Annotated in this window: 97 protein-coding genes, 1 tRNA gene and 1 pseudogene (2 of these 99 cut by a window edge); 36 read left to right on the top strand and 63 right to left on the bottom strand. The window is 64.9% G+C overall.

What is annotated here, in order from left to right:
* Both CFK21_RS00805 and CFK21_RS00800 read right to left on the bottom strand, forming a co-directional pair.
* On the bottom strand, positions 1-267 hold the 5' end (the start) of the coding sequence (locus tag CFK21_RS00805) for a PilN domain-containing protein (RefSeq protein ID WP_096363785.1). It extends 366 nt beyond the left edge of the window; only the first 267 of its 633 coding nucleotides appear in the window; the start codon lies at positions 265-267; its stop codon lies off the left edge, out of view.
* A 110-nt stretch (positions 268-377) separates the two neighbouring features.
* Positions 378-1334: a dihydroorotate dehydrogenase gene (locus CFK21_RS00800; protein WP_096363783.1), complete on the bottom strand. Its 957-nt coding sequence runs from the start codon at positions 1332-1334 to the stop codon at positions 378-380.
* Positions 1335-1553: 219 nt separating this feature from the next.
* Here CFK21_RS00800 and trmL point away from each other — a divergent pair, with 219 nt between their 5' ends.
* Complete coding sequence (trmL, locus tag CFK21_RS00795; RefSeq protein WP_096363781.1) at positions 1554-2018, top strand: tRNA (uridine(34)/cytosine(34)/5-carboxymethylaminomethyluridine(34)-2'-O)-methyltransferase TrmL; 465 nt, start codon at positions 1554-1556, stop codon at positions 2016-2018.
* 78 nt (positions 2019-2096) lie between these two features.
* Here trmL and CFK21_RS00790 read toward each other — a convergent pair whose 3' ends face one another.
* Both CFK21_RS00790 and CFK21_RS00785 read right to left on the bottom strand, forming a co-directional pair.
* Complete coding sequence (locus CFK21_RS00790; protein ID WP_096363779.1) at positions 2097-2633, bottom strand: SprT family zinc-dependent metalloprotease; 537 nt, start codon at positions 2631-2633, stop codon at positions 2097-2099.
* A gap of 51 nt (positions 2634-2684) precedes the next feature.
* Complete coding sequence (locus CFK21_RS00785; protein ID WP_096363777.1) at positions 2685-4208, bottom strand: hypothetical protein; 1524 nt, start codon at positions 4206-4208, stop codon at positions 2685-2687.
* A gap of 225 nt (positions 4209-4433) precedes the next feature.
* On the opposite strand from CFK21_RS00785, the gene rep reads away from it, so the two are divergent.
* Positions 4434-6434 (top strand): DNA helicase Rep, encoded by a 2001-nt coding sequence (gene rep / locus CFK21_RS00780; RefSeq protein ID WP_096363775.1) that lies wholly within the window; start codon positions 4434-4436, stop codon positions 6432-6434.
* Positions 6435-6478: 44 nt separating this feature from the next.
* Complete coding sequence (locus tag CFK21_RS00775) at positions 6479-7189, top strand: class I SAM-dependent methyltransferase (protein WP_096363773.1); 711 nt, start codon at positions 6479-6481, stop codon at positions 7187-7189.
* Positions 7190-7256: 67 nt separating this feature from the next.
* Here CFK21_RS00775 and CFK21_RS00770 read toward each other — a convergent pair whose 3' ends face one another.
* On the bottom strand, positions 7257-8039 hold the full coding sequence (locus CFK21_RS00770) for a c-type cytochrome (RefSeq protein WP_096363771.1): 783 nt from the start codon (positions 8037-8039) through the stop codon (positions 7257-7259).
* A gap of 237 nt (positions 8040-8276) precedes the next feature.
* Here CFK21_RS00770 and CFK21_RS00765 point away from each other — a divergent pair, with 237 nt between their 5' ends.
* From CFK21_RS00765 to CFK21_RS00745, 5 genes are all read left to right on the top strand, one after another.
* Positions 8277-8495, top strand: coding sequence for a hypothetical protein (locus tag CFK21_RS00765; protein ID WP_157745210.1), 219 nt, complete (start codon positions 8277-8279; stop codon positions 8493-8495).
* A gap of 18 nt (positions 8496-8513) precedes the next feature.
* Positions 8514-8750, top strand: a complete 237-nt coding sequence (locus tag CFK21_RS00760) for a flagellar biosynthesis protein FlgE (protein ID WP_096363767.1) — start codon at positions 8514-8516, stop codon at positions 8748-8750.
* 718 nt (positions 8751-9468) lie between these two features.
* Positions 9469-9545, top strand: a tRNA-Arg gene (locus CFK21_RS00755).
* Positions 9546-9772: 227 nt separating this feature from the next.
* Positions 9773-10870: a DNA cytosine methyltransferase gene (locus CFK21_RS00750; protein ID WP_096363765.1), complete on the top strand. Its 1098-nt coding sequence runs from the start codon at positions 9773-9775 to the stop codon at positions 10868-10870.
* 35 nt (positions 10871-10905) lie between these two features.
* Positions 10906-12528, top strand: a complete 1623-nt coding sequence (locus CFK21_RS00745; RefSeq protein WP_096363763.1) for an AAA family ATPase — start codon at positions 10906-10908, stop codon at positions 12526-12528.
* A 213-nt stretch (positions 12529-12741) separates the two neighbouring features.
* On the opposite strand, the gene CFK21_RS15680 is transcribed toward CFK21_RS00745, so the two are convergent.
* The 3 genes from CFK21_RS15680 to CFK21_RS00730 are packed head-to-tail and all read right to left on the bottom strand — an operon-like array spanning position 12742 to position 18767.
* On the bottom strand, positions 12742-14454 hold the full coding sequence (locus tag CFK21_RS15680; RefSeq protein WP_096363761.1) for a hypothetical protein: 1713 nt from the start codon (positions 14452-14454) through the stop codon (positions 12742-12744).
* The gene (locus CFK21_RS00735; protein WP_096363759.1) at positions 14451-17513 is read right to left on the bottom strand and encodes a helicase-related protein; all 3063 of its coding nucleotides are present in this window, start codon (positions 17511-17513) and stop codon (positions 14451-14453) included. The genes CFK21_RS15680 and CFK21_RS00735 overlap by 4 nt, the downstream gene beginning before the upstream one ends.
* A gap of 15 nt (positions 17514-17528) precedes the next feature.
* Positions 17529-18767: a sigma-70 family RNA polymerase sigma factor gene (locus CFK21_RS00730; RefSeq protein ID WP_096363757.1), complete on the bottom strand. Its 1239-nt coding sequence runs from the start codon at positions 18765-18767 to the stop codon at positions 17529-17531.
* A gap of 147 nt (positions 18768-18914) precedes the next feature.
* On the opposite strand from CFK21_RS00730, the gene CFK21_RS00725 reads away from it, so the two are divergent.
* Complete coding sequence (locus CFK21_RS00725; RefSeq protein WP_096363755.1) at positions 18915-19283, top strand: very short patch repair endonuclease; 369 nt, start codon at positions 18915-18917, stop codon at positions 19281-19283.
* Positions 19284-19573: 290 nt separating this feature from the next.
* Here the strand turns inward: CFK21_RS00725 and CFK21_RS00720 are convergent, their stop codons facing one another.
* Positions 19574-22681: an efflux RND transporter permease subunit gene (locus CFK21_RS00720; protein WP_096363753.1), complete on the bottom strand. Its 3108-nt coding sequence runs from the start codon at positions 22679-22681 to the stop codon at positions 19574-19576.
* Entirely contained in the window at positions 22678-23775 is a 1098-nt protein-coding gene (locus CFK21_RS00715) for an efflux RND transporter periplasmic adaptor subunit (protein WP_096363751.1), read from the bottom strand. Before CFK21_RS00715 ends, CFK21_RS00720 begins: the two co-directional genes overlap by 4 nt.
* 279 nt (positions 23776-24054) lie before the next feature.
* Here CFK21_RS00715 and CFK21_RS00710 point away from each other — a divergent pair, with 279 nt between their 5' ends.
* Positions 24055-24516 (top strand): RT0821/Lpp0805 family surface protein, encoded by a 462-nt coding sequence (locus CFK21_RS00710; protein WP_096367429.1) that lies wholly within the window; start codon positions 24055-24057, stop codon positions 24514-24516.
* Positions 24517-24525: 9 nt separating this feature from the next.
* Here the strand turns inward: CFK21_RS00710 and CFK21_RS00705 are convergent, their stop codons facing one another.
* The gene (locus CFK21_RS00705) at positions 24526-25203 is read right to left on the bottom strand and encodes a TetR/AcrR family transcriptional regulator (RefSeq protein WP_157745208.1); all 678 of its coding nucleotides are present in this window, start codon (positions 25201-25203) and stop codon (positions 24526-24528) included.
* Positions 25204-25428: 225 nt separating this feature from the next.
* Between CFK21_RS00705 and CFK21_RS00700 the strand changes: the two genes are divergently transcribed.
* Positions 25429-26385, top strand: a complete 957-nt coding sequence (locus CFK21_RS00700) for a sigma-54 interaction domain-containing protein (protein ID WP_096363747.1) — start codon at positions 25429-25431, stop codon at positions 26383-26385.
* A gap of 167 nt (positions 26386-26552) precedes the next feature.
* Here CFK21_RS00700 and CFK21_RS00695 read toward each other — a convergent pair whose 3' ends face one another.
* Entirely contained in the window at positions 26553-26933 is a 381-nt protein-coding gene (locus tag CFK21_RS00695; protein ID WP_096363745.1) for a SirB2 family protein, read from the bottom strand.
* Between the two features lie 153 nt (positions 26934-27086).
* Between CFK21_RS00695 and CFK21_RS00690 the strand changes: the two genes are divergently transcribed.
* The 5 genes from CFK21_RS00690 to CFK21_RS00670 all read left to right on the top strand — a co-directional run bounded on the left by CFK21_RS00690 (position 27087) and on the right by CFK21_RS00670 (position 31784).
* The gene (locus CFK21_RS00690; RefSeq protein ID WP_096363743.1) at positions 27087-27947 is read left to right on the top strand and encodes a hypothetical protein; all 861 of its coding nucleotides are present in this window, start codon (positions 27087-27089) and stop codon (positions 27945-27947) included.
* Positions 27948-27952: 5 nt separating this feature from the next.
* Positions 27953-28285, top strand: a complete 333-nt coding sequence (locus CFK21_RS00685) for a hypothetical protein (protein ID WP_096363741.1) — start codon at positions 27953-27955, stop codon at positions 28283-28285.
* Between the two features lie 25 nt (positions 28286-28310).
* The gene (locus CFK21_RS00680) at positions 28311-29789 is read left to right on the top strand and encodes a 2Fe-2S iron-sulfur cluster-binding protein (protein WP_096363739.1); all 1479 of its coding nucleotides are present in this window, start codon (positions 28311-28313) and stop codon (positions 29787-29789) included.
* 91 nt (positions 29790-29880) lie between these two features.
* Complete coding sequence (locus CFK21_RS00675; RefSeq protein ID WP_096363737.1) at positions 29881-30222, top strand: hypothetical protein; 342 nt, start codon at positions 29881-29883, stop codon at positions 30220-30222.
* Positions 30219-31784: an FTR1 family protein gene (locus CFK21_RS00670; protein WP_096363735.1), complete on the top strand. Its 1566-nt coding sequence runs from the start codon at positions 30219-30221 to the stop codon at positions 31782-31784. The genes CFK21_RS00675 and CFK21_RS00670 overlap by 4 nt, the downstream gene beginning before the upstream one ends.
* A 12-nt stretch (positions 31785-31796) precedes the next feature.
* On the opposite strand, the gene CFK21_RS00665 is transcribed toward CFK21_RS00670, so the two are convergent.
* The gene (locus tag CFK21_RS00665) at positions 31797-32093 is read right to left on the bottom strand and encodes a hypothetical protein (protein WP_096363733.1); all 297 of its coding nucleotides are present in this window, start codon (positions 32091-32093) and stop codon (positions 31797-31799) included.
* A 271-nt stretch (positions 32094-32364) separates the two neighbouring features.
* Complete coding sequence (locus tag CFK21_RS00660; protein ID WP_096367428.1) at positions 32365-33297, bottom strand: histone deacetylase family protein; 933 nt, start codon at positions 33295-33297, stop codon at positions 32365-32367.
* A gap of 102 nt (positions 33298-33399) precedes the next feature.
* On the opposite strand from CFK21_RS00660, the gene CFK21_RS00655 reads away from it, so the two are divergent.
* On the top strand, positions 33400-36087 hold the full coding sequence (locus CFK21_RS00655) for a bifunctional acetate--CoA ligase family protein/GNAT family N-acetyltransferase (RefSeq protein WP_096367427.1): 2688 nt from the start codon (positions 33400-33402) through the stop codon (positions 36085-36087).
* On the opposite strand, the gene CFK21_RS00650 is transcribed toward CFK21_RS00655, so the two are convergent.
* The 3 genes from CFK21_RS00650 to CFK21_RS00640 are packed head-to-tail and all read right to left on the bottom strand — an operon-like array spanning position 36071 to position 37850.
* On the bottom strand, positions 36071-36685 hold the full coding sequence (locus tag CFK21_RS00650; protein WP_172844224.1) for a DUF6940 family protein: 615 nt from the start codon (positions 36683-36685) through the stop codon (positions 36071-36073). The genes CFK21_RS00655 and CFK21_RS00650 overlap by 17 nt on opposite strands.
* Positions 36686-36702: 17 nt before the next feature.
* The gene (locus tag CFK21_RS00645; RefSeq protein WP_096363729.1) at positions 36703-37398 is read right to left on the bottom strand and encodes a VIT1/CCC1 transporter family protein; all 696 of its coding nucleotides are present in this window, start codon (positions 37396-37398) and stop codon (positions 36703-36705) included.
* Between the two features lie 23 nt (positions 37399-37421).
* Positions 37422-37850, bottom strand: a complete 429-nt coding sequence (locus tag CFK21_RS00640) for a CBS domain-containing protein (protein ID WP_096367426.1) — start codon at positions 37848-37850, stop codon at positions 37422-37424.
* A 150-nt stretch (positions 37851-38000) separates the two neighbouring features.
* Here CFK21_RS00640 and CFK21_RS00635 point away from each other — a divergent pair, with 150 nt between their 5' ends.
* A complete protein-coding gene (locus tag CFK21_RS00635) occupies positions 38001-38522 on the top strand; it encodes a C40 family peptidase (RefSeq protein WP_197702969.1) in 522 nt (173 codons plus the stop codon).
* A gap of 1 nt (position 38523) precedes the next feature.
* Here CFK21_RS00635 and CFK21_RS00630 read toward each other — a convergent pair whose 3' ends face one another.
* From CFK21_RS00630 to CFK21_RS00620, 3 genes are all read right to left on the bottom strand, one after another.
* Positions 38524-39165 (bottom strand): pyroglutamyl-peptidase I, encoded by a 642-nt coding sequence (locus CFK21_RS00630; RefSeq protein WP_096363725.1) that lies wholly within the window; start codon positions 39163-39165, stop codon positions 38524-38526.
* A 46-nt stretch (positions 39166-39211) separates the two neighbouring features.
* A complete protein-coding gene (locus tag CFK21_RS00625; protein ID WP_096363723.1) occupies positions 39212-39508 on the bottom strand; it encodes a hypothetical protein in 297 nt (98 codons plus the stop codon).
* A gap of 97 nt (positions 39509-39605) precedes the next feature.
* Complete coding sequence (locus CFK21_RS00620) at positions 39606-40076, bottom strand: bacteriohemerythrin (RefSeq protein ID WP_157745206.1); 471 nt, start codon at positions 40074-40076, stop codon at positions 39606-39608.
* A gap of 407 nt (positions 40077-40483) precedes the next feature.
* On the opposite strand from CFK21_RS00620, the gene CFK21_RS00615 reads away from it, so the two are divergent.
* The gene (locus CFK21_RS00615; protein ID WP_096363719.1) at positions 40484-40795 is read left to right on the top strand and encodes a hypothetical protein; all 312 of its coding nucleotides are present in this window, start codon (positions 40484-40486) and stop codon (positions 40793-40795) included.
* Here the strand turns inward: CFK21_RS00615 and mdoH are convergent.
* The 8 genes from mdoH to hspQ all read right to left on the bottom strand — a co-directional run bounded on the left by mdoH (position 40777) and on the right by hspQ (position 50163).
* Positions 40777-42933 (bottom strand): glucans biosynthesis glucosyltransferase MdoH, encoded by a 2157-nt coding sequence (mdoH, locus tag CFK21_RS00610; RefSeq protein ID WP_096363717.1) that lies wholly within the window; start codon positions 42931-42933, stop codon positions 40777-40779. The genes CFK21_RS00615 and mdoH overlap by 19 nt on opposite strands.
* Positions 42934-42954: 21 nt before the next feature.
* A complete protein-coding gene (locus CFK21_RS00605; protein WP_096363715.1) occupies positions 42955-43212 on the bottom strand; it encodes a hypothetical protein in 258 nt (85 codons plus the stop codon).
* Positions 43209-44762, bottom strand: a complete 1554-nt coding sequence (locus CFK21_RS00600; RefSeq protein WP_197702968.1) for a glucan biosynthesis protein G — start codon at positions 44760-44762, stop codon at positions 43209-43211. Before CFK21_RS00600 ends, CFK21_RS00605 begins: the two co-directional genes overlap by 4 nt.
* 117 nt (positions 44763-44879) lie before the next feature.
* Positions 44880-45578 carry a nucleotide-binding protein gene (locus tag CFK21_RS00595; RefSeq protein WP_231971541.1) on the bottom strand — a complete coding sequence of 233 codons (699 nt, stop codon included), beginning with the start codon at positions 45576-45578 and terminating at the stop codon, positions 44880-44882.
* Positions 45579-45902: 324 nt separating this feature from the next.
* Positions 45903-47915: a CocE/NonD family hydrolase gene (locus CFK21_RS00590; RefSeq protein WP_096363709.1), complete on the bottom strand. Its 2013-nt coding sequence runs from the start codon at positions 47913-47915 to the stop codon at positions 45903-45905.
* Between the two features lie 12 nt (positions 47916-47927).
* Positions 47928-49157, bottom strand: a complete 1230-nt coding sequence (locus CFK21_RS00585; RefSeq protein WP_369801274.1) for an ATP-grasp domain-containing protein — start codon at positions 49155-49157, stop codon at positions 47928-47930.
* A gap of 127 nt (positions 49158-49284) precedes the next feature.
* Entirely contained in the window at positions 49285-49728 is a 444-nt protein-coding gene (locus tag CFK21_RS00580) for a YaiI/YqxD family protein (protein WP_096363705.1), read from the bottom strand.
* 105 nt (positions 49729-49833) lie between these two features.
* Positions 49834-50163 carry a heat shock protein HspQ gene (gene hspQ / locus CFK21_RS00575; protein ID WP_096363703.1) on the bottom strand — a complete coding sequence of 110 codons (330 nt, stop codon included), beginning with the start codon at positions 50161-50163 and terminating at the stop codon, positions 49834-49836.
* A gap of 172 nt (positions 50164-50335) precedes the next feature.
* On the opposite strand from hspQ, the gene CFK21_RS00570 reads away from it, so the two are divergent.
* The gene (locus CFK21_RS00570) at positions 50336-50854 is read left to right on the top strand and encodes a hypothetical protein (protein WP_157745202.1); all 519 of its coding nucleotides are present in this window, start codon (positions 50336-50338) and stop codon (positions 50852-50854) included.
* A gap of 4 nt (positions 50855-50858) precedes the next feature.
* Here the strand turns inward: CFK21_RS00570 and rnk are convergent, their stop codons facing one another.
* From rnk to CFK21_RS00540, 6 genes are all read right to left on the bottom strand, one after another.
* Entirely contained in the window at positions 50859-51272 is a 414-nt protein-coding gene (gene rnk, locus CFK21_RS00565; protein WP_096363699.1) for a nucleoside diphosphate kinase regulator, read from the bottom strand.
* A 190-nt stretch (positions 51273-51462) separates the two neighbouring features.
* Positions 51463-51960: a TspO/MBR family protein gene (locus tag CFK21_RS00560; protein WP_096363697.1), complete on the bottom strand. Its 498-nt coding sequence runs from the start codon at positions 51958-51960 to the stop codon at positions 51463-51465.
* An 11-nt stretch (positions 51961-51971) separates the two neighbouring features.
* Positions 51972-53519: a glutamate synthase-related protein gene (locus CFK21_RS00555; protein WP_096363695.1), complete on the bottom strand. Its 1548-nt coding sequence runs from the start codon at positions 53517-53519 to the stop codon at positions 51972-51974.
* Between the two features lie 120 nt (positions 53520-53639).
* Positions 53640-54191 carry a GNAT family N-acetyltransferase gene (locus tag CFK21_RS00550; protein ID WP_096363693.1) on the bottom strand — a complete coding sequence of 184 codons (552 nt, stop codon included), beginning with the start codon at positions 54189-54191 and terminating at the stop codon, positions 53640-53642.
* 103 nt (positions 54192-54294) lie between these two features.
* Positions 54295-55098, bottom strand: coding sequence for a DODA-type extradiol aromatic ring-opening family dioxygenase (locus CFK21_RS00545; RefSeq protein WP_231971540.1), 804 nt, complete (start codon positions 55096-55098; stop codon positions 54295-54297).
* A 205-nt stretch (positions 55099-55303) separates the two neighbouring features.
* Entirely contained in the window at positions 55304-55789 is a 486-nt protein-coding gene (locus CFK21_RS00540; protein ID WP_157745200.1) for a hypothetical protein, read from the bottom strand.
* Positions 55790-55991: 202 nt separating this feature from the next.
* Here CFK21_RS00540 and CFK21_RS00535 point away from each other — a divergent pair.
* From CFK21_RS00535 to CFK21_RS00520, 4 genes and pseudogenes are all read left to right on the top strand, one after another.
* Positions 55992-56661: pseudogene (locus tag CFK21_RS00535) on the top strand (integrase core domain-containing protein).
* 343 nt (positions 56662-57004) lie between these two features.
* Positions 57005-58003, top strand: a complete 999-nt coding sequence (locus CFK21_RS00530) for an HlyD family secretion protein (protein ID WP_096363687.1) — start codon at positions 57005-57007, stop codon at positions 58001-58003.
* Complete coding sequence (gene rbbA, locus CFK21_RS00525) at positions 57996-60743, top strand: ribosome-associated ATPase/putative transporter RbbA (protein ID WP_096363685.1); 2748 nt, start codon at positions 57996-57998, stop codon at positions 60741-60743. The genes CFK21_RS00530 and rbbA overlap by 8 nt, the downstream gene beginning before the upstream one ends.
* Positions 60744-60745: 2 nt before the next feature.
* Entirely contained in the window at positions 60746-61864 is a 1119-nt protein-coding gene (locus tag CFK21_RS00520; protein WP_096367425.1) for an ABC transporter permease, read from the top strand.
* A gap of 98 nt (positions 61865-61962) precedes the next feature.
* Here the strand turns inward: CFK21_RS00520 and CFK21_RS00515 are convergent, their stop codons facing one another.
* Entirely contained in the window at positions 61963-62373 is a 411-nt protein-coding gene (locus tag CFK21_RS00515; protein WP_157745198.1) for a GNAT family N-acetyltransferase, read from the bottom strand.
* A gap of 274 nt (positions 62374-62647) precedes the next feature.
* Positions 62648-63061, bottom strand: coding sequence for a hypothetical protein (locus tag CFK21_RS00510; protein WP_096363681.1), 414 nt, complete (start codon positions 63059-63061; stop codon positions 62648-62650).
* Between the two features lie 306 nt (positions 63062-63367).
* On the opposite strand from CFK21_RS00510, the gene uvrD reads away from it, so the two are divergent.
* The gene (uvrD, locus tag CFK21_RS00505) at positions 63368-65572 is read left to right on the top strand and encodes a DNA helicase II (RefSeq protein ID WP_096363679.1); all 2205 of its coding nucleotides are present in this window, start codon (positions 63368-63370) and stop codon (positions 65570-65572) included.
* 107 nt (positions 65573-65679) lie between these two features.
* Complete coding sequence (locus tag CFK21_RS00500; protein ID WP_096363677.1) at positions 65680-66285, top strand: outer membrane beta-barrel protein; 606 nt, start codon at positions 65680-65682, stop codon at positions 66283-66285.
* 291 nt (positions 66286-66576) lie between these two features.
* Here CFK21_RS00500 and CFK21_RS00495 read toward each other — a convergent pair whose 3' ends face one another.
* Positions 66577-69453 carry a putative bifunctional diguanylate cyclase/phosphodiesterase gene (locus tag CFK21_RS00495; protein WP_096363675.1) on the bottom strand — a complete coding sequence of 959 codons (2877 nt, stop codon included), beginning with the start codon at positions 69451-69453 and terminating at the stop codon, positions 66577-66579.
* 223 nt (positions 69454-69676) lie between these two features.
* Between CFK21_RS00495 and CFK21_RS00490 the strand changes: the two genes are divergently transcribed.
* From CFK21_RS00490 to CFK21_RS00480, 3 genes are all read left to right on the top strand, one after another.
* A complete protein-coding gene (locus CFK21_RS00490) occupies positions 69677-70780 on the top strand; it encodes a TRAP transporter substrate-binding protein (protein WP_096363673.1) in 1104 nt (367 codons plus the stop codon).
* 181 nt (positions 70781-70961) lie between these two features.
* Positions 70962-71582, top strand: coding sequence for an ABC transporter ATP-binding protein (locus CFK21_RS00485; protein WP_231971538.1), 621 nt, complete (start codon positions 70962-70964; stop codon positions 71580-71582).
* Positions 71579-72391, top strand: a complete 813-nt coding sequence (locus tag CFK21_RS00480; protein WP_096363671.1) for an ABC transporter permease — start codon at positions 71579-71581, stop codon at positions 72389-72391. Before CFK21_RS00485 ends, CFK21_RS00480 begins: the two co-directional genes overlap by 4 nt.
* A gap of 178 nt (positions 72392-72569) precedes the next feature.
* Here the strand turns inward: CFK21_RS00480 and speE are convergent, their stop codons facing one another.
* Positions 72570-73427, bottom strand: a complete 858-nt coding sequence (gene speE / locus CFK21_RS00475; RefSeq protein WP_096363669.1) for a polyamine aminopropyltransferase — start codon at positions 73425-73427, stop codon at positions 72570-72572.
* Between the two features lie 152 nt (positions 73428-73579).
* Here speE and speA point away from each other — a divergent pair, with 152 nt between their 5' ends.
* The 3 genes from speA to CFK21_RS00460 are packed head-to-tail and all read left to right on the top strand — an operon-like array spanning position 73580 to position 76631.
* Complete coding sequence (gene speA, locus CFK21_RS00470) at positions 73580-75454, top strand: biosynthetic arginine decarboxylase (protein ID WP_096363667.1); 1875 nt, start codon at positions 73580-73582, stop codon at positions 75452-75454.
* Positions 75455-75513: 59 nt separating this feature from the next.
* Positions 75514-76356: an NAD(P)-dependent oxidoreductase gene (locus CFK21_RS00465; protein ID WP_096367423.1), complete on the top strand. Its 843-nt coding sequence runs from the start codon at positions 75514-75516 to the stop codon at positions 76354-76356.
* Positions 76357-76358: 2 nt separating this feature from the next.
* Entirely contained in the window at positions 76359-76631 is a 273-nt protein-coding gene (locus CFK21_RS00460) for a cupin domain-containing protein (protein ID WP_096363665.1), read from the top strand.
* Positions 76632-76642: 11 nt separating this feature from the next.
* Here CFK21_RS00460 and CFK21_RS00455 read toward each other — a convergent pair whose 3' ends face one another.
* The 9 genes from CFK21_RS00455 to CFK21_RS00415 all read right to left on the bottom strand — a co-directional run bounded on the left by CFK21_RS00455 (position 76643) and on the right by CFK21_RS00415 (position 88437).
* Positions 76643-76867 carry a hypothetical protein gene (locus CFK21_RS00455; RefSeq protein WP_096363663.1) on the bottom strand — a complete coding sequence of 75 codons (225 nt, stop codon included), beginning with the start codon at positions 76865-76867 and terminating at the stop codon, positions 76643-76645.
* An 85-nt stretch (positions 76868-76952) separates the two neighbouring features.
* A complete protein-coding gene (locus CFK21_RS00450) occupies positions 76953-79019 on the bottom strand; it encodes a TonB-dependent receptor family protein (protein WP_096363661.1) in 2067 nt (688 codons plus the stop codon).
* Positions 79020-79087: 68 nt separating this feature from the next.
* Positions 79088-79660: an SPOR domain-containing protein gene (locus CFK21_RS00445; RefSeq protein WP_096363659.1), complete on the bottom strand. Its 573-nt coding sequence runs from the start codon at positions 79658-79660 to the stop codon at positions 79088-79090.
* A 199-nt stretch (positions 79661-79859) separates the two neighbouring features.
* Positions 79860-81617, bottom strand: coding sequence for an arginine--tRNA ligase (gene argS / locus CFK21_RS00440; protein WP_096363657.1), 1758 nt, complete (start codon positions 81615-81617; stop codon positions 79860-79862).
* Positions 81618-81816: 199 nt separating this feature from the next.
* The gene (locus CFK21_RS00435; RefSeq protein ID WP_096363655.1) at positions 81817-84021 is read right to left on the bottom strand and encodes a primosomal protein N'; all 2205 of its coding nucleotides are present in this window, start codon (positions 84019-84021) and stop codon (positions 81817-81819) included.
* Between the two features lie 471 nt (positions 84022-84492).
* Positions 84493-85569: a phospholipase A gene (locus CFK21_RS00430; RefSeq protein WP_096363653.1), complete on the bottom strand. Its 1077-nt coding sequence runs from the start codon at positions 85567-85569 to the stop codon at positions 84493-84495.
* Between the two features lie 89 nt (positions 85570-85658).
* Positions 85659-87017, bottom strand: a complete 1359-nt coding sequence (locus CFK21_RS00425; RefSeq protein WP_096363651.1) for an NAD(P)(+) transhydrogenase (Re/Si-specific) subunit beta — start codon at positions 87015-87017, stop codon at positions 85659-85661.
* Positions 87014-87307, bottom strand: a complete 294-nt coding sequence (locus tag CFK21_RS00420) for an NAD(P) transhydrogenase subunit alpha (RefSeq protein ID WP_096363649.1) — start codon at positions 87305-87307, stop codon at positions 87014-87016. Before CFK21_RS00420 ends, CFK21_RS00425 begins: the two co-directional genes overlap by 4 nt.
* Entirely contained in the window at positions 87304-88437 is a 1134-nt protein-coding gene (locus CFK21_RS00415; RefSeq protein ID WP_096363647.1) for a Re/Si-specific NAD(P)(+) transhydrogenase subunit alpha, read from the bottom strand. The genes CFK21_RS00420 and CFK21_RS00415 overlap by 4 nt, the downstream gene beginning before the upstream one ends.
* 300 nt (positions 88438-88737) lie before the next feature.
* Here CFK21_RS00415 and CFK21_RS00410 point away from each other — a divergent pair, with 300 nt between their 5' ends.
* The gene (locus CFK21_RS00410) at positions 88738-89346 is read left to right on the top strand and encodes an HNH endonuclease (RefSeq protein WP_096363645.1); all 609 of its coding nucleotides are present in this window, start codon (positions 88738-88740) and stop codon (positions 89344-89346) included.
* 385 nt (positions 89347-89731) lie between these two features.
* Complete coding sequence (locus CFK21_RS00405) at positions 89732-90616, top strand: fructosamine kinase family protein (protein ID WP_096363643.1); 885 nt, start codon at positions 89732-89734, stop codon at positions 90614-90616.
* A gap of 141 nt (positions 90617-90757) precedes the next feature.
* Here CFK21_RS00405 and CFK21_RS00400 read toward each other — a convergent pair whose 3' ends face one another.
* From CFK21_RS00400 to CFK21_RS00330, 15 genes are all read right to left on the bottom strand, one after another.
* Positions 90758-91207: a hypothetical protein gene (locus tag CFK21_RS00400; protein ID WP_096363641.1), complete on the bottom strand. Its 450-nt coding sequence runs from the start codon at positions 91205-91207 to the stop codon at positions 90758-90760.
* A complete protein-coding gene (locus CFK21_RS00395) occupies positions 91204-93762 on the bottom strand; it encodes a putative bifunctional diguanylate cyclase/phosphodiesterase (RefSeq protein ID WP_096363639.1) in 2559 nt (852 codons plus the stop codon). Before CFK21_RS00395 ends, CFK21_RS00400 begins: the two co-directional genes overlap by 4 nt.
* A gap of 135 nt (positions 93763-93897) precedes the next feature.
* Positions 93898-94962: a uroporphyrinogen decarboxylase gene (hemE, locus tag CFK21_RS00390; protein ID WP_096363637.1), complete on the bottom strand. Its 1065-nt coding sequence runs from the start codon at positions 94960-94962 to the stop codon at positions 93898-93900.
* A gap of 220 nt (positions 94963-95182) precedes the next feature.
* A complete protein-coding gene (locus CFK21_RS00385; RefSeq protein ID WP_096363635.1) occupies positions 95183-96634 on the bottom strand; it encodes a glutamate synthase subunit beta in 1452 nt (483 codons plus the stop codon).
* A gap of 4 nt (positions 96635-96638) precedes the next feature.
* Complete coding sequence (gene gltB, locus CFK21_RS00380; protein ID WP_096363633.1) at positions 96639-101273, bottom strand: glutamate synthase large subunit; 4635 nt, start codon at positions 101271-101273, stop codon at positions 96639-96641.
* 241 nt (positions 101274-101514) lie between these two features.
* A complete protein-coding gene (locus CFK21_RS00375) occupies positions 101515-103131 on the bottom strand; it encodes an AAA family ATPase (RefSeq protein ID WP_096363631.1) in 1617 nt (538 codons plus the stop codon).
* Positions 103128-103367: a WGR domain-containing protein gene (locus tag CFK21_RS00370; RefSeq protein WP_157745196.1), complete on the bottom strand. Its 240-nt coding sequence runs from the start codon at positions 103365-103367 to the stop codon at positions 103128-103130. Before CFK21_RS00370 ends, CFK21_RS00375 begins: the two co-directional genes overlap by 4 nt.
* Before the next feature lie 85 nt (positions 103368-103452).
* Positions 103453-104604 carry a deoxyguanosinetriphosphate triphosphohydrolase gene (locus tag CFK21_RS00365; RefSeq protein WP_096363627.1) on the bottom strand — a complete coding sequence of 384 codons (1152 nt, stop codon included), beginning with the start codon at positions 104602-104604 and terminating at the stop codon, positions 103453-103455.
* 6 nt (positions 104605-104610) lie between these two features.
* A complete protein-coding gene (gene aroB, locus CFK21_RS00360; RefSeq protein ID WP_096363625.1) occupies positions 104611-105693 on the bottom strand; it encodes a 3-dehydroquinate synthase in 1083 nt (360 codons plus the stop codon).
* Positions 105694-105779: 86 nt separating this feature from the next.
* Positions 105780-106337, bottom strand: coding sequence for a shikimate kinase AroK (gene aroK, locus CFK21_RS00355; protein WP_096363623.1), 558 nt, complete (start codon positions 106335-106337; stop codon positions 105780-105782).
* Positions 106338-106377: 40 nt separating this feature from the next.
* Positions 106378-108480, bottom strand: a complete 2103-nt coding sequence (gene pilQ, locus CFK21_RS00350) for a type IV pilus secretin PilQ (protein WP_096367422.1) — start codon at positions 108478-108480, stop codon at positions 106378-106380.
* Positions 108481-108568: 88 nt separating this feature from the next.
* On the bottom strand, positions 108569-109111 hold the full coding sequence (locus CFK21_RS00345) for a pilus assembly protein PilP (protein WP_231971536.1): 543 nt from the start codon (positions 109109-109111) through the stop codon (positions 108569-108571).
* Entirely contained in the window at positions 109108-109719 is a 612-nt protein-coding gene (locus CFK21_RS00340; protein WP_096367421.1) for a type 4a pilus biogenesis protein PilO, read from the bottom strand. The genes CFK21_RS00345 and CFK21_RS00340 overlap by 4 nt, the downstream gene beginning before the upstream one ends.
* A gap of 2 nt (positions 109720-109721) precedes the next feature.
* A complete protein-coding gene (locus tag CFK21_RS00335) occupies positions 109722-110300 on the bottom strand; it encodes a PilN domain-containing protein (RefSeq protein ID WP_096363619.1) in 579 nt (192 codons plus the stop codon).
* Between the two features lie 17 nt (positions 110301-110317).
* Positions 110318-111388 (bottom strand): pilus assembly protein PilM, encoded by a 1071-nt coding sequence (locus tag CFK21_RS00330; RefSeq protein ID WP_201346108.1) that lies wholly within the window; start codon positions 111386-111388, stop codon positions 110318-110320.
* A 351-nt stretch (positions 111389-111739) separates the two neighbouring features.
* On the opposite strand from CFK21_RS00330, the gene CFK21_RS00325 reads away from it, so the two are divergent.
* Entirely contained in the window at positions 111740-114055 is a 2316-nt protein-coding gene (locus CFK21_RS00325; RefSeq protein ID WP_231971535.1) for a penicillin-binding protein 1A, read from the top strand.
* Positions 114056-114095: 40 nt separating this feature from the next.
* On the top strand, positions 114096-114716 hold the full coding sequence (locus tag CFK21_RS00320) for a hypothetical protein (RefSeq protein WP_096363615.1): 621 nt from the start codon (positions 114096-114098) through the stop codon (positions 114714-114716).
* A 155-nt stretch (positions 114717-114871) separates the two neighbouring features.
* Here CFK21_RS00320 and CFK21_RS00315 read toward each other — a convergent pair whose 3' ends face one another.
* Positions 114872-115343, bottom strand: the 3' portion of a protein-coding gene (locus tag CFK21_RS00315) for a malic enzyme-like NAD(P)-binding protein (RefSeq protein ID WP_096363613.1). It continues 794 nt past the right edge of the window; only the last 472 of its 1266 coding nucleotides appear in the window; its start codon lies beyond the right edge, outside the window; it ends in the stop codon at positions 114872-114874.

Below are 115343 nucleotides of genomic sequence, written 5' to 3'. Positions count from 1 at the left end.
CAGCTGCGCAATCCGGTTGTCCAGCGTCTCGAGTTCGCTGCCGGCCTGGGCCTGTTCCAGGGCATCGATCTGCTGGTTGAGGCGGACGTGCTGGGTTTCCAGGGCGACCAGGTTGTGCTCGACCTGGGCCAGCTGCCAGCGCAGCCCGGCATAGATCCCGAGCAGCACCAGGACGGTGATGCCGAGCAGCTGCAACAGGGTCAGCGCCGAGAAGACCTTCTTCTCGTGACGGAAGACCGGTTGATAGAGGTTGATTTGTTGATACATGTCACAGATATCGGACGCAGCGCGCCGCGCTTTATAGTGCGGCGCGGGTTTTTTTCCAGCCTGTGCCGGAAGTTACGTCGATATCTTGACGCGGGAAGGGAGGCGGCGGGTCAGCAGGCCGTCGCGCCGTTGAGGATGAGGGTATCGGTCAGTTGGTTCACCGAGGCCAGTTCGTGCCGGTCGAGATAGTCGAGAATGCCCCGGTTGATGCGCTGACAGATGAGCGGATCGTAGAAGAGCGCGGTGCCCACACCCACGGCGCTGGCGCCGGCAATGAGGAATTCGAGGGCGTCCTCGGGCGTGGTCACCCCGCCCTGGCCGATGATGGGAATGCCGTGGGCGCGGCAGACCTGGGCGACCTGATGCACCTTGAGCAGGGCGATGGGCTTGATCGCCGGGCCGGACAGGCCGCCCTGGTTGTTGCCGATCACCGGGGTGCGGCTGTCGATGTCGATGGCCATGCCCATCAGCGTGTTGATCACGGCGAAGGCATCCGAGCCGGCCTCGATGCAGCGCCGGGCGTTCTCGGCGATATCGGTCTGGTTGGGCGAGAGCTTGGTGATCAGCGGCTTGTCGGTCACCGCCCGGCAGGTCTCGACCACGCGCGCGGACATGTCCGGGTCGTTGCCGAAGGCCACCCCGCCCTCCTTGACGTTGGGGCAGGAGATATTGATCTCGATGGCGTCGATGGGCGAGTCGTCGAAGCGCCGGGTGACCGCCTCGTATTCCTCCAGGGTGGAGCCGGAGACATTGGCGATGAAGCGGGTCTCGTCGAAATCCAGGGTGGGCAGGATCTCGTCGACCACCTTGTCCACGCCCGGGTTCTGCAACCCGATGGCGTTGAGCATCCCCGCCGGGGTTTCGTAGACCCGGTGCGGCGGGTTGCCCAGCCGCGGTGCGCCGGTGGTGCCCTTGAGGCAGATCGCTCCCACGTCGCGGTTGGAGAAGCCGGCCACCCGGGTGTACTCCTCGCCGAAGCCCACGCAACCCGACAGCAGCACCAGCGGGCTGCTGAAGTGCAGGCCGCAGAAGTCGATGGCCAGTTTGTCGGATAGCGTGTCTGTCATAGTTCACTTGTCTTGGACGTCACGGGCACGTCATTGCGAGCGTAGCGTGGCAATCTCATAATGCAGCATCTAACGGTGGGAGATTATTCGCCACGCTCACCCCTTCGGGGCCGCCCTGCGGGCGTTCTGCGCTCGTAAACTCGCTTGTGCCGCGGCGCTGCGCGCCTCGCAATGACGAGTCTGTTGCATTGCGCGTGCTGCGACGCCAATACTCAATATATGCTGCACGTTGTCCTGTACCAGCCGGAGATCCCGCCCAACACCGGCAATATCATACGCCTTTGCGCCAACACTGGCAGCCGCCTGCACCTGGTGGAGCCGCTGGGGTTCGACTGGGACGACCGCCGGCTGCGCCGGGCCGGGCTGGATTATCGCGAATTCGCCGAGGTGACGCTGCACGCGGACCTGGATCGCTGCCTGCAGGCGCTGCCCGATGCGCGCCTGTTCGCCTTCTCCACCCGCGGCCGGAGGCGTCACACCGAGGCCGGCTTCCGCGCCGGTGATGCGCTGCTGTTCGGCCCCGAGACCCGCGGCCTGCCCGCCTCGGTGCTCGCTGAATTGCCCGCGAACCGGGTCCTGCGTCTGCCCATGCGCCCGGACAGCCGCAGCCTCAATCTGGCCAATACCGTGGCGGTGGCGATGTACGAGGCCTGGCGGCAGCTCGGGTTCGAGGGCGGTGTCTGAAAATTTCGTGGTTGCGTAGGTCGGGTTAGCGCAGCGTAACCCGACATGCCGCGGAAACGTCGGGTTACGCCTTTCAGGCTAACCCGACCTACTGTACTGCAGCCGCTGTCCGCAGGACCGGCAGTGATAGGCCGTGCCGGCCTGTACGCGGTGATGGCGGGTGGTGCTGAGTTCATGCTGGCGGCAGCCACAGCGATAGGCATGGCGCCGTTGCCGGCGCACCGGCACGCCGTCCAGCGCATAGTCGCCGGTGGCCCGCGGCGTCGCGCCGAAGGCGCGCATGAGCGCCCGCCATTCCCGGCCGTGCGGTGCCGTCCGGCCGAATCGCTGCCAGACCAGATAGTGGGCGACCTCGTGCGGCACCGTCTCACGCAGGTGGCCTGCAAGGTCGAGCGCGAACACCCGGGGGTTGTAGCGGATGCCGGCCCGACCGACCCGGACCCGGAACTGTCCCGCCGCCCGGCCCCGCAGGTCGAAGTCGATCGCCGGCAACGGGGCGCTGCATCCGAGCAGCCGGTTGCCGCGGCCTAGGTACAGGCGCGTCTGCTCCCGCACCTGCTGTTGCTGCAGCGGCGTGATGGGGGCGACGGTCGGGCGGGCGGCGGAGGCGGTCATCGTGTGTGAACGATGCGGCGCCGGCGCGCGGCAGTCAAGCCTCGGCCCGGTTCAGCTCACCCGCCGGCGGATGGTCTGTCCTTCATGGGCGGGAAAGCGGGTGATGTTGCCGCGGCGGTTGCGGAACTCGGAGATCAGCCGGCAGGCAGGGACGACATAGCGTTTGTCCATCTCCATGGCCTGTTCCAGCAGCCGGATGCCGCGCTCCTCTCCCAGGCCGGTGAAATACTTGCCGGCGCCGAACACAATGCGGGCGTCATCCGGATTCCGGGCCAGGATCTGCTCGTAGGCGTCGCAGGCCTCCTGGCTCGTACCGTAGCGTTTGACCAGCGCGGCGAACTCCATCGCCTGCCGGCCGCGCAGGCCATCGCTGCCGGCCTCGGCTCTGAGCGCCTCCAGACGCTCGCGTTCGGCGCAGCTTTTCTGGTGACGCAGTTGCCAGGCATCCCGTTCGCGCGCCTGCCAGGCGGCATCGACGCGTTCCAGCAGCCCCGTGTGTGCATCCTCCAGCAGCGCATCGGCCGCGGGCGGCGCGGGCAGCCCGGGGAACTGCGCCTCGCCGGCGGCGATGGCCTGCAGGCGTTGCTTGAGGCACGGCATGCTCTCGCTGCCGCTGCCGCGGGCCCAGGCCTCGCGCAGCCAGCGCCGGGCCTCATCGGTCTCCAGCCGCCGCGGCAGCAGCACGCCGAGGTTGCGGTAGGGGTTGATGGTGGGCTCGGGGGCCTTGTCGGCGATGTGATGCACGCTGGGCCAGTAATCCTGTTCCAGGAACCGACCCATAACGCTTTGCATGACCATCCACTCGGCGGTGTCCTCGTAGCCCAGGGTACGCAGGGCATGGCGGTCACGCGCATGCTGCTGGGCCGGCATCAGGGGCGCGGTGAAGCGGTGGAACAGCCGGGTATAGCGGTCGAAGAAACGCCCGATCAACAGCCGGGCCGGGCCACTGCCGGCGCAGAAATGATTGCGGTACTGAACCCAGAGCTGGCGCAGCTGGGTGATCCAGCTGCCGAGCTGCATGCGCTGGCGCGACAGTTCGCCCAGTTGGGAGGCGATCCAGGCCTTGAGCTGGGCCTCGCTCAGGCATTGCAGCGCCGGCATGCCGATCAGCAGCGTGTGGGTCATGACCAGGGGAAAGCCGCTGACCGGCGTGCGCAGCAGGCGCACGTCGAACTCACCGGTGATGCGGATCTCGTGCACTGTGGCACCCTGCAGTTCATGGCGCACGGATTCAACCAGTGCGTGCAGCCTCGGGGCCTCGCTCAGGCTGACCACCTCGCCTTCCGGCCGCGCGAAACGGGCGCGGCCCAGCACCAGGGTGCCGCTCAGGCCGAGTGCGAGCAGGGCATGATCGAGGTAGCCCCAGGGGGTCTCGGGCAGCAGCCCGTTGGCGGCCAGGCGCAGCCCGGCGATCAGAACCAGCAGCGGGAAGGCGACCAGCCAGGCATAGCCGGACAGCGCCAGCCCGGCGGCGGCAGCGCGGTAGCGCAGGGGGTGCTCGGCATGCCAGCGCCCGGGCAGCTGCTGCCAGGAATCGCGCAGGGACTGTATTCGATCGGTAACGGATTCCAGCATGGGGCGGCCTCAATACGATTACGGGATGCTCACCCCATCGGCACGGCAGGACCGGCCTTGTGCGGCCTCCTTCACAACTCCGGGAGACAGTGCCCGCGAGCCGGGCGGAATTGCCACACGGATCACAAAACCCATCGCAATCCGGTACCTGCAATCACGATTTATGGTCCCGGCGAAAGCGGGTAGAATGCCGGTTCATTCACTACCGTGCAGCGCATCCCATCCGTGGCAGATCTCAATCCCCAGCAGCGTGCCGCCATGCGGCATGTCGACGGCCCCCTGCTGGTCCTGGCCGGCGCCGGCAGCGGCAAGACCCGTGTCATCACCTGCAAGATCGCCCACCTGATCGAGGATCATGCCCTGTCGCCGCGTTACATCACCGCCGTGACCTTCACCAACAAGGCCGCCCGGGAGATGCGCGAGCGCGTCGGCCGGATCCTGAGCCGCGGCCAGGGCCGCGGCCTGTCCATCTCGACCTTTCATACGCTGGGCCTGAACATCCTCAAGCGCGAGCACAGGCGCCTGGGCTTCAAGGCCAGTTTCAGCATCCTGGATGCGGCCGACAGCGCCCACCTGATTCGAGAACTGATCGGCAAGTCACGCCTGGCGCTGGATCCGGACGCCGCGCGCTGGCAGATCTCAGATTGGAAGAACGACCTGATCTATCCGCAGCAGGCGGTGGAACAGGCCGCGGATGACCGCGCCATGGCCTGCGCCCAGCTCTATGCCCAGTATCAGCGCAGCCTGAAGGCCTACAACGCCTTCGATTTCGATGACCTGATCCTGCAGCCGGTGCGTCTGTTCCAGTCCGACCTGGAGGCGCGCGAGCACTGGCAGGGTAGGATCCGCCATCTCCTGGTGGACGAATACCAGGACACCAACGGCGCCCAGTACGAACTGGTCCGGCAGCTGGTCGGGCGGTTGGGATATTTCACCGCCGTGGGCGACGACGATCAGTCCATCTATACCTGGCGCGGTGCCCGACCCGAGAACCTGGCTCGGCTGCAGGAGGATTATCCCCGCCTGAAGGTGATCAAGCTGGAGCAGAACTACCGTTCCAGCGGCTGCATCCTCAAGTGCGCCAACACGCTCATCGGCAACAATCCGCACCTGTTCGAGAAGAAGCTCTGGAGCGCGCTGGGCTACGGCGAGCCGCTGCGCATCATCGGCTGCCGCGACCCCGACCACGAGGCCGAACGCGTGGTGTCCGAGATCCTGCACGCCAAGTTCACCCATGGCGCGCGCGACGGCGATTTCGCCATCCTCTACCGCGGCAACCACCAGTCGCGCCCGTTCGAGAAGGCGCTGCGCGAGCACCGCATCCCCTATCATCTGAGCGGCGGCATGTCCTTCTTCGAGTACAGCGAGATCAAGGATCTGGTCGCCTACCTGCGGTTGCTGGTCAACGAGGACGATGACCGCGCCTTCCTGCGCGTGGTCAACACCCCGCGGCGAGAGATCGGCACCACCACGCTGGAAAAGCTCGGCGAGTACGCCAGCGACCGCGGTGTCAGCCTGTTGTGCGCCTGCTACGAACTGGGACTGGCGCAGCACCTGAACAGCCGGGCGGTGAAGAAGCTGCAGGAGTTCGCCAACTGGGTGGTGAGTATTGCCGAGATGGCGAAGGGCGGTGATCCCATCGAGGTGTTCCGTCAGCTGCTGAGCGACATCGATTACGCCGGCTGGCTGCAGGCGCAGGCGAAGGATACGGACGAGGCCGACCGGCGCTGGGCCAACGTCGAGGAACTGGTGAGCTGGATGCAGCATGCGCAGCGGCAGCTCGACGGCGATGTCACCCTCGGCGACATCGTCGGCCGCATGAGCCTGATGGACATCCTGGACCGCAACCAGGACGATGCCGGCGGCGACATGGTGCACCTGATGACGCTGCACGCAGCCAAGGGCCTGGAGTTCCCGCATGTCTACCTGGTCGGCATGGAAGAGGAGATCCTGCCGCATCGCACCAGCCTGGAAGAGGACAGCCTGGAGGAGGAGCGCCGGCTTGCCTACGTCGGCATCACCCGGGCGCAGAAAACGCTGACCTGCACCTTCGCCCGCAAGCGCAAGCGCGCCGGTGAATGGCTCAGCACCGAGCCGAGCCGTTTCCTGGAGGAACTGCCGGCCGACGATATCGTCTGGGTGGACCGCCGGACCGAGGTCGATCCCGAGGCGCGCCAGGAGCGCGGCAAGGCGCATCTGGCCAATCTGAAATCGATGCTGTCCTGAGCAGCTGTTCCGCAGTCCGAGAAGGGAGCGCCATGTCAGTAACCATGCATATACATAATCCCGAACCGGGGCTGGTGGTGGATGAATTCGATGTCTACACCGAACTGCTGCCGCTGGATGGCGCCGGGATCATCGAACTTGGCTGCGGTGCCGCGCAGCACACCCGCGCCATTGCGGGAACCGGACGCCCAGGGTCCATCCTGGCCTGCGAAGTCGATACGGTGCAGCACGAGAAGAATCTCGCCATTGACGACCTGCCGGGTGTGACCTTCGTCCATGCCGGGGCCGAGGCCATCCCGGCAGAAGATGCCAGTGCCGACATCGTGATGATGTTCAAATCCCTGCACCACGTGCCGGTTGAGCTCATGGACACGGCCATGGGCGAGATTGCCCGGGTGCTGCGTCCGGGGGGTATGGCCTACATCTCCGAGCCGGTCTACGCGGGCGATTTCAACGAGGTGCTGCGCCTGTTCCATGATGAGCGCGAGGTGCGCGAGGCGGCCTTTGCCGCGGTGCGGCAGGCGGTGGAGGCCGGTCTGCTGGAACTGGCCGGCCAGCACTTCTTCCAGACCCGGATGGCGTTTGCCGATTTCGCCGACTTCGAGCAGCGGGTGCTGAATGTCACCCATACCCGGCATGAACTCGCCCCCGAACTCCATGACAGGGTCCGCAGGACGTTCGAGCAGCATCAGGGCCCCGAGGGTGCGCGCTTCCTCATGCCCATCCGGGTGGATCTGCTGCGCCGGCCGGGCTGAACCCGGGCATGAAAAAACCCCGCCGCGGTCACCCGGGCGGGGTTTTTTTCATGCCCGATGCTCAGGCTTACTGGCTTTCGGCCACCATGTGCTCGACCACGGCGCGGATCTCGGCCTCGGAGCAGTCCATGCAGGTGCCCATGGGCGGCATCGCATTGAAGCCCTCGACGGCATGCTTGACCAGGGTGTCCATGCCCTTGTCGATGCGCGGGGCCCAGGCGTCGGCCTTGCCCAGCACCGGGGCGCCGGCCGCGCCGGTGCCGTGGCAGGCGAAGCACTTGCTCTGATAGATCTCCTTGGCGCGCGCCTCGTCGACGCCGCCGCTTTCGGCTGCTGCAGCCTTCGCCGGGGCTGCGGGCTCGGCAGAGGCTGCGGCTGCGGCAGTACCGGCCTCGGCCTCGATGCCGCTTTCGTTGAGCATGTAGGCGATCGCGCCGCGCAGTTCATCGGCCGAGCAGTCGGCGCAGGTGCCTTTGGGCGGCATGGCGTTCAGGCCGTTGGTGGCCGTTTCCAGCAGGCCGTCGAGGCCCTTCCCGGCGCGCGGCGCCCAGGCGGCGTTGTCGCCGGTCTTGGGCGCGCCGGCAACACCACTGCCGTGGCAGGCGATGCAGAAGTTGTTGTAGATGTCGCTGCCGCTGCGGGTGGCACCGCCGCCGGTCTCGGCCGCCGCGTCCGCCTCGCCGGCGGCCGACTTGCCGGCGACCTTGACCGTTCCGACGGGCGCGATCTGGGCTTCGATGTTCTCCGCCTGCATGGGATCGTCAGCGGCCTGGACGCCGGCGGCCAGGAACAGCCCCAGCAGCAGGGTGCTGCCAAAGCGTGTGAAATTCGCGCATGTCACCTTATACATCGGTTCCTCTCCATCGTGAGTCAAATCCGTGCCGATTCCGGCTCAAGGCGCGTGAGTATAACGAGAAAGGCCCGCGGCGGAAAACCGCGCGGCCCGGGCCATCAGGGTTCAAGTCAGGGCCGGCTCCGCCGCTAACCCCTTCAGGAAGGACTCCAGGCCCGCCCAGGGACGCGTGCAGGCCGCCGGAGCGGAACCGGGTACCCCAGGATTTGTTTGAACAACAGTGGCTTGCATGCAATGAATGTGCATCCTGGTGCGGCCCCGTTGCCGCCGAACAGCCCGGAACCGCTGCGCCCGCCCCAGGCCAGACCGGCGCAGGAAAGCGCGCGCCCGGTCCAGCCCGCCCAGCGCGGCGAGGCGGCCAGCGAGCAGCCGCAGCAGCGTGACCCGGCCCAGGGGCAGGGCGCCGAGCGCCCGGAAGGGACGCGGGGCGGTATGCTGGACGTATTCGCCTGAGATGGCGGGAGAGAGGCAATGAAGATCGACAACGCCATGCAACTCGGCCTGCTGGGGCTGAACCGCAGCCTGGCGGGGATGCGCGACACAGCCGGACAGATTGCCGGTACCGGCCAGCTGCAGGCCGAATCGCCCGCCGGGCTGGCCGGTGCCCTGGTGGAGCTCAAGACTTACGAGTTGCAGGGACAGGCGTCGGCGCAAGTGGTCAAGACGGTCGATGAGATGATCGGCAGTCTGTTCGACGATCAGGCCTGAGGACACTCCCTCGCCCCCTCACCCTGACCCTCTCCCACCAGGGGAGAGGGAACTCTTCTCCTGATGTGTTCGTTTATCCCTGACAGGCCAGCGGCATGGACCGCGCGGGCCGGGCGCAGTAAACTACATCGTTTCCGCGCCCGTAGCTCAGCTGGGTGAGCCGCGATTCGCGCAGCGAAGGCAAGGCCATTTAACATGGCCTTGCCAGAGGCGAACGCCCGGACGCCTGCGTTCGGGCCGGGGAAGCGGCGCAGCCGCGCGAGCGCCGCCCGTATCGCCCGCAAGGGCGATCAGGACTCCCCACATACATGATAAACTGCCACTCGTTTAGCGCCCGTAGCTCAGCTGGGTGAGCCGCGATTCGCGCAGCGAAGGCAAGACCATTTAACATGGCCTTGCCAGAGGCGAACGCCCGGACGCCTGCGTTCGGGCCGGGGAAGCGGCGCAGCCGCGCGAGCGCCGCCCGTATCGCCCGCAAGGGCGATCAGGATTCCCCATATACATGATAAACTACCACTCGTTTAGCGCCCGTAGCTCAGCTGGGTGAGCTGCGATTCGCGCAGCGAAGGCAAGGCCATTTAACATGGCCTTGCCAGAGGCGAACGCCCGAACGCCTGCGTTCGGGCCGGGGAAGCGGCGCAGCCGCGTGAGCGCCACCCGTATCGCCCGCAAGGGCGATCAGGACTCCCCACATACATGATAAACTACCACTCGTTTAGCGCCCGTAGCTCAGCTGGATAGAGCGCCACCCTCCGGAGGTGGAAGTCAGGGGTTCGAATCCCTTCGGGCGCGCCATATTTATCAATGATTTACAGAGATTTCGGTCCCCGCGCCGGGATTTTTGTGCCCAAATTGTGCCCATCCAGTGCCTAAACTAATCTTAGGCAACGCAATTGGTGCGTCGCCACTATCGCTAATTAATCCTGGTGACTGATACAGTTGTTCCGGGAATGAGACGTGTAGCTCGCTTGCTGGGCTTCGTTTAAAATCATCGCGATAGCACTTCAAGAATCTCCTGTAGGATGGCTAAAAAGAAAAAGCTGACCGCTGGCCAAAAGGCCTCTACGCAGATCCGAGCTGTGGATTTGTTCTGCGGAGCGGGTGGCCTCACTCACGGCCTGTTGTCGGCAGGGATAGATGTACGAGTTGGTTACGATCTCGATAAAGCCTGCGCTTTTCCCTATGAAGAAAACAATGCCCCGGCTCGCTTCGAGAGTAGGGATGTTTCGTTATTGACTGGGGGTGAATTGTGCGAGCAATGGGATGGTGGGGTTTCACTGCTAGCCGGTTGCGCCCCGTGCCAGCCATTCTCGCAGTACATGCAGGGTAATAAGGCGATCAAAGGCGATAATAAGTGGAGCCTTCTCACGGAGTTCGCGCGCTTGATTCGAGAATCCAGCCCTGATCTGGTAACCATGGAGAATGTGCCGAACCTGGTAAAACATCGCGTTTTTCACGACTTTTTGTCCACACTCGTAGAGCTTGATTATGAGTTCGACTATCAAGTCCTCGAGTGTCCTCGGTATGGTATCCCTCAGAGCCGAAATCGCCTGGTATTGATCGCATCCAGATTGGGTTCACCGAAATTAATAGATCCTACTCATGAGCCGTCGCAATTCGTCACCGTGCGTGATGCTATTGGCAAGTTACCTGAACTCAAAGCTGGGCAGGCAGATTCAGAAGACGCACTTCACAAAGCGGCAAAACTCTCGGAAATTAATCTGAAACGTATTCAAAACTCCATCCAAGGCGGTAGCTGGTCAGACTGGCCCGACAATTTGATAACCGATTGTCACAAACGGAAATCGGGCGAGCGGTACTACAGCGTATACGGGCGCATGCGGGAAGATTTGCCAGCTCCCACAATGACTACGCTTTGCTATGGCTATGGTAATGGTCGATTCGGTCATCCTATTCAAGACAGGGCAATCTCTCTACGAGAAGCCGCAATATTTCAGACGTTTCCTCCCGACTACAAGTTCTGCCCGTCGGATCAGTCACCAGAATTCCGCACGGTCGGGCGATTGATTGGAAATGCGGTGCCCGTACGATTAGGCGAAGTGATCGGTTTGAGCTTGCGAAAACATATCGGCGAAATCGGTGACGCCCTCATCTGCTGAGCCGCCATCTGCGGAAGGCAACATGCCCAAGGGATATGGCTAGAATTCTCCCAGCTTCAGTGCAGCCTCGTACTCCCTATTCCGAGATCCTCGTGAGGGAGTCCCTAGAACGTCTTAATGATGAGTGGACAATTTTTCACTCAGTCGCTTGGCAATCTCTCCGTAACGGACGCCAAGGGGATGGAGAGGCTGACTTTATCCTCATGCACCCTGAACACGGGCTTATCGTCATTGAAGTTAAGGGCGGTGAGGAAATAATAATCGAAGACGGACAATGGTTCTCACGCCATAGCCAGAAAGGAACGCTGGAAAGCATAAAGAACCCATTCACCCAAGCGACCGCATCAAAATATGCGCTTTTGAATTACCTAAAGGAACTCTCTATCCCGACGAACACGGTACCTATCCTCCACGGTGTGTGCTTTCCGGGTGCGACTGTCGATAAATCGATCGGTACCTATGGTCCGCTGGAGATTGTGTGGAGTAAGAACGACTTGGATTATCCAGCTGAGATGGTTCAAAGACTACTCAATCACTGGAAGGAAAACGCTCATATTGCACCGGCGACTATGAAGAAAATCCGGCAGTTGCTTGCGCCAACAGTAACCGTCAAACGCCGGCTCAAAGATGACGTTACGGATTCAGAGAGAGGTCTCCTCCAGCTTACGGATCAGCAGGTCCATGCTTTCAGTATGTTAAGAAAAATTCGGAAAGCCCTAGTGACTGGAGGTGCAGGAACAGGAAAAACTCTGCTTGCAGCTCATCGTGCGAAGTTGTTCTCTCAGGAAGGTCACCAGGTTCTACTGGTTTGCTACAATACCCTATTGTCTCGGTGGCTTAACGAGGAGTTCGATGGCGACCCGAATGTAACCGTTTCGACCTTCCACTCGCTTTGCTTTTCCGAGATGGCGGCCGCCTCCAAGAGCCCTCCTCCAGAGCCTGATGATTTATGGTGGGAGATCGACGCTCCTGAATCACTCGTTGCAGCAGCGCAGGCTAATGGTACCCGATTCGATGCTATCATTGTGGATGAGGGTCAGGACTTTTCGCGAGATTGGATCGCGGCATTGTCCATGATGACTCCGGATGATGAAAATACGCCTTTCTACGTCTTTGCCGATTCGCACCAAGAAATGTATGGGCGTAACTGGGGAATACCAGATCATTGGCCTGTATTTCCGTTGGATACCAACTGTAGAAACACAAATCAGATCGCGGAGCGCGTATCGGGGGTTTTCGGTGAGTCAATCAAGACGCGAGGTATCGATGGCCCTCCCGCGATTCACTACGATTATCGCCCGGGCTCCGGAAGTACGGCTCTTGTAGAGCAGGTCGTGGAACGACTATTGTACGAGGAAGGACTTCGTCCCGATCAAATCACCGTGCTCAGCGATAACAAAACATATATTGAAAGCCTGAGGGAGATCGGAATTGGTGAGTATTCGTTTACAGAATACGGCAAGGTCGGTGTTGTGGCAGAGACCATTAAGCGATTTAAAGGCCTTGAGTCCGATGCAGTGATATTGGTGCTTGCAAGCACTAATAATGATGATTCAGCATGCGAGCTGTCTATGCCTTATGTGGGCATGAGCCGAGCCAAAAGCCTGCTTTTTGTTCTTTCTTCTCCTGGTATGCGAAAGGCCATCGGCTGGAAATAGAACGCTATCTGAACGAAGGATCTCGGTGACTTAGTAATCCGTCCTCTCTCGGATAGAGCCCTATACGTGGCGACGTCTATTGCGCTCGTGTTCAACGGCAGCTCCTTCCCATGGAACAGCTCGCTATTAATCTCTATTGGATAATAACGGTTCTGTAGCTTAGAGCGCCTTTGCTCCAAGTAAAGAAATACCGGCGTTAGCTTTCAAAGAACATCAAACTAAAAATAAGTAGCCGTCTTTTCCTGTCAGTGTCGTCCGGTCCAAGAACCTGTTGAAATATCTACACGAAGGCTCCCCCAAGTGGAGGCATGCCATGCACGCCCCTCCAGAATTGATGCAACCCGGGTCTAGTGCGCACCGATGATCTTCATGTACGAACGCATGCAAGAGTTTGTCGAGTTCTGTTTCGAATACCGCTTGTAGGCCGCCCAGTACGAAATCTCCCCGCGCAGCAGCATAGACGAAGAACCCGAGATGCAAGGGAACAAGTAACTCAGACAAAGCATCGCGATCGATCCCTGCATATACTGCGGCAATCCGAATAAACCGATGGGTAAACGTATGTATTAGCGTTAATAAGTCGGCGCCCACGTCGCATTCGGCAGGATTCTCGTCAAGCGCTGGGAGCCTGGTGGCCTCCAATATATTCAAGTGAGCCTGTGTGAGATCCTCGCTCCAAGCGATAGGATGGCCTTTCGAATTGAGCCATTTGAGTACCTTTAACGGATCCAGTCTTACGAATAGCGCCTCCGTCTGCGCAATTTCGCCATAAACAACATAATCTCTTGATGCGCCGCGTCGGAAAGGCATTAGACGGCTTTTTTCCGGGCTACCATCGCCTCTCAAGTAGCCGAAATTTCCTGTCATTACGGGAAACTTCTCTACTAAATCCACTGAAATCACGCCCGCCTGTTTCATTGCCAAGCGATATTGGTCGCGATAAAGCGCCCCTAACTCGGAAGCCGGGTCCGTTGCATTGATTAGGTCTTCTACCCTTCCACGAGATTCAGAAAATGCCAAAGCGATAGTCACCGCCTGATTCTCGGCTTCCTCACGGGCGGTCGCCGAGAGCTGCGAGCCTGGGCCTCCTGACTTAACCTCGCCAGACTGTTCTGCCGTTGCAAGCATCTGTTCCACTACCTTTTCGGGCAGTCCGCTCTCAAGCAACTGTTGGCGCAAGGAGTCGAGGCTCGCGGCATCGTCGATGCTGGTGGATCGCATTCCGTCGAGAACCCAATCGAGTGCCCTTGGCGGCCCGCCAGCCCGCGTAATCTTGTTAATCTTATCTTGTGAAGGTGGGTTGACTATCACCACGCTCTTTGGCGTGTAGACGGCAGAAGAGCGGTGTACATTAAAAGAAAGAAACCCGTCGCCGCAGTCGCATCGAGCAGGGCCAAACCCTTTTTGCAATCTCGTGTTGCAAACCGGACAATCAAAAACTATCTCGGAGGACGATGCGGTTCCTGGCCAATTTACGCGGACCTGTTGATGCTCTGGACATCTTCTGATCCAGGGTGCTTTGAGGTTTCCACATTTATCGTGGAATCCAACAAATGGGAGCTGTCCGAAACGACCTGGCGATCCACACGGGCACCGTGTGTCGGCAGACCGATGTAGCCGTCTACATGACTTGCACATCCAGAGTCGCGGAAACGGCTCAACCTTTACCCCGTTGCTTTTGTCTACTGAGTATACTCTAACGCCCCAGCCTCGCAGCAGGTTTTCAACGAACTGCCCGTCCATGCCTGCGTTGTGCCAAGGCATCGCTTGACGGATCAGCTCGCGACGCAAGCTTTCTGAGTCCACCTCAGTTCTCAGCATTGGGGTACGCCACTCTTTTACCTTCCAAACGCCCCCTTTCAGGTCAACAGTCTGCTCGGGTAAGAAGCCAAATAGAATTTGACTAGAACTACGCTGTTCCTTCATCCCAGTTCCTCTCCATAGACGGGGACTTGTTCTTCGACATCTCGGAGTGAAAGCATTGGATCCCCTGTCGGGGAAAGGTCAGACGGGTAACGGAACGTGCCGCCAGGATCGCGGAGGTTGTGGAAAAAGTCGTCAATCCAAGCTTCGAGTTCATTTTTTAAGGGGAGGTCAAGCGCCTCGCTCAACTGAAGCATTCGAACGAGTGAAGACAATTCGTGCTCGCGGGTAATGTCGCCTTTAGCTTCGAACTCACGGAGCTTCGCGACCGTTGTCAGAGACCCATTAGCTTCTGGTTCGTGTATTGCCAATATACGAGCAAGTTCAAGTCCCGATACTGTGCGTTCGAGGACCCGTTTACTCCGCCGCGTGATCGGTATCGGTTCGACGAATCGGTCGCCTTGTTCGACAAATTTTCCAAAAGACCGATATACCCCTGCGTCCCGTTCTCTCGCCATTTTCGGGATCACGATTACAAGCCCTGGCCAAGTTCGTCCGACACGAGCCGTCGCTTGGATAAATTCCGCCGTTCCTAGCGGTAACCCGAGCATGACCATCTTATTGAGACGTTCAATATCGACGCCATGTGACATCATTGATGATGCTGTGATTACATGTAGGCGATCTTCAAAGTCCGTCTCAGGTTGCTCGAGACGTGAAAGCGTTTTTCTGACCTCGTCAAAGGGAAGTTTGCTGGTCAACGATGCGGTCTTGACGGTCTTGTCCTCTCCTACGCGGACCTGGGTTTCAAGCGAGCGCATCACCGCATCCAGGTCACGCAAATTATTCCCGTAAACTACGTCTGTCCCGTAGATTAGAATGAGTTGATCAACAAATCGTCGTTCAATGCCGATCTCGTCGCATATTGGGCCGGGGTTGTCGATGAACTCTCTGATCGCGAGCTGTAGCTCGGTTAGAGTCCTGTCGACCGCGTATTCAAGTGTCACGCCTCGTGGCGCCAAGGAGACATAGCGTCTCATGAGTTTATTCGATGCAGAGGTCCAAAAACCCTCGTCCGTCGAGGGCCCCGGTAGCGGAAAAACCCTCGCCTTTCGGCGATACAATACATCCACTTGTTTTTCGTACCCCGTTAGCGTCGCCGAAGACGCCAGGATTTTCGGTTTTCGCCCGCAGATCGATTGCTGTAGGTCGTCATACAGGGCTTCGTAATGCGAGTCCACGGCACCAAGGCTGTCTCGGAGCAAATGGAGTTCGTCCTGCAAACGGAATGTCGGGCCAAAGCGTTCTGGCGCCTGGTCTAGAGCTTCTGATTCAGCGCGACATCCCGGAACTAAACAGCCCTTCGGTCTACTGCTTCGTGGCGCATAGGTGTATCCATGGCCTTGGATAGAGCACTTGCCGGCGGGTGCGCCTACGAGGCCGCGCATGGCGGCCTGCATAGATATCGATGCGGCTTTGTCTAACGTGCCAACGATGACAGTAGGAAGAAATCTGTAAATTTCTTCATCTACCACATAGAAGGGGAGCGCATTGTGGCCCCAGGCGCAAGTGTCGTTCGTACAGCGATGATCGAGCTTCCAAGATCGCCGATTAAATCCCATTTGGATCGAATCTTGGTGGCAAAATGGGCATTTAGAGAGTACCTGATACCGGGCCGGCATGTTCGGGTCATCAGGATCAACTGGGTCGCTTGCGGGTGGATCCGGACGAACTCTGTTCGGAGTCGCCCCTTGTCCAACAAGGAACCCCACGGAAAATGGGTCGCCCGGGATGTTCTCTTCGCGACGTACCAGTTCCGCCCCAGCTATAGCATCTGCGAAACGCTGGGTCTGCTGCAGTGACAGCATCCGCAATGGGAAACGGCTCCAAGCGGTGACACCTGAGAGCTTACCAGTGAGACGATCGTACAGTGCAGCAGTGACAATCAATCCGAGATATGTCTCGGTCTTGCCCCCGCCAGTCGCGAACCAAACAATATCGGCTGTTTCCGGCTCCTGCTTAGAATCCACGATTGAAGAAAGGTTTGACAGAAGAAAAGCCAGCTGAAATGGGCGCCAACCCTCATACTTTCCCGAGGACGAATACTTGATGGATCGATTTGCGAGGCGAAATGCTCTTTCCAGTGTCGCATCAGTCTCAAGGAGCTCAATGCCTTCGCGTAGCCTGTCCAGTTCGTGCTTGAATTGATTGGCTTCGCCGTCTGCCTGAGACCGCATCTCACTGGTCCATTCATGAACATGTTGTCGTTCATCCAGGCTTTCGGCGCTCCATGATGCTTCGCCCCATGCGCTCAAGGCCTCCAATAAGGCCCGTGCAGGAATAAGCGGGTTCGTCGAAAGTGTCTCGAAGGAGAAATCGGGTTGATCTGTAGGCGCTGACCAGTATTGCGGCCTGCTTTTTTCCGCCGAGACCACATCGGTGGTGCGGAATACTCCGGGAGAACGCGTCTCTATTCCACAATTGATCCCATATGCAGGTATGTCTCGGTTATATCGGAAGGAGTCGGGGAGGGCCTCTAGTGCGTACGGAGTCGTTTCAATGCCGTCGATTTCAATCCAGCACTCGAAGAGGTTTACATCTGACAGAGCGGCTACTTCCTTTGGCGTAGCATTGACCAAGCTTACAACGAGTTCATCAGGTGCCCCGGGCAAAGAAACCACTTCTGTGCGGATTTCGGGCATGTATCCTGCCTCTCCAGTCGCTCTGGTCGCTGCTTGGGCTAGAATGTCGCGGCCGAAGGTTTTTTCCCTTGTTTCATCGTCGAGCGGCAATGAGACGGAAATCGTTTCATTGACGGGGCCGTGCTTCCTCCATCTACCGTCATCCTCTTTGAGCCATACACTGAACGAAACTTTTACGGAAAACCTAAGGTGTCCCTGGCCCATGGGTCGTAGGCGAATTCCTATTGCACAAGGCGCAAGGCGTTCGCCTCTCTCTCCCAGCTTGTTTAGTTCAACGTATTCTTCCGACGCCAAACGACCCAGCCAAAACTTACCAGATGGCTCCACATCTAATTCTTGGAAGTTGTCGCCGCGGGCAGCTGTTACTACCCGTCGTTCCATCCATCCTATAAACCGCTCGGCAGCTTCGTAGATTTCCATGTCCGTACTCGATACTTAGTGGGATTCCGGCGAGGTTATGGCTTTTGATAAACTGGCGTCGAGTTCATTGGCTTCCCGCTTTGCGCTGCGCGAAAGCTTCTCGATGGCCTTGTTTTGGATCTGTCGAATGCGCTCGCGCGTTACCCCGAGTTTCTGGCCGATCATTTCGAGAGTCCACTCTTGATTCGTGTCAAGTCCGTACCTTAGTGCCAGTACTTCTTTCTCACGAGGAGTGAGTCCTTCGAGCAATTGATATAAATAATCAGAGCGTTCGCGTTCCTCAAGAGCGGCATCCGGACCGGGTTCGTCGCTTGTGAGCGACTCAATGATCGATGTTCGGTCGTCCCTTTCTTCACCTTCGTAGATTGAAACCGCATAGGTGTCAGCAAGATCCCAAATAGCTTTGATCGTGGCGCGATCCCACGCAAGCTCCTGTTCGAGTTCGAATAGGGATGGCCGGCGACCATCATTAATGTGACGTAACCAGCGAGCAGCCCGTCGTAACCTACGTACTTTAATGTCAATATGAACGGGGAATCGAACAGTTCTTCCGGTGTTGGCGATCGCGCGGGTTATCGCTTGTCGGATCCACCAGGTTGCGTAGGTAGAGAATCGGTAGCCTAGTGTGTGATCGAACTTTTCGACCGCAGACATGAGTCCGATTACACCCTCCTGGATTAAGTCATCGATATCTAGACCAGAGCCTCCTAGATACTTCCTTGCAATGCTCACGACAAGACGGAGATTCGCTAACATCATGCGAACACGCGCTTGTTCGGCACGAACGATCATCAATCGACCGTGGGGGGTGACTGAGGGGCTTTGGACGTCACTTTCGGCTTGGACGATTCGTCCTAAAGCAATTTGGCGGCCTAGCTCTACCTCCTGCTCCGGTGTCAGCAAGGGCGCCGCGCGGGAAACGGGCTGGAGCCAATCTAGTATCGGTGAACTGGTTTTAATATTTTTCGTGGAATCGTAGAGTGAGATTTCTTCTTCGTCTAAGTCATCGTCTTCGTCTTCTTCATCTTCAGGGAGCAGAATGTCAATGTTTTTCTCTTCGAGGTATTCATAGACGTATTGACACTCATCCGAATCAAGCGCCCTTCGGTCCAGTATTCGCTCTACTTGCGCTAATTCAAGGCACCCACCTTGGCGATGATAGTCGTCAATCAGTGCCTCAGCAGCCTGACGCGCGCGCTCTTGGGTTTTTGAGGAATCCTCTGCTTCGGAAGTGGTGATTTCTGTCCCTGGCATTCCTTATTGCCCTATTTGCCATTTGCGTGCGTTACCCTGAATACTAATCGACCGGGAATAATAGGCCAAGCGAGATTGTACAAGAGAAAGAAAGGAGCGCCCAAGAAGCGGTCAGCGTTGAAGACCACTCCGGAAAGGAGCCGGCTCATGGGCCGAGTAAAGCAACGCAACACAGGGCCTGAGGTGGCATTGAGGCGCGCTCTTTGGCAGCGAGGATTGCGATACAGGCTCCACCTGCAGCTCCCGGGGCACCCCGACATAGTCTTTACGCAGCGAAAGATTGTGGTGTTTGTGGACGGCTGTTTTTGGCATGGCTGCCCTCTGCATGGAACTATGCCGAAGACCAATCAGGAATACTGGGCTGCCAAGATTGCGCGCAATATCCGGAGAGACGCAGAGGTTGACCAAACGTTGAGAGCGATGGGCTGGCGGGTCGTACATGTCTGGGAACACGAAATTAAACAAGACCTTGAGGCAGTTTCTGAGCGTATCGATCAACTAGTAAAATCTGTATGACTCTGCAAGGCGTCGTGATGGCCGCGGGGGCTTTTAGGTGTTTCTAATCCTCTTTTAGGACGTTTTCTTTCGACACGTATTCCACCAAGTCTTGGATTTTGCAGTCAAAGAACGCACACAGCCGGTCCAGGTTCTCTGTCCCGTGTTGTACCCCCGCTGTCCTTCCGGAGGGCGCGCCAATTCCATTGCCGCACCCTCGCGATTCCCGGCCCCTGCGGGGCGTTCGCCGGGCTGCGTTCGTCCCCTGGACGAACGGTCCCGCTCACCCCTTCGGGCGCGCCAATTCCCACTCATTTCTCTTCCTTCGCCAGTTCCGCCTCCAGCCGCCGCTGTACCCGCTGCGGGGAGCCGGTGCGCCGGGCCAGGCGGTCGTAGGCCACCGGCACCACGAACAGGGTGAACAGGGTCGCCGACAGGATGCCGGCCATGATGACGGTGCCGATCACGGTGCGGGTCTCGCTGCCGGCACCGCTGGACAGCAGCAGCGGCAGTGAGCCGGCGGCGGTGGTGATGCCGGTCATGATGATCGGGCGCAGGCGGGTGTCGGCGGCCTCCACCAGCGCCTCGCGGAACGGCTGGCCGGCATCGCGCAGCTGGTTGGCGAATTCCACGATCAGGATGCCGTTCTTGGCCGCCAGACCCACCAGCATGATCAGGCCGATCTGGCTGTAGAGGTTGAGCGTCTGGCCGGAGAAGTAGAGCCCCAGCAGGGCGCCGACCATGGCCAGCGGCACGGTGAAGATGATCACCAGCGGATGGACCCAGCTCTCGAACTGGGCGGCCAGCACCAGGAACACCACCGCGATGCCGAGGATGAAGGCGAACAGGATGGAGTCGCCGGCGAACTTGTAGTCGCGCGACTGGCCCTTGTAGTCGATGATGACGCTGCCCGGCAGGTGCTCGCGCGCCATGGCCTCGAGCCGGTCAAGCACCTGGCCCAGCGCCGCGCCCTCGGCCAGGTTCGCCTCCAGGGTGATGGAGCGCACCCGGTTGTAGCGGTTGAGACTGAGCGAGTCGGCGAACTCCTCCAGCTGCACCAGGTTGGCGAGCGGGATCAGGCGGCCGCTGCGTTCGGAGCGCACATAGATGTTATCCATGTCGTTCGGGGTGCGCTGGCTCTCGCGCTCGCCCTCGATGATGACATCGTATTCCTGGCCGGCGTCGATATAGGTCGTCACCCGGCGCGAGCCGAGCATGGACTCCAGGGTGCGGCCGATGCTGCCTACGGTCACGCCCAGTTCGGCGGCGCGGTCGTAGTCGATCACCACTCGCAGCTGCGGCTTGGTCTCCTTGTAGTCCCAGTCGAGACCCACCAGGCCGGGATTGTCGGCCTCGATTCTCTCCACCAGGATGTCGCGCCATTCGGCCAGTTCCGCATAGGTGCCGCCGCCGATGACGAACTGCACCGGCTTCTGCACCCGCGCCCCGAAGCCCTGGCGCATGACCGGGAACACCCGCACCCCGGGCAGGTCCGACAGCCGCTGGCGGGCGTCGTCCATGATGTCCCAGGCCGAGCGGCGCTGCGACCAGTCGCTGAGCACATTGATGGCGATGCCGGTGTTGAAGATCTCGAAGTTGCCGAAGGCGCGCGGGGCGCGCACCAGCAGGCGGCTGATCTCGCCGGCCTCGACCAGCGGCATCATGCGCCGTTCGATCTCGGTCATGTAGGTCGAGATGTAATCATAGGAGGCGCCCTCCGGTCCGGAGACCATGAGGTAGAACACGCCCCGGTCCTCCCTGGGGGCGTACTCGTCCGGGATCCGCTCCAGCAGCCACAATGAACTGCCGAGGATGCCGGCGAAGACCAGCCCCACCGCCCAGGCGTGATTGAGCGCGCCCTGCAGCAGGGCGTGATAGCCGCGCCGCACCCGGTCGAAGGCGCGGTCCACGGCATGCGCCAGGCGTGCCCGACTGCCGGATTCAGGCAGCAGCTTGGAGGCCAGCATGGCCGAGAGGGTGAGTGCGACGAAGCTGGAGAAGGCCACCGCCGCGGCCATGGTCAGGGCGAACTCGGAGAACAGCCGGCCGATGTCGCCGCGCAGGAAGGCGATGGGGACGAACACCGAGATCAGCACAATGGTGGTGGCGATGACCGCGAAGCCGACCTGGCGGGTGCCGCGAAAGGCGGCCACCAGGCGCGACTCGCCGTACTGCTCGATGCGCCGGTGGATGTTCTCGATCACCACGATGGCGTCGTCGACCACCAGGCCGATGGCCAGCACCAGTGCCAGCAGGGTGAAGATGTTGATGGAGAAGTTCAGCGCCAGCAGCACCATGAAGGTGGCCACCAGCGACACCGGTACCGTGACCGCCGGCACCAGCATGGCCCGCGCACTGCCCAGGAACAGGTAGATCACCCCGATCACCATGCCGATGGCGATGAACAGGGTCTTGTAGACCTCGTTGATGGCGCCGGAGACGAACACCGAACTGTCATAGCTCTGCTTGAGTGCCAGCCCCTCGGGCAGGCCGGCGTTGATGCGCGCCATCTCGGCCTTGGCCGCCTCGGCCACGGCCAGGGTGTTGGCGGTGGACTGCTTGATGATACCCACGCCCACCATGGGCACGCCGTTGCCGCGGAAGAACAGCCGGTCCTCGACCGTGCCGCGCTCGACCCGGGCCACATCGCCCAGCCGCACCAGGTGGCCGTCGCTTCCGCGGGACAGCACCAGGCGCTGGAACTCCTCGGCGGTGCGGAAGCTGCGCTCGGTGCGTACGGTGAACTGGCGCAGGGCGGAATCCAGGCTGCCGGCCGGCAGTTCCAGGTTCTCGGCGCGCAGTGCGGCCTCGACGTCGGCGACAGTCAGGTCGCGCGCGGCAAGCGCCTGACGATCGAGCCAGATGCGCATGGCATAGCTCTGGCCGCCGCCGACCCGCACCCGCGCCACGCCGTCCAGGGCCGAGAAGCGGTCCAGCAGGTAGCGCTCGGCGTAGTCGGTCAACTCCGGCACGCTCATGCCCTCGCCGGCGAGGTTCAGCCACATGATGACGTCTTCGTTGCTGTCGACCTTCTGGATCTCCGGCGGGTCGGCCTCCTCGGGCAGGTCGTCGAGCACGCCCGAGACCCGGTCGCGCACGTCGTTGGCGGCGGCGTCGATGTCGCGGTCGGTGCTGAACTCGATGTTGATCACCGAGCGGCCATCCTCGCTGGTCGACTGGATGAAGCGGATGCCCTCCACGCCCGAGATGCGGTCCTCTATCAGTTCGGTGATGCGGTTTTCCACCACGTTGGCCGCCGCACCCGGGTAGAGGGTCTCGACCGAGACCACCGGCGGATCGATGTCGGGATATTCGCGCAAGGGCAGGCGGTCGAAGGACATCAGCCCGAAGGCGATGAGCAGCAGCGACAGCACCGAGGCCAGGACCGGCCGGGTGATGGAGAGATCGGACAGGATCATCCGTCGCTGCCGTCCGAGTCCAGCGACTGCAGCAGCTGCGCCAGCGGTCGGCTGCCGTCGTCCACGGCGCCGATGCGCACCGGCTGGCCCGGACGTGCCTTCTGGGTGCCGTGGGTGATGACGGCATCACCCGGCGCCAGGCCGGAGTTGATCTCCACCCGCCCCGGCCGGCGGGCGCCGATGCCGACCTCCTGGCGCACTACTTTGTTGTTATCATTGCGGTCCACGCGCAGCACGAACTGGCGCTCGCCCTGCGGCATCAGCGCCTCTTCCGGAATGAACAGGGCCCGGCGGTCGGGCCGGCGTATCTCGACCTGCATCAGCAGCCCGGGCTTGAGCCGGTGTCCGGGGTTGGGCAGCAGGGCGCGGACCCGCACGGCGCGGGTGGTCGGATCGATGCGGCTGTCCACCGCCTTGATCTCGCCGGTGAAGGTCTCGCCGGGCCAGGCCGGGCTGGTGGCCTCGATCACCAGCCCCGGCTCCACCACGGCCAGGAAGGTCGCGGGGACGGTGAACTCCAGCTTCATCACCGCGTCGTCATCCAGGGTGACAAGCGGATCGCCGGGGGTGACCAGGTCGCCGACGCTGATGTCGCGCAGCCCCAGCACGCCGGCGAACGGCGCCCGGATCATCCGATCAGCGAGGCGCGATTCGATGGCGGTGACCCGCGCGCGGGCGGTTTCCCATTCCCGCCGGCGTTCGTCGAGCAGGGAGCGGGAGGCCTTGTCCTGCGCTTCGAGCGATTCCACCCGCCGGTACTGGCGGTGAGCCTCCTCCAGGGTGGCACGGGCCTCGGCCAGCTGGGCCTGCTCCTCGCCGCGCTCGAGTTCGACCAGCAGCTGGCCGGCCTCGACCCGGTCGCCGTCGTCGAAGTGGAGGGCGCGGATGGTCTCGGTCACCGTTGCCGTGAGCACCACCGATTCATTGGCGCGCAGGGTGCCGAGTGCCTCGATGGCTTCGCTGAAGCCTTCCTCGCTGGCCTCGGCCACGATCACGACCGGACCGGCAGGCTCCTCGGCGCGCAGTGCGGCCGCCAGTGACAGGCACAGACCGCCGAGCAGGATCAGGGCCGAAAGCGGATGATGCGGTTTCATGAGACTCCCGGGTACGCAGGTCAGGGTAGGGTTATGACGTGCGGCAGCGTCGAATCAGTCCCTGGCAGACCCGGCGCTTCGGCGCGACAACAATGGACCGCGCAGGCGATCAGAACAATGACAGCGGCCAGGCGGGATAGTTCAGCCGGGTCCGACGCCCGGGGTCCGGGTTTGATCCGCATCAACCTGTCTGCAATGAATCGCTGCCGGGCGTTTCAACACCTCGCGGCTCGGCTATGCTTGAGCAATCGAAACGGATGAATTGCGGAGATGAAGGCGATGAGCAAGGGCTATTTCACAGCGTTGGTACTGGCCGCCACGCTCGGGGTGGGCGGCTGCGCCACCTACCAGGGGCCGCAGGAACAGGCGGGGATGGTGATCGGCGGTATCCTCGGCGGTGTGCTGGGCTCGGAGGTCGGCGGCGGGCGCGGCCGTACCGCGGCCATCATTGCCGGTACCCTGGCGGGCGCGGCCATCGGCGGCGCGATTGGCCAGTCCATGGACGAGGTCGACCGCATGAAGACCGCCGGCACCCTGGAGACGGTGCGTACCGGCGTGACCTCCACCTGGCAGAACCCGGATACCGGCTATCAGTATGCGGTCACACCCACCCGCACCTACGAGACCAGCAGCGGTCCCTGCCGGGAGTACACCATCGATGCCCAGATCGGCGGCCGTACCGAGCAGGTCTACGGCACGGCCTGCCGCCAGCCCGACGGCAGCTGGAAGGTGGTCGAATAGGCGTCCGGCTCAGGCGTTCGTCCCGCTCCGGGTCAGTTCCCGGATGCCGGCCCACAGCAGCTGCAGCTGCTGGCGGAACTGGCCGCCGATGGCGCCGGGCTGGGCCTGCTTGAGGATCAGGATCACGCCGTAGAACTGGGCGATCAAGGCTGCCATCACCACCGGCACGGGCGTGTTGGCCGGCAGTTCGCCGCGCTCGATCGCGCGCGTGAGTTGCTGTGCCAGCAGGCCGTCCAGGCGCTGCTCGGCCAGCGTCTCGATGCCTGCGCAGTCGGGAAAGCCGAGGCGTTTTTCCGCCTGAGTGAGCGGCTCCTCCTCGCGTTTCTCCCGTTGCTGCGCCTGCCAGGCGATCCACTCGCCCCAGGCCTGGGGCTCGGCCTGAACTCGCCTGGCCGCGGCCTGGAACACCGCCTCGATCGCGGCCAGCCCGGGCTTTTCCGCCGCGGCCTGGCTGGCATGCCATTGCAGTTCCAGGGTCCAGAGCCGGCCCAGGTAGGCCAGCAGGTCGGTCTTGCGGGGAAAGTAATTGAAAAAGGTCGCCTCGGAGATCTCTATCTCGGCGCACAGGTCGCGCACCGCCACCTCGTCCAGGCTGTGGCGCGCCAGTTGGCCGGCCAGGGCCCGGGCCAGGTTCAGGCGGGTGCGGGCCGCCTTGCGTTCTCGCAGTGGGATGTCGTTGGTCGCCATGACGTCAGTTCCCTGAGCAGGATGCAGGCCGGAACAAGGCCATATGACTGTTTCCGGCATCTGCAGTCTGGTAGAGTTCTCTATAGTAGCACTAAAATTAGTGTTAACTTTAAATCAAGTCAATACTCAGATTAAAGTGATCGACGTGGCGATCTGACCCAAATCAAGCCATTTGACGTGCCGGTGCGGCTACAATGAGTGCATGCCACCAGTGGGGGAGAGACGATGAGTTGTTTCGAGAATCTCATGATCGGCCAGGCGCCGGCGCTGAAGACCCAACTGCGTGCCGCTGCCCTGGCGGCCGCCACGGACGTCCCCATCCTTATCGCGGGCGAGAGCGGAACGGGCAAGGATCTGCTGGCCCAGGCCATTCACCGGGAGAGCCGGCGTGCCGCCGGTCCCTTCGTCCCGGTCAACTGTGCCTCGATGCCGGACGGGCTGGTCGAGTCCCTGCTCTACGGTCACCGGCGCGGGGCCTTCACCGGCGCCGTGGTCGACCAGGCCGGTTACATCCAGCAGGCGCGTGGCGGCACCCTGTTCCTGGACGAGGTCGGCGAACTGCCCGGCCCGGCCCAGGCCAAGCTGCTGCGCTTCCTGGAGACGCGCGAGTGTCAGCCTCTGGGTCAGGCCCGGCCGGATCAGGTCGAACTGCGGGTACTGGCCGCGACCAACCGCGACCTGGCCGCGGACGCGGCCGCCGGGCGCTTCCGCCAGGACCTGTTCTATCGGCTCAACGTGGTACCGGTGCAGATGCCGGCCCTGCGCGAGCGGCGCGAGGATATCCCGGCGCTGGTGGAGCATCTCACCGGGCAGCTGTCCCGGCAGCACGACCTGGCGCCGCCGCGCTACCCGGCCGCCACCCTGAACCGGCTGCAGCGCTATGACTGGCCGGGCAATGTGCGGGAGTTGCGCAATTTCTGCGAACGCACCCTGATCCTGTTCAGCGGCCGCGAGGTGCAGCCATCGAACCTGCCGGCGGAGTTGCGTGCCCCGCAGCCGGCAGCGAAGGCCGGCGGCTTCGCCCTGCCGGCCGGCGGTGTGGATCTGGGTTCACTGGAATCGGACCTGATCCAGCAGGCGCTGGCCCAGACCGGCGGCAACCGCAGCCGGGCCGCGCGGCTGCTGGGACTGACCCGCGACACCCTGCTCTACCGCATCAAGAAGTGGGGCATCGAGTGCTGATTCATATAACCACGGAAAGCACGGACAAAATCTTGTTGTTCTGTAGGTTGGGTTAGGCGCGACAGCGCCGTAACCCAACGAGCGCAGCCTGAATGTTGGGTTACGCCCTACGGGCTAACCCAACCTGCCTGCTACAGGGCTTTGTCCGGGTTTTCCGTGGCCATCGATCACAACGGCCAGGCCCGGCGCGCCAGCGCCACACTCACGATGTAGGCGAACACCAGCAGCGCCAGCACACCGAAGCCGAGTCGTACCGGTTTGGCAAAGCGCGGTTTCAGCGCCAGCATTCCCAGCAGGATATAGACCACCAGCGCGACCAGCTTGGCTGTCAGCCAGTCCTGGGCCAGCGGATACTGGCGCGACAGCACCGCCAGGGTGATGCCCGAGGCCAGCAGCAGGGTATCGTTGATGTGCGGCAGCACCTTCACCGGGCGCAGCCCGAGCCAGGCCTCGCGCCACAGCATCAGTGCCAGGCGCAGGGCAAAGCCACCGCCGCTGATGATCACGGTGGCGACATGCAGGATTTTTATGGCGGTGTAATCGGACATTGTTGTCGTTGGTCTGGTTGTGAATGGCCGCGCCCCGGCGCGGACAGGGCCGCAGCTGGCGGTTGTATCTGTGTTTATTGCAGGGTTGCACGCCGGCGGCGGGCAGGTCTACTGTAAACTTCAGACGCCGGCCTGAGGGAGACTGCGCACCACATGGCCCAATACTACTCGATACGCCGCTTCTGCCCCTACCAGGGCGTGATTCAGGTGGTGGACGTGGGCAATGCGCGCGCCTATTCCACCGACGGCCGCCACTGGCAGGTGCGGGTGCAGAACGCCTCGGGGCGGCTGCGCTGGCATGCCACCGACTGCGATGCCGGCGACCTGGCCAGCCGCGAGACCAATGCCGACCAGCTGATGCGCGCACTCAACGAACGTCCGCCCATCCCTTTCCCGCTGGCCGACCGGTTCGAGTTGTGGCTGCTGCACCGGGAGACGCGTCTGCCGCTGGCCATCGTCAAGAGCCGGGTTACGCGCGAGGAAACGGAGTCGGACCGCATCACCAACCCGACCTGGCAGCCGTTTCTGATGTCGAGAAACGAGTTCCGCTCCCCCGCACTGGAGGCCGCACGCAGCCATTGTGACCCGCACGTGCGTCCGCCGCGGGCCCAGGATGTGCTGGAGCGCCAGGTCAACCTGGCCGGCCGGCCGCTGCCGGTGCTGCAGTGGTTCGAGCGCCTGGAGGACGGCAGCGGCATCGGTCACGGCGGCATGCGGGTCGAAGGTGAACTCACCGGCCGCCACCTGCCGGCCGAGGCCTTCCCGGAACTGCTGGTCGATCCCGAGTGGCCGCAGGGCCTGGAGCGGGAACTGGTGCGTGAATACCATGAATGGAACGCGCCCTTCCTGCTGGCGCACCAGCGGCTGCGCGAGGATACGCGCCGCTGGCTGGAGACGGCCGCGCGCCAGCGGCCCGAAAGCCTGCTGGACAACTACCCCATGTATCCGCAGGTGTTGGATGCGGAGGCCATGCAGGTCACCCTGGTCTCGGCCAAGCTGATCAAGGCCTCCTGAGTTTCATGCCGGACAGTGAACTGATGCGGCTGGCCGAGTCCCTGCGGCGTGAGCAGGCCGAGTACCGGCTGAGCGCGCCGCCCGGCGAGACCGAGGCCCGGTTCGAATTCATCGGCCGCTTCGAGCACACAGCGGTCATCTGGCAGGCGCGGTTGCAGGCGCTCGGCAGTGGCCGGCGCGAGCAGTTCATCGAGATCGGCCCGGCCGCGGGCGAACGGCGGCCGCTGACCGTGGGCCTGGCGCTGGATCGCATCGATCCGCCCGCCATCCTGAAAACCGTTATCATGATCCGCAACTACAAACGCCTGCGCGAAGGCCGCCACGCCTGGCGGGCCTGAGTGCAGGCGTCGACGAGGACATTACATGGCACAACTGATCAGCCTGTCGCGCGCCGCCCGCCTGGTGGGGGTGAAGCGCGCGACCCTGCAGAAACAGATCCGCGAGGGCGAACTGCACACCTTCGAGGGCGAACTGGACCTGAGCGAACTGCTCAAGGTCTATCCCAAGACCGACCTCGACGGCAGCGGGATGGTGGAGCGTGCCGACCGCATCATCGAGAACGCCTTCGGCAAGGTGCTCGACACCAAGGATCTGCCCGACGCCGAGGTGCTGGCCACCCGCGTCACCCTGCTCAGCCACGAACTGGGCACGGCGCGGGCGCGGGTGAACCGCTTCAACAAGCTGGTCAGCCGTATCAGCGACAAGCTGGATTCATTGGAGCAGGCCGTGGGCGATCCGGCCGTGAAGGCCTTCCGTCAGTGGCTGGAGAGTGAGATCGACGAAGTGCAATCCGCGCAGGGCCTGCACGATGAGGTGCTGGCCACCGATACCTTCATGCGTCTGCTGGCCGCCCACGTCCAACTCAAGCCCAGCGGACACGACTTCTTCCTCAACGGCAGCGAGACCCTGCTGCACGCCGGGCTGCGTTCGGGCATGCAGCTCAGATACGGCTGTACCGACGGCAGCTGCGGCCGCTGCCGGGCGAAGGTCATCAGCGGCGAGGCCAAGCGCGTGCGGGCCTACCCCGAATGCCTGTCGGAAGACGAACTGGCGGCGGGCTATGTCACCCTGTGCGCGCACACCGCCATGACCGACGTGCTGCTGCAGGTCGACGAGGTCATCCGGCCGGAGGAGATCGAGTCCCAGGTCCTGCCTGCCACCCTGCGCCGGGTCGACGACCTGGGTCAGGGCATGGTCGGCCTGGTGGTCAATCCGGTTGAGCCGCACCGGCTGCAGTTCCTCTCCGGCCAGTCGGCGCGGATCCGCATCGGCGATGCCGCGGCCAGCTACCCCATCGCCAGCTGTCCCTGTGACGAGACCCAGGTCGAGTTCCACATCAACACCGCCGACGACAATCCGCTGGCCGCACGGGTGGCCGCCGGGCTCGACGACGTCGAGACGCTGGATCTGGAAGGCCCGCGTGGCGACTTCGTTCTCAACCTCGAGTCGGTGCATTCGCTGGTGTTCATCGCCTGGGATCGCGAATTCGCCTCCATCAAGAGCCTGATCGAACAGGCCCTGGCGCTGGACGTGGCCGAACAGATCTACATCTACTGGGTGACCACGGACGGCAGCAGACCCTACCTGCACAACCTCTGCCGCGCCTGGCAGGACGCCATCGACAACGTCAACTACACGCGGCTGGAGGCCGATCCCGCGGTCTACGGCGAACGCGCGCGGGAGGTGGTTGGCGACACCCTGGCGGAACTGGCCGGGCAGCACTACAACGTGAAGGTGTTCGATTTCTACATCGGCGGGCCCGAGACCGTCACCGAGGCCAGCCGCAAGTATCTGGTCGCCCGCGGCGTGCCCCCGGCGCAGGTGCGCACCCGGCACGACTGACCGAGTCCCGGAGTTATATGTAGTTAATCTAAATGAGAATGATTGTAATTCGCTGCTGCTTTGCGCATTCTTGCGCCAGAGGTGAATTGCAATGCGACGTCTTCTTTTCCTGCTCCTGACCTGTCTGCCCCTGTCGGTGCTGGCGCAGGTCGATACCGGCCGGCTGGTGCAGATGGTCGACTACATCGGCGTCGATTATGCCGCGGCCGTGGCCGATGGCGAGATCATCAGCCAGGGCGAATACCGCGAGATGCAGGATTTCGCCGCCGCGGTGCGACGGCAGATCGCAGCGCTGGAGGCAGGTAAGGCCAGCGCCGAGTTGGCAGACCAGGCGCGGCAGCTGCAGCAGCTGGTTGCCGAGCGTGAAGCGCCGGCTGAAGTCGCCGGGGCCGCGGCCGCGCTGTCCCGACAGCTGTTGCAACGCTGGACATGACAGTGGTTCCGCGCCGCGCCCCCGACCTGCGCCGCGCCCGGGCACTGTTCAGCGAACACTGCGCCAGCTGCCACGGTGTCGAGGGCCGCGGTAACGGTGCGCTGGCCTCAGGCATGGAGCCGGCCCCGACCAATTTCCAGGATCCCGAACGCTATGCCCAGCGCACCCTCTATGGCCTGTACAGCACGATCAGCCTGGGTGTGGAAGACACCGGCATGGCCGGGTACACCGGCCAACTCAGTGAATTCGAACGCTGGAGCCTTGCCTTCCTCGTCGGCAGTCTCGCGGCCGACAAGGATGCAGTGGCCGCGGGGGCGGCCGCCTGGCAGCAGGCGGCTGGCGGGCATCCGCTGCAGTCCCTGGATACCCTGACCACCACGACACCGGAGCAGGCCGGGGCGGTCTGGGGCGCGGCCGGGCGGATCCTGATGGCGCATGCGCGCACTCACCCCGAGGCGCTGTTCGCCGACCGGTCACCGCTGGCGTTTGCACGCGACCAACTTCAGGCCAGCGTTGAGGCTTACCGGGGCGGTGATCGGGACGCGGCCCATGCCGCGGCCGTTTCGGCCTATCTGGACGGCTTCGAACTGGCCGAACACGGCCTGGATGCGGTAGCCCCGGAATTGCGCCGTGAGATCGAGGCCGCCATGACGGCCTACCGCGGGTTGGTGCGCAGCCAGCTGCCGCCGGCCCGGGTGGAGGCCGAGGCGCAGCGGATCCTGGAGCAGCTGGACCTGGCAGCAAAACGGCTGGAAACCGACACCCTGTCGAATACCGCCGCCTTCAGCGGCGCGCTGGTCATCCTGCTGCGCGAGGGGCTGGAGGCCTTGCTGGTGGTGGCGGCCCTGGCCGCTTTCCTGATCAGGACAGAGCGCCGCGAGGGCCTGCGTTATCTTCATCTGGGCTGGGTCGGCGCGCTGTTGCTGGGCGGGCTGACCTGGTGGTTGTCGCGATCATTGCTCGATTTCAGTGGCGCGAGTCGCGAGATCACCGAGGGCGTGGCCGCGCTGGTGGCCATGACGGTGTTGTTCTATGTCGGCTTCTGGATGCACAACAAGACCCATGCCCGCCAGTGGCAGCGTTTCATCCAGGGCTCGGTGGAGAAGGCGCTCAGCACCGGCACCCTGTGGGCGCTCACCGGCCTGGCCTTCGTGGCGGTCTACCGTGAGGTGTTCGAGACCATTCTGTTCTATCAGGCCATGTGGGTGCAGGCCGACGCGACGGGGCAGGGCTACATGCTGGGTGGCTTCGTCGCGGCGGCGGGCCTGCTGGCGATGATGGGGTGGTTGATCCTGCGCTACAGCGTGCGGTTGCCGCTGCGACAGTTCTTCGCCGTGACCAGCCTGTTCATGTTCATGCTGGCCATCGTATTCGCCGGCAAGGGCGTGGCGGCATTGCAGGAGGCCGGCAAGCTGCCGGTCGATCCGGTCAGCTTCCCACGCATCGAACTGCTGGGGATCTACCCGAACCTGGAGGGGCTGCTGCTGCAGGCACTGCTCGCGCTGATCGCGATCGGGCTCATCGTGGCCGGCCGCCGACAGTCACCGGCCGCGGCTGGCTGAGCCGGACGGGATTCAGCTGCGGGTCGCGGCGGCGTTGGCCAAGGCGTTGACCCGGGCGCGGATGGCCTCGGCATCGGTGGTATGGATCGACTCCCGGATCAGGATGCGCATGGCATCCAGCGCCTCAGCCACGACATCCTCGTGTCCGTGCTGGGCGGCGACCTTGTCTACGATAAGACAGGCTTCGTAGAGGCCTTCCTGGCGGCCGTCGAGAAATTCGTCCCTGTTCTGCTGGGTGTCGACCTCCGTTGCCGGGGCTTGTCCCTCGGGGTCGAGATCGATAATGGACGCGTTGTGTGATGGATTCATGATCGCTTGTCTGTGTTGTGAATTTCGATCAGGTCCGGCCGCGCTCCCCCCTGGAACTTCCGGGCAACCGGACTACCTACCTTACCCCAGTCCGACAAATAATCCACCCCTTGACTGATTGCCGACTGTAACGACCGGGGAATTCAAGTGTAGACCACAGCCCGGATAAGCCAAGGTATCTTTGCCGGTATCCGTAAGCATCTGATCCGACGGCAGTATAAGCATTAAATAATTACAATATCATGATATGGTGCGACGGATGATGCCTGCCTCAGGCGGCTTCCATCCCCAGCAGCCCGCGCAGATGCGCCGCCACCGAGCGGCCCAGCGCGGCCAGGGCGTAGCCGCCCTCCAGGCAGGAGACGATGCGTCCGCCGGCATGGGTGTCGGCCACCGCCTTGAGCTCGCGGCTGATCCAGTGGTAGTCGGCCTCGGTGAGCAGGAACTGGGCCAGGTCGTCCTCGACGTGGCCGTCGAAGCCGGCCGAGATCAGCAACAGTTGCGGACGGAAGGCGTCCAGCGCGGGCAGCCAGTGCTCGCGGATGGCCTCGCGGAAGGCCTCGCTGCGGGTGCCGGCCGGCAGCGGCACATTGATGATGTGGTCCGACCGGGTCCCGGCCCCGGTGTGCGGGTAATAGGGATGCTGGAAGCTGGAACACAGCAGCACGCGCGGATCCCCGGCGAAGATGTCCTCGGTGCCGTTGCCGTGATGGACATCGAAGTCGGCGATCGCCACCCGCTCCAGCCCGTGCCCGGCCAGGGCGTGGGCGGCGGCGACGGCCACATTGTTGAAGATGCAGAAACCCATGGCGCGGCTGCGGGTGGCGTGATGGCCGGGCGGGCGGACACTGCAGAAAACGGCACCGGCATCATCCCGCATGACCAGGTCCACGCCCAGGATCGCCGCACCGGCCGCGCGCCGGGCGGCCGGGAGTGAATGGATGTTCATGCCGGTATCCGGATCCAGCGCCCGGCGGCCCTGCTCAGGGGCGGCGGCGAAGACGGCCTGCACATAGTCCGGAGCGTGCGCCAGTTCCAGCTGCTCCGGAGTGGCCAGCGGCGCCTCGTAGTGGCGCAGGGCCTGGTCCAGTCCGGTGGACAGCAGCTGATCGTTGATGGCCAGCAGTCGCTGCGGGCTCTCGGGGTGTCCCGGACTGTTCTCGTGCAGCAGACAGTCGGGATGCGAGATGAAGGCGAGGGTCATGGTGGCCAAGTCTGCGCCCGGTGCCGCGATCACTGCAACCCGCCTGTTAGGCGGATGCCTTTATACTCTACCTTTCAGGCAGCGTTATCCGCAGGTGGAATGATGGGCCCGCATTACCTCAACCGGTTGTTCTCCCCCGACAGCATCGCTGTGTTCGGCGCTTCCGACCGCGCCGGTTCGGTCGGCAGCATCGTCTTCCGCAATCTGCGCGAGGGCGGCTTCAAGGGCGCGCTGTTTGCGGTCAATCCGAAGCACCGCAAGGTACAGGATCAGCGTGCCTACAAGGATCTCGCCGCCATCGGCAAACCGGTGGACCTGGCCGTGATTGCCACCCCGGCGGCGACCGTCTCCGGGATCATTGCCCAGTGCGGCCAGGCCGGCGTGCGGGCGGCCGTGGTGCTGTCGGCCGGCTTCGGCGAGGCCGCGGCCGGGGATGCCGGCGAGCGGCTGCAGCGCGAACTGTTGGAGACGGCGCGTCAGCAGGGGGTGCGCATCCTGGGACCGAACTGCCTCGGCATCATGCGCCCGGACGCGGGACTCAATGCCACCTTCAGCCACAACATCGCCCGCCGCGGCAAGCTGGCGCTGGTGTCCCAGTCCGGGGCGCTGTGCACCGCCGTACTCGACTGGGCCCAGGCCGAAGGCATCGGTTTCTCCGCCATGGTCTCGCTGGGCGACGCGGCCGATGTCGATTTCGGTGACCTGCTCAGTTACCTGGCGCTGGATCCCTGGACCCGCGCGATTCTGCTCTATGTCGAGGGCATTCGCGACGCCCGCAGTTTTCTCAGCGGCCTGCGCATCGCCGCGCGCATGAAGCCGGTGGTGGTGGTCAAGGCCGGCCGCCATGCCGACGGCTCACGCGCCGCCGTCTCGCACACCGGCGCCCTGATCGGCGGCGATGATGTCTTCCATGCCGCCCTGCGCCGGGCCGGCGCGGTCCGCGCCTACACCATCAAGCAGCTGTTCAATGCCGCCGAGATCCTGGGCGGCGGCGAGCACCGTGTGCGCGGCAGCCGGCTGGCGATCGTCACCAACGGCGGCGGACCGGGCGTGATGGCGACCGACCGCGCGGCCGAACTGGGCGTGGCGCTGGCCGAACTGGCCCCGGCGACCCTGCAGGCGCTGGAGCAGGCGCTGCCGGCGCACTGGTCGCATGCCAACCCGGTGGATCTGCTGGGGGATGCCGGTCCGGAGCGCTATGGCGCAGCGGTCGAAGCCTGCCTGCGCGATCCCGGCGTGGATGGCGTGCTGGCCATGCTCACGCCGCAGGCCATGACGGACGCCGCGGGCTGCGCCGAGGCGGTCAGTGCGGCCGCCGGTCACGGCGCCAGGCCGCTCATCACCTGCTGGATGGGCGGGCCGCATGTCGCCGCCGCCCATGCGTTGTTCAATCGCCGGGGCATTCCGCACCTGGACACGCCCGAGGCCGCGGTGGAGGCCTTCGCCTATCTGGCCAGTCACCGGCGCAATCAGGAGTTGCTGCTGCAGGTGCCCGGTCCGCTGGGCCGGCGCAGCCGCCCGGACCTGGAGGGGGCGCGGCTGATCATCGAGGAGGCGCTGGCGTCCGGGCGCAGCAGCCTGAGCACCCTGGAGACCAAGGCCGTGCTGCATGCCTTCGGCCTGCCGGTGGTGCCGACCATGGAGGCGGCCACCGCCAACGACGCCCTGGTGGCGGCCGAGGCGCTGGGTTTTCCGGTGGCATTGAAGATCAACTCGCCGGACATCAGCCACAAGTCGGACGTGGCCGGTGTACGGCTGAACATCACCAGCGCGGCGGACGTGCGCAGCACCTTCAATGATCTGCTGGAGGCCGCCCGCAGCCGCCGCCCGGACGCCGAACTCAGGGGGGTGACGGTCGAGCCCATGTACCGCCGCGCCAACGGCCGCGAGTTGCTTATCGGGGTGGTGCGCGACCCGGTATTCGGCCCGGCCATCAGCATCGGCGCCGGCGGCACCATGGTCGAGGTGATGGAGGACCGCTGCGTATCGCTGCCGCCGCTGAACCGCTTCATCGCCCGCGGCATGATCGAGCGCACCCGGGCCTGGAAGATGCTGCAGGCCTGGCGCAACCTCCCCGCGGTTGATTTCACTGCGCTGGAGGATGTGCTGCTGCGGGTCTCCGAACTGGTGTGCGAACTGCCGCAGCTGCTGGAACTGGACATCAACCCCCTCATCGTGGACGAACAGGGCGCGCTGGCGGTGGACGCGCGCCTGGTCGTGGCCTATCCCCAGCCCGGGGCACGGCGCTATGCCCACATGGCCATCCACCCCTATCCGGGTGGTCTGGAGACCCGCGAGCAGCTGGCCGACGGCACCGACGTGATCCTGCGCCCCATCCGGCCCGAGGATGCCGACATCGAGAAGGATTTCATCCGCCGGCTGTCCTCGCAGTCGAAATACTTCCGCTTCATGCAGGCGCTGCAGGAACTCACCCCCGAGATGCTGGTGCGTTTCACCCAGATCGACTATGACCTGGAAATGGCGCTGATCGCGGTGGTCGGGGAAGGCGGCGGCGAGCGCGAGATCGGGGTGGCGCGCTACAGTACCAACCCGGACGGACGCAGCTGCGAGTTCGCCATCGTGGTGGCCGACGAATGGCAGCACAAGGGCGTGGGCAACCGGCTGATGGCGCGGTTGATGGAGATCGCCCGGGCGCGCGGTCTGGAAGAGATCGAAGGCGAGGTGCTGGCCGCCAACCAGGAGATGCTGGCCATGGCCGCCAAGCTCGGGTTCAAGGTCACGGTCAGCGACGAGGATCCCAAGCTCAAGCACATCAGCCGGTGTCTCTAGGCGCGGCCGCGCGATAGGCGGCGTAGGTGTAGTATTTCGGCCGCGTATCCAGGCGGGCGTGCAGCCAGTACACGCCCAGACCCGAGGTGCTCAGCCACAGCGGGGTCGACGACAGCGCCCGGCCCAGTGCGGCCCCGACCCGCCGCCAGAAGGCGTCGCACTGGGCGGCCGGCGCCGTGCGCACGAAGGTCAGCAGATGTGCATAACAGTCAGTGGATGCCTGTGGGCAGGGCGCGATCAGCCGGGCATCGCCGCCCGGGTTGGCGAATTCGGCAATGCCGCCCCCGCCGCAGTGGCGGTCGAACTGATCGGCAAAGCTGTGTGGGTCGGGCCTGATCCCAGCGAGGGAAGGGGCGTCGACACACACCTGTTCGTAGGGGCGGTCCAGCGTGTCGAGCGAAATGGCCGGCGTTTCCCAGAAACAGGCGGCAAAGGGCAGTTCGGCCAGAAATCGATTGAAGCGCTCGCGGAAGTCGGGGGCGTCCTGCCACAACTCCATCACCCGGCGCCGTGACAGGGCTGCGCCGTCAGCGAGTATCGATGCCTTGTGGATCCGGCCGCCGTCCTCGGTCGTGCTGTGAAACTGCCAGTCCGTCATGCCGTCGCTGTGGCCGGTCACTGGATGCCGCTGTTGAACAGTGAGCCCACGCCGGCGGTTACGGCCATGGCCAGTACGCCCCAGAAACTGACCCGCATGGCGCCGATCAGGCGGGAAGCGCCGCCGGTATGTGCCGCCAGGATACCGAGCGCGGCGAGGCAGATCAGCGAACTCACGAATACCGTGGCGATGAGCTGATCCAGCGAGGCCAGGGCCGCGCCCAGCAACGGCAGACCTGCGCCGACGGCGAAGGACAGGGCGGAGGTCAGGGCGGCCTGGATCGGCCGGGCGGTGGCGACCTCGGAAATCCCGAGCTCGTCCCGGGCGTGCGCCGCCAGGGCATCCTTGCGCATCAGCTGCTGCGCCACCTGGTGGGCGAGCGCCGGTTCGAGACCCCGTTCCATATAGATCCCGGCCAGTTCCCGCTGTTCGTAGCGCCGGTTGGTGGCCAGTTCCCGCCGCTCACGCTCGAGGTCGGCCCGCTCGGTATCGGCCTGGGAGCTGACCGAGACATACTCGCCGGCGGCCATGGACATTGCGCCGGCGACCAGACCGGCCACGCCGGCAATCAGTATATGCTCATGCGTGGCCTGCGAGGCCGCCACTCCGACGATCAGGCTGGCAGTGGAGACGATGCCGTCGTTGGCGCCGAGGACCGCCGCCCTGAGCCAGCCGATATGCTGGGTGCGGTGATGTTCGGGTGGTGGTGGCATGGCATGAGCTCCGCTGCAATGTGTCAGCCGGTGATGTAATGCTCCAGCTGTTCGATGATGAACTGCTGCTCGGCGATCAGGGCGTTGACCAGGTCGCCCATGGAAACGATGCCGATCAGCCGGCCGTCCTCGAGCGCAGGCAGATGGCGGATGCGGTGTTTGGTCATCACGGCCATGGCCTCGTGAATGGTCTGGCCGCCATGGGTATAAAGCACGCTGCGGCTCATGATGTCGCTGACCCGGGTGCTTTTCGATGAGCGACCCTTGAGGATGACCTTGCGGGCGTAGTCGCGTTCCGAGATCAGGCCGACGATCCGTTCATCCTCCACCACCAGAAGCGAGCCGATTTCCTTTTCCGACATCAGGTAGATGGCGTCGTAGACGGAGGCCTGCGGGAGAATCGTCCATACCTGGCCGCCTTTGTCCTGCAGCAGTTGCTTGATGGTTTCCATGTGGAAATCCTCCATAATGCTGGGAGTGTCCTTATCGGAAGGATAGTTGCTCGAACCGGCCAATCCAGCGGCTGGCTGCCCGGCCGGGTGTGCCCCGTTCATTCAGTGTTCAGCGAGGACGACCGATACTGCCAGCACAAGGGGGACGGCATGAATCGATGGCTGACAAACGGGTTCCGTCTGATGGGGCTGCTGATCGCGACGCTGGTCGCGGCGGGGTGTGCCCAGCGGCCGGTCGTGCCGGCCGCGGGCGCCGTGCCGGATCCGGGCTGGAGCGAGTCCCGGGCGCAGCCCCGGCGCGAGCAGCGCCGGCAGCTGGTCGCCCATGCCGAACGGATGCTGGGCCAGCCCTATCGTTACGGCGGCGAGAGCCCGCAGCAGGGCTTTGATTGCAGCGGGTTGGTGTATTTCAGCCATCGGCAGCTGGGTATCGAGGTGCCGCGCACCACCCGCGACCAGCGCCGCCGCAGCCGGGCAGTGCCACTGCAGGCCCTGCAGCCGGGTGATCTCGTTTTCTTCGATCTCAGTGACACCAAGACCCGCCATGTGGGCATCTACATCGGCGGCGGCCGATTCATTCATGCGCCCACTTCAGGCAAACGGGTATCGGTGTCCAGCCTGGACAATCCCTATTGGCGCCGACACCTGGCCGGGGCGGGCAGCTTCCTCTAGTTCATGGCTGCCGGTTGGCGGTTTCCATCAGTGTCTGCACGATGATTGCAATGGCGTTGCGCATGGTGTCCAGCGGCAGGTGCGGCTGATCGGCGAGCGTGCCCTGCGCCTGTATCGGCAGCAGCGGCACATGCAGGAAGCCGCAGCGCAGCGAGCGCCCCTGTTCACGGCTATGGTGCAGGCTCTGGTACAGCGTCTGGTTGCACAGGTGAGTGCCGGCATGGCTGGAATGCGCGGCGGGGATGCCGGCCCGGGTGAGCGCAGCGATCAGGCGGTGCTGCGCCGGCAGGGTGCTCCAGTAGGCGGCCGGCCCTGACGCGATGATGGTTTCGCCGCGCGGTTGGTTGCCGGCCGCGTCCGGGCGCTCGAAATCCTTCAGATTGATCGCGATCCGCTCCAGGCACACCCGGTTGCGTCCGCGGGCCTGGCCGGTCAGCAGGCAGTAATCCGGCAGCAACTGATCCAGACGTTCCCGCAGCAGCGGCCAGGCCTGATGGGTATGGGTGGGCAGGATGGCGAAGTGCGGCTCTGCGCAGAACCGCTCCAGCGGCTCGGGCAGATCCGTCTGCAGCGACTCCACCAGCACCTGGGAGGCGTTGACGGCATGGTCGAAGGGTTCGAATCCGGTAATCAGGATGCGCATGCCCGCCTCCCTCCGCGTCTGCCCCGCTTGCGCTGCTGGCGCGGGATCAGGCCGCCATGTGTCCCCGCCACACCATGAGGCCGAGGACAACGAAGCCGGCGGCCAGGATGCTGCAGACAATGCCCAGGAGCAGTGCCCTGCGGCCGTCCGTCTGCTGTCGGTTGCGGATGCCGACGAAGGCGCCGGCGGCAGTGACCAGAAACCCGAACTCGCTCATGAACAGCAGCGTGAGCGTGGGCAGCCGGGCCGCGCCTGCCGGTTCGGCGGCGCCGCCGTGCAGCAGGGCGAAGGCCAGGACGATGCCGATGCCGGCGGCGATCCAGGGAAAGTTGAGTCGCTTCATGCCGGTTCGATTCTATGCCGTCGGGTACGGCATTGCCAACGTCTGCGCCAGCGACAGGTCGCCGCCGGTCTGGCCGACAAGGCGTCGGCGCTTGTGTCTATTTCCGGCTCTGCATGACCTCGGCCAGGAACCGGGCCGTGACCTGGTCCATACTGGCGATGTGCTGGAACAGCCAGGACGGGAATACCTCGTGGATGTAGTGCCGCAATGCCGCCATATCGCTGTGTGTCTGCCAGTCCGCGATGACCTGCTCCAGTTCGGCATAGACCCGGTCGTGTTCGCCCTTGTGAACCGGATAGACCGGGAAACCGTACTGGCGCATGAGTTCCTCTTCACGGGAGAAGTGGGTGCGCATGTGCTCGTGCAGTGCCTGCAGCCGGTAGTCCAGTGCGTGCCTGGCCTCGGCGTATGTCGCTGCCTGCGGCAGTAGTACGAGCACTTCGTTGAGCAGATCGATCTCGTCTTCATGCACCGCGTTCATTTCGGCGTTGGACACCTGGGGCAGATCCTCATGGCGCAACAGCCGGGGCGGATGCGGGTCCCGGGATGTGGGTGCATTCTGTGTCATTGACGTTTCCTCCGTGTGCGTGCCTGACGGCAACGGCCAGGCCGGTGCAGACATGCTGCACCCCTGCCCGTCCCGGGGAACTGACAAAGGTCAAGGCGCGAGGCGGGCCGTGTTCGCGCGCCTCCGGCCGCGGCCGCCGTGCGCGGCAGTGATCCAGCTGCGCCGGTATCCCGGCAATCCGGGTTGAAACGCTGCCGCATTCTTGACGAGTGCTGAAGCGACGGTGCCCGCTCACGCGCTCCAACGCGGCTCGCGGTCCGGTGAGTCGCCATAAGCATTTAACCGACAAGGGATTCCTGATACTGCTGCCGCAGACGACAGAATTGGAATATGACTTGCACAATGAAATCGCGATCCCGGCACCCGAACGGGATCGGCAAGGGCAAAGCCAATTTCATGGGTACGACATGGTGAAACAGAAACAACATCAGCGGCGTCGGAACTGGCAGCGGATGCTGGTGGCCGTCACGGGACTCGCCTTGCTCCCGGCGGGCTGGGCCGCGCCCGGCATGAGCTACCAGGTGCTGCCGGCCAGGGTGATCTCGGAAAGCGGGGCGACCGAGATCACCCTGATGGTCGAACAGCCGAGCGGGCGCACCTGGATGCTCAGCCAGCAGGGGGGCGCATCGCCTACCTGGCAACCGCTGTCCTATGGCGACGGCCAGGGCCTGACCACGGCCACCATCCCGCGGCCCGCCCCTTACGCGCCCCAGGACTGAGGCTCAGCCGGGACGCGGCCTGCCGCACCCCCGGCGTCGGCGAGCGCCGGCGTGCGGCACAGGCCATCGATCAGCTGTTTCCAGTACGTCGGCGCATCCGCGCTCCAGGCGGCCTCGTGCAATTGCTGCAGGGCCGGGGCGTCCTGCGCCAGCCAGTCGCGCTGCCAGCGCGCCAGTGCCCGGGGGCCGCCCGTCCGGCACTGCTCGACCAGCGTCATGCGGATTTCCCCACGGCCGGCCAGATCGCCGCCACGCCGGGCCAGCTGCCGATGCAGGGCATTGCGCCAGGGATCGACAATGGCCAGTTCGAAGGGCGACAGCCCGTTCACCGCGGGCAGCACCGGCTGCTCCAGCCGGGTCAGAACGGTCGGCAGCCGGGATTCCTCCGGCGCGAGCAGGAGGCGGGAACGGCGCAGAGCCAGGCCATTGCGATAGCGGCTCAGCCAGACCGAGATCGGCGCGGCGAAGATCAGCGGCAGCGCAATGGGCAGAGACCAGAACACGAACAGCGGCTTGAGCCAGAAGGCGAATCCCGCCCAGCCCAGGGCCAGCAGGCTGCCGGGCGCGTGCTGCCGCAGCGCCGAGCGCCAGCGCAGTTCCTCGGTGCGGTTCTGGCCGGCCCAGTGGATCTCCAGGTTGAACAGGGTTTCCATCACGAAGCGTGAATGGGCCAGCATCCGGATCGGGGCCAGCAGCACGGACAGCAGCAGTTCCAGCCCGGTACCGAGCAGGATGCGGACAGTGCCGCCCATCGCCCGCAGACGCGGCCGATCCAGCAGCAGGTCGATCACTGCCAGCAGCTTGGGCAGGAACAGCACGAACAGAACGCTGGACACCAGCCGCAGCGCCCACTGCGGCTGCCACTGCGGCCACAGCGGGTGCAGCTGGTGCGACTCGGGAAAGTAGTCCACCGGCCAGATGATGAACTGGGTGACCTCGGCGGTGGCCAGCACCAGGAACAGGAACCACAGGGGCGAGGTGAGGTAGGCCATGATGCCCTGGGCAAAGGCGAAGCGGTGGGCCAGGCGCAGGCCCGGCCGGAACAGAAAGTACAGGTGCTGGAGATTGCCGTAGGCCCAGCGGCGGTCGCGCGTCAGGTCGTCGATCAGGCTCGGCGGGGATTCCTCGAAACTCTGTGCCAGTTCCGGTTCCAGCCATACCTCGTGGCCGGCGCGGCGCATCAGCGCGGCCTCGACGAAGTCGTGGCTGAGCACGCTGCCGCCGAGAAAGCCCCGGCCGGTGAGACGGCGCAGGCCGCAATGGCGCATGAAGGGGGCGACGCGGATCACCGCGTTGTGCCCCCAGAATACCGCATCACCCAGCTGCAGCGAGGCCAGGCCGGCGGTGAACAGCGGCCCGTACAAATGGTTGCCGAACTGCTGCAGACGGGCATAGGCGGTGCCGGCGTTGACGATGCGCGGGCTGGTCTGCAGGATCCCGACCTGGGGCGCGGCCTGCATCAGCTGCACCATGCGCACCAGATTGTCGCCACCGATCAGGCTGTCGGCGTCCATGACTATCATATAAGTATACCGAGAACCCCAGCGGCGCAGAAAATCGGCGATGTTGCCGGTCTTGCGGTTGAGGTTGATGCTGCGACGCCGGTAATGCAGGCGTCCATGGGCGTCGAGTTCCTCGCACAGCCGGTACCAGGCCGTTTGTTCCTCCAGCCAGACATCCGGGTCGCGGCTGTCGGAGAGAATGAAGAACTCGAAGGCCTCGAGCCGGCCGCTGGCGGCGAGGTCCCGATAGGTTTCCCTCACACCGGCAAAGGTGCGCTGCACGTCCTCATGGTAGATGGGGAACACGACGGCCGTCGGCGCGAGTTCGCGGTTGTCCAGCCAGGCCGTTGGGTAGCGCGCGAGCAGGCTCCTGGAATCCCCGCCCAGGCGGCGGATGACAAAGCCGAACACGGCCATCCAGAAACCAATGGAGATCCAGGCGAAGAGCACGGCGAACAGCGCCAGCAGGGCCTGTTCGATCAGGGTGGAACCCTGGTAGGGGAGCACGCCCAGCATGATGTAGGTCGCGCCCGCGGTCTGGGCTGTGACCAGCAGCAGCATCAGCAGCCGGCGGCGGATGGCGGCGGCGCGCCAGATCCGGGCGGCGCCGTGGCTGCGCTGGGACGGGGGAGTCATGCCGTGTCCGACCGGATGGGGTCAGCGGACGGCGGGATAGCCGAGATGGCCGCGGCGCACGGCGGGGGCGGATGCGGGTTGCGGCAGGCGTAACTGCACGGCCGGCAGCGGCTCGTGGGTGAGCCGTGCCGGATTGATGCTGCCGCGGGTATCCAGGATCCGCTGCATCCGGGCCTGGACCTGTTCGCAGGCCGCCTGCGCGTCGAGCCCCGCATGACGCAGATAGCAGTACAGGCGGTTGACGGCCTGAATGCAGGACGCTTCGTTATGCGGGATCATTTGCCATTCCCTTTGATATCGTTTTCCGTTGGCAGGGTATAGGTCCAGGTCTCGGACAGCGGCGTAGCGTCACGTTTGAGGTAGGCGCGCAACTCCAGCGGCTTGCCCTCCGCCGGCATGGCCAGGATGGACAGGCGCCAGTGGCCGTTCTGTTCCACATACTCGACATACTGCTCCAGCACCCTGCCGCCGAGCATGGCGGTGACGTCGGCGGTCACCGGGGCATCGGCGGCAAGCCCTTCCAGCGGCCCGCCCTGGAAGTCGGCGATCAGCCGGTAGGCGTTCTCCACGTCGCCTCCGCCCAGGATGTCGCCGAGACCGACAAAGGTATGTTGCACCCGGGCGAGCGGGTGGTCGAGAGACACCAGTCGGCCCAGGTCGATCTCGTAGCGGAAGTCGAAGCGTTTGCCGCCGGCCACCGTGTTCGGCGGCGACCAGAAGGCGACGATATTGTCATTGGTCTCGTCGCTGGTCGGGATCTGTACCAGCACGATGCGCCCGTCCCCCCAGTCCTCACGGGTTCTGACCCAGGCATCCGGCCGGCGCTCATAGTCGGCTTCCGGGTCCTGGTAGGAGGCGAAACTGCCATCGCGCTGGAACAGGCCGAAGCCGCGCACATTCCGGGTCGAGAAACTGAAGGTCTGCAGCCGGGTCGGATTGATCAGTGGGCGCCACGACCATTCACCGCTGCCGTCATGGATGAGCAGCCCGTCCGAGTCATGCACCTCCGGGCGCCAGTTGCCGAGCGGCCGGGCGGTGTTCTCGCCATAGAAGAACATGCTGGTCAGCGGCGCGATGCCCAGCAGTTCGATGCGCTCGCGGGTGAACAGGGTGGAGTTGATCTCCACCCGGGTCGGCTGTCCGGGGTGGATGGTGAATTCGTAGGCGCCGGTGACGCGCTTGCTGTCGAGCAGTCCGTAGACCTTCATGCTGCTGGCCTGCGGGTGCGGACGGATCAGCCAGAATTCCCGGAAGATGGGAAATTCCTCGCCCGACAACAGTCCGGTGTCAAGCGCCAGGCCGCGTTTGGACAGACCGAAGTGATCGCCGGCGCCGACGCCACGGAAGTAACTGGCGCCGGCGAATACCAGGAACTGGTCCTGTACGCCGGCCTTGTTGATGGGATAGGTCAGCTTGAAGCCGGCATAGCCGAGATCGGCCGGCACCTTTTTTCTCAGTGCCTCATCGCCGAAGCTGAACAGTTCCTTGCGAAAGGGCAGCAGGTGCACGCCCTCGGCATCCACGATGTTGATTCTGACCGGGTGTCGATAGGTGCGCCCGGCGGGCACCAGCATGACCTGGAACCGGGTCCGGCTCGGCGACCAGAGTTGCTGGGCGGGATCGAAGCGGATGCTGCGGAATTCGTCGTAGCCGAGGTTCTGCATGAAGCCCGGGATGGGGTCGGGCGCCTGGTAGGGCTCGGCGGCCAGCGTCTCGGCCCTGGCGATAACGTCCTCAAGGCCGAAGGCCGACGCCTGAGCGGACAGGCACAGGCCCATCAGGAACGCGGCGGCTCTGCCTGCAGTGGGAGGGAGTCTGAAAGTCTTCATGTTAATTCTGATGTTATGCGTTGGTGGCAGTGGCTACGGCAGGCGGATCAACATATATAGGGGGCGCGGATAATGCAAGCCGGCGCGGCGGGGACGGGGTGATGAACACGGGCGGCCCTACCGGTCGCGGTTGATGCCCGAATCCTTGTCATGCGGCCCGCCGACCGGCTGCGCCGGGAACTGCAGTTCACCGCCCAGGCTTGCCTGTCGGGACATCTCGATACGGTCGAGCCAGTCGCACAGCTGTTGCCAGGGGGCGGCATCGCGGCTGTGTTCCCGGTAGTCCAGTTCGTGGATGCCGAGACCTTCCTCACTGGCCTGGAGGTACTGCTGGGTGTCACGCAGCCGCGCGGCCACCGGCATGCCGAGTTCATCCAGGAAGCGTTCGAGTTTGGATAGCGAGCGGGTATTGAATCGCAGCCGGTTGGCGATGATGCCGAGCGCCTTGTTCTGCGCCCGCACCCGGCCCTTGAGCAACAGGTCGCGAATGAAATCCGCCGAGGACTGGATGTCGATCGCGGACTGCAGCACGGGGATCAGGATGACGTCCGCCTCGGCGACCCGGTCCTCGAAGTCGATCCCGTCGAAGCCGGCGGGCGTGTCGATGATGATGCGGCGGGTGTCGGGCGGCACCCGCATGTGGAAGGCGCGGGTCATGCCCGGTCTGGGCGGTCTGTGCGCGGCCAGGTGGTAGATTGCAGCCCGGCCCCGCGGCCGTTGCACGGCCCAGCGCATGGCCGAGCCCTGAGGGTCGTAATCGAACAGCGCCGTTCCCACGCCCTGGTGGGCGTAGTAGCTGGCGAGGTTGGTTGCCACAGTGGTTTTACCGCAACCGCCTTTGGCGTTCATGACGATGATGCGTAGCATGGCGATCTGGATTCGGCATCGTGGAGTCTGGGGCGGGAGCCAGAATATACACCTGTCGCCGGAGAATGGAACCGGTTGAAAATGCCAACAATCTGACGCGGCCAGGGGCGACCGTGTCAAGGTGGGAGAAAAACGGGGCCTGAAGGCTGCTGCACCCGGCGGAGGGTGTTCGCCGCGGCATGCCGGCGTGATACCGGAAATGAGAAATCCGTCACAGCCGTGTGGCACGCAGCGGCGCACCCATCGCAGGTCACAGGCGCTGTATCCCGCTGATCAGACCAGGTTACGCTTGATGCGCCGGTTCCAGTTCTGGGAATACACTCGCCGGTCACCCTCGTAGGCATCGAGTTCGGCATCCAGATAGAAACAGCCGGCATCGGCCGTCAGTACGGTGCGGGTAATGGTCTCCACCGACCAGTCGCCGCGCTTGAGGCCGCGTACCCAGAGGGTCTCGCCGCGCGGTGAATGGAAATCATCCCCCTGATAGGAGTACCACTCCTCGGCCTTGCGGCTGACCACCAGATTGAGGTCGTCCAGCCGGTAGCTGCCGCTGTCGTTGATCACCTCCAGGGTGGAGATGTCCTGGTCCAGTTCGCGGATCACGCGCCAGTCCTGATGGCCCGGACGCAGCTGCTGCATCGCGCTGCTGGCCGCGGCCTCGGCCGCGGGGAAGCTGATCGCTTCCTCCCGCGGCGGCCGTACCGGCAGGCGCAGGCAGCAGGTGCCGGTATAGATGCGCACCTGGGTGGATTCGGGCGGCGGCCAGGCCAGGGGGAAGTAGGAGGTCGAGATGGCCAGCCGGATCCGGTGCCCGGCGGGGAAGGCCTGGGCCGCGTCATTGAGCTGGATCTGCACCCGGTAGCGTTTGCCGGGCTCGAGCGGACTGGGCGCGGCGTGGCTGTCGCGATGGGTCAGGTTGAGCAGGCCGTAGCTCACGCGCGTGACCTTGTTGTCCGGGCGCATGTCGGACAGGCGCACCGCGATTATCGCCACCGGCCGGCTGGCGGACAGTTCCAGCTCCAGCACCGGGGCGCCCAAAATCTCGAAGCCTTCCGCGAAGGGCTCGGTGGTGAACAGCAGCGCACCGCCGTCTTCCTCGCGCTGATCGTGCGGCAGGTCCGGCGTCGCACTGTAGGAGCACCATTTGCCGGCGAACAGGCCGTTGCTCAGCGGCGACTGCAGCCGCAGTTCGCGTTCCGCCACCTCGGTATCCGCGTCGACGAGCCGGTACTCGGCCAGCTTCCAGGTCCGGGTTTCGATGTTGGGAGAGGGCCAGTCGGGCTCGCTGATCCAGCGGCCGTAGCGCTGGTGATAGAAGGTCGACGGCGGCATGCTCTCCAGCATCCAGGCGCGCAGCATGGGTTCGTTCATGATGCCGGTGTCGAGGCCCTTCAGCCAGTGATCCCACCAGCGCAGGCATTCCTGTAGAAAGCCGATGGCCGGGCCGGGCACACCGAGGTGGGGGTACTTGTGACTCCAGGGGCCGATCAGGCCCAGGCGCGGTCCCGGCAGGTTGGCCAGCAGCCGGAGCACCGCGTTGCTGTAGCCGTCGGCCCAGCCGCTGACCGCCATCACGGGTGTGTGCATCCGCGAGTAGTCCTCGCAGATGGAGCCGTGCTCCCAGTAGTCGTCGCGGTGCTGATGCTGCAGCCAGGTATCCAGCCACAGCCCGCTATGCTCCAGGCGCTGGAACCACAGGTCGCGCCACTGCTCGCCGACGATCTCGGGATCCGGCGGCAGCGAGTTGTAGGCGAACATGGTTGAGGCCCAGGACAGGTTGTCGCCCAGCAGGCAGCCGCCCATGTAGTGCACGTCGTCGGCATAACGGTCGTCGGTGGAACAGACGCTGACCACCGCACCCAGCGCGGCCGGCTGCAGGGCGGCGATCTGCAGGCCGTTGAAGCCGCCCCAGGAGATGCCGATCATGCCGACCCGGCCGCTGCACCAGGGCTGTTTCGCCAGCCACTCGATGATGGCGACACCGTCGTCGAGTTCCTGCTGCAGATATTCATCGGTCAGTACACCCTCGGAGTCGCCGCTGCCGCGGATGTCCACGCGTACACTGGCGTAGCCGTGGCCGGCGAAGTAAGGGTGCATGGTCTCGTCGCGCAGCCGCACACCGTCGCGCTTGCGGTAGGGGATGTATTCCAGGATGGCCGGTACCGGGCTGGACTCGGCGTCCGCCGGCATCCAGATGCGCGCGGCCAGACGGGTGCCGTCCGGCATCGGTATCCAGGTGTGTTCGATGTGGCGGAGGTGGTGGGGAAAGCGGTCAACAATCTTCATCCCTGCCCCCTGTCATTGGAGTTTCAGGACCAACGCCTGCTGAATGGCGCGGTACTTCGGCAGCAGCGCCCGACGGTTCTGCGCCCCGGTGAAGATGACCGCGATTTCGTAGCTGTAGCTGTCCTGGTCGCGCAACTTGGACAGCCGCATGCCGGGCTCCACGTGCAGCTGGATGTCGGTCCCCGGGAAACGCTCGCATACGGCGGCGATCTCCTGCTCCGTTGGCACTCGTTCAACCATAGCATCTTCATGCACACGCCACATGAACTTGGCCGCATGGCGCCACCGGCCCTGGCGCTGCGGGAAGCGCGGCTGCCGGCCCAGGCCGAGGTCCAGCATCACCTGATGATGGCTCAACCCGTCCACCGCCCGGAACAGCGGGCAATGGGACTTGGAGATGCGGGTGTTGACCTCCAGCAGCCACAGCCGGTCGTTGCCCGATTCCCAGTAGTACTCGATGTTGAAGGGCCCGTTGTCGAAGCCGATGTGGCGCATGAAGCGTGCGGTCAGCGCGATCATCCGCTGCTGCACCCGGTGCGGGATGTTTGACGGATACTCGTAGCGGGCGAAGCTGGAACGGTGCCGGCCCTCGCGGATGGAATCCACCGCGCCGTAGATCACCACCTCGCCCTGGAATACATACCCTTCCAGCGTGCACTGACGTCCGCGTGAGATCACGCCCTCGGCGATGCAGTGGAAACCGTCGATGGCGGCGACCGCCGGCGGCAGCTCGGCGAAGTGCAGCAGATAGTTGAACGGTTCGGCGAAGCGGAACAGGCTGGCGCGGATGCGGGACAGCACCGACTCCAGCATGCGGCCATTATCCACCCGGAAGGCCAGGTGCGAGGAGGCGGCCTTCACCGGCTTGATCCAGAAGGGGTAATCCAGCGGTATCCGGCTGCGCGGATTGTCGGCGAAGGGATCGACGGCGCAGAAGGGCGGGATGTGATCGGCGACGACCTGCTGCTGTTCCAGCCGGCTCCAGTACTTGTGCTCGCACTTCAGCATTGCCGCGAAGCTCGGCGAGGGCAGGCCGAAGGGCTGGCGCAGCAGCGGCAGCAGGGTGCTGACCGGAAAATCCCAGTAGCCGACGATGGCATCGATGCTGCCGGCAAAGTCATGCAGCCGCTGCAGGCCCGCCTCGTGCAGCCACCGGGCCGGGATCGCCGCGCCGCCACGGATCTCCTCATGGCTGAACAGTGTATGGAAGCGGTAATCGCGTGCGTCCGGCAGTGCGCGCATCTGGGCCAGGTTGAACTCATCCGCACCGAGGACAAAGATGTTCTTCACCGCGCCCGACTCCCTGTTTCGCTGGCACCCTGTACAGCCCCATCATTGGTGCCGCGTAGCCGGCAGGCAATGACACAGATCAGCTATGGGCCAGCAGGCGGTCGAGCTGGTTGGCGAATTGCTGGCGGTCGCGCTGGCTCAGGGCGGCGGCGCCGCCGGTCTGGATGCCGCTGGAGCGCAGGGTGTCCATGAAGTCACGCATGTTCAGCGTCGCCTTGATGTTGTCCTCAGTGTAGAGCTCACCGCGCGGGTTGAGCGCGCGCGCCCCCTTGCTGATGACGGCGTCGGCCAGCGGGATGTCGGCGGTGATGACCAGATCGCCGGGTTGAACCCGCTCGACGATGGCATCATCCGCCACGTCGAAACCGGCACCGACCTGCAGGGTATGAATGCAGGGCGATTTCGGCACCCGCAGGGCCTGGTTGGCGACCAGGGTGAGTCGTGTCTCCGTGCGCATGGCCGCCCGGAACAGGATGTCCTTGATTACCGCAGGGCATGCATCCGCATCGACCCAGATATCCATCGCATGCCCCGGTTGAAAAGATTATTTAACCCTGTCTCCTCCCCCTTGACGGGGTTACCCATAGGGCATAACAAGGATGGGAGGGGGTGAGAATACAGCCGCCGACTAGTTCGCCTTCCCCTCCTGCACATACCGCCCGTTCTCCAGCCGCGAGAAATACAACTCCAGCAGTGGATGCTGGACCGGCTCGCCGCTCGTGTCCGCTTCCAGGTGGCGCTCGGCGACGTAGGTCATGTGGTCGGAGCCGTGCACCAGCACATGGTACCAGGGCTTGTCCCTGGGCGGCCGGGATTTCGCTACCTGTTCGTACCATGCGTCGGTGGACTGGAAGGTCGGGTCCACGTCCACCACCACGCCGCGATAGTCGAAGCGCGTGTGGTGGATGATGTCGCCGACGCTGAATTTGGCGCGTCTGAATTCGATGACTTCACCCATGGTGGCCTCGCCTGTTGCCTGATTCGTTTCGGAGTCGCACCAGGAGTATAACAACCGTCGCGAACGGCGGGCCCCCGAAGACCCTGCGCGTTCCGTTGGATTTGGCTGCTGCGCGGCCTGACCCGGGCGGAGAAATGGGCTAAGCTGGCGCTCCGCCGCGAGGGGTAACGCCATGGCACGATTGTGGACAAAGGGATTGATGACCGTGGCCTGGTGGTCCTACCGGGCAGCGCGCGAGGGTATCGGCCTGCCCGTGCCCGGCGCGGTCCTGGAGCGGTTGTGCCGGCGGCTGGCCGGGGACAGCCTCGAGGACCTGCGGATCCGGCCCGGCGCGCCCACGCATCTGAGCATCAGCGGCCGCAGAAAGGCCGGTGTCTGGATCGAATTCAACGCCCGCTTCCGGCTGGAGGCGCCCGGTCCGGACGATCCGCCCCGCGGCCTTGTGCTGGTGCCCGAGAAGATCCAGCCCTTTCCGGTGAAATCCCCTATGCTCGCGGCGCTGGCCGCGCTCGACGGCGTGGACCGTCAGGGCGAGCGCCTGCGTCTGAACCTGGACCACTTCATGGAGGAGCACCAGTGGGGCCGGCGCATCCCCGCCGCGGTGCGCGACCGGGTGCGCATCGATGCCGTCCATGCCGATGCGCGCAGTATCCGGTTGTTGCTGCGGGTTTCGGCCCAGGCGCGGCGGTGACCGTCTAGCGATGATACTCGCCGGCCCGTTCGGGCTGGTAGATGACCTCCTTGATGCGCACCCGCAGGGTGCCTCCGCCCGGCTTCGGCCACTCGATCTCATCCCCCTGGGACAGGCCCAGCAGCGCACTGCCCACGGGGGCCAGGATGGAGATGGTCTGACCGGAGGTGTCGACATCCTTGGGGTACACCAGCGTCAGCTGGAACGTCTCGGCCGACGACTCGACCTCGAAGCGGACGGTGGAATTCATGGTGACCACGGTCGGCGGAACATCCGTGGGCTCGACGACCTCGGCCCGCGCCAGTTCGGCCTCGAGTGCGTCCCTGCCCGGAAAGGTCTTGTCGGAAATCGAATCGAGCAGTTTCTCCAGCCGCTCCACATCGAGGGAGGAAATGACGAGATTGGGCTTCATGGACATGGCGGTTTCCTGTGCCTGAGTAAAAAAGGCCGCCCCCGGTGCAGTGCCTGTGACTCGGCAGCTACCCGGGGGCGACCCGTTGATCAGTCATTAACTGTTATCGCTATCCTTGACCGTAAGGCAGCTAAAGTCAATCACGGGCCGGCAGCGGCCGCGTTGCCCGTGCATGATCCCCGGCTACGGCCGGCGCTCAGCCAAGCAGAACGGGGTTCAGCCGCCACACCGCAAGATTGAGCAGGGCCGCGAAACCGACCCAGGCCAGATAGGGCAGCAGCAGCAGGCCCGCCAGCGGCCGCAGCCGCCAGAAACCGAGCGTTGTCAGCAGGATCAGGGGCCACAGCAGCAGGATATTCGCAAACGCCGCCCCGCCCAGATGCCAGGCGAAGAACAGCCAGCTCCAGAGTGCATTCAGCGCGAGCTGGACCAGGAACAGCGTCAGTGCCGGCCGCCCACGGCGCGAGTCGCCAGCGCGCCAGACCAGCCAGGCGGCAACCCCCATCAGGCCGTAGAGCAGGGTCCACACCGGCCCGAACACCCCGCCCGGCGGCGCCCAGGCCGGGCGCGCCAGCTGCGCATAGAATGCGCCTGCATCGATCGAGGCGATTGCGCCTGCAGCCGCGGCCAGGTAACTGATGCCCAGCCAGGCGACCAGGCCGAAGAATTGGCGTCCGGCGCGGGGTGCGGACATTCGCGGGCGCCTCAGTCCGAGGCGTCGAGGCCGGCGTAGACGATGCCCGACAGTCGTGCCATGTCGCGATCGAAGGTCGCCAGATCCTCGCGGCTGAAATCCGCCAGGCGCGCATGCCCGCAGGCCCGCGCCATCACCTGCATCAGTTCCACCGAGGCCGCGAAGAAACGCGCCAGCCGCCGGGCGGCGTGATCGACGTCCAGGCGCCGGCGCAGTTCCGGCTTCTGGGTGGCGATGCCGGAGGGGCAGTTGTTGGTGTGGCAGATGCGCGCCCCCACGCAGCCGATGGCCTGCATGGCGCTGTTGGCCAGGGCGATCCCATCGGCGCCCAGGGCCAGCGCCTTGATGAAATCGGCCGGTACCCGCAGGCCGCCGGTGACGATCAGGGTCACCCGCCCGCTGGCGCCGTTCTCGTCCAGGTAGCGCCGGGCGCGCGCCAGCGCCGGAATGGTGGGCACGCTGATGTGATCGCGGAACAGCAGCGGCGCGGCGCCGGTGCCCCCGCCGCGGCCGTCGAGGATGACATAATCGGCGCCCGCCTCCAGCGCGAAGCCGAGGTCGTGTTCGATGCGGTTGGCGCTGAGCTTGAAGCCGACCGGGATGCCGCCGCTGATCTCGCGCACCCGCTCGGCGAAGCGGCGGAAATCCTTCGGCGTGGCCAGGTCCTCGAAGGTCGGCGGCGAGATCGCCGGCTCGCCCGCCGGAATGCCGCGCACCTCGGGGATGCGGCCGGTGTTCTTGGCCGCCGGCAGGTGTCCGCCGGTGCCGGTCTTGGCGGCCTGGCCGCCTTTGAAGTGAAAGGCCTGGACCCGCTCCAGCAACTCCTCCCGGTAGCCGAACCTGGCCGAGGCCAGCTCGTAGAAGTAGCGGCGGTTGGCGGCCTGCTCCTCCGGCAGCATGCCGCCCTCGCCGGAGCAGATGCCGGTGCCGGCCAGCTCCGCCCCGGTGGCCAGGGCGATCTTGGCCTCCTCCGACAGGGAACCGAAGCTCATGTCCGAGACCAGCAGCGGGATGTCGAGCCGCAGCGGCTTGCGGCTCTCGGGGCCGATCACCAGTTCGGTCGCCACCCCGACATCCTCGGCCAGTGGCCGGCGGTCCAGCTGGGCCACCATGATCTGGATGTCGTCCCACTTCGGCAGGCGCTCGCGCGGCACGCCCATCGCCGCGACCGGACCGTGCTGGCCCATGGCGTCCAGCCCTTCCTCGGCCAGCCGGTGGATGAACTCGACCTGGGGTTCCTCCGCCGTTGCCTGCGGCGCGGGCATGGTGTCGTCCGAGGCCGCGTCGACGCCCGCTCCTTCCTGGCCCACCTGGTCATCGGAGAACTGCTGATGGGTGCCGTCGCAGTAGGGTCGGTTGCCCGTGTGCTTGCAGGCGCACAGCCAGGCCTCGCCGGTCTCCTCGGCCGTGAAGGCAAGCGGCGTGAAGTCGGTCCCGGCGTGGGAGCCATCGCAGAACGGCTGATTGGCGGAGCGGCCGCAGACGCAGAAATAGTATTCCTCGCCCTCGGTCAGATCGACGCGGACAGGTTGGTTGTTGGCGATGATGGGTTTGGTCATGGGCGATTCCAGGTTGGCGTCAGGTGAAACACATGAATGAGATCAGCATACCGTCGCGAAAGTTTCGCAGCCATCCGCAAGGCAGGCTGGCCGCTGATTCAGTACCGAAGGGCCGTCGACTCACTCCTGCCAGTGCTTCGGATCATTGAGCGTATCCGCGCACACCACTCGCCCGCTCACATTGCCGATCACGCTCGGCTGCAGTTCCTGCACCATCCAGGCGGCAGCCTGTTCGCCCGGGATGGGGTGCGGCGCCTCCAGGCCACGCTCTCCGGCGGGATCGAAGCCGTACCTGGGGTAGTAGCCGGGATGGCCGAGTACGAACACCAGCTGTACCCCGGCCGCTTTCAGCTGCTCCAGTCCTGCCGCGATGAGACGCCCGCCGATGCCCTGGCCCTGATGGTCCGGGTGGACGGCCATGGGCGCGAGGATGGCCGAGGAAACGGTAGGCTCCGCGCCAGCGATCTGCGTGTGCGTGAACAGGATATAACCGACCATGCGGCCCTCCCGGGTCGCGGCCAGCGACAACAGCGGACGCGCGCTGGGGTCATGCAGCAGATCGGCGACCAGGGCGGCGATCTCCGGACCCTGGTCCGGGCCGAAGGCGGCATTGAGCAAAGCGGCGATGGCCGCCGTGTCGGCATCGGTGGTTGTGCGTATCCTTATGTCCATGCGGAAGCAGCGCTCAGATAGATGAGACGAGGGCGGGGTCGGATGCGCGGTTCGCCGGAACCGTCATCCCGGCGCAGTCCGGAATCAAGAGGCCGCGGCGGCATCAGGCGTCCCACAGGTACATGCTCGATTGCTTGTTGAGGATCTGCAATTCATAGGAATTCGAGCAGGCGGCACCGGCAAACCCGTAACACACATGCAGGGGCAGCAGGTGTTCCTCCCGGGGATGGCAGTAACGCGCGAAAGGCGCGGATTCCCAGTTCTCCAGCCGCTGGCATCGTTCCTCCTCGCCAATGGACCGGTCGCTGCAGGTCGAGAGCAGCCACTGCTCGAAGGATGTGTTCATCGACCTTGCTTCGGCGGTCTCGGACGCGAAGAAGGCCCGCATGTTGTGGAAGGAGAATCCGGAGCCGATCAGGAGCAGTGATGGATCGCCCAGGCCCAGCAGCGCACGCCCGAGCCGGATGTGCTCGGCGGGATCGAGGCTGTCGACCAGCGACAGCTGAACGCAGGGGATGTCCGCCTCCGGATACATGATCTTGAGGGGCACGAACAGGCCGTGATCAAAGCCACGGGCCTCGTCCAGCTGTGCGCTGATGCCGGACGTTTTCAGTTGATCGGCGATGGCGCGCGCCAGCCGCGGCTCACCCGGGCAGGGGTATTCGATAGCGTAGGATTCCGCCGGAAAGCCGCTGTAGTCGTATATCAGTTCCGGACCGGCGCCGGAGGTGATGGTCGGTTTGGGCGCCTCCCAGTGAGCGCTGACCACGATGATGGCCGCGGGGCGTTTTATGGTCGCTGCAATCGCCTTCAGCTGCGCGACCATCTCGGCATGCGCGCCGTCCCCCAGCAGCGGCAGGGGGCCGCCGCCATGTGACAGGAACAGGGCCCGCCGTTGATTGCTCACAGGGGGTCTCCGGTGCGCGGAACCCGGAGTATTGCAGACAGGGTACGGCAACAGAATGTGGCCGTTACCGTTCGTGCTCCGCATCCTTTCCCCGTGGCCGCCCGGATGACGCCCGGTTTGACCGCGGCATCCCGGCGCATGCCAGGATCCAGGGCCATGGCTTGCGCGTTCACAAGCGGTGTAGAGAAAGACACCATAAGCTGCCTCAGTTCAATGACGCAATGTGTTCAACCGCCTTGTCCTGGATCCGGATGAGTTGATCGATCATTTCATTTTCATCGCGCAGATCGCCAAGCGCCCCGACCAACCCGGCCTGGATGGCCTTGAACAGTTTGATCGCATCGGGCTTTGCAATCTCGCCGTCACTCAATTTGCAGATCCAGACATCGGCGCCGGTAGCGGAGAGTTCCATCATCCGGTCGAACGTCAGCTCTTCATTTTCAAAATACTTTCTGATCAGCCTGTCACCGCCCTGGAGCATGAACGCCACGGTTCTGAGCGCCTCGTTGACCTCGCCGCCGGTATCCTCCGCCGCTGAACTGTAGATCGGCCCGATGGATTCCAGCAGGTCCGCCCATTCGCTGTTGGCCTTCCCGCTCACCATGATTGCGGCCATGGGGGTTGTGACCAGCAGTTTATGGCTGGGGGTGTGCATTTTTTCCGGATCTATTTCAAAGTCATTCTCTTGCATGTCATCCTGCTTTTGTCACGAATGTTGTGGGCCTGCTGCGGGCCTGGCCCGAAAAATGGCCCGGTAGGGTTTTGCAGCAGATATAACCGATCGCGTTTTGCGACAGGCCTGTCGAGTGTTTAATCTGGTGACCGTACCCCCGTAATCCGAGCCCCATGGCATGTGGGATCTCCCTATGATTATGACCGAGGGAGGTCCCAAGATGAAGCGCAAGCGATATACGGAAGAGCAGATCATCGCGATCCTGAAAGAGCATGAGACTGGCGCCCGGGTGGAAGATCTGGCGCGCCGCCACGGGGTCTGTGAGAACACGATTTACCGCTGGAAGTCGAAGTTCGGCGGGCTGGAGGTCAGCGAGACCAGCCGATTGCGTGACCTGGAGCAGCAGAACGCCCACCTCAAGCGGCTGCTGGCCGAGGCGGAGCTCGACAAGGCCGCGCTCAAGGAGCTTGTCGAGGGAAACTGGTGACGGCCGCGCAGCGGCGCCGGGCCGTGGAGCACCTCAAGCCCGCCATGTCAGCGAACGACGCGCCTGCCGGCTGACCCGGTGCAGCCGCTCCGCCGCCTGGTATCGACCCAAGGGTCGCGACGACAGTGAGCTGAGATCCCGATTCAAGGCGCTCGCCCAGCAGTATCCCCGCTATGGCTACCCGACGCTGCATTTCATTCAGCCCGGCAAGCCGACCCAGAATGCCTTTGTCGAGAGCTTCAATGGCAAGTTCCGCGACTACTGCCTCAACCTGCATTGGTTCGCCAGCCTGGCGGACGCGCGATCCGCGATCGAAGACTGGCGAGGGTATTACAACCATGTCCGGGCACGCCGTTCACTTGGCAGGAAACCACCCGCAGTGTTCGCTCGAGAGGTGGCCTGATATGCTCATTTCCCACGTTCAGACTGGCTCGGGTTCAGGGGTACGGTCATCTGGATAGGAAATATGCGCTTTACGACCCTTTTCGGTAAGAGTCCAAGTGCCGTGCTTTGATGAATCTAACAGCCCCCTCCCATACCAAATACTGACGAGCCCACGCCACCTGTAAATATGGGTCGCCGGAGATATCGTCCTGGAGGAATCAACGGACAGGTAGAACGGCTGCAGGCCCACTGGCACGAACTCCGGAATTCGAAACCATCTTAATCGGCGTTACCATCGCGGCGACCAGTTCTTCTATACTGAAACGCTCTCCCGACTCCCAAGACTGACCCAAGGACTGAACATGGCTGGAAAAGCCGCCAAAACCGCCGCCCGCTTCCTCCCTGCCCTCCTGATCCTGGCGGTCGCCGGCCTCGCCGCCTGGTACTTGCTACCCGACGGCGATGCGCTGCCCGCGCACATCGCCTCCGGCAACGGCCGCATTGAAGCCACGGAAGTGGACATCGCCACCCGCCTGCCTGGCCGGCTGGAATCGTTTTCCGTGCGCGAAGGCGACCTGGTGGAAACCGGGCAGTTGCTGGCCGTCATGGACACCGACGAGCTGCAGGCGCGCCTGGCGGCGGGCGAAGCCAATCTGCACCAGGCGGAGCAGACCCGCCACCTGGCGGAGGCGGTGGTGGCCCAGCGGGAGAGCGAGCGGCGCTATGCCTACAGCGAGTTGGCCCGCATGCAGACCCTGGTGGAGCGGGGCCACGCTTCCCGGGAGCAGCTGGACCGCGCCCGTACCGCGGCGGAGACCACCGATGCCGCCCTGCAGGCCGCGCGGGCCCAGGTGGCCTCCGCCGACGCCGGTATCGAGGCGGCCCGGGAGGCGATCCACCAGATCCAGACCAACATCGACGACAGCCGGCTTACCACCCCGGTGGGCGGCCGCGTTCTCTACCGGCTGGCGGAGCCCGGTGAGGTGCTGGCGGCCGGCGGCAAGGTGGCCACGGTGCTCGATGTCACCGACGTCTACATGACCATCTTCCTGCCCACGGCCCAGGCCGGCCGGGTGCGGGTGGGTTCGGACGCGCGCATTACGCTGGACGCCCTGCCGGACTATGTGGTGCCGGCGGAGGTCAGCTTTGTCGCGGCGGAGGCGCAGTTCACGCCCAAGTCGGTCGAAACCCGCAGCGAACGGGAGAAGCTGATGTTCCGGGTGCGTGTCCGCATCAACCCGGACCTGCTCAAGACCTATCGCGACCGGGTCAAGACCGGTGTGCCGGGCGAGGCCTATGTGCGCCTGGACGAGAGTCAGCCCTGGCCGGACAGCCTGACGGTCAAGCTGCCCAATGGCTGAGGCCGCAGCCCGGCTGGAGGGCATCTGTCACCGCTACGGGGACACCACCGCGCTGCGCGATATCACGCTGGCCATCCCCGCGGGCTGCATGGTGGGCCTGATCGGCCCGGACGGGGTGGGCAAGTCCACCCTGCTGGGGCTGATTGCCGGCGCCCGCCAGCTGCAAGCGGGACGCCTGCAGGTACTGGGCGGCGATATGGCCAGCCACCGCGTGCGCACCCGCGCCGCCCCGCGCATCGCCTATATGCCCCAGGGCCTGGGCGGCAATCTCTACCACAGCCTGACAGTGGACGAGAACCTCGCCTTCTTCGCCGACCTGTTCGGGCTCAGCGGCCCTTCCCGCCGGCAGCAGATCGATCGCCTGCTGGAGGCCACCGGCCTGCTGGAATTCCGCGACCGCCCCGCCGGCAAGCTCTCCGGTGGCATGAAGCAGAAGCTGGGCCTGTGCTGCGCGCTGATCCACCACCCCGACCTGTTGATCCTGGACGAGCCCACCACCGGCGTCGACCCGCTCTCCCGCAAACGCTTCTGGGACCTGATCGACACTATCCGCCAGCAGCGAGCCGGCATGAGTGTGCTGGTGGCCACCGCCTACATGGAAGAGGCGGAACGCTACGACTGGCTGGTGGCGATGGACGCCGGGAAGGTGCTGGCCACCGGTTCCCCCGCCGAGCTGCACCGGCAGACCGGCACCGACACCCTGGATGATGCCTTTATCGCCCTGCTGCCGGACAGCCGCCAGGAACAGGAGCCGGGCAGGTCGACAGCGGCACAAGCGGCAGCACCACCCACCGGCAGCAACAATGGCAATGGCAGCCCGGCCATCGTGGCCGAACACCTGACCCTGAAATTCGGCCACTTCACCGCGGTGCGGGACGTCAGCTTTGCCATCCCCAAGGGCGAGATCTTCGGCTTCCTGGGCTCCAACGGCTGCGGCAAGACCACCACCATGAAAATGCTCACCGGCCTGCTCACCCCGACCGAAGGAGCGGTGGCGCTGTTCGGCGAGCCGCTGGATGCCAAAGATCTGGCCACCCGCCGCCGGGTCGGCTACATGTCGCAGTCGTTCTCGCTCTACGGCGAGCTGAGCGTGCGCCAGAACCTCGACCTGCACGCCCGCCTGTTTCATCTGCCGGCGGAGAAAATTGCCGGGCGCATCACCACCCTGACCCGGGAGTTCGGCCTGGAGAATGTGCTCGACCACCCCGCCGGTGCCCTGCCCCTGGGCGTGCGCCAGCGCCTGTCCCTGGCGGTCGCGGTGGTACACGAACCGGAGCTGCTGATTCTGGACGAACCCACCTCGGGGGTGGACCCGGGGGCGCGCAACCGCTTCTGGGAATTGCTGATGCGCCTGTCCCGGGAGGACGGGGTGACCATCTTCATCTCCACCCACTTCATGAACGAGGGCGAGCGCTGCGACCGCATCTCGCTGATGCACGCCGGCGAAGTGCTGGCCTGCGACACCCCGGCGGCCCTGATCGAACAGACCGGCAGCGACAGCCTGGAAGGCGCCTTCATGACCACCCTGGAAGCGGTGGACAAGGAACCGGAGCGCCAGAACGGCGGCAAGCTGCTGAGCCAGGGCAACAGCGGGCAGCCGGAACGCCCCAGGGCCTTCAGCCCGCAACGGCTGCTGGCCTACGCCCGGCGCGAGGCGCGGGAGCTGCTGCGCGACCCGATCCGCATGGCCTTCGCCTTCCTCGGTTCGGCACTGCTGATGCTGATCCTCGGCTACGGCATCACCATGGATGTGGAAAATCTGCCCTTTGCCGTGCTGGACCGGGACCAGACGCCCCAGAGCCGGGACTACGTCGCCGCCCTCTCCGGCTCCCGCTATTTTGTCGAGCGCCATGCCCTGTCCACTGCCGAGGAGCTGGAGCGGCGCATGCGTTCGGGGGAGCTGAGCCTGGCCATCGAGATCCCCGCCGGCTTCGGCCGCGACATGAAACGCGGTCGCGACACCGAGCTGGCGGTGTGGGTGGATGGCGCCATGCCCTTTCGCGGCGAGACCATCATGGGGTATGTGCAGGGCATGCACGTCAGCTACCTGAGCGAGCAGGCCCGGCGCGCCTGGGGCGAGGCGCCCCGCCTGAGCCTGGTCAGCCTGGAGGACCGCTACCGCTACAACCAGGATTTCCGCAGCTTGGACGCCATGGTGCCGGCGGTGATCCCGATCCTGCTGATCTTTATTCCTGCCATCCTGATGGCCCTGGGTATCGTGCGCGAGAAGGAGCTCGGCTCCATCACCAACCTCTACGTCACCCCGGTGACCCGGCTGGAGTTCCTGCTCGGCAAGCAGCTGCCCTACATCGTCTTCAGCATGGTCAGCTACGCCAGCCTGGTCCTGCTGGCGGTGTACCTGTTTGACGTGCCGCTCAAGGGTGGCCTGCTCTCCCTCAGCCTGGGCGCGCTGCTCTTCGTCACCGCCACCACCGCCCTGGGTCAGGTGATGTCCACCTTCGCCTCCACCCAGATTGCCGCACTGGCCGCTACCGCCATCATCAGTATCCTGCCCACCGTGCAGTTCTCGGGCCTCACCGAACCGGTGTCCTCCCTCAGCGGCGCCGGCGCCTGGATCGGCCCCCTCTGGCCGGCCACCTGGTTTTTGCAGATCAGCCGCGGTGTATTCACCAAGGGCCTGACCCTGGCCGACCTGCAGGGGGCCTTCCTGGCCCTGGCGGCGTTTATCCCGGTGCTCACCGGCCTGGCCATGGTGCTGCTGCGGAAACAGGGGCGCTGATGATGGAATCCCTCGGCAACATCTGGCACCTGGGCATCAAGGAACTGCGCAGCCTGTGGCAGGACAAGGTGCTGATGATCTTTGTGCTGATGGCCTTCAGCGTGATGATCTACACCGCCGGGTCCGCCGGCTCCATGGAGCTGCACAACGCCCCGGTGGCGGTGGTGGATGAAGACCGGACCGTGCTCTCGAACCGGGTCATCAACGCCCTGCAGCCGCCCTGGTTCCTGACCCCGGACATGGTGGACTACGGCGAGATCGATGAGTTGCTTGACAAGGGCAGCCACACCTTTGCCCTGGTGATCCCGGAGGGCTTCGAGCGCAAGGTGCGCCAGGGCCAGCCGGTGAGCCTGCAGCTGAACATCGACGCCACCCGCATGAGCCAGGCCTTTATCGGCACCACCTACATTCAGCGCTTAGCCATGACCGAAGTGGCCGAGTTTCTGCAGCCCGGCAGTGCCAATGACAACCTGCCGGTGACCCTGGTGAGCCGCGCCAGCTTCAACCCCAATCTGGACGGCACCTGGTTTGGTGGCGTGATGGAGCTGATCAGCCAGGTCACCATGATCAGCATCATACTGACCGGTGCCGCCCTGATTCGCGAGCGGGAACACGGCACCGTGGAACACCTGATGGTCATGCCGCTACGACCGTTCGAGATCATGGCGTCCAAGGTATGGGCCAACGGCCTGGTGGTGTTGCTGGCGGCGTCTGTGTCGATCACCCTGGTGATTCAGGGCTGGCTGGACGTACCCATTGCCGGCTCCGTATGGCTGTTCCTGCTTGGGGCACTGATTCACCTGTTTTCGACCACCGCCATCGGCATCCTGATCGGCACCGTGGCCCGCACCATGCCCCAGTTCGGCCTGCTGCTGATCCTCACCATCCTGCCCTTGCAGTTATTATCTGGCGGCATTACCCCCCGGGAAAGCATGCCCGAGCTGGTGCAGAACCTGATGCTGGCCGCACCCACCACTCACTTCGTGAGCATGGCCCAAGCCATTCTCTACCGGGGTGCGGGGATGGAAGTGGTGTGGCCGCAGATGCTGGCGCTGGTGGCGATTGCCGGGGTGTTTTTCTCGGTGGCGCTGGTGCTGTTTCGGCGGCATTTGTCGGTCTGAGGAAGGGAATGAGCTAAGTGTTAAAATGTGTCGGTGACAAGTGAGAATGATTGCGTTTTGTCGCCGACCCCTTTAATCCCCTGGAATAAAAGCCCGGATCACCATAGGTGAAGACCAGTTTCACGCCCTGTGCCTTCATATTGGTCAAGGCCGAAATTGATGAGGCGTTGACCGATCCCCCGGCCCTGGTATTTTGTATCAACGGCTACTGGTGACAGAAGAAAGGCCTCGACAGGTGTGTCGAAGGTCAGCCGGGTGAAGAAGATGCAGCCGATGATCCGTTCATGTTCAGTGACGACAAAACCGGAAATATCCCGAGCGCCGGTATTATTCATCAAATCGAGTACCAGCTGGCCGATCAGCTCTCCCTCTGCCCGGTTTGCCGAATCAGAGAATGTCTCGGTAAACAGATGCTGAATTTCCTGTTTGTCGGACTCTGTGTATGCCGTAAATTTCATTTCGTACGAGTCTATAATGGGCTGTGATGTTGGGTTAGTGGCAAGTGTCATGCTTAACGCCCCGGATGAACGGCCGAGCTGTGGCGAGCACCGGCACCACATAGTGGCGCGAATTCACTGCGGTGATTAGACATCGATCGTCTTTAGGTCGACGTATGGGCAGCAACCATTCCAAGGTGAATACGACATGAGAAAGATCGCCTGGTCGATCAGATTCGTCCGCTCAAATTCGTGAACCCGGATGGCCTCGATGAGAGAGAAATCGAGAACCCGCGGCTCGTCGCAGTTGATAATAATTGTATTTATTACAGGCGTCCTTTACTCACTATTCGATCTTTTTGGCGACTGCGGCCGTGCCGTGCTTGTCGCGCATCAGAAGGTCTCCGTTCTCGTCAATCACCCAGTGGTCTTCAAGTCGCGACGGAATTACCGGATCGAACCGGCGGCCGAGATCTGACTTATTTTCGACCACCTCCATCCGCTTTTCACTGCCGTCGTCGTATTCGTTGACGTAATACAGTTTGCCGTCCTTGGCGAGAATGGTGACGTTGCTGTGGAAGATCGGGTTCGTTACGTTGTCGCGCCATTTTCCGATGACGCCCTCCTTTGATGGGGCGATGACCTGACTGCTCTGCTCGCCGCCGTTGGGAGGTTGCCCGCCCGATGTTGCAGACTCGTCGCCGCAACCGCTGAGTATCAACAGTGCCAGCGCGACCCACGTTGTCAGAAAAATGCGCATGATGTGCCTCCTGTGTGAGATGGCAGGGCAGTGAAATTGAAAGCAGTGACCATTCCTGCAGCCTGCATTATTAATCACAGGCAATGCGAGAACAGGGAGATGCCGATGGGCAAGCGCCCTTATACCTTTCTCTGCGGTCGCTCAGGACGGATCGTCCTGAGTATAGGAAAGAATATGGAGATTTCATGGGCCGGGTAGTAAACCCGGAACTGTGGTCGTGCGTCATGCCTGCCCGGAGCTTTTGCCTCTGCCCCTGGATTTCCGCTTCACCGCGATGCAGGCCGTCTGATCTGGTAAAATACCCACATGGATGTTTCCCCGATTATCGACCCTCTGAACGACGCCCAGCGCGAGGCGGTGACGGCGCCGGCCGGGCATGTGCTGGTGCTGGCCGGGGCCGGCAGCGGCAAGACCCGGGTGCTGGTGCATCGCATCGCCTGGCTGATCCAGGTGGAGCGGGTCTCGCCGTTCGGGATCCTGGCGGTGACCTTCACCAACAAGGCAGCCCGCGAGATGCGTGGGCGCATCGAGGAACTCATGGGCGTGCCGGCGCGCGGCATGTGGGTGGGCACCTTCCACGGGCTGGCGCACCGGCTGCTGCGCGCTCACTGGCAGGAGGCCGGGCTGCCCGAGACTTTCCAGATCATCGACTCCGACGATCAGCTGCGCCTGGTCAAGCGGGTGCTGCGCCAGCTGGAGCTGGACGAGGCGCGCTTTCCGCCCAAGCAGCTGCAGTGGTTCATCAACGGGCGCAAGGACGAGGGCCTGCGGCCGCAGCACGTCGAGCACTTCGACGATCCCTTCCTCAAGACCCAGATCCGGGTCTACGCGGCCTACGATGAACTGTGCCAGCGGCTGGGGCTGGTGGATTTCGCCGAGATCCTGCTGCGCGCTCACGAACTGTGGCTGAAATACCCGCGGGTGCTGGCGCACTACCAGCAGCGCTTCGGCCACATCCTGGTCGACGAGTTCCAGGACACCAACAGCATCCAGTACGCCTGGCTGCGGCTGCTGGCCGGCCAGACCGGGCGGGTGTTCGCCGTCGGCGACGACGACCAGTCCATCTACGGCTGGCGCGGGGCGCGGATCGAGAACATCCAGCGCTTTTCCGAGGACTTCCCGGGCACCCAGCTGGTGCGGCTGGAGCAGAACTACCGCTCCACCGGCACCATCCTGGCAGCGGCCAATGCGCTGATCGCCCACAACGCCGGGCGCATGGGCAAGAATCTCTGGACCGAGGGCGAGGACGGCGAGCCCATCGAGTTGTACAACGCCTACAACGAGTACGAGGAGGCGCAGTACGTCGTCGACCGCATCGAGCAGTTCACCGAGACCGGCCAGGCGCGCTCCGAGATCGCCATCCTGTACCGTTCCAACGCCCAGTCGCGGGTGTTCGAGGAACAACTCATGCAGCGCGCCATACCTTATAGAGTGTATGGCGGCCTGCGCTTCTTCGAGCGCGCCGAGATCAAGGACGCCCTGTGCTACCTGCGCCTGGCCAACAACCGCGGCGACGACGCCTCCTTCGAACGGGTGGTCAACCAGCCGCCGCGCGGCATCGGCGAACGCACCGTGGGCGCGGTGCGCGAACAGGCGCGGGCGCTGGATATCTCGCTGTGGGAGTCGGCGAGGCGCATCGTCGCCGAGAAGGCGCTCAATGCCCGGGCGGTGAACGCGCTCAACAACTTCATCGAGCTGATCGAGAACGCCGGCGAAAGCATTGTGGATCTGGAACTGCACGAACAGGCCGAGGCCATGATCCAGGCCAGCGGCCTGATCGAGCACTTTAAAAAGGAGAAGGGCGAGCGCGGCCAGGCCCGGATCGAGAACCTGGAGGAACTGGTCAACGCCGCCCGCGCCTTCGAGGTGCCGGAGGAGGCCGAGGAGGATCTGACCGAGGGCGAGCCCGATGCGCTGACCGCCTTCCTCGCCCACGCCGCGCTGGAGGCCGGCGAGGGCCAGGCCGACGCCTGGGAGGACTGCGTGCAGCTGATGACCCTGCACTCGGCCAAGGGGCTGGAGTTCCCGGTGGTGTTCATGGCCGGGCTGGAGGAGGGCCTGTTTCCGCACCAGATGTCGGCCGACGAACCGGGCCGGCTGGAGGAGGAACGGCGCCTGTGCTACGTCGGCATGACCCGCGCCCGCCAGCGCCTGCATGTGAGCTATGCCGAGAAGCGTCGCCTGCACGGCCAGGAGAACTATGCCATCCCCTCGCGCTTCCTGCGCGAGCTGCCGCAGGGGCTGCTGCAGGAGGTGCGGCCGCAGCCGAGCTATGGGGGGTTCGGGGGCGGCCCGGGCGCCGCGGCGCCGACCGCGTCATCGAATCTGTTTGCCGATGCAGCCGCCGATGCCGAACTGGCGCTGGGCTCGCGGGTGCAGCATCCCAAGTTCGGCGAGGGCGTGGTGCTGAACTACGAGGGCAACGGCCCGCACGCGCGGGTGCAGGTGAACTTCCAGGAGGCCGGGCCCAAGTGGCTGGTGGTGGCGTACGCCAACCTGGCGCCGGCGTGATTTCAATTCCCCCCTCACCCCTGCCCCTCTCCCCCTGAGGGGGAGAGGGAATGATATGGGTTGTCTACACTCTTCGGTAAGACCGAAACCGACCGGACCTGACCCTTATGCGCTATCTGTGTGTACTTCCCCTGCTTGCGTTGACACTGCCGGCCGCCGCGGCGCCGCCGGCGCGTGATATCGAACTCACCCCCATCGCCGGCTACCGCGGCGGCGGCAGCTTCGACGACAACGTCAGCGGCGACTCGCTGGATCTGGACGAGGCCGGCAGCTATGGCCTGATCCTGAACATCGACCACGACGCCAACACCCAGTGGGAGTTCATGTTGAGCCGCCAGTCCACCTCGCTGGACCCGGGGCCGACCGCCGTGCCGGACTTCGATCTGGATGTCACCCACTTCTCGGCCGGCGGCATCTATGTGTGGCGGGACGAGAAGGTCGAGCCCTTCATCGGCGCAGGCTTCGGCGTCACCCACATGTCGCCCGATGATTCCGCCTACGACGACGAGACCCGGCTGATGTTCCAGCTCAATGGCGGCTACAAGATCTGGCTGACCCGCAACATCGGTTTGCGGCTGGAACTGCGCGGCTATACCACCTTCATGGATTCGGATGCGGCGATCTTCTGCGCCGGCGGCGCCTGCGTGGCGAGGGTGGAGAGCAGCGGCTTCGGACAGCTGGAGGGGAACCTGGGGTTGTCGGCGCGGTTCTAGGCTCGCAGGGCCGTCCCCAGTGCCGTCATTGCGAGGCGCGTAGCGCCGCGGCAATCTCGTCCGGCGTGCTATGGCGTTACGAGATTGCCGCGCTTCTCGCATAGAAGCCCTTCGGGCTTCAGTATGCGTACCCTACCCTCCGGGTCAGGGCATCGCAATGACGGGTTCATGTAACCACAAGGGCATTTCCGAATCTACAAAAAAAGAACCCCTCATCCAGAGGGGCAGGGGTGGGGCTGTCTTCCGTGACATTTCGCCGTCCATGGTTTTATTTGGCGGTGTTGAAAGCGGCTATGTCTTCAGCTGTGTGACATTGCTGTAGAGGGGCCGGGTCGCAGCCAGGTTGATCAGTGATTCGTTGGGACGGCCGATGTAGTTGCCCTGGGCGTAGTCCACGCCGTACTGTTGCAGCAGCTTCAGAATGGCTTCCGATTCCACGTACTCGGCGATGGTGGCCTTGCCCAGGGCATGGGCGACCTGGTTCATGGACTGCACCATGGCCTGGTCCACCTCGGCCTGGGCCATGCCCTGGACGAAGGAACCGTCGATCTTGAGTTTGTCCACCGGCAGGTGCTTGAGATAGGAGAAGGAACTGAAGCCGGAGCCGAAATCGTCCAGCGCGAACTGACAGCCGATGGTCTTGAGTTCGCCGATGAAGCGTTCGGCCGCGCCCAGGTTGGCGATGGCGGCGGTCTCGGTGATCTCGAAGGTGAGCCAGCTCGGGTCCAGGCCGGTATCGGCCAACTGGGCCTGGATCATGGGCAGCAGGGTGTGGTCCTCGAAGGCCTTGGCCGAGAGGTTGATGGAGAAGCATACCTCCTTGCCCTGTTCACGCAGCTGCGTGAGCTGTTGAATGGCGCGGGCGACGATCCAGCGGTCCACGGCATGGATCAGGCCGAAGCGTTCCGCTGCCGGCATGAAGCCGCCGGGCAGGATGACGTCGCCGTCATCGCACACCATCCGCACCAGTACCTCGTAATCCGTCACCGCCCCGGTGCGCACATCGGCGATGGGCTGGTAGACCAGCTGGAAGCGGTCCTCCTCCAGCATCTCGCGCACCCGCGCGGCCCAGCCCATGTCCTCGGCCATGCCGGCCTTGTCGCGGTCGGCCGGGTTGTAGAAATGCACCCGGTTGCGGCCTCCGGTCTTGGCCATGTTGCAGGCGAGATCCGCGTGCGACATCACCTCGTCGGCCGAGTCCACGGCGTGGTCGATCACCGCACCGCCGATGGAGCAGGTGACATTGAAGCTCTTGCCGTCGTGGTAGAACTTGTAGGCCTCGAACAGCTGGCGGAAGTTCTCGGCCACGCGCGGGGCCTGGTCGTGGCCGACGTTGTAGACCAGCAGGGTGAACTCGTCGCCGCCGAAGCGGGCCACCAGGTCGCCCTCGCGCACATGGCTGGAGAGCAGGCCGCTGATCTCGACCAGCAACTGATCGCCGGCGGCGTGTCCGAGGGTGTCGTTGATGTACTTGAACTGGTCCAGGTCGATGTAGAACAGCGCGCACTCGGCGCCGTTGCGGGCGGTGCGGGCCACGGTGCGCTCCAGTTCCTGCTGGAAGTAGTGGCGGTTGAACAGCCCGGTGAGCGAATCGTGCTCGGCCTGGTAGCTGAGCTGCTGCTGGAAGGCCTTCTGCTCGCTGATGTCGCGCGCTGTGCCGCTGATGTGCAGCACCCTGCCTGCGTCGTCGAAGTGAGCGCGGGCGTTGAAGCTCAGATGATGCTGACGTCCCTCGCGGTCCAGGTGCACCGTCTCGTGCTGCACCAGTTCCTTGCCGGCAAGAATCGCCTGGAAGGCCTCGCTGTCCATCTCGGCGTGGCTGGCCACCTGGAATTCGCGCAGGTGGCGGCCGGTCATCTCCTGCGGGGTATAACCGTAAATGGACTGACAGGCGCCGTTGAGGTAGGTCCAGCGGCCCTCGGGGTCCATGCTCCAGACCAGGTCGTGCGCGGTTTCGACCAGGTCGCGGTAGCGCGCCTCGGCGGCGATCAGGTTGTCTTCGGCGCGCTTGCGCTGGGTGATGTCGGCCACCAGGCAGGTGTACATGGTGCGGTGTGAGATCTCCATGCGGCTGACCCGGATCGAGACCGGCAGCGGCTTGCCGTTGCGGTGCAGGCCGGTGGTTTCCTCTTCGCTGGGCGTGAGCGCCGGGGCGGTGTCGGGGCCGGCGATTTCCGGCAGCAGCCAGGCCAGCGGTTTGCCGCGGATCTCCATGGCCAGGAACCCGAACAGGCGTTCGGCAGCCGGGTTGAAGGTGTCGATGTTGCCCTGCTCATCGACCACGATGATGCCTTCGGCGGCGGTGTCGACAACGGCACGCATATAGGACTCCTGATCGCCGAGCCGGCGAAAGAGTTTGCCCAGGGTTTGCGTCAGATAACCGATTTCGTCAGTGGACTGCGGCTCGAGCCGCGCCAGATCCGCATGGGTGGAGGCGCCGCTGCGGTGCAGTACCTCCTCGACCGGCTGCAGTGACTGCGACAGGCTCTGGATGGAGAGCAGGGTCAGGGCCAGGGTGGCCGCGGCCAGCAGGGCCCAGATCAGCAGCAGGCCGGTATCCAGGCCGCGGGTCTCGAGCCAGAAGTACTGCATGATGAGCGTGTAGGAGAGCAACGGCACCAGGCCGCCGAGCAGCATGAGCTTGGATTTCATGCTGACCTGTACCCGGTTCAGGCCCAGCCGGGCCACCAGGCGGCCCAGCCCGTCCAGGGCCACCAGGTAGCCCGGCATGCCGGCGATCACCGCTACCCCGAGTTGGAGCAGCAGCAGGTGCAGGAAGGTCTCGGGACGGGCGGCCAGCCCACCCGGCAGCGAGGCCAGGAACAGGCTGGGCGTGGCCAGGGCGATGATCAGGAACAGGCCCCAGTACTCGCGCGGAAACCGCGCCAGCCGGCGCTGCAGGTGACTGGTGGAATGGCCGCTCTCGTTCCGGTGCACCCAGGCGAGAAAGGGCTGGATATAACGGCTGAAATGCAGGCCGGCGAAGGCCAGCAGTGCCAGCAGCAGGCCCGGCAGCACCCCGGCGCTGACCGCGGTGATGGCCTGATCGGTGGAGAGCAGATTGAACAGGTAGCCGAATCCGAGCCCGAAAACGGGAGTGGCGACCAACCCCAGGCCGATGCCCAGACCGAAGCGCCGGTGCAGTGCGCTCAATTCGGCATTATTCACGAACCCGCTTCCTCGAGGCGGCACTGGGAATTTCAATATTCTTTATATTATATGACATTAAGCAATCTTGTGAATGTTGCTTGAGAGTATAATGTCATAACTTTCATCGATTGCAAGTGATTTCTCGGCATGCTTCACCGGCCGACCGCAGCTTTGTGCCCTTCACACCCTTTATGGTTCAATTCCCCCACTTTACGGATTCCGGATATCCACAGGGGGATGCATGAAACGTCGTGATTTCGTTCGCAGCGCCGGCGCCGGTGCGATGGCCGCCGGTTCGCTGCTCGCCGGCGCGCCGGCCGTCGCGGCCGGCAAAAAGCTGCGTTGGAAGATGGTCACCACCTGGCCCAAGAATTTTCCCGGCCTGGGGACAGGGGCCAATCATCTGGCCCGCCTGATCACTGAAATGAGCGATGGCCGGCTGCAGGTCAAGGTCTACGGTGCCGGCGAACTGGTGCCGGCCTTCGAGATCTTCGACGCCGTCTCCCGCGGCACGGCCGAGATGGGCCACGGCGCGGCCTATTACTGGAAGGGCAAGTCCCAGGCCGCGCAGTTCTTCTCGGCCGTACCCTTCGGCCTGACCGCACAGGAGATGAACGGCTGGCTCTATCATGGCGGCGGCATGCAGCTGTGGCAGGAAATCTATGCTGAATTCGGCCTGGTCCCGACGGCGGCCGGCAATACCGGCGTGCAGATGGCGGGGTGGTTCAACAAGGAGATCAACCGCGTCGAGGATCTGGAGGGTCTGAAGATGCGCATCCCCGGGCTGGGCGGCGAGGTGCTGCAGCGGGCCGGCGGCACCCCGGTGAGCCTGCCCGGCGGCGAGATCTTCACCTCGCTGCAGTCGGGCAACATCGACGCCACCGAGTGGGTCGGGCCCTACAATGATCTGGCCTTCGGCCTGCACAAGGCGGCGAAATACTACTATTATCCCGGCTGGCACGAGCCCGGCACGACGCTCGAATCCTTCATCAACAAGGCGGCCTTCGAGGCGCTGCCGAAGGACCTGCAGCAGATCGTGACCAACGCCTGTCGGGTGGCGAACCAGGACATGCTGGCCGAGTATACGGCCCGCAACAACGATGCCCTGCATACCCTGGTCAACGAACACCAGGTGGACCTGCGCCGCCTGCCCGATCCGGTCATCGAGAAGTTGAAGGCGGTGTCCGACGAGGTGGTGGCCGAGATCGCGGACAAGGATCCGCAGGCACGTAAGGTGTACGAATCCTTCGTCAGGTTCCGCGACCAGGTCAAGGCCTGGCACGATGTCTCGGAGCGTGCCTATCTGAATGCCCGCGCCGGCACAGCCGCACCCACGCGCTGCTGAAGCGGTTCATAACATTTGTATGAGCCGTTTCATCGGCGGGTCGGTGCCGTGCCTGCGAGCGCACCGCTCATCTCCAGCTTCACCGGATTGAATCCGCTGCGCGGACGCGCAATGGAGCAGGGCGGCCGGCAGCCGGAAAAGCCTGGCGGAAACGGTTGAACATCCCAGGGGAATTGTGCAATTGAGCCATTCATCGGAACTGTTCCGGGCGCAGGGCCTGGCGGTGGGCGAAATCGGCCCGCTGGAACTGACGCTGCAGCCGGGGGAATGCGTGGGACTGAGCGGGGCCTCCGGCAGCGGCAAGAGCCGGCTGCTGCGCGCCCTGGCCGACCTGGATCCGCATGCCGGGCAGATGTGGCTGGACGGTGAACCCGCCGCCGCACTCATGCCCTGGGACTGGCGGCGGCGGGTGGCGCTGCTGCCGGCCGAGAGCGCCTGGTGGCATGACACCGTCGGGCCGCATTTTCCTGCCGTGCCGAGCGCGACGGCGCTGGCGGCGCTGGGGTTCGAGCCGGCCGTGCTGGAGTGGCGCATCGATCGCCTGTCCAGCGGCGAGAAGCAGCGTCTGGCCCTGCTGCGGGTGCTCACCCTGCGGCCGCGGGTGCTGTTGCTGGATGAGCCCACCGCCAACCTGGATCGGGACAATGCCGAGCGGGCCGAGGCACTGATCCGCGCTTACCTGGACGAAAGCGGCGCGGCGGCGATCTGGGTCGGGCACGACCAGGCGCAGCTGCAGAAGGTGGCGGTGCGCTGCTACCGGGTGGAGGCGGGTGGAGCTGTGCGTGAGGATCAGGCCGCATGATCCATCTCAGCCACTGGGACCTGGGCTTGTCCGCGCTGCTGGTGCTGCTGCTGGCCTTTCTGTCGGGGCGGCTGCAGCGTCAGCTGCGCAACCAGATCCTGGTCGCCGCCCTGCGCACCACGGTGCAGCTGCTGCTCATCGGTCTGGTGCTGAAATGGCTGTTCGATATCGCCCACCCGGTCTTCATCGGCCTGATATCGCTGGTCATGCTCACCGTGGCCGGGCGCGAGGTCATGGTCCGTCAGGGCCGGCGCCTGACCGGCTGGTGGAGCTTCGGGGTGGGGACCTTCTCCATGTTCCTGTCGTCGTTCACTGTCACCCTGTTCGCCCTGTGGGTGATTATCGGCAACCAGCCCTGGTACGCGCCCCAGTACGCCATCCCGCTGCTTGGCATGCTGCTGGGCAACACCATGAACGGCATCTCCATCGCCATGGACCGGCTGACCCAGTCTGCCTGGCAGCAGCGCCAGCAGATCGAGGGCCGGCTGATGCTGGGTGCGAGCGCGACCGAGGCCATCTGCGACCTCAAGCGCGAGGCTGCGCGCAGCGGCCTGATCCCCATCATCAACGCCATGGCCGCGGCCGGTCTGGTCAGCCTGCCGGGAATGATGACCGGTCAGATCCTGGCCGGCGCCGAGCCGGTGGAGGCGGTGAAATACCAGATCATGATCATGTTCCTGATCTCGGTGGGGACGGGGCTGGGTACGCTGGCCAGCCTGGCGCTGGTCTCGAGGCGGCTGTTCGACGAGCGCCACCGGCTGCGGCTGGACCGGCTGCAGGTGGACACCGGCGGACGCCACGCCAGTTGAGGGGGCATTGTAGGATGGGTGGAGGCGCTTAGCGCCGCAACCCATCGCCGGGGCTGGTAGTGTTGTAGGATGGGTGCAGGCGCTTTGCGCCGTAACCCTTCAGGGCAGACGGCATGATGGGTTACGCTTCGCTTCACCCATCCTACGCTGCAGCGGTGCACTGCACTATGCAGGTCGGCTAATCCTCCAGCGCCTTGCGGAAGAATTCCGGCATCGCCAGCGCGCCGCGATGCAGCCCGGCGTTGTAGTAGACCGTCTCGAAGGACTTGTCCGCCGCGGCCTGCTCGCGGAATTCGCCCGCCGGGCCGCCCTTGACCGCCAGGGTGGCGGTCCACCAGCCGGAGGGATACACCGGCTGCGGATAGAACAGGCTGGCGGTATCGTCGAAGCCGGCGGCGCGCATGGCCGCGTGCATGGGTTTGAGGATGCGCATGTGATACAGCGGCGATTCGCTCTGCTGCACCAGCACCCCGTGCCCGCCCATGGCATTGAAGCAATCGCGATAGAAGGCCTCGGTGAACAGCCCCTTGGCCGGCCCGATCGGGTCGGTGCTGTCGACGATCACCACGTCCACGCTGCCGGGCGCGGCCTCGGCCATCCATTTGATGCCGTCCCCGAAATAGAACTCGGCGCGCGGGTCGTTGTTGGATTCGCACAGCTCCGGGAAGAACTTCTCCGAGATGCGGGTGACCCGCTCGTCGATCTCCACCTGCAGGGCATGCTCGATGCCGTCATGGCGCAGCACCTCGCGCAGGGTGCCGCAATCGCCGCCGCCGATGATGACCACACGCTTCGGATCCGGGTGGGTGAACAGGGCCGGATGCGACATCATTTCGTGATAGAGAAAATTGTCGCGCCCGGTGAGCATCACGAAGCCGTCGATGACCATCAGGTTGCCGAATTTCTCGGTCTCGAAGATCTCGATGCGCTGATACGGGCTCTGTTCCTCGTGCAGCTTGCGCTTGATCCTGAGCGAGAAGGCCGAGCCGCCTTCCTCGCAGATTTCGGTGAACCAGTGGGTGTCCAGGGTGGTCATGAGTCTGGCCTTTGGCAGGGCGTTGGGGGAGTGGATCTCCGGTTGAACGCGAAAGATACAAGATACAAGCGGCGGGAGACAAGTTACAATTCGGGCAGGTGAGGCGCGCCGCGCCTTGTATCCGTTTGCTTGCAACTTGTATCTTTCCGACCATGTGGACCATTGATCAGGCGCGCAGTACCTACAACCTTGCCCACTGGGGCAACGGCTATTTCGACGTCAATGACGCCGGCCACCTGACCGCGCAGCCGGCCCCGGGGCAGGGAGGAACGGTCGATCTGTATGAACTGGCCGGGCGCTGTCGCGAGGCCGGCCTGTCGCTGCCGGTGCTGGCGCGCTTCTCCGGCATCCTGCATCACCGCATCGATACCCTGTGCGAGGCCTTCGCCGCGGCGCGCCGCCAGTATGACTACCAGGGCGCCTACACCGCCGTCTATCCCATCAAGGTCAACCAGCAGCGCAGCGTGGTCGACGAGATCCTCGGCCATGGCGGCGAGCGTGTCGGCCTGGAGGCCGGCAGCAAGCCCGAACTGATGGCCGTGCTGGCGCTGACCCGTCCCGGCGGTGTGATCATATGCAACGGCTACAAGGACCGCGAATACATCCGCCTGGCCCTGATCGGCCGCGCCCTCGGTTACCGCATCTTCATCGTGGTGGAAAAGCTCACCGAACTGGAGCGGGTGATGGAGGCCGCGCGCGAACTGCAGGTGTCGCCGCTGCTGGGCGTGCGCATCCGCCTGTCCTCCATCGGCGCCGGCAAGTGGCAGAACACCGGCGGCGAGAAGTCCAAGTTCGGCCTGCACGCACGCCAGGTCATCGAGCTGGTCGAGCGTCTGCGAGCGGTCGGGATGCTGGACTGCCTGCAGCTGCTGCACTCGCACCTGGGCTCGCAGGTGGCCAACATCCGCGACATCCAGCGCGGCATGCGCGAGGTGGCGCGCTGCTACGCCGAACTGCACCGGCTGGGTGCGCCGCTGGGCTGGGTGGACGTGGGCGGCGGGCTGGGCATCGACTACGAGGGTACCGGTTCGCGCAGCTACTGCTCCATCAATTACAGCGTGCACGAGTATGCCAACAATGTCGTGCATGCCCTGGCCGAGATCTGCCGCGAGTACGACCTGCCCCAGCCCGACTTGGTGACCGAGTCCGGGCGCGCCATGACCGCGCACCATGCCCTGCTCATCACCAACGTGATCGATATCGAGCAGGCACCGGGTACCGGCCCGCTGGAGGCGCCCGCCGAAGACGATCCGCTGCTGCTGCAGAACCTGTGGCAGGTGCTGGAGAAACTCTCGGCCCGCAACGTGGTCGAGGCCTGGCACGATGCCGAGTACTGGCTGGGTGAGGCGCGCGGGCTGTACCTGCACGGGGTGCTCGATCTGGAGCAGCGGGCCCGGGCCGAGGCGCTGTACTTCGCCATCTGCCACCGGGTGCGGCCCATGCTCAAACAGGGGCGGCGCGAGCACCGCGAGATCCTCGACGCCCTGAACGAGAAGCTGGCCGACAAGTATTTCATCAACCTGTCGGTGTTCCAGTCGCTGCCCGATGTCTGGGCCATCGAGCAGATCTTCCCCATTGCGCCGCTGCACCGCCTGGACGATCCGCCCACCCGGCGCGCCGTGCTGCAGGACCTGACCTGCGACTCCGACGGCCGTATCCAGCAGTATGTGGACGGTGAGAGCATCGAGAGCACGCTGCCCCTGCATCCCTACCGGCCGGACGAGGAATATCTGCTCGGCATCTTCCTGGTCGGCGCCTACCAGGAGATCCTGGGCGACATGCACAACCTGTTCGGCGATACCGACGCGGTGAATGTGGTGCTGACCGGGGACGGCTTCGAGTTGAGCCAGCCGGAGCGTGGCGACACCATCGACGAACTGCTGCGCTATGTGCACTTCGACACCGAAGCCATGAAGCAGGTCTACCGTGACCGGATCGCTGCGGCCGACCTCGACGAGGCCCGGCGCCAGGCCTTCATCGAGGAACTGGAGGCGGGGCTGGTCGGTTATACCTATCTGGAGGATTGAGTGAGGCGGGAGGTGGGGTGGTGACGCTGCCGGCGACAGGCTACATCGGCCTGGGCGCGATGGGCGCGCCCATGGCCGCCAATCTCAACCGGGCCGGGGCGCTGGCCGCGGTCTGGAACCGTACGCCGGCAAAGGCGCAGTCCGTCGCGGCTGAATTGGCTGTGGCAGTGGCGGCGTCGCCGGCCGCGCTGGCGCGGCAGGTCGATGTCGTTGTGCTGTGCGTCTCGGCCGATGCCGATGTGCTGGCCGTGATCGAGGCGCTGGAACCCGGCCTGCGGCCGGGCCAGGTGGTGATCGATCATTCCACCGTGCAGCCGCAGACCGCACAGACCGCGGCGGCGCGGCTGGCGGCACGGGGCGTGGATTTCCTCGACGCGCCCGTCTCCGGCGGCGTCGAGGGCGCGCGCCGGGGTACGCTCGCGCTGATGGTGGGCGGCGAGGCCGGGGTGCTGGAACGGGTCCGGCCCCTGCTGCAGGCGCTGGGTCAGCGCATCGAACACATGGGCCCGGTGGGCAGCGGCCAGGCCACCAAGGCGGTGAACCAGATCATGGCCGCCGGCATCAACCAGGCGGTGACCGAAGCGCTGGCGTTTGCCGAGGCCCACGCCCTGCCGCTGGAGCAGGTCATCGAGGTGGTCGGCGCCGGCGCGGCCGGCAACTGGTTCCTCAGCCACCGCGGCCCGAGCATGACGCAGGGCCGTTTCGAGCCCGGGTTCAGACTGGGCCTGCATCACAAGGATCTCGCCATCTGCCGGGCCATGGCCGAGGCGCTGGGCATGGAGTTGCCGCTGGTGAACCGGACGCTGGCGGATTATCGGCAACTGATGCAGGACGGCTTCGGCGATGAGGACATCTCCGCGCTCTACCGGATGAAGCGCAGACCGAACAAACACGGAGACTGAGCATGCAGATACAGGTGACCCGCAATCCCGGCGCGCAGCGGCTGGACGAACTGGGCGTGTACGACTGGCCCATCTGGGAAAAGGAGAGCTCCACCTTCCCCTGGAGCTATGACGCCACCGAGACCTGCTACCTGCTGGAAGGCGACGTGGTGGTCACCCCCGACGGCGGCGAGCCGGTGCAGATCCAGGCCGGCGACCTGGTCACCTTCCCGGCCGGCATGGACTGCACCTGGCAGATCCGTGCCGCCGTGCGCAAGCACTACCGGTTCGAATAACCCGCGCTGAGCTACTGCAGCCGCATCTGAGAGCAGCGCAGCTGCTCCCGGATCATCCGGATGACCTGCGCCAGCGACATGGCCTCGGGCAAGTCCTGCAGATCCGAAAACCAGATATCCTCGACCTGGCATTCGTCATCGCTGTGCTCGTCCGTGATCAGCGGCAGGCCGATGAAGACGCCGCTCTGTCCGTTGTCCAGGTCCACCGTCACCAACTGCAGTTTCAGCTTGCTCATGGTGCGCCTCCTTCGAGGTCGTTGCGGGGCGGGGAAGCGGATCCCCGTATCACCATTATGCAGTTCGTGTGCCGGATGACCAGCTTCAATGACGAATCCGGACCCCGGCATGGAGATTGCGCTGCGGCGCCGGCTCGAAGTAACGCCCGGCGGCGGCGTTGATGCGCACGTTGCTGAAGTAGTCCCGGTCGGTGAGATTGTTGATCCCGGCGAAAATCTCCAGTTCCGTTCCCTGCCATGCGCCCCGCATGCCGGCGCGCAGATTGAACACGGCATAGCCGGCGACCGGCTCGCGGTTGGCGTTGTCCGCATAGACGCGGTCGACGCCCAGGCCGTCCAGGATGACATAGGGGCCGCCCGGGTCGCGCCAGGCCAGTTCGGCGAACAGGGTCTGCTGCGGCAGACCCGGCAGGCGGCGGCCGGCCAGATCGGTGCCGGAGGCATCGACGAACTCCCGGAACCGGTAGCGTGCGCGGGTGTAGGCGGCCGTCGCGGTGAGGCGGTCGCTGATGGCATAGACCAGCGCGGCCTCCAGCCCCGTGCGGCGGGTGCGGGCGGCATTGGCGAAGCGGTCGGGTTCGCTCGCCACCTGCACGATCTCGTCACGGGTCTCCACCCGGAACAGTGCCAGTTCGTAGCGCAATCCCGGGCCGATGAAACCCTTGGCGCCGAGTTCGAGATTGAGTGCCTGCTGCGGATCGAGCCCGGGGTCGAAGCCCTGCTGCGGTTCGGTCGGGTCGGAGAACTCGGTGAAGGTCGGGGTTTCGAAGGCCGAGCCGGCCGCGGCATACAGGCGGTGGTCGGGATGCAGCTGATGGCCCAGGCCCAGGGTGAAACTCAGTTCGTCGAAGCGGCGGCTGCCCGAGGCGGCGCCGTCCGGGGTGAAGCGGTCGTCGATGTCGAACGCCACCCGGTCGTAGCGTCCGCCCAGGGTGAGATCGAGTCGATCCATCAATGCCAGATCGGCCTGACCATAAACACCGATCTCGGTCGCGGTCTCGGTCGCGTCCTGGATCTGGCCGGTGACGCCGCCGCTGCCGTCGACCAGGAAGCGCTGGCGGTCATCGCGCTGGCGTGCGGCTTCGATCCCCAGAGTGAAGCGCAGCGGCCGCCCACCGAGTCCGGCGTTGGCGGTGTAGTCCAGGCCGGTGCCGTAGAAGTCGCGTTCGTACTGCAGCCGGCTCGGGCCGGGGAAGGGCAGTTGCTGTTCGAAGTCGCGGCGGGTGTAGAACAGCCGCGCGCTGGCTTCCCCGGGGCCGATGCCGCGGTCGCGGTAGTGCAGGCCCAGACGCTGCTGGCGCACCTGCTGGCCGCTGTCCAGCGCCAGCGCGTTGGGGGCGGCCTGGCGGCGGTCGGCCGCGACCTCGGCGCGGGTCAGGCCGCCCGGGTCTTCGCCGTAGGGTTGATCCAGTGCGGTCAATACCGCGCTGACACTGCGCCGGGCGTCGATGTCATGGGTCAGTTTCGCGTTCAGCAGTGCCTTGCGGGTGCGGCTCTGGTCGCGGTAGCCGCCATAGTCCAGCCGCGAGGCGCTCAGGTGGGCGCCCCAGGCGTCGTGGCGTGCGCCGCCGCGCAGTGACAGCTTGCGCAGGTCATGACTGCCGGCCCGTGCCGTGAGTTCGGCAAAGGGGGCCGGCGGCGGCGCGGCCGTGGTGACCTGCAGTACGCCGCCGGCGGCGTTGCCGTACAGGGCCGAGGACGGGCCGCGGATGAGTTCCACCCGTTCCACCGAGTCGAGATCGATGCTGTCGATCTGGGACTGGCCATCGGGCAGGGTCTCGGGGAAGCCGTCGACGAAGATGCGCACGCCGCGGATGCCGAAGGGGGCGCGGGCGCCGAAGCCGCGGATGGACAGGCGCAGGTTCTGGGCGAAATTGTAGCGGTTCTGGAACAGCACGCCGGGACTGCGGTTGAGCGCCGCGTCCAGCGCCAGCCCCTGCCGGGCCTGGCGCAGGTCCCGTTCGTCCGCCACCGTGACGGCGGCCGGTGTGTGCTGGAGCGTGCGGGGCAGGCGCGGGGCCGTGATGGTGATGGTGATCGGTTCGACGGTGTCCTGCCGCTCCTGGGCCGGCGCCGGTGAGGCCAGGAGCAGGGCGCAGCAGATCAGCAGGGGTCGTGTGTTGCGGCGGGTGTCTGGTCGTTGCGTGGACATGGCGGATTGCCCTGTGTGCACGCCGGGGCGATGGATGCCTGCGACAGGTAAGCGACGCCGCGCCCGCGTCAGCCCCTGACCTTGAGCAGGATGGCCTCGACGTCGTGCTCGCGCAGGCGGGCCCGGGCCCGGTTCAGACTGCGCAGGTCGTCAAACGGGCCGACCCGCACCCGGTGCCAGGTCTCGGACTCGTTGATGCGCACGGTCTGCACATGCGTCTCCAGTCCCAGCAGGGCCAGTCGGGCCTTGAGCTGGTCGGCCTGTTCGGCGGACTTGAAGGAACCGGCCTGCAGCAGATAGGTGCCGGGGGTCTCGACCTGGCGCACGCCCTCCTTGCGGCTGCCGGTGATGGACTCCTCCGGCACTACCACCTCCATCTCCGGCAGGATCTGATAGAAGTCGAAGCGGGGCTTGGGCGGCGGCGGGATCTCGCGCTGCTGCGGCCGGCGCACGGCGCGTGCGTCCTCATCGGTGGTGACCACCGGGTTCGGCCGCGGCGTGTCCGGATCGGCAGGCTGCTTGAGATAGACCAGAAAGGCCACGAACAGGCCGATCAGCAGACCGGCCAGCAGCCACAACCAGCCGGGCACGGACTGTTTGCGGCGTTTGGGGTTGGCGCGGTGTTTGTAGTCTCGTGGCATAAGATCAAGTGCTTCAACGCAAAGACGCAGTGGCGCAGAATACTTCCGTCATTCCGGCGCAGGCCGGAATCCATTTACCGCGGCGGCTCCTGGATCCCGGCATACGCCGGGATGACGGGGTTGGTTGGCGATGTAATGACTGCACAATGCCTGAATATCTCTGCGTTCCCTGCGCCCTGGCGTCTCTGCGTTAAGGAATTCACATCGACTCCGGCGCCGACACGCCCAGCAGCCCCAGGCCGTTGGCGATCACCTGGCGCGTGGCCAGGATCAGGTTCAGGCGCGCATCGCGCAGCTTATCGTCGCCGACCAGGAACTGGTGTGCGTTGTAGTAGGTGTGGAAGTCGTTGGCCAGGTCGCGCAGATAGTGCGCCAGCTGGTGCGGTTCGTGATTGAGCGCGGCGGTCTCGACAACCTCCGGATAGCGCGACAGGTTGATCATCAGCGACTGCTCGTGCGACTCGTGCAACAGGTGCAGGTGGTCGCGGCCGCGTGCGCGGTCCCACTGCATACCCTTTTCCTGCATCTGGCGCAGCACGCTGCACACCCGCGCATGGGCATACTGAATGTAGTAGACCGGGTTGTCGCTGGACTGGGACTTGGCCAGGTCCAGGTCGAAGTCCAGGTGCTGCTCGCACTTGCGCATGACATAGAAGAAGCGGGCGGCGTCGTTGCCGACCTCCTGACGCAGTTCGCGCAGGGTGACGAACTCGCCGGAGCGGGTCGACATCTGCACCTTCTCGCCGCCGCGGTAGAGAATGGCGAACTGCACCAGCAGCACATCGAGGCGGTCGATGTCGTCGCCCAGCGCCTGCAGCGCGGCCTTCACCCGCGGCACATAGCCGTGGTGGTCGGCACCCCAGACATCGATCACGCGGGCAAAGCCGCGCTCGAGCTTGTTCATGTGATAGGCGATGTCGGAGGCGAAGTAGGTCTTCTGGCCGTTGTCGCGCACCACCACCCGGTCCTTCTCGTCGCCGAAGTCGGTGGAGCGGAACCAGGTCGCGCCCTCCTGCTGGTACAGGTAGCCGGCCTCCTGCAGCCGCGCGATGGCGGCCTCGACCAGGGATTGTTCGGTCAGCGAGCGTTCGGAGAACCACTCGTCGTACTCGACGCCGAACTCCTTCAGGTCCTGACGGATGTTGGCCAGGATCTCGTTCAGCCCCGCATCGAACACCTCGCGATAGCGCTCGGGGCCGAGCCGCGACTGGATGCGCGCGATCAGGCCATCGATGTGCGCCTCCTTGTCCCCCTCGGGCGCATCGGCGGGGACGTCTGCATAGAGTTCGTCCGTGCTGACGCGCCAGGCATCGCCGTGATTGCGATGCAGGGTCGCGCCGATGTCCCAGACATAGTCGCCCTTGTAGCCGTTGCTGGGGAAGGCGAATTCCTCCCCGCACAACTCGAGGTAGCGCAGATAGACGCTGGCGGCCAGGATGTCCATCTGGCGGCCGGCGTCATTGACGTAGTATTCGCGGTGCACGCTGAAGCCGACCGCGGCGAGCAGGTCGGCGACGGCCGCACCGTAGGCCGCGCCGCGGCCGTGGCCGACGTGCAGCGGACCGGTCGGGTTGGCGGAGACGAATTCCACCTGCACCGGCTGTTTCCCGCCGAGGTCCGAGCGGCCGTAGGCGTCGCCCGCTTCGAGTATCTGGTCGAGGGTTCGGTGCCAGGCATCGGCGGTGAGGGTGAAGTTGATGAAGCCCGGGCCGGCGATTTCCACCCGCTTGACGAATTCGGAGGGCGGCAGGGCGGCAACCAGCTTCCCGGCCAGATCGCGCGGCTTGCTGCCGGCCGGCTTGCACAGGGTCATGGCCAGGTTGGTGGCGAAGTCGCCATGGGCGGCATCACGGGTGCGTTCCAGGTGGATCTCGGCCTCGAGATCCCCGGGCAGGGTGCCGTCGCCCTGCAGGGCGGCGAGGCTGTGCTGGAGCAGGTCCTGGAGCAGGTGTTTCATGATCTTCCTGGAGATTGTACAGGGCCGGGATGCGGCTCGAAGCCGGCTATTATCCGGTGTTGCGGATGGGTTGCAAGGGCGGTTTATGGGTTTTGCCCAACGCCGGCGACAGTAACGCCAGGGACGCAGAGGCGCAGCGACGCAGAGGCGAAATAATATAAAAATCTTTGCGTCTCTGCGGTTGTCCCGCGGAGGCAGGCTAAAAGGTATCCACCGGGTCCACGTCCACCGACCAGCGGATGCGCCGGGCCGCGGGCGACTCGGCCAGGACCGGGATCCAGGCATCGAGCAGCCGGTGCAGGGCGGCCCGCGCCGCGGACTGCACCAGCAGCTGGGCCCGGTAGCGGCCGGCGCGTTTTTCCATCGGCGCCGGCACCGGACCCCAGAACTCGATCTCCGGGCCCGACTGCTGCAGCGCCAGGGCATGGGCCTGTTCCAGAAATTCCCGCGGCGCTTCGCGGTCGGTGGCCTCGGCCCGCAGCAGGGCCAGGCTGGCATAGGGCGGCAGGCCGGTGTCCCGGCGTTCGGCCAGGGCCGCCGCGGCGAAGGCGGCGTAGCCCTCGGTGACCAGCCGCCGCAGCAGCGGGTGGTCCGGGTGGTGGGTCTGGATCAGCACCGTGCCCGGCCGTTCGGCCCGCCCGGCGCGGCCGGCGACCTGGACGATCAGCTGGGCCAGGCGTTCGCTGGCGCGGAAGTCGCTGGAGAACAGGCGCTGGTCGGCCTCCAGGATGCCGACCAGGGTCACGCCGGGAAAATGATGGCCCTTGGCCAGCATCTGGGTGCCGAGCAGGATGCGCGCCGCGCCGCTGTGGGCCTGTTCCAGCAGGGCCTCGAGTTGGCCCTTGCGCCGGGTGCTGTCGCGGTCGATGCGCAGACAGGGATGGTCGGGGAACAGCTGCTGCAGGGTCTGCTCGATGCGCTCGGTGCCGTAGCCCAGGCCGCGCAGATCCGGACTGCCGCACTCGGGGCACTGCACCGGCACCTCCTGGCTGGCGTCGCAGTGATGGCAGTGCAGCCGGCCGCGGCGCTGGTGCAGGGTGAGGTGGCTGTCGCAGCGCCGGCAGGTCGCCACCCAGCCGCACTCATGGCAGATCAGTGTCGGGGCGAACCCGCGCCGGTTGAGAAACAGCAGCACCTGTTCGCCGCGCGCCAGGTGCCGGCGCATGGCGCCCAGCAGCGGTTCGGCCAGTCCCTCGCGCAGCGGCTGGCCGCGGATGTCCAGCAGCTTGAGTTCGGGCGCGCTGGCGGCGCCGGCGCGGTTCGGCAGATGCAGGCGCTGATAGCGTCCCTGATCGGCGTTGTAGAGGCTTTCCAGCGAAGGCGTGGCCGAACCCAGCAGGACGGGAACGTCCTGCTGCCGGGCGCGCCAGATCAACAGGTCGCGGGCCGAGTAGCGAAACCCGTCCTGCTGCTTGAGCGAGGGGTCGTGTTCCTCGTCCACAATGAACAGCCCCGGCGCCGGCAGCGGGGTGAACACGGCCGAGCGGGTGCCGACCACGATCCGCGCAGCGCCGTCGCGCGCCGCCACCCAGGCATTGAGGCGCTCGCGCTCGCTCAGCCCCGAATGCAGGATCACCATGGGTGCTGCCAGCCGCGCCCGCAGCCGCTGCATCAGCTGCGGAGTCAGGCCGATCTCGGGTACCAGCAGCAGGGTCTGGCGGCCGGCCGCCAGGGCCTGTTCGATGGCGCGGATATAGACTTCGGTTTTGCCGCTGCCGGTCACTCCGTCGAGCAGGAAGCAGCCGAAGCCGGCGTGCTCCGCCACGGCCTGGACGGCGTCGGCCTGGGCGGGGTTGAGTGACGGGGCTGCGGCACCCGCACCCGGGGTATCCAGTCCCGGCGTCTCCAGGCGTTCCTCCACCCAACCCTTGTCGACCAGGGCCCTGAGGCTGTCGCGCCGGTACAGACCCTCACGCTGCAGCCGGTCGCGGTCGGCGCCCTCCGGGCAGCGGGCCAGGACGCTGAGCAGGGCGGCCTGGCGCGGCGCCCGGGCCAGGTCGGCGGGATCCACCGCCCGGCCCGCAGCGCTCAGTTGCCAGTGGCGGGTCTGTTCGATCCGGGCGGGCCGTCCCTGACGCAGCAGGGCCGGCAGGGCCTGGGCCAGGACCTCCCCGATCGGATGGTGGTAATAGCCGGCGGCCCAGCGCAGCAGGGCCAGCAGGTCGGGCGGGACGACCGGCTGGGCATCGAGCAATTCGGACAGGGGCCGGATCTGCGCCGGGGGCAACTCCGTGTCGGGACTGAGTTCAACCACCACGCCGACCAGATTGCGGCGGCCGAACGGGACCCGCACCCGGCTGCCGGGGGCGATGCGGCCGGGCTGCGCCAGGCGGTAATCGAAGACCCGGTACAGGGGGCAGGGCAGGGCCACCCTGGCGTAGATGGGTGTGGATGTTGTGGGCAATGGATTGTCCAGGCGGTTATCGCAGTTACTTGACTCTGATTGTCACAAAACGGTGTTAACCGGCTAATCTGGAAGCGGTATTTTCCTTATCCACAAAAACTGTGGATAACTTTGTGGAACGAATGGGGCTAAAGGGGTCCAGGGCCTGTATTTGTTGCATTTGTGTTAATTTGCTCATTTTGTCACCAGTGATTTTTATTGTTATAAAACAGTGTGTTGTAAAAATCCCGCCGTTGGGCCGGAGTGGCGACGGGCGTCTGACGCGAAAGGGTCGGGTTTGCTTGCAGCTTGTGTATAAACCGGGCGGGAAAGAAAAATCAAGCTTGAAATCACCGCTGATCCCTGTTCCTTTTGCGTGCCCTCCGGGGGCGAGGCCGACCGGTGTATAACCCGGTTATAAACCGGCGCTCCGCCGGGCGTGTACTCGGGGTTAGCGCATCATATCCGGCCGGTGGCGGGCTAACAGCCAGTCTACAACCAGTCGGTCAGCGCGATGCCGATGCCGATGCGGCGGATGTGGGCATCGTAGTCGATCAGGCTCTCGCCGTAGCCGTCGAAGTACTGGGCGTAGCCCTTGAGCTTGCGGGTCAGGGGGAAGGACCAGCCCAGTTCGAGCGCCCCGCGCGGATCGCTGCGGCTGAGATTGCTGCGCAGCATCAGGCTCAGGGAATGGCCGTCCAGCTTGTAGGCGAGGCGGAATTCGCCGTAGCCCATGTAGTCCTCGATGTCGGGGTTGTCGTCACCGGTGGCATCGGTCGGGCTGCTCTTCTTCTGTTCCGGGATGCGGTACCAGGGTTTGAGGCTGAAGGCGAAGTTGCCGCGCTCGAATACCAGATCGGCGTAGACGCGGTTCCAGCTGCGTGAGAGCTCGTTGCTCTGGCCGTTGGACTGGTGCGAAACGCCGAACTGAAGGACGCGGGCATCGAAGCCCAGCAGCGAATAATCCGGCAGGTAGGTCAGGAACAGCTCGGGCTCGTGATTGGTCTCGCGGAAGGGCGAGGAGAACTTGCGGTTGTAGGCCTGCCAGTAGGACTGGTTGGTATAGGCCATGAACAGGGTGCCGCGGTCATTGAACAGGCCGCGGACCAGGGGGAACTTGAAGCTGAGTTGGAACTTGATCTCCCACTTCTGCAGTTCGCCCGAACTGATGTCGAAGGGATCACTGTTGGGCGAGAAGCTGTAGGTGGCCGGCAGCAGGTAGTTGGGCCGGTGCGGCGTGATGACGAAGGGGTTCGCCGCCGTGGCGCGCTCCAGGGTGATGCGGGTCTCCAGCGGGGAGGTGTGCGATTCGGCGGCGGCCTTTTCCCCGGCGGCGGGCGACGGTGCGGCCGTCGCGGCAGCCGGCGTATCCGGCCCCTGCCCGGTCAGCGGCAGGAGCGACTCCAGGCAGACGGCCTTGAGCTCGGCCACGGTGGCTTCGTCAGGCGCGGTCTTCAACTGTTCGAGCAGGCACTGGTCAAGATCGGTGGGAAAGGCGTGGGCAGCAGCGGCGGTCAGCCAGCCGGCAAGGATGCAGGTGTAGCGCGCGACTGATGTGGGGGTTGCCATGGCGCCTGTTCCGTCATTGGGGTTGCAGAAACAAAAAGCCCGGCGCGGCCGAGCTTTCTGTCGGGTCGTGACTGCAGTTGCGGCTGCAGTTACAGCTGTTTGACCTCGGCAATCAGCTTGGCCGCTACCTCCTGGCCGTCGCCATAGAGCATACGCGTGTTGTCGAGGAAGAACAGCCCGTTCTCGATGCCGGAGAAGCCGCGGCCGCGGCCGCGCTTGACCACGATCACGTTCTTCGCCTGGTCGGCATTGAGGATTGGCATGCCGTAGATGGGGCTGGACTTGTCGTTGCGTGCCACCGGGTTGACCACGTCGTTGGCGCCGATCACCAGGGCCACGTCGGCCTGCGGGAACTCGGCGTTGATTTCCTCCAGGTCGTAGATCTTGTCGTAGGGCACGCCGGCCTCGGCCAGCAGCACGTTCATGTGGCCCGGCATGCGGCCGGCCACAGGATGGATGGCGAACTTCACGTCCACTCCGTGCTCCTCCAGCATCTCGGTCAGCTCCCAGATCTTGTGCTGGGCCTGGGCCACGGCCAGGCCGTAGCCGGGCACGATGATCACCTTGTTGGCGAAGGCCATCATCACCGCGGCATCGGAGGCGCCGATCTCCTTCATCTCGCCCTCGGGGCCGGCGCTGCTCTCGGCCTCGACCGCGCCGAAGCCGGAGAACAGCACGTTGGACAGCGGCCGGTTCATCGCCCTGGCCATCAGCTGGGTGAGCAGGGTGCCGGCCGAGCCGACCACGGTGCCGGCGATGATCATGGCGGCATTGCCGAGCACGAAACCCTCGAAGGCCACGGCCAGTCCGGTCAGGGCGTTGTACAGCGAGATCACCACCGGCATGTCGGCGCCGCCGATGGGCAGGGTCATGAGCACGCCGAAGGCCAGTGCCAGGGCGAAGAACATGAACAGCGCGAAGCCGCCCGGGGCCTCGGCGAACATCACGTAGAGGCCGAAGGCGATGGCCAGGCCGAACACGACCAGGTTTATCATCTGCTGGCTGGGGAAGTGGAAGGACTTCTTCATCAGCCCCTGCAGCTTGGCGAAGGCGATCATGGAGCCGGAGAAGGCCACCGAACCGATCAGGGCGCCGGCAACGGCCAGCACCTGGAAGGTGCTGTTGTCGAAGTGGCCCTTGAGCAGTTCCACCGCGGCGATGGCGGCGGCCGCACCGCCGCCCATGCCGTTATAGATGGCGATCATCTGCGGCATGTCGGTCATGGCGACCTTCTTGCCGGTATACCAGGCCGCGCCGCCGCCGATCAGCATGGCCAGGATCATCAGGCCGTAGTTGCCCATGCCCGGCATGAAGAAGGTGGCGAAGGTGGCCACCACCATGCCGGCGCCGGCCCAGACGATGCCGCCGCGCGCCGTCTTCGGCGAGCTCATGCGCTTGAGGCCGAGGATGAACAGGACCGCGGCCGCGAAATAACTCAGCTCGATCATTTGCGGTCCTCCTTGCTGCTCTTGAACATCTCGAGCATGCGCTCGGTGACCACGTAGCCGCCGACCGCGTTGCCCGCGGCCAGCATCACGCCGATGAAGCCGATGAAGCGCTCCATGTCGGTGTCGGCGTGGCCCATGGCCACCATGGCACCCACCAGCACGATGCCGTGGACGAAGTTCGAGCCCGACATCAGCGGAGTGTGGAGGATGACCGGAACCCGGGCGATGACCTCGTAGCCGGTAAAGGCGGCCAGCATGAAGATGTAGAGTGCGGTGAAGCCTTCGATCATGACGCGTCTCCTTCCACTAGGGCGCGGGTGGGTTCGTGCCTGATTTCGCCGTCGTGGGTCAGCGCCGAGTCGTGGATGACCTGATCTTCCCAGTCGAGCTTGAGTTCGCCTTCCTCGATCATGGGGGTGAGGAAGTTGAGCAGGTTCTTGGCGTACATGTCGGAGGCGTGTACCGGCAGCATGGCGGGCACGTTGAAGGGGCCGTAGACGCGCACGCAGCCGTAGACGTAGTCCTCGCCCGGTTTGGTGACTTCGCAGTTGCCGCCGCCCTCGGCGGCCAGGTCGATGATGACCGAGCCGACCTTCATGTTGTCGACCATTTCCTGGCTGATGATCTTCGGCGAGGGCTTGCCGGGGATGGCGGCGGTGGTGATCACGGCATCGGCCTGGGTGATGTGCTTGGCCAGGACCTCCAGCTGCTTGCGCTTCTCCTCCTCGGTCAGTTCGCGGGCATAGCCGCCCTCGCCCTCGGCGGCGACACCGGTTTCGATGTACTTCGCGCCCAGCGACTGTACCTGCTCGCGGGTGGCCGAACGCACGTCGTAGGCCTCGACCACCGCGCCCAGGCGCTTGGCCGTGGCGATGGCCTGCAGGCCGGCGACACCGGCGCCGATGACCAGTACTTTCGCCGGCCGGATGGTGCCGGCGGCGGTGGTCAGCATGGGAAAGAAGCGCCCGGTACGGTCGGCGGCCATGATGGCGGCCTTGTAGCCGGCTACGGCGGCCTGGGAGGACAATGCGTCCATGCTCTGGGCGCGCGAGATGCGGGGGATCAGTTCCATGGCGAAGCTGGTGATTTTCCGGTCGCGCATCAGCTTGACCCGGTCCGGGAACCGGTACGGGGACATGAAGCCGACGACGATGCTGCCCTCGGCCATCTGCTTGATCTCGTCCTCGGTCGGCGGCTGGACCTTGAGGACCACATCGGCACTGGCAAGCAGTTCGGCCTTGTCGGTGACGAAACCGACGTCCTCGTAGTCGTCATCCACATAATGGGCGCCGGCCCCGGCGTCGTGCTCCATCCGGACCTCGCAGCCCAGCGCGGCAAAGCGCTTGGCCACGACCGGATCGAGCGCCACCCGGCATTCGCCTTCGAGGGTTTCCTTGGGTACGGCCACGCGTATCGGCATTGTTGTCTCTCCGTCTCCGGCTGTCCGGTTGTCACGGGCGGGAAGGGCCGGCTTTGTCCCTTCCCCAAAAGCACGCCATGATAACGGATTCAGCTGAGCGATTGAATATCGGGGAAAAATTCCCCCGTGGACACATGGGTGTCATGCCACGATGCTTCAATCGGTAGCGCCGTGCAGCAATGTCGGCGCAAATAAACTCAGTAATATCAGCCGGTTCAAAAGCAAAGACCGGGTTGAAGCAGTTTACTTTTCCGGGGACTTCTGAGATAAAGAGTCCTCCGGTATGACGAGGACTCGACCATGTCGCAGGATTTGTCGCATCAGGTACTCAGGACCGACGCCGGCGGCATGCCGCTGGAGTGGGTCGACTATCGCGAGGCGGTCCGACTCTATCATCTCGGTCAGGTCGCCTACGCCTGCGGCAGTGTGATCTTCCGCATCCGCGGCGGCATCAACGCCCGGACCCGGAGGCAGAGCCTGGTCGAGGTCAATTCCATCATCGCCACCCACGGCAATCACACCGCGCTGCAGAAGAACCGCGACAGCTACACCCCGCCCCTCAACAACCGTACCCTGTTCAAACGCGATGCCCAGTTGTGCCTGTACTGCGGCGAACAGTTTCCCACCCGGGAGTTGTCGCGCGATCATGTCACGCCCATCAGCCAGGGCGGGGCCGATACCTGGAACAATGTGGTCACCGCCTGCAAGCGCTGCAACAATCACAAGGCCGGCCGCCGTCCCGAAGAGGCCAACATGGAACTGCTGGCAGTGCCCTTCATTCCCACCCATGCCGAGTACATCTACCTGCAGGGCAAACGGGTGATGGCCGACCAGATGGAGTTCCTGCGCGCCCATTTCCCCCGCCACAGCCCGCTGCACCAGCGCCTGGCCGCCGCGATGGCGGGGTGATTCCTTTGCTGTTGTGGCAATAACGCAGAGGACGCAAAGGCGCGGAGACGCAAAGTTTTTAAGTTGGTTCTGATGGGATCGTCATTGCGAGGAGCGAAGTGACGTGGCAATCCCTGAACGACTGAACCCACCGTACGCGATTGCCGCGCCGCTCCCATAGAATCCCTTCAGGCTTCATTATGGGTGCTCCACCCTTCGGATCTGGGCATCGCAATGACGCTGACAAACAGCTTCGTGGGCTGGACTCCAATTTGTCCAGCCCAACCTGCATTGCATAATTATCTGTGCGCCTCTGCGACCTCTGCGTTGTAAGCCGCCCTCACTGTTGAGCGACCGCCAGCGTCACGTTATCCTCGTGGCTCGCCCATGACCCGCTTCCAGTTCCATGTCCCTGTGGCAGCAGATCCAGTCCGATATCCGTGAGCACACCGGCGTGGATGTCGGCACCGATGCCGGCCGCGGCGTCGGCGGCGGCTGCATCAGCCAGGCCTTCCGGGTGGAGGGCGACGGCTGCGCCTTTTTCGTCAAGACCAACCGCGCCGGGTTGGCCGGCATGTTCGAGGCCGAGGCCGAGGGCCTGAACGAGATCGTCGCCAGCAACACGGTGCGGGCGCCGGCGCCGGTGTGCTGGGGAGTGGCCGGCGGGCACTGTTACCTGGTCATGGAGTATCTGGAATTCGGCCGCGGTAGCGGGGCCGCGGGTCGGCTGGGTGAACAGCTGGCGCGGATGCACCGTACCACGCGGGAGGCCTTCGGCTGGCATCGCGACAACACCATCGGCTCCACGCCGCAGATCAACACGCCGCAGGACAGTGACTGGATTGCTTTCTGGCGCGACAGGCGGCTGGGCTTCCAGCTGGAACAGGCCGGGCGCGAGGGTCACGGGGGTGAACTGCAGCGGCTGGGTGCACAACTCATGGATCGCTTCCCTGCCCTGTTCGTGGATTACACGCCGGTGCCCAGCCTGCTTCACGGCGATCTCTGGGGCGGCAATCATGCTGTGCTCGACTCGGGTGAGCCGGTGATCTTCGATCCGGCGGTCTACTTTGGAGACAGGGAGGCCGATCTGGCCATGACCGAGTTGTTCGGCGGCTTCGGGCGGGATTTCTACGCCGCCTACGAGGATGCCTGGCCGCTGGATGCCGGTTACCCGGTGCGCAAGCAGCTCTACAACCTCTATCACGTCCTCAACCACCTCAACCTGTTCGGCGGCGGCTATCACGGCCAGGCCGTGCGCATGATGGAGAGCCTGCTGGCAGAACTGCGCTAATGGACTCCGTCATCCCCGCGAAGGCGGGGATCCAGAAGCCGCGGCGGGATATGGATTCCCGCCTTCGCGGGAATGACGGTGTATTGGTGGGCGTGTCAAAATACCTGACTGCAGTGTAACCCGCTTATGTGATGAGGGTGTTCACTCCGCCTCTTCCTGTGTCTGCCCCCTGCCGCCGAACTGCTCGATCCAGTTCTCCCAGCCGCCGTCTTCCTGCGGAGCGAGGTTCTGGCGTTCGTCGAACAGATCTTCCATCTGCCGGGCCACCGCCACGGTGAAGGCTGCGTCACGGTGCTGGCGACACCAGGCATCCAGCCGGGCCATGAAGTCGAAGGGATTGGTGGTGCCGAGAATGTTGTAGGTATTGTCCAGCAGCAGGTTGTAGGCGGACAGGTGGCCGGCGGTCCACTCCACGTACAGCAGCTCATCCGCCCCGCCCCGGTAGCGGGCGTCCAGGTAATCCTCGCAGTCGCCGCTGCCGCTGCCGAAGACGGCATAGTTGCCGTTGACGTCCCGCGCGGCTGCCGGTGCAGCGGCCAGCGCAAGGGCGAGTGCAATGCCGAGTCCGCCGGGTGCTGTGTAGTGCATCATGCCGAGTCCTGATGGGTGTCCGCGCGCTTCTGGGCCCGCTCGCGCAGCCAGTCGGTGAACCGGGCGGCGGACATGGGGCGGGCGATGTAATGGCCCTGGGCGATATCGCAGTCGAGAATCTGCAGCATATCCCAGATATCGGCGGTTTCCACCCCCTCGGCGACCACCTTGAGTCCCAGGTTATGGGCCAGGTCGATGGTGGAGCGGACGATGACCGCGTCGTTCTCGTCTTCCAGCATATCTGAGACGAAGGAGCGGTCGATCTTGATTTCGCGCACCGGCATCTGCTTGAGGTAGGCCAGTGAGGAGAAGCCGGTGCCGTAATCGTCGATGGACAGACGGATGCCGCGCTGGCTGAGCCGTTGCAGGATTTCCTGCGCGCGCTCCGGGTTCTTGAGCATCGCGTTCTCGGTGATTTCCAACTCCAGGTATTCGGGCGGGACGCCGAGCTCATCGAGCAGTTCGCCGATGTTGGCGTCGATGTCGGCGTGTTCCAGATTCCAGGTCGACAGGTTGATGGCGATCGGCAGATTGATGTTGAGTCGTTGCCAGGCCAGGTGCTGTTCCAGGGCGCGGCGTATGACCCACTGGGTGAGTGGGCGAATCAATCCGGTCTGCTCGGCGGTGGTGATGATGTAGTCGGTGCTGACATCGTTCCAGCGCGGCCAGCGCAGCAGGGCCTCCACGCCGACCAGTTCACCGCTGCTGATGGCGACCTTGGGCTGGTAGTGCAGCTCCAGTTCGTCGTGCTGAAAGCTGTGGCGCAGTTCGCTGATCATGGCCAGCCGGCTGACGCTGTGCGGGTCGTGCTCGGAGCTGTAGACCGAGTGCGTCAGGCCGTTGTTCTTGGCGACATACATGGCCACGTCGGCGCGTTTGACCAGGGTGTCGATATCACTGCCGTGATCGGGGTAGGCGGCGATGCCGATGCTGGTATCCACCAGCAGTTGCTGGTCGTTGATGCTGATCGCTCGATCCAGGCACTGGGCGATCTTGCCGGCAATGGCCTGGGCCTCGGGTATGCCGGTCTCGGGCAGGAGGACGGCGAACTCGTCACCGCCGAGACGGGCAACGGTGTCGGAGCGGCGCAGCAGATCGTGGAGACGGCGGCTGATCTCGCGCAGGACCTCGTCCCCGACATGGTGACCGAGGGTGTCGTTGATTTCCTTGAACCGGTCCAGATCCATCATCAGCAGGCAGAAGGGGTTGCCGTCGCGGGCCGAGATCAGCAGGGCCTGCTGCATGCGGTCGTTGAGCAGGAGGCGGTTGGGCAGGCCGGTCAGGCCGTCATGCAGGGTCTGATGGCGCAGTTCGTTCTGGCGCTGTTCGATCATGTGCTGCATGTGCTGGAAGGCATCAAGCAGATTGCGTGTCTCGCGGTTACGGGGCGCGGGGAGGCGTTCCTGGTACTGGCCGTGGGCGACCTGGTTCATGGCCCGGGTCAGCGTGGACAGCGGGCTGAGCACGGTGCGCTGGAAGAAGATGTAGCCCACGGCGAAGGTGATCAGCACCAGCGCAACCAGCAGCATGATGCCGTTGCGCAGGTTGTGCGTCAGCGCGCTCCAGTGGGTGACGTCGCGTACGGCCGCTTCCTCCACCCTGGCATCGATATGGTCCAGGTTGTCCCAGATGCTGGCGAACAACGGCTGGATCTCGTCCTTGATCAGGGGGAAGTCGGCGCGCCAGTGGCCGGTCTGGCGCAGGCTGCGGAAGCGCTCGAAGGCCCGATACCAGACACTGGCGTTGCGGGTCATCTGCTCCAGCGATTCCGTTGCCTGCAGGGAGAACTGCGGCTGCGATCTGAGTTGATGCAGCCGTTCCAGGGTTTTGAGTACCTGGCCATGGTGCAGGCTGATGTCATGGGCGGCGTCGTTGAGCCCCTTTTCCGTGTCGCTGTAGATGCCGGCCTGGCGTACCACGTACAGGCGGAAGGCGCCGACCATCTGCAGCCAGGAGAGTTGAGCGGCCTCGAATTCGTCGCGGATTTCACGCCGCGCGGCATCCGGGACGGCGGTTTCCAGTTCCTGCAACGCGAGTTGGACCGCCGTGAGGAATTCGGTGCGGGCCGGGGCCAGGGTCTCGTCCATCAGGCGGGCGGCCGGGAACAGCTGCTCGACATCGGAACGGATATCCATCAGCCGGTTGGCCGCGGAACTCAATTCGAGCAGGGCATGATCGATCTCGTCGAGGGTCCTGCCCAGCCCCTGCTGCTGCGGCCATTCCAGTCCCTGGAGTTTTTCCGTGGTCGTCAGGGCCGAGCGGATGCGCAGCTGCACGGTTTCGCGGTACCAGGCGGTCGGGGTGAGGATAAAGGCCTGCAGCGCGTATTCCGTGCCCCAGACGTCATTGCGCAGGGAGCGGGTGACCAGCTGGACCTGGTTGCGATGTTCGATATTGCGGGTACTGCGTTCCTGTGCCTGACGGATGTGATAGTCGGTGTACAGCGAAGCGGCCAGGATGGTTGCCGAGACGGCCAGCGCCGCGCCCAGATAGCGCTGACGCAGGCTGGAGCGGTTCAGCCAGGTCGAGAAGCGGCTTGTAGTGGTTCTGGCCAAAACGGATTTCCGCTGTCAGTGGGTTCTGCTGCAGGAGTCACCAGATTGTAATGGCTTTTCGGGCAGTTGGCTGTATAAAAGGCCTTTTACAGACATGTTTTATGTGGTTGTGGTCCGTGCGTACGATGGCGGGTGTCAGCTGTGGTAGGCGGGGCTGAGCCGGTGCACGGCCTCGATCATGGCGGCGGCGTGGTCCGGGTCGATCCGGGGATGAATGCCGTGGCCGAGGTTGAAGACATGGCCGCTGCCCGAGCCGTAATCGGCCAGTATCCGTTCCACTTCGGCTTCGATGCGTGCGGGCGCGGCATAGAGCACCGCCGGATCCATGTTGCCCTGCAGGGCGACCCGGTCGCCCACCCGCCGGCGCGCCTCGCCGAGATCGGTGGTCCAGTCCAGGCCGAGGGCGTCGGGGCCGGCAGCGGCCATGGCTTCGAGCCACTGACCGCCGTTCTTGGTGAACAGGATCACGGGGATGGTCTGACCGGCGTGGTTGCGCTCCAGGCCCTGAACGATGCGCGCCATGTACCCGAGCGAGAACTCGCGATAGCAGGCCGGGCTGAGTGCGCCGCCCCAGGTGTCGAAGATCATCACCGCCTGGGCGCCGGCCCGGATCTGGGCATTGAGATAGAGGGTGACGGCATCGGCCGTCGTACCCAGCAGCTGATGCATCAGGTCGGGACGGTCGTACATCATGCCCTTGATGTGGGCGAAGTCCTTGCTGGTGCCGCCTTCCACCATGTAGGTGGCCAGGGTCCAGGGGCTGCCGCTGAAGCCGATCAGTGGAACCCGGCCGTCGAGTTCGCGATGGATCAGCCGCACGGCATCCATGACATAGCCCAGTTCCTGCTCCGGATCGGGTACGCCCAATGCTTCGACCGCGGCCTGGTCGCGCACCGGACGGCTGAAGCGCGGGCCTTCGCCTTCCTCGAAATACAGCCCCAGTCCCATGGCGTCCGGGACAGTGAGGATATCGGAGAACAGGATGGCGGCATCCAGCGGGAACCGCTCCAGCGGCTGCAGGGTGACCTCGCAGGCCAGTTCCGGCGTCTTGCACAGGGTGAGAAAATCCCCCGCCTTCTCGCGCGTGGCGCGGTACTCCGGCAGATAACGCCCGGCCTGGCGCATCATCCATACCGGCGTGACATCCACCGGCTGGCGCAGCAGGGCCCTGATGAGTCGATCGTTCTTGAGTTCTGACATAATGTGAGTTAACCGCCAAGACGCCAAGTGCGCCAAGGAAAATGGATAAACCGCCAAGGCGCCAAGGACGCCAGGAGACTATAAAACAAGAGCATGTATGTGATTCGCAGTGCAGTCAGCCGCGTTTAATCGGTCCAGTCTGCATTGATCAGTATTCCTTGGCGTGCTTGGCGCCTTGGCGGTTTAGGTCTCCATCTTGGCGTCTTGGCGGTTCAAAAATTTATCGCGGTAGATCTGATGATCCCATCAGGTACTCGTCGACGGCGCGGGCGCACTGGCGGCCTTCACGGATGGCCCACACCACCAGCGACTGGCCGCGGCGCATGTCGCCGGCGGCGAAGACCTTGTCCAGCGAGGTGTGGTAGGCCTTGTCGCCCTCGGTCTCGCCCTTGACGTTGCCGCGGCCGTCATACTCCACGCCGAGTTCATCCAGCATGCCCTGGTGCACCGGCTGGGTGAAGCCCATGGCCAGCAGCACCAGGTCGGCGGGCAATTCGAATTCGCTGTCGGGCACTTCGCTCATCTGCCAGCGGCCCTGATCATCCCTGCTCCAGTCGACCTTTGCGCACTTGATCGTCGTGACCCGGCCATCCTTGCCGATCAGTTCCCTGGTGGTAACCGACCACATGCGTTCGCAGCCTTCCTGGTGCGAGCTGGAGGTGCGCAGTTTGTTGGGCCACTCCGGCCAGGTCAGGCCCTTGTCCTCCTTCTCCGGCGGCCTCGGCATGATCTCCAGCTGGGTGACCGATTTCGCGCCCTGGCGGTTGGAGGTGCCGATGCAGTCCGAGCCGGTATCGCCGCCGCCGATGACGATGACGTGCTTGTCCGTGGCGGTGATGGCCAGGTGCTCGGGGACGGTGTCGCCGGCCACGCGCTTGTTCTGCTGCGGCAGGAAGTCCATGGCGAAATGCACGCCGTCCAGGTCACGGCCCGGGACCGGCAGATCGCGCGGCTGCTCGGCGCCGCCGGTGAGCGCGACGGCGTCGAACTCCTCCAGCAGCTGCCTTGCCGGGATGTCCACGCCCACATGGGTGTTGGGGCGGAACTCCACGCCCTCGGCGGCCATCTGTTCCATGCGCCGGTCGATGATGGGCTTGTCCATCTTGAAGTCGGGGATGCCGTAACGCAGCAGGCCGCCGATGCGGTCGGCCTTCTCGAACAGCACCACGTCATGGCCGGCGCGTGCCAACTGCTGGGCGCAGGCCATGCCGGCCGGGCCGGAGCCGACCACGGCGACCCGCTTGCCGGTCTTCTCCTCCGGCGGCTGCGGCTGGATCCAGCCCTGCTCGAAGGCCTTGTCGACAATGGCGCATTCGATGGACTTGATGGTGACCGGCTCGTCCTCGATGTTCAGGGTGCAGGCCTCCTGGCAGGGTGCCGGGCAGATGCGGCCGGTGAACTCGGGGAAGTTGTTGGTCGAGTGCAGCACCTCGCTGGCACGCTGCCAGTCGCCGTGATACACCAGATCGTTCCAGTCCGGAATGATGTTGTTGACCGGGCAGCCCTGGTGACAGAAGGGGATGCCGCAGTCCATGCAGCGCGCGCCCTGCAGCTTGAGCTGGTCCTCGCTCAGCGGGATGACGAATTCGTGGTAATGCTTGAGCCGCTGCTCGACCGGCTGGTAGCTGCGGTCGACGAGCGGATACTCCATGAAACCCGTTGGCTTGCCCATAGACTTACTTTCCTCCGGCCGCGGCTGCCAGTTCCTGCGCCTGGGACTGTTTCATATCCTCCAGCGCACGGCGGTAGTCCACCGGCATGACCTTGACGAAGCGGGGCAGGTAGCTGTCCCAGTCGTCCAGGATGCGGCGCGCCACTTCACTGTTGGTGTAATGCAGGTGCTTGTGGATGAGCCGCTTCAGGCGCAGGGCATCGAAGCGGGTCATGTCGCTGATGTCGACCTTGCCGTGGGTCTCCAGGTCGCCGCCCTGATGCTCCAGGGCCTCCAGGGCCACGTCCTCTTCCGGCACCGGCTCGAGTTCGACCATGGCCAGATTGCAGCGCTCCTTGAAGGTCCTGTCTTCGTCCAGCACGTAGGCCACGCCGCCGCTCATGCCGGCGGCGAAGTTGCGGCCGGTCTCGCCCAGCACCACCACCACGCCGCCGGTCATGTACTCGCAGCCGTGATCGCCCACGCCCTCGACCACGGCATGGGCGCCGGAGTTGCGCACGGCGAAGCGCTCGCCGGCCACCCCGCGGAAGAAGCACTCGCCGGTGATGGCGCCGTAGAGCACGGTGTTGCCGACGATGATGTTGTCCTCGGCAGTGAAGCGGCTGACCTTCGGCGGATACACCACCAGCCGGCCGCCGGACAGGCCCTTGCCGACATAGTCGTTGGCCTCGCCTTCCAGTTCCAGGGTGACGCCGTGGGCGGCCCAGGCGCCGAAGCTCTGGCCGGCGATGCCATTGAGCTTGATGTAGATGCTGTCCTCCGGCAGGCCCTGGTGGCCGTAGCGTCGGGCGACCTCGCCGGAGAGCATGGCGCCCACGGAGCGGTTGATGTTCTTCACCGGGGAGGCGATCTTCACCGGTTCGCCGCGTTCCAGCGCAGGTCTGGCCTGCTCGATGAGCTGCTGGTCCAGCGCCTGGTCCAGGCCGTGGTCCTGGGTCTCGCAGTTGTACAGCGGTTCGTCGGCGGCCGCGGCCGGCATATACAGGATGCGGGAGTAGTCCAGCCCGCGTGCCTTCCAGTGGTCGATGGCCTTGCGCATGTCGAGCCGGTCCAGCCGGCCGATCATCTCGTTCATGCTGCGAAAGCCCAGCTGCGCCATCAACTGGCGCACTTCCTCGGCGACGAAGAAGAAGTAGTTGACCACGTGCTCGGGCTTGCCGGTGAAGCGCTTGCGCAGCTCCGGGTCCTGGGTGGCCACGCCCACCGGGCAGGTGTTGAGGTGACACTTGCGCATCATGATGCAGCCCTCGACGATCAGCGGCGCGGTGGCGAAGCCGAACTCGTCGGCGCCCAGCAGCGCGCCCACCACCACGTCGCGGCCGGTGCGCATGCCGCCGTCGACCTGCACCGCGATGCGCGAGCGCAGGCGGTTCAGCACCAGGGTCTGGTGGGTCTCAGCCAGGCCGATCTCCCAGGGGCTGCCGGCGTGCTTGATGGAGGTCAGCGGCGAGGCGCCGGTGCCGCCGTCATAGCCGGCGATGGTCACATGGTCGGCATGCGCCTTGGACACGCCCGCGGCGACTGTGCCCACGCCGACCTCGGAGACCAGCTTGACGCTGATGCGGGCCTTGGGGTTGACGTTCTTCAGGTCGTGGATCAGCTGCGCCAGATCCTCGATGGAGAAGATATCGTGGTGCGGCGGCGGCGAGATCAGGCCCACGCCCGGGGTGGAGTGGCGCACCTTGGCGATCCATTCGTTGACCTTGTGGCCGGGCAGCTGGCCGCCCTCGCCGGGCTTGGCGCCCTGGGCCATCTTGATCTGGATGTCGTCGGCGTTGACCAGGTACTCGGCGGTCACGCCGAAGCGGCCCGAGGCGACCTGCTTGATGGCCGAGCGCATGGAGTCGCCGTTGTCCATCGGCTTGAAGCGTGCCGGCTCCTCGCCGCCCTCGCCGGTGTTGGACTTGCCGCCGATGCGGTTCATGGCCACGGCGAGTGTCGTGTGCGCCTCCCAGGAGATGGAGCCGAAGGACATGGCGCCGGTGGCGAAGCGCTTGACGATCTCCTTCGCGGGTTCGACCTCGTCCAGCGGCACCGGCTCATTGGCGAACTTGAACTCGAACAGGCCGCGCAGGGTGAGCAGGCGCTCGCTCTGTTCGTTGATCGCCCTGGAGAACTCGCCGAAGGTCCTGAAGTCGTTGGCGCGCGCGGCATGCTGCAGCTTGCCGATGGTGTCCGGCGTCCAGATGTGATCCTCGCCGCGGATGCGGAAGGCGTAGTCGCCGCCGACATCCAGGGCGTTGCGGTAGATGGGCGCATCGCCGAAGGCGTCGCGGTGGCAGCGCACGGTCTCCTCGGCGATCTCGGCCAGTCCGGCGCCCTCGATCATGGAGGCGGTGCCGGCGAAGTAGCGGTCGACGAAGCGCTGCTGCAGGCCGACGGCGTCGAAGATCTGGGCGCCGCAGTAGGACTGGTAGGTGGAGATGCCCATCTTGGACATGACCTTGAGCATGCCCTTGCCCACCGCCTTGATATAGCGCTTGTGCAGGTCGGTCTCTTCCACGCCCTCGGGGAAGTCGTGCAGCGAGGACAGGGTCTCGAAGGCGAGATAGGGGTTGATTGCCTCGGCGCCGTAGCCGGCCAGCACGCAGAAGTGGTGCACCTCGCGCGGCGCGCCGGATTCCAGCACCAGGCCGGCCTCGGTGCGCAGGCCCTGGCGCACCAGGTGGTGGTGCACCGCGCTGGTGGCGAGCAGGGCGGGGATCGGCAGGCGCTCGGCGCTGACCGAACGGTCCGACAGGATCAGGATGTTGAAGCCCTCGCGCACGGCGGCCTCGGCCTGTCCGCACAGCGTCTCCACGGCCGCTTCCATACCGGCGGCGCCGCTCTCGGCCGCATAGCAGATGTCCAGGGTCTGGGTGCGGAAGGCGCCGTCGGTGGTCTTCTCGATGGTGCGGATGCGCTCCAGGTCCTTGTTGGTCAGGATCGGCTGATGCACCTCCAGGCGCATGTGGCTGCCGGCGGCGTCCTGGTCCAGCAGGTTGGGCCGCGGGCCGATCAGCGAGACCAGCGACATGACCAACTCCTCGCGGATCGGGTCGATCGGCGGGTTGGTGACCTGGGCGAAGTTCTGCTTGAAGTAGTTGAACAGCGGCTTGGGCTTGTTCGACAGCACCGCCAGCGGATTGTCCGCGCCCATGGAGCCGATGGCCTCCTGGCCGGTGGCGGCCATGGGCGTCATCAGCATGCGCAGGTCTTCCTGGGTGTAGCCGAAGGCCTGCTGGCGATCCAGCAGGCTGGCCGGGTCGCCGCCGTTGCCCTCGGCCGCGGCCGGCAGGTTCTTCAGATGAATCTGGGTCTTGTCCAGCCACTGCTGGTAGGGATGGGCGCGGGCCAGGCCGGACTTGATCTCGGCGTCATCGATGATGCGCCCTTCCTCCAGGTCGATGAGGAACATCTTGCCCGGCTGCAGCCGCCACTTGGTGACGATCTTCTCCTCCGGGATGTCCAGCACGCCCATCTCCGAGGCCATGACCACCAGGTCGTCGTCGGTGATGAGGTAGCGCGCCGGACGCAGGCCGTTGCGGTCCAGGGTGGCACCGATCTGGCGGCCGTCGGTGAAGGCCACGGCGGCCGGGCCGTCCCAGGGTTCCATCAGGGCGGCATGGTATTCGTAGAAGGCGCGGCGCTCCTCGTCCATCAGCGGGTTGCCGGACCAGGCCTCCGGGATCAGCATCATCATGGCGTGGGAGAGCGAATAGCCGGCCAGCACCAGCAGTTCGAGCGCGTTGTCGAAGCTGGCCGAGTCGGACTGGCCCTCGGGGATCAGCGGCCAGATCTTGTCGATGTCGTCGCCGAACAGCTTCGAGGCCATGGAATGGCGGCGTGCGCGCATCCAGTTGACGTTGCCGCGCAGGGTGTTGATCTCGCCGTTGTGGGCGATCATCCGGAACGGGTGCGACAGGTCCCAGGACGGGAAGGTGTTGGTGGAGAAGCGCTGGTGGACCAGGGCCAGGGCCGAGACCACGCGCTCGTCCTTCAGGTCCTGGAAGTAGGCGTCGACCTGGTTGGCCAGCAGCATACCTTTATAAACCAGGGTCTGACTGGACAGGGAACTGACATAGAACTGCTCCTTGCCCGGGAATTCGGAGGCCAGGACCTGGTTCTCGACCACTTTTCGGATAATGAACAGTTTGCGCTCGAAGGCGGCATAATCGGCGCAGTTCTCGCCGCGTTGGATGAAGATCTGCCGGACCACCGGTTCCAGGGGCAGTACGCTCTCGCCCAGGCAGCCGGCGTCGGTGGGCACATCGCGCCAGCCCAGCAGGTTCTGGCCCTCTTCGACCAGGGTGGCCTCCAGCAGGGCCTCGCACTCGGCGCGGCCGCGGGCGTCGCGGGGCAGGAAGATCATGCCGACGCCGTACTCGCCCGCTGCAGGCAGTTCGAAACCCAGTTCGGTGCATTCCGCGCGCAGGAAGGCGTCGGGGATCTGCATCAGGATACCGGCCCCGTCGCCGGCCTTCGGGTCGGCCCCGACGGCGCCGCGGTGGGTCAGGTTTTCCAGGATCTGCAGGCCCTGGCGGACGATCGCATGACTCTTGCGGCCCTTGATGTTGGCGACGAAGCCGACGCCGCAGGCGTCGTGCTCGTTCTCCGGGTCATACAACCCCTGTCTGGGCGGCAATGCACCTCGGCTCATGTCAGAACCTCTCTCAATCCAATTCGAAGACTGTGGAATGACCGCGGCGGGGTAAGCCCGCATCGCTCTGGATTGGGGTGAGCGACGCGGGCCAGGATCCGTGGACACGGGTCTGCCTGTGCCCTGATTCGATAGGCAAACCCCGAGCGGTCGGCAAGTATAGCGCCGCCGATCAGGCGGTTCAAACCGACATTGAGCAGGGATGGGCGGACGCGGTGGCGCGGGGAATCCGGCCGGCGCCTCACTCGTCCGGGGGCAGTTCCGCGCGGATCTGATCGAAGCGCCGCGGCCAGGGCTGGAGTTGGCGCAGCGCTGCGGGCAGGGCCTCGCGGGCCGCCGTGGCGGCGGCGCGATCCGGGTAGCTTCCCGTGACCACGATGTGCCAGGCGGCAGCCTTGCGCCAGGTGCGAATCGCGTGCAGTTCGGCCTCGTCCCCATGGCGGGCGAGGAAGCGCTCGACCGTCTCCGGGTCGCGGGCGCCCAGCAGCTGCAGGGTGTAGTGGCCCGCGGGCTGGTCGGTCAGCCAGTCCGGTGCAGGCGTGGTGTCAGTATCGGTGGATGCGCGCGTCCGGGCAGCGGCCGCGGGTGCAGCCTCGGTCTGTGTTTGCGCCGGGGCGGCCTGCGCAGCCGGGGGTTCCGGCGCGGGTGCTGTCGCCTGCTCCGGGGGCGCTGGTGGCGCGGGCTCAGCGGCTTCCGGGGCGGGCGCCGCTGGTGCCTCGGCCGGTGTCTCCCCGACGGAAGGCGCCGGTACTGCCGGGGATGGCTCGGCCTCCAGGGCCGTTGTCTCACCGGCCGCAGGGACCTGCGCCGGATCCGCGGGTTCGGATACGGATTCCGTGTCCGGCGGACTCGGGGTGGCGGGATCCGGACCCGGAGCCGGGGTGTCCATGCCGGCGGCGAGCGGGTTGGCCGGTGGCAGCTGCAGGGTCTGTTCCTCCAGGCCCGGCAGCGCCGGCGCGCGGGTGTCGAGCTGCCAGAGACCGATGGCGATGCCGGCGACGGCGAGCAGGGCGTACCCGGTGAGCCAGCGCCCGCGCCGCGACCGGGACGGGCCGGCCGGCCGCCGGGCAGCAGCGCGCTGCAGCCCCTGTTCCAGCAGGGTTTCGTGCGCCAGGCGGTTGAGTTCGCCGGGGCGGCCGTCAGCCGTCTTGTGCATGGCCCGCACCTCGGTCGCGCTGAAGGGGCTGTCGCCGGAATAGCCGGCGATGGCCAGCTGGTACATCAGGTAGGCCGCGCTCTGCTGCTCGTCGAAGGGCGGCAGGTCCAGGGTGTGCACCAGCGACTCGCCCGGGCTTTTCAGGCTGAGCGACTGCAGGGTCGGATCGAGCTCGGGCGTGGCGAAGATCAGGATGCGCAGGGCCTTGAGGGTTTCGGCAGGGGAGCGGGCCAGTCCCAGCAGGGCCTCGAGTACGGGTGCGGGCAGGCGCTCGGCGTTGTCGATGACCAGCACGGCCAGCTGTCCGACCTGCTGCAGCCCGAGACAGTAGTGGATCAGGTCGGAGCCGAAGTGTTCGGTGTTCTCGGCGGCGGCATCGGGGTAGCAGTGTGAGAGTTGCACATAGAGCTCGGCGGCTGTGTTCACCGCTGCGCCGTCGAGCTGGCACAGGCGCCAGTGTTCGGCGGCCCGCAGCTGCAGCTGCTGCCGCAGCATGGTCTTGCCGGCGCCCGCCGGTGCACGCACATACAGCAGTTGCTCGCTGAAGCGTGTCAGGTGCTGGAGCAGGTCCAGGCGCTGCATCAGTGCCGGGTCGGCATAAAAGAAGCGCGCCTCATGGCGGTCCTGAAAGGGGTCGCAGTCGAGGTCCAGTGCGGCGACGTAATCGGGCGGTGTGTCCGGCTGTGAGGCGTCCGCGTTCAAGGCTGCTCCTGTCCCTGGATGAAAACAATGCGGTAGCCGCGCCTGATCTGCTCGTCACGCAGGCGCATGAGCGCCTCCATGGCCTGATCGTGGTCGGGGTAATGATCCTTGATCACGCGGCCCCCGGCGCCCTGGTGACCCCATTCGCGCACCAGGTTCCAGCCCTCGAGCAGGTCCTCCTGCAGGTGCAGGTGATAATAGCGCGGGGCGCTGCCGTCGGCGGCGGGTATCTGCATGTACAGGCGCATGGTTTGATGTTGTTGAGCGTGAAGCGGAATTATAGTTGACGGCCCGGCTTCAGTGCGCATGCTTGCTCACGTCTCACGTGAGTTCCTTGGGATTATACACCCTCTCGTATTCCGCAATGGCGAAACGGTCGGTCATGCCGGCGATGTAATCGGCCACGGCGCGGGCGCGGCCGGCTTCGCCCTGCCGGTCGGCCAGTTCGGCGGAGGCGTGCTGCGCTTCCTGCGGCATCAGGCGGACGTCGTCGAAAAAGGCGGTGAACAATGCCTGGATCACGCGCGTGGCCTTGGCTGTCATGCGATGTACGCGGTAATGCCGGTAGAGCTGGCTGCGCAGGAACCGCTTGAGTTCCAGGTTCTTCTCGCGCATGCCGTCGCTGAAGGCGACCAGCGGCTCGGGCTGTGCGCGCACCGCCTCGATGTCGGCCGGCGCGGCGGCGTCCAGGCGGGCCCGGCTGGTTTCGATCAGGTCCACGGCCTGGCAATTGATCAGGCGGCGGACCACCTCGTGAATGCTGCGCCGTTCGGGCAGTTGCGGGTAGCGGCGCCGGACTTCTTCATACTGTTCGCGGAACAGGTCGATGGCGTTGAGCTGCTCCAGCGTGATCAGGCCGGCGCGCAGGCCGTCGTCGACGTCGTGGCTGTTGTAGGCGATCTCGTCGGCCAGGTTGGTCAGCTGGGCCTCCAGGCCGGGCTGGCGTCTGTTCAGAAAGCGTTCGCCGATCTCGCCCAGCAGCCTGGCCTGCGGCAGGGAGCAGTGCTTGAGGATGCCCTCGCGCGCCTCGAAGGTGAGGTTGAGGCCGCGGAATTCGGCATAGCGCTCCTCCAGTTCATCGACCACCCGCAGCGATTGCAGGTTGTGCTCGAAGCCGCCGTAGTCCTTCATGCAGGCATTGAGCGCGTCCTGGCCGGCATGGCCGAAGGGGGTGTGGCCCAGATCATGGGCCAGGGCGATGGTCTCGGTCAGGTCCTCGTTGAGCTGCAGCGCCCGGGCGATGGTGCGCGCAATCTGAGCCACCTCGATGGAATGGGTCAGGCGGGTGCGGAACAGGTCGCCCTCGTGATTGACGAAGACCTGGGTCTTGTATTCCAGCCGGCGGAAGGCGGCCGAGTGGATGATGCGGTCGCGGTCGCGCTGGAACTCGCTGCGATGGCTCGGGGGCGGTTCCGGATGACGGCGACCGCGGGAATTGGCGTCACTGGCGGCGCAGGCGGCGTAACCGGTCATGTGCGCTCACCCGGCATGGGCGGCGTCCAGGGTGGCACGCAGCAGGTCGGGGTCGAAATCACCGCTCACCACGGCCGCACCTATGCCTTTCAGCAGCACCAGCCGCAGGCCACTGTCCATGACCTTCTTGTCGACCGCCATCAGGTCCAGGAACTGTCGGGTGCTCATCTCGCCCGGGATGCGGGTCGGCAGACCGGCCCGGGTGAGCAGCTGCTCGATGCGTTCGACCTCGCCCGCATCGAGCCAGCCCTGGCGGGCCGAGAGTTGCGCCGCCAGCAGCATGCCGGTTCCCACGGCCTCGCCATGCAGCCAGGTGCCGTAGCCCATGCCGGTCTCGATGGCGTGGCCGAAGGTGTGGCCCAGGTTGAGCAGGGCGCGCTGGCCGCTTTCGCGCTCGTCGGCGGCCACCACCTCGGCCTTGTTCAGGCAGGAGCGGGCGATGGCGAAGATCAGGGCGTCGGTGTCGCGCGCCGTGAGCAGGTCCATGTTCTTCTCCAGCCAGGCGAAGAAGTCGGCGTCGCGGATCAGGCCGTACTTGATGATCTCGGCCAGGCCGGCGGCCAGTTGCCGGTCATCCAGGGTAGCCAGGGTATCGGTGTCGGCCAGCACGCAGTTGGGCTGGTGGAAGGCGCCGATCATGTTCTTGCCCAGCGGGTGGTTGACGCCGGTCTTGCCGCCGACCGAGGAATCCACCTGGGCCAGCAGGGTGGTGGGGATCTGGATGAAATCCACCCCGCGCTGGTAGCTGGCGGCGGCGAAGCCGGCCAGGTCGCCGATCACGCCGCCGCCGAGGGCGACCAGGGTGCACTTGCGGTTGAAGCGGTGTTCCAGCAGGGCGTCATAGATACGGTTGAGAGTGTCCAGATTCTTGTACTGCTCGCCATCGGGCAGGATCACGGTCTGGAGGTCATAACCGGACAGCCCGGCCTGCGCCGCCGCCAGATACAGCGGGGCGATGGTCTCGTTGGTGACGATCATCACCTGGCGGCCGTGGATGGCGGGCTGGAGCAGATCCGCGCGCCCGAGCAGGCCGGGACCGATATGAATGGGGTAGCTGCGTTCGCCGAGTTCGACGTACAGGGTTTTCATCGGGTTAAACTGTCTTTTGTGCTCGAATTCAGCACTATACGGACTGAGGCGGCCGCGAGTAAAGCCATTGGGCGCGTCAATGGGGACTAGCGGCGGCGGTCGTGGTTGGCGCGGGGGCGGTTGCCACAGCCGGGTTCGAGCCGCTGCACGATCTCGCGTACCACGTCCTTGACGCTGCGCCCGTCGGTCTCGATCACCAGGCTGGCCAGCGAGCGGTACAGGGGCTCGCGCTCGGCCATCAGCGCCTCCAGGCGCGCGCGCGGATCTTCGGTCTGCAGCAGCGGCCGGTTGCGGTCGCGGGCCGTGCGGGCCAGTTGCTGGTCAACGGAGGTGTGCAGGTAGATCACGGTGCCGCGGCCGGCCAGGTGGCGGCGGTTGGCCTCGCGGGTCACGGCGCCGCCGCCGGTGGCCAGCACGATGCCCTGCTTGCGGGTGAGTTCGTCGATGACCTCCGCCTCGCGACGGCGGAAGCCCTCCTCGCCTTCCTTTTCGAAGATGAAGGGGATGTCCACCCCGGTGCGCAGTTCGATCTCGCGGTCGCTGTCGAGAAAGTCACGGCGCAGACTGCGCGCCAGTTGGCGGCCGATGGTGGATTTGCCGGCGCCCATCGGCCCGACCAGAAATAAATTGCCCGGCATTTTCATGCCGGGCAGGTATGCCAGAAAAGCCTGACAGGGGCAAGCGTCAGTTGACGCGCAGACTCTGCTTGATGATCTTGGGGGTGACGAAGATCAGCAGTTCGGACTTGTCGTCCTGCTTGCGGGTCTGGCGGAACAGCACGCCCACGCCGGGCAGGTCGCCGAAGAACGGCACCTTGTCGACCTCGTTGAGCAGGGTCTGCTCATAGATTCCGCCGAGCACCACGGTGTCGCCGTTGTCGACCAGCACCTGGGTTTCGACATTGCGGGTGTTGATGCTGGGTACGCCGGCGAAGACCTGGCCGACGCTGTCCTTGCTCACCCGCAGATCCATGATGATGCGGTCGTCGGGCGTGATCTGCGGGGTGACGTTGAGTTCCAGCACGGCTTCTTTGAAGCTGACCGAGGTCGCGCCGCTGGAAGAGGCCTCCTGGTAGGGGATCTCAACACCCTGCTGAATGGTGGCCTCATGCTGGTTGGAGGTGATCACGCGCGGGTTGGAAAGCACCTCGCCGCGACCCTCGGCCTGCATGGCGGACAGTTCCAGGCGCAGGAGATCCCGGCCGACGCGCCCGACCAGCAGGTTGAGTGCGCCTGCCGCATCGCCGACAGGCAGGTCGACCATCAGGGCCTCGTTGCCGCTGCCGGCGGGGTTCTCGATGCCGACCACGCCGCCCGGAGGGGCCAGGTCGCCGGGCAGGCCGCCGCCGATGATGCCGCGGGTCTCGTTCTGGTAGACGTCGTTCTTGGTCAGTCCGAGCTTGACGCCGAGATCGCGGGCGAAGTCGTCATTGGCGATCACGATGCGCGATTCGATCATCACCTGCCGCACCGGGATGTCCAGGCTGGTGATCAGCCGGCGGATGTCCTCCAGCCGCTCGGCCGTGTCCTTGACCAGCAGGGTGTTGGTGCGCTGATCGATGGTGACCGAGCCGCGCTCGGACAGGATGCTGGCGCCTTCCCCGCCGCCCTCGCCCTTGAGCAGCGTGGCCAGGTCGGCGGCCTTGGCGTAGTTGACCTGGATGAATTCGGAGAACAGCGGCGCCAGTTCCTCGATCTGCTTCTGCGATTCCAGTTCCAGCTTCTCGCGTGCTGCCAGCTCCTCGCTGGGGGCGACCAGGATCACGTCATCGTTCTTGCGCATGGCCAGGCCCTTGGTCTTGAGCACGATGTCCAGCGCCTGGTCCCAGGGCACATTCTGCAGCCTCAGGGTGATGTTGCCGCTGACGGTGTCACTGACCACGATGTTGGTATTGGTGAAGTCGGCGATCAGCTGCAGCACCGAGCGGACCTCGATGTCCTGGAAGTTCAGTGACAGGCGCTGGCCGGTGTAGCCGACCTCCTCGCGCCGGCGCTGTTCCTGCTCTTCCTTGGTGACCTGGCGCACCTCGACCGTGAACAGGTCGTCGGACTGGTAGGCGATGTGTTCGTACTCGCCCTCCGGTGCGATGGTCACGCGGACGTTGTCGCCGCGGCTGCGGGTGTCGATGGTCTGCACCGGGGTCGCGAAATCGATCACGTCCAGGCGCCGCTCCAGCTCTGCGGGCAGCTGGGTGTTGTGAATGTCCAGCACCACCTTGCCCGCCTCCTGGCGCATATCGACCGGGATGTTGGGGTTGGACAGCTGGATCATGACCCGTGCCTCGCCGTCCGGGCCGCGGCGGAAATCGACATTCTCGATGCGACTGCCGGCTGCAGCGCTGCGTGCTGCGGGCTTCGGCGCTTCGCTGGCGGCGGCGGCCGTGCCGGAGGCGGTGGTGATCGGGCCGCTGGTGCCGATGGTCAGCACGATGCGGTTGCCTTCGCTCTTCAGGTCATAAGGCGCGGTCTCCACCAGGTTGAACACCACGCGGGTGCGTCCCTGGGCCTCGATGGCGGTCAGGCTCTTGGCCAGGCCGACGCCGATGTTCTGCGATTTGGTGCCCAGCTGATTGCTGGTGTTGGGGAGGTCCAGCGCAATCCGGGCCGGGTTGTCGATGGTGAAACTCAGCGGTTTTTCCGCCGGTTCGGCCATGTTCAGCGTGATCTGCACCTTGTTGCCGGGCAGGGACGAGACATCCACGCCCTGCAGGGCGTTGGTCTGGGCCGCCAGTGTCTGAGAGAACACCAGGACGGCAAGGCCGAGCAGGAGGGTATGCAAGCGGGTCATGATGGTATCCGTTCTGGTCGCGGCCTGCGGACGGCTGTGACGGTTATGGGCAAAGTGCATTGTGATCATCCTGTTTCCCCCCATGGGATCATTCACTGAGCGCGAGTGAGGCCTGGCGTTCGATCCAGCCTCCCAGCCCGTCCGGAACGATTTCCACTAACTCGATTTCGTATTCCGTTATGTTGGCGATCCTGCCGTGGTTCTGGCCCAGATAGTTGCCCGGCTGAACCCGGTGAATGGTGCCGTCGTTGGCGCGTACCAGTCCCCAGGACTGGCCGCCCTGATCCAGGGTGCCGACCATGCGCAGGGTATCCAGCGGGAAGGCCTCCAGCGCCTCGCGGGGCCGGTTGCTGTCGGGCCGCACGCCGCTGTCGCTGCGTTCGGTCAGAATGTCTTCCGGGGTGCCGCCGGCACTGGGCCGGAACGGGCTGCGCAGATCGGTCGCCTGGTAGAGAAAGGTCTCGTAGGGTTTGAACTCCGGCAGCGGCTCCACGCGTGTATTCTGCCGCGCGCGCACCTCGTCCACGTACTGGCGCAGATCATCGGTCTGGCCGCCGCTGCAGGCGGCAACCAGTGCGGATACACTCAGCAGCCAGGCAATCCGGGCGGGGCGTTCCATAGTCAATTTCACTTGCCCGCCTCCTCTTCATCCTCGTCCAGGTAGCGATAGGTCTTGGCCGTCAGTTCCATGATCAGCTGGCCCTGGCTTTCCTGCCCATCCTTGGACGGCGCAATGCCGATGTCATGAATGGTGACGATGCGGGGCAGCGCGGCCACGCCGCTGACGAAGTTGCCGAACTCGTGATAGCTGCCGCGTACGCGGATGCTGATGGGCAGTTCGGCATAGAAATCCCTGGGGATCTCGTTCTCGGGTTTGAACAGTTCGAACTCGAGGCCGCTGGCCAGGCCGGTCTGGGAGACATCGACCAGCAGTTCGGCGACCTCGGTCTTGTTCGGCAGCTGGCGCAGCATGGTACCGAAGCTCTGGCGCATCTCTTCGAGCTGCTGCTTGTAGGCCTCGAGATTGGCCGCCTTGGCCGCCTTGGTCTCGAACTCGGACTTCAGTTCCTGTTCCTTGCGCTCGACCTTCTGCAGGTTGGCCTGCTGGTCCTTGATGTCGAACCAGTAACCGAGGAAGGCCACGGCCACGGCCACCAACACAATGACGAAGATGCGCGCCGGCAGCGGCCAGTTGTGTATGTTGCTGAAGTCGAGTTCATTGATCTTGCTCAGATCCAGGTTCATGAATCACCCCCGGCATCCTTGTTGGCTTCCGCGTCGGCGTTCTTCTGCTTCGCCGTGAGGGTGAACTCGGCGGAGCGGGAGCGTTCCTGCTTCCTGGTCTCAATGACCTGCAGCCCCGGATTGGCGAGCCAGTCAGAGGCATCGATGTTGCGCATGTAGGCCGAGACCCGCGCATTGGACTGGGCCACGCCGTCGATGCTGAGCTTGGTTTCGCTCTGCTGCAGCCTGGTCAGATGCACGCCTTCGGGCAGGGTGCGCACCAGTTCGTCCATCAGGTGGACGCTCATGGGGCGGTTGCTCTGCAGTTCCTGGATCACGTTCATGCGTGCCAGCAGGTTGGCCTTGGTCTTTTCGAGATCGTTGATTTCCTTGATTTCCTTGTCCAGTTTCTTGATCTCGGCCTGGAGGAAACCATTGCGGCTGTTCTGGTTCTCGATGGTCTGGGCCATCTGCATGTGCCACAGCCCCCAGATGGCGGCGCCGAACACGGCGGCCAGCACCACCTGGACCACGAAGTCCTTCTGCTGCTGAGCGCGCAGTTCCTCGCGCCAGGGTAATAGATTGATGCGTGCCATTTCCTTGTGCTCCCCCTTTAGCGCTCGTCGAAGCTGCGCAGCGCCAGGCCGCAGGCGATCATAAGTGCCGGTGCGTCATTGCTGAGCGACTGGGTCTTGATCCTGGATGCCAGCGACATGTTGGCGAAGGGATTGGCGATGAGAGTGTCGATCCCCAGCTGGTCCTGGATCAGGCTGTCCACCCCGGGGATCGAGGCGCTGCCGCCGGCCAGCACGATCTGGTCGATGCTGTTGTACTGGCTGGAGGAGAAGAAGAACTGCAATGACCGGTTGACCTGCTGCGCCATCGCCTCCTTGAACGGCTCCAGCACCTCCGGCACATAGTTGTCCGGCAGGCCGCCCTGGCGCTTGGCCATGCCCGCTTCCTCATAGGAAAGCCCGTAACGGCGCATGATCTCCTCGGTGAGTTGCTTGCCGCCGAAGACCTGGTCGCGGGTATAGATGATCTTGAGGTCGTGCAGGACGTTGAGCGTGGTCATGGTCGCGCCGATGTCGACCACGGCGACCGTCTTCTCGATGCCCTCGTCCTCAAGCTGGCTGCTGAGCAGGGAGAAGGCGTTCTCCAGGGCATAGGCCTCGATGTCCACCACCCGGGTGTCCAGGCCGCCGGCCTCGACCGCGGCCCGGCGCATGTCGACATTCTCGCTGCGCGAGGCGGCCAGCAGCACATCCACGGTATCGGGGTTGTTGGCGGAGGGGCCCAGGATCTCGAAGTCCTTGTACACCTCCTCCAGTGGGTAGGGGATGTACTGGTCGGCCTCCAGTTCGATCTGTGCCTCCATGTCGGCATCGGACAGCGAGGCCGGCATGGGGATGATCTTGGTGATGACCGAGGAGCCGGCCACGGCCACCGCGGCATGGCGGGCACGGGTGCCGGAGCGTTTGACCGCCCGGCGTACCGCCTCGCCGACGGCCTCCGCATCGGTGACGCTTTTCTCCACCACCGAGTTGGGCGGCAGGGGCTCTACCGCGTAGCTTTCCACCCGGTAGCGGTCGCCGCTGCGACTCAGTTCCAGCAGCTTGACTGCGGTGGAGCTGATGTCGAGTCCGACCAGAGGTGGCTTCCTGGACTTGAAGATCTGCGCAATCGGCACGGCGACGTCCTTTGAATTCCTTTATTTTATCCTGAGCTTGCGCCTAAAACATCGACTCTTGCATTAGAAGGGAACCCCAACTGTTTGTCAACAAAAGTTCTGGCTGCGCCTTCAGGTGTCGAATCAGGGTATCGGAACCAACCTGATTTCCTTTATAGTGACGGGTCTATGGCGTGAACAAGCTGAGACGGGAATCACACTCCCCTGTTATTTCCATATCTTATGAAGATTATGCGTTTCTTGTTGTACGGGACGCTGGGCCTCGCGATGGCGGGTCTGGTGCTTGCCGCTGGCCTTTATTTTTATATCACTCCCCAGCTGCCCTCCGTTGAAGCGTTGCGGGACGTGCAATTCCAGGTGCCGCTGCGGATCTACAGCGCCGATGACCAGCTGATCGCCGAGTACGGCGAGAAACGGCGGATTCCGGTGACCTACGAACAGCTGCCGCAGCCGTTGATCCAGGCCTTCCTGGCCGCCGAGGACGACCGTTTCTTCAAGCATCCCGGGGTGGACTATCAGGGTCTGCTGCGGGCCGCGTTCGAGTTGCTGCGCACCGGCGAGAAGCGCCAGGGCGGCAGCACCATCACCATGCAGGTGGCGCGCAACTTCTTTCTCAGCAGTGAAAAGACCTATCTGCGCAAGCTCACCGAGATCTTTCTGGCGCTGAAGATCGAGCGCGAGTTGTCCAAGCAGCAGATCCTGGAACTGTATCTGAACAAGATCTATCTCGGTCAGCGCGCCTACGGGGTGGGGGCGGCGGCGCAGATCTACTATGGCGTGCCACTGGAGGAATTGAGCCTGGCGCAGATGGCGATGATCGCGGGCCTGCCCAAGGCGCCGTCGCGCGACAATCCGGTGTCCAACCCGCTGCGGGCCGAGCAGCGCCGCACCTATGTGCTGGGGCGGATGTATACCCTGGGCCATATCGACGCCGAGCAGTACCGCCAGGCCCTGACCGCGCCGATCAGTGCCCGGGTGCATGCCCGATCCAGTGAGCTGGAGGCCGCCTATGTGGCCGAGATGGTCCGCGCACACATGGTCGAGCGCTATGGGGAAGGGGCCTATACCGAGGGCTACCAGGTGCGGACCACCCTGGATTCGAGCCGCCAGCGGGCCGCGAGCCGGGCATTGCGAGCGGCGCTGATGGAATACGACCAGCGCCACGGCTACCGCGGTGCCGAAGGGCGGGTGAGTCTGCCGGAGACGGCACCGGCCGAGGCGGCATACGAGGCGCTCGACGACTACGGCACACTGGCCGGGCTGGCCCCGGCGGTGGTGCTGGCGCTGGAGGAGCAGGCCTTCACGGCCCTGCTCGCGGATGGCCGCGAGGTGACAGTGGCGTGGGACGGCATCGAATGGGCCCGGTCCTATCTCAGTCATGACCGCCGTGGCAAGGCCCCGACGGCTGCGGCCGATGTGGTTCAGCCGGGTGACATCGTGCGCCTGCAGGAAGCCGGGGCGGGCTGGCGGCTGGCGCAGCTGCCCGCGGTCGAGGGCGCGCTGGTTTCGCTGCGGCCCGATGACGGCGCCATCCTGGCCCTGGTCGGCGGTCTGGATTACTTCCGCTCCAAGTTCAATCGCGCGGTCCAGGCCCGGCGCCAGCCCGGTTCGAGCTTCAAGCCCTTCATCTATTCCGCCGCCCTGGACAAGGGCTTCACCGCCGCCACCATCATCAACGACGCACCGGTGGTGTTCGACGATCCGGGCCTGGAGGCGCACTGGCGGCCGGAGAACTACAGCGGCCGCTTCTACGGCCCGACCCGTCTGCGCGAGGCACTGACCCACTCGCGCAACCTGGTCTCGATCCGGCTGCTGCAGGATATCGGTGTGCGTTATGCCATCGACTTCGTGAAACGCTACGGCTTCGAGGCCGACCAATTGCCCGCCAACCTGTCCCTGGCCCTGGGCAGCGGCAGCGTGACCCCGCTGCAGATGGCGCGCGGCTATGCCGTGTTCGCCAACGGTGGCTATCGCATCGAACCCTATTTCATCGAGCGCATCCTGGATGCCGACGGCGAGACGGTGTACCAGGCTCGTCCGCCGACGGTGTGCCGGGACTGCGCAGCCGGGGACGGGGGCGAGGACGCGGCTGAGGCCGGGCCGGCGCCGGAGGGCATCGATGCCGTTCTGGTCGGTCCGCCCGAACCGCCGCCCCCGCCCCGGGCCGAACGGGTGCTGGAGCCGCGCAACAGCTGGTTGATGAACAGCCTGCTGCAGGACGTGGTCAAGCGCGGCACCGGCCGCCGGGCGCTGCAGCTGGGCCGCGGGGATCTGCGCGGCAAGACCGGCACCACCAATGACCAGCGCGACGCCTGGTTCTGCGGCTTCGTCCCCGGGCTGGTCAGCATTGCCTGGGTCGGCTTCGACGAACTGGAACCCCTGGGTCGGGGCGAGACCGGCGGCCGCGCCGCCCTGCCGATGTGGATCGACTACATGCGCAGCGCGCTCGAGGGCATACCCGAACAGCGCCGGGATCCGCCGTCCGGGCTGGTGACGGTGCGCATCGATCCGGTTACCGGCCTGCTGGCGCCGAGCGGCCGGGACGGTGCCATCTTCGAGACCTTCCGCCAGGAGCAGGTGCCGACCCGCTACAGCCGCCAGGATGCGGTCAGTGAAGACGGGGGCGATCCGCAGGCCGAAACGGTTGAGCCGTTGTTCTAGAACAGGCCCTGGGCCATAACACCACAGGGGGGAGCACGGGATGCGACACTCGACCCGCGATCAACAGATGCGCCAGCGCATCGCCCAGGAAGCGGCGCGCCTGATCGCCACCGAAGGGGTGCGCGATTATGGCGCCGCCAAGCGCAAGGCGGCCGAGCGCCTGGGCGCGCCCGATACCCGCAACATGCCGCGCAACACCGAGATCGAGGCCGAACTGGTGAGCTACCAGTCGCTGTTCCAGCGTGACGAACAGCCGCTGCACCTGCAGGCCCTGCGCCGCGCCGCGGTGCAGGCGATGAGCTTTTTCGCCCGCTTTCGTCCGCGGCTGACCGGCTCGGTGCTGAGTGGCACCGCCGACAAGCACTCGGACGTCAATCTGCATCTGTTCGCGGCCACCCCCGAGGAGGTGTTCCTCTACCTGATGGAGAACCAGCTGCCGTTCGAAGAGGGGCAGCGCCGGTTCCGCTTCGGCCGCGACGAGCAGCATACCGTGCCGGTGGTGCGGTTCATGGCCGGCGAGGTGCCGATCGAGGCGGCGATCTTCCCGGAAGAGGGTATCCGCCAGCCGCCGCGCTCGCCCATCGACAGCCGGCCGATGGAACGCGCCGGGCTGGCGCGGGTGGAGGCGCTGCTGGAGGAGTCCGAGCCGGTCGAGTCCTGATCCATCAGGCTTCGCGGTATCCGGGTGTGCAGGTCGGGTTAGCCCGCAGGGCGTAATCCGACCTTGCCCGCGCCTGGGTCGGGTTACGCTGCGCTGACCCGACCTGCAGCTGACCTGTTCAAACCAATGTGAGTTCGGATCAGGCCTGCGACAGCTCAGGTCACGCCGATCTTCGGCGGCTCGGGATAATGTGAGGGATAGGGCTCGCGCGCCGCGCCGGAGTCGACCGCGGCACGGGCGATGGCCGGCGGGACGAAGTCGATCAGGCGCGGGTCCAGTGGTTTGGGGATGATGTAGTCCGGTCCGAATTCCAGCCGGTCCAGGTTGTAGGCCTTGAGCACATCGGGGTGCACCGGCTCGCGCGTCAGGGCGCACAATGCCGCCACGGCAGCGATCTTCATCTGCTGGTTGATCTCGCGCGCATGCACGTCCAGCGTGCCACGGAAGATGAACGGGAAGCCCAGTACATTGTTCACCTGGTTGGGGTAGTCGCTGCGCCCGGTGGCCATGATCATGTCGTCGCGCACCTCGAGGGCGACCTCAGGCCGGATCTCGGGGTCGGGATTGGACAGGGCGAACACGATCGGCCGCGCGGCCATGCTGGCCAGCATCTCCGGGCTCAGGATA

This window comes from Thiohalobacter thiocyanaticus (assembly GCF_002356355.1).
GTDB lineage: Bacteria > Pseudomonadota > Gammaproteobacteria > Thiohalobacterales > Thiohalobacteraceae > Thiohalobacter > Thiohalobacter thiocyanaticus_A.
Note: the sequence above shows the minus strand (reverse complement) of the source record. Positions and strands in the feature narration are given on the sequence as shown.

Bases quoted from the DNA above. Each gene is read 5' to 3' on its own strand.
- CFK21_RS00665 (WP_096363733.1), bottom strand. From the start codon at position 32,093: ATGAATCCATCACACAACGCGTCCATTATCGATCTCGACCCCGAGGGA.
- CFK21_RS00590 (WP_096363709.1), bottom strand. From the start codon at position 47,915: ATGAAGATTGTTGACCGCTTTCCCCACCACCTCCGCCACATCGAACAC.
- CFK21_RS00690 (WP_096363743.1), top strand. From the start codon at position 27,087: ATGGCCCAATACTACTCGATACGCCGCTTCTGCCCCTACCAGGGCGTG.
- CFK21_RS15680 (WP_096363761.1), bottom strand. From the start codon at position 14,454: ATGAAGGAACAGCGTAGTTCTAGTCAAATTCTATTTGGCTTCTTACCC.
- CFK21_RS00520 (WP_096367425.1), top strand. From the start codon at position 60,746: ATGGAATCCCTCGGCAACATCTGGCACCTGGGCATCAAGGAACTGCGC.
- CFK21_RS00460 (WP_096363665.1), top strand. From the start codon at position 76,359: ATGCAGATACAGGTGACCCGCAATCCCGGCGCGCAGCGGCTGGACGAA.
- CFK21_RS00550 (WP_096363693.1), bottom strand. From the start codon at position 54,191: ATGGACATAAGGATACGCACAACCACCGATGCCGACACGGCGGCCATC.
- aroB (WP_096363625.1), bottom strand. From the start codon at position 105,693: ATGAAAACCCTGTACGTCGAACTCGGCGAACGCAGCTACCCCATTCAT.
- CFK21_RS00365 (WP_096363627.1), bottom strand. From the start codon at position 104,604: ATGACCGGTTACGCCGCCTGCGCCGCCAGTGACGCCAATTCCCGCGGT.
- CFK21_RS00765 (WP_157745210.1), top strand. From the start codon at position 8,277: ATGAATGTGCATCCTGGTGCGGCCCCGTTGCCGCCGAACAGCCCGGAA.
- CFK21_RS00800 (WP_096363783.1), bottom strand. From the start codon at position 1,334: ATGACAGACACGCTATCCGACAAACTGGCCATCGACTTCTGCGGCCTG.
- CFK21_RS00530 (WP_096363687.1), top strand. From the start codon at position 57,005: ATGGCTGGAAAAGCCGCCAAAACCGCCGCCCGCTTCCTCCCTGCCCTC.
- CFK21_RS00735 (WP_096363759.1), bottom strand. From the start codon at position 17,513: ATGGAAATCTACGAAGCTGCCGAGCGGTTTATAGGATGGATGGAACGA.
- aroK (WP_096363623.1), bottom strand. From the start codon at position 106,337: ATGAAAATGCCGGGCAATTTATTTCTGGTCGGGCCGATGGGCGCCGGC.
- rbbA (WP_096363685.1), top strand. From the start codon at position 57,996: ATGGCTGAGGCCGCAGCCCGGCTGGAGGGCATCTGTCACCGCTACGGG.
- CFK21_RS00450 (WP_096363661.1), bottom strand. From the start codon at position 79,019: ATGTCCACGCAACGACCAGACACCCGCCGCAACACACGACCCCTGCTG.
- CFK21_RS00660 (WP_096367428.1), bottom strand. From the start codon at position 33,297: ATGACCCTCGCCTTCATCTCGCATCCCGACTGTCTGCTGCACGAGAAC.
- CFK21_RS00655 (WP_096367427.1), top strand. From the start codon at position 33,400: ATGGGCCCGCATTACCTCAACCGGTTGTTCTCCCCCGACAGCATCGCT.
- gltB (WP_096363633.1), bottom strand. From the start codon at position 101,273: ATGAGCCGAGGTGCATTGCCGCCCAGACAGGGGTTGTATGACCCGGAG.
- CFK21_RS00445 (WP_096363659.1), bottom strand. From the start codon at position 79,660: ATGCCACGAGACTACAAACACCGCGCCAACCCCAAACGCCGCAAACAG.
- hemE (WP_096363637.1), bottom strand. From the start codon at position 94,962: ATGTCAGAACTCAAGAACGATCGACTCATCAGGGCCCTGCTGCGCCAG.
- CFK21_RS00580 (WP_096363705.1), bottom strand. From the start codon at position 49,728: ATGGATATCTGGGTCGATGCGGATGCATGCCCTGCGGTAATCAAGGAC.
- CFK21_RS00455 (WP_096363663.1), bottom strand. From the start codon at position 76,867: ATGAGCAAGCTGAAACTGCAGTTGGTGACGGTGGACCTGGACAACGGA.
- CFK21_RS00585 (WP_369801274.1), bottom strand. From the start codon at position 49,157: ATGCGCGCACTGCCGGACGCACGCGATTACCGCTTCCATACACTGTTC.
- CFK21_RS00730 (WP_096363757.1), bottom strand. From the start codon at position 18,767: ATGCCAGGGACAGAAATCACCACTTCCGAAGCAGAGGATTCCTCAAAA.
- CFK21_RS00385 (WP_096363635.1), bottom strand. From the start codon at position 96,634: ATGGGCAAGCCAACGGGTTTCATGGAGTATCCGCTCGTCGACCGCAGC.
- CFK21_RS00500 (WP_096363677.1), top strand. From the start codon at position 65,680: ATGCGCTATCTGTGTGTACTTCCCCTGCTTGCGTTGACACTGCCGGCC.
- CFK21_RS00635 (WP_197702969.1), top strand. From the start codon at position 38,001: ATGAATCGATGGCTGACAAACGGGTTCCGTCTGATGGGGCTGCTGATC.
- CFK21_RS00540 (WP_157745200.1), bottom strand. From the start codon at position 55,789: ATGCAAGAGAATGACTTTGAAATAGATCCGGAAAAAATGCACACCCCC.
- hspQ (WP_096363703.1), bottom strand. From the start codon at position 50,163: ATGGGTGAAGTCATCGAATTCAGACGCGCCAAATTCAGCGTCGGCGAC.
- CFK21_RS00645 (WP_096363729.1), bottom strand. From the start codon at position 37,398: ATGCCACCACCACCCGAACATCACCGCACCCAGCATATCGGCTGGCTC.
- CFK21_RS00425 (WP_096363651.1), bottom strand. From the start codon at position 87,017: ATGATCGAGCTGAGTTATTTCGCGGCCGCGGTCCTGTTCATCCTCGGC.
- pilQ (WP_096367422.1), bottom strand. From the start codon at position 108,480: ATGACCCGCTTGCATACCCTCCTGCTCGGCCTTGCCGTCCTGGTGTTC.
- CFK21_RS00785 (WP_096363777.1), bottom strand. From the start codon at position 4,208: ATGCTGGAATCCGTTACCGATCGAATACAGTCCCTGCGCGATTCCTGG.
- CFK21_RS00745 (WP_096363763.1), top strand. From the start codon at position 10,906: ATGGCTAGAATTCTCCCAGCTTCAGTGCAGCCTCGTACTCCCTATTCC.
- CFK21_RS00570 (WP_157745202.1), top strand. From the start codon at position 50,336: ATGGCACGATTGTGGACAAAGGGATTGATGACCGTGGCCTGGTGGTCC.
- CFK21_RS00410 (WP_096363645.1), top strand. From the start codon at position 88,738: ATGTCGCAGGATTTGTCGCATCAGGTACTCAGGACCGACGCCGGCGGC.
- CFK21_RS00670 (WP_096363735.1), top strand. From the start codon at position 30,219: ATGACAGTGGTTCCGCGCCGCGCCCCCGACCTGCGCCGCGCCCGGGCA.
- CFK21_RS00560 (WP_096363697.1), bottom strand. From the start codon at position 51,960: ATGTCCGCACCCCGCGCCGGACGCCAATTCTTCGGCCTGGTCGCCTGG.
- rnk (WP_096363699.1), bottom strand. From the start codon at position 51,272: ATGTCCATGAAGCCCAATCTCGTCATTTCCTCCCTCGATGTGGAGCGG.
- mdoH (WP_096363717.1), bottom strand. From the start codon at position 42,933: ATGACTCCCCCGTCCCAGCGCAGCCACGGCGCCGCCCGGATCTGGCGC.
- CFK21_RS00630 (WP_096363725.1), bottom strand. From the start codon at position 39,165: ATGCGCATCCTGATTACCGGATTCGAACCCTTCGACCATGCCGTCAAC.
- uvrD (WP_096363679.1), top strand. From the start codon at position 63,368: ATGGATGTTTCCCCGATTATCGACCCTCTGAACGACGCCCAGCGCGAG.
- CFK21_RS00770 (WP_096363771.1), bottom strand. From the start codon at position 8,039: ATGTATAAGGTGACATGCGCGAATTTCACACGCTTTGGCAGCACCCTG.
- CFK21_RS00405 (WP_096363643.1), top strand. From the start codon at position 89,732: ATGTCCCTGTGGCAGCAGATCCAGTCCGATATCCGTGAGCACACCGGC.
- CFK21_RS00415 (WP_096363647.1), bottom strand. From the start codon at position 88,437: ATGCCGATACGCGTGGCCGTACCCAAGGAAACCCTCGAAGGCGAATGC.
- CFK21_RS00680 (WP_096363739.1), top strand. From the start codon at position 28,311: ATGGCACAACTGATCAGCCTGTCGCGCGCCGCCCGCCTGGTGGGGGTG.
- CFK21_RS00320 (WP_096363615.1), top strand. From the start codon at position 114,096: ATGCGACACTCGACCCGCGATCAACAGATGCGCCAGCGCATCGCCCAG.
- CFK21_RS00750 (WP_096363765.1), top strand. From the start codon at position 9,773: ATGGCTAAAAAGAAAAAGCTGACCGCTGGCCAAAAGGCCTCTACGCAG.
- CFK21_RS00625 (WP_096363723.1), bottom strand. From the start codon at position 39,508: ATGAAGCGACTCAACTTTCCCTGGATCGCCGCCGGCATCGGCATCGTC.
- speA (WP_096363667.1), top strand. From the start codon at position 73,580: ATGTGGACCATTGATCAGGCGCGCAGTACCTACAACCTTGCCCACTGG.
- CFK21_RS00510 (WP_096363681.1), bottom strand. From the start codon at position 63,061: ATGCGCATTTTTCTGACAACGTGGGTCGCGCTGGCACTGTTGATACTC.
- CFK21_RS00720 (WP_096363753.1), bottom strand. From the start codon at position 22,681: ATGATCCTGTCCGATCTCTCCATCACCCGGCCGGTCCTGGCCTCGGTG.
- CFK21_RS00640 (WP_096367426.1), bottom strand. From the start codon at position 37,850: ATGGAAACCATCAAGCAACTGCTGCAGGACAAAGGCGGCCAGGTATGG.
- CFK21_RS00705 (WP_157745208.1), bottom strand. From the start codon at position 25,203: ATGGCGACCAACGACATCCCACTGCGAGAACGCAAGGCGGCCCGCACC.
- CFK21_RS00715 (WP_096363751.1), bottom strand. From the start codon at position 23,775: ATGAAACCGCATCATCCGCTTTCGGCCCTGATCCTGCTCGGCGGTCTG.
- CFK21_RS00605 (WP_096363715.1), bottom strand. From the start codon at position 43,212: ATGATCCCGCATAACGAAGCGTCCTGCATTCAGGCCGTCAACCGCCTG.
- CFK21_RS00600 (WP_197702968.1), bottom strand. From the start codon at position 44,762: ATGAAGACTTTCAGACTCCCTCCCACTGCAGGCAGAGCCGCCGCGTTC.
- CFK21_RS00480 (WP_096363671.1), top strand. From the start codon at position 71,579: ATGATCCATCTCAGCCACTGGGACCTGGGCTTGTCCGCGCTGCTGGTG.
- CFK21_RS00335 (WP_096363619.1), bottom strand. From the start codon at position 110,300: ATGGCACGCATCAATCTATTACCCTGGCGCGAGGAACTGCGCGCTCAG.
- CFK21_RS00775 (WP_096363773.1), top strand. From the start codon at position 6,479: ATGCATATACATAATCCCGAACCGGGGCTGGTGGTGGATGAATTCGAT.
- trmL (WP_096363781.1), top strand. From the start codon at position 1,554: ATGCTGCACGTTGTCCTGTACCAGCCGGAGATCCCGCCCAACACCGGC.
- CFK21_RS00710 (WP_096367429.1), top strand. From the start codon at position 24,055: ATGAGCAAGGGCTATTTCACAGCGTTGGTACTGGCCGCCACGCTCGGG.
- CFK21_RS00725 (WP_096363755.1), top strand. From the start codon at position 18,915: ATGGGCCGAGTAAAGCAACGCAACACAGGGCCTGAGGTGGCATTGAGG.
- CFK21_RS00790 (WP_096363779.1), bottom strand. From the start codon at position 2,633: ATGACCGCCTCCGCCGCCCGCCCGACCGTCGCCCCCATCACGCCGCTG.
- CFK21_RS00620 (WP_157745206.1), bottom strand. From the start codon at position 40,076: ATGACACAGAATGCACCCACATCCCGGGACCCGCATCCGCCCCGGCTG.
- speE (WP_096363669.1), bottom strand. From the start codon at position 73,427: ATGACCACCCTGGACACCCACTGGTTCACCGAAATCTGCGAGGAAGGC.
- CFK21_RS00650 (WP_172844224.1), bottom strand. From the start codon at position 36,685: ATGACGGACTGGCAGTTTCACAGCACGACCGAGGACGGCGGCCGGATC.
- CFK21_RS00685 (WP_096363741.1), top strand. From the start codon at position 27,953: ATGCCGGACAGTGAACTGATGCGGCTGGCCGAGTCCCTGCGGCGTGAG.
- CFK21_RS00400 (WP_096363641.1), bottom strand. From the start codon at position 91,207: ATGATGCACTACACAGCACCCGGCGGACTCGGCATTGCACTCGCCCTT.
- CFK21_RS00490 (WP_096363673.1), top strand. From the start codon at position 69,677: ATGAAACGTCGTGATTTCGTTCGCAGCGCCGGCGCCGGTGCGATGGCC.
- argS (WP_096363657.1), bottom strand. From the start codon at position 81,617: ATGAAACACCTGCTCCAGGACCTGCTCCAGCACAGCCTCGCCGCCCTG.
- CFK21_RS00695 (WP_096363745.1), bottom strand. From the start codon at position 26,933: ATGTCCGATTACACCGCCATAAAAATCCTGCATGTCGCCACCGTGATC.
- CFK21_RS00675 (WP_096363737.1), top strand. From the start codon at position 29,881: ATGCGACGTCTTCTTTTCCTGCTCCTGACCTGTCTGCCCCTGTCGGTG.
- CFK21_RS00465 (WP_096367423.1), top strand. From the start codon at position 75,514: ATGGGCGCGCCCATGGCCGCCAATCTCAACCGGGCCGGGGCGCTGGCC.
- CFK21_RS00760 (WP_096363767.1), top strand. From the start codon at position 8,514: ATGAAGATCGACAACGCCATGCAACTCGGCCTGCTGGGGCTGAACCGC.
- CFK21_RS00430 (WP_096363653.1), bottom strand. From the start codon at position 85,569: ATGGCAACCCCCACATCAGTCGCGCGCTACACCTGCATCCTTGCCGGC.
- CFK21_RS00615 (WP_096363719.1), top strand. From the start codon at position 40,484: ATGGTGAAACAGAAACAACATCAGCGGCGTCGGAACTGGCAGCGGATG.
- CFK21_RS00555 (WP_096363695.1), bottom strand. From the start codon at position 53,519: ATGACCAAACCCATCATCGCCAACAACCAACCTGTCCGCGTCGATCTG.
- CFK21_RS00700 (WP_096363747.1), top strand. From the start codon at position 25,429: ATGAGTTGTTTCGAGAATCTCATGATCGGCCAGGCGCCGGCGCTGAAG.
- CFK21_RS00515 (WP_157745198.1), bottom strand. From the start codon at position 62,373: ATGACACTTGCCACTAACCCAACATCACAGCCCATTATAGACTCGTAC.
- CFK21_RS00420 (WP_096363649.1), bottom strand. From the start codon at position 87,307: ATGATCGAAGGCTTCACCGCACTCTACATCTTCATGCTGGCCGCCTTT.
- CFK21_RS00370 (WP_157745196.1), bottom strand. From the start codon at position 103,367: ATGCAGATACCCGCCGCCGACGGCAGCGCCCCGCGCTATTATCACCTG.